At 37.0% G+C, this 115,343-nt stretch carries 121 protein-coding genes, 1 riboswitch and 2 other annotated features (1 of these 124 running past the window's edge); of the genes, 30 read left to right on the forward strand and 91 right to left on the reverse strand.

The window, feature by feature from the left end; all coding sequences use genetic code 11:
• Positions 1–348 precede the first annotated feature (348 nt).
• The 40 genes from AC07YC_RS07510 to comGA all read right to left on the reverse strand — a co-directional run bounded on the left by AC07YC_RS07510 (position 349) and on the right by comGA (position 37,108).
• On the reverse strand, positions 349–894 hold the full coding sequence (locus AC07YC_RS07510; RefSeq protein ID WP_494918955.1) for a hypothetical protein: 546 nt from the start codon (positions 892–894) through the stop codon (positions 349–351).
• A gap of 13 nt (positions 895–907) precedes the next feature.
• The gene (locus AC07YC_RS07515; RefSeq protein WP_494918956.1) at positions 908–1,456 is read right to left on the reverse strand and encodes a colicin E3/pyocin S6 family cytotoxin; all 549 of its coding nucleotides are present in this window, start codon (positions 1,454–1,456) and stop codon (positions 908–910) included.
• Positions 1,457–2,032: 576 nt separating this feature from the next.
• Positions 2,033–2,383 (reverse strand): hypothetical protein, encoded by a 351-nt coding sequence (locus AC07YC_RS07520; protein ID WP_494918957.1) that lies wholly within the window; start codon positions 2,381–2,383, stop codon positions 2,033–2,035.
• Between the two features lie 580 nt (positions 2,384–2,963).
• A complete protein-coding gene (locus AC07YC_RS07525) occupies positions 2,964–3,362 on the reverse strand; it encodes a hypothetical protein (RefSeq protein WP_494918958.1) in 399 nt (132 codons plus the stop codon).
• Between the two features lie 34 nt (positions 3,363–3,396).
• Positions 3,397–3,519: a hypothetical protein gene (locus AC07YC_RS07530; RefSeq protein WP_494918959.1), complete on the reverse strand. Its 123-nt coding sequence runs from the start codon at positions 3,517–3,519 to the stop codon at positions 3,397–3,399.
• Positions 3,520–3,532: 13 nt separating this feature from the next.
• On the reverse strand, positions 3,533–3,835 hold the full coding sequence (locus tag AC07YC_RS07535) for a hypothetical protein (RefSeq protein WP_494918960.1): 303 nt from the start codon (positions 3,833–3,835) through the stop codon (positions 3,533–3,535).
• Positions 3,795–4,442: a hypothetical protein gene (locus AC07YC_RS07540; RefSeq protein ID WP_494918961.1), complete on the reverse strand. Its 648-nt coding sequence runs from the start codon at positions 4,440–4,442 to the stop codon at positions 3,795–3,797. Before AC07YC_RS07540 ends, AC07YC_RS07535 begins: the two co-directional genes overlap by 41 nt.
• 137 nt (positions 4,443–4,579) lie before the next feature.
• Complete coding sequence (locus AC07YC_RS07545; protein ID WP_494918962.1) at positions 4,580–5,275, reverse strand: Imm3 family immunity protein; 696 nt, start codon at positions 5,273–5,275, stop codon at positions 4,580–4,582.
• A 53-nt stretch (positions 5,276–5,328) separates the two neighbouring features.
• Positions 5,329–5,586 (reverse strand): deaminase domain-containing protein, encoded by a 258-nt coding sequence (locus tag AC07YC_RS07550; protein WP_494919098.1) that lies wholly within the window; start codon positions 5,584–5,586, stop codon positions 5,329–5,331.
• A gap of 3 nt (positions 5,587–5,589) precedes the next feature.
• Positions 5,590–5,937 (reverse strand): hypothetical protein, encoded by a 348-nt coding sequence (locus AC07YC_RS07555; RefSeq protein ID WP_494918963.1) that lies wholly within the window; start codon positions 5,935–5,937, stop codon positions 5,590–5,592.
• Positions 5,938–6,479: 542 nt separating this feature from the next.
• Positions 6,480–6,986 carry a hypothetical protein gene (locus AC07YC_RS07560; RefSeq protein ID WP_494918964.1) on the reverse strand — a complete coding sequence of 169 codons (507 nt, stop codon included), beginning with the start codon at positions 6,984–6,986 and terminating at the stop codon, positions 6,480–6,482.
• An 11-nt stretch (positions 6,987–6,997) separates the two neighbouring features.
• On the reverse strand, positions 6,998–8,323 hold the full coding sequence (locus AC07YC_RS07565; protein WP_494918965.1) for a hypothetical protein: 1,326 nt from the start codon (positions 8,321–8,323) through the stop codon (positions 6,998–7,000).
• A complete protein-coding gene (locus AC07YC_RS07570) occupies positions 8,323–9,852 on the reverse strand; it encodes a contractile injection system protein, VgrG/Pvc8 family (protein ID WP_336635228.1) in 1,530 nt (509 codons plus the stop codon). The genes AC07YC_RS07565 and AC07YC_RS07570 overlap by 1 nt, the downstream gene beginning before the upstream one ends.
• A 33-nt stretch (positions 9,853–9,885) precedes the next feature.
• Positions 9,886–10,293, reverse strand: a complete 408-nt coding sequence (locus tag AC07YC_RS07575) for a DUF4280 domain-containing protein (RefSeq protein ID WP_008180110.1) — start codon at positions 10,291–10,293, stop codon at positions 9,886–9,888.
• Between the two features lie 106 nt (positions 10,294–10,399).
• Positions 10,400–10,957, reverse strand: coding sequence for a hypothetical protein (locus AC07YC_RS07580; RefSeq protein WP_036149035.1), 558 nt, complete (start codon positions 10,955–10,957; stop codon positions 10,400–10,402).
• A 24-nt stretch (positions 10,958–10,981) separates the two neighbouring features.
• Positions 10,982–12,112: a pentapeptide repeat-containing protein gene (locus AC07YC_RS07585; protein WP_336635230.1), complete on the reverse strand. Its 1,131-nt coding sequence runs from the start codon at positions 12,110–12,112 to the stop codon at positions 10,982–10,984.
• Positions 12,113–12,143: 31 nt separating this feature from the next.
• Positions 12,144–13,568: a hypothetical protein gene (locus AC07YC_RS07590; RefSeq protein ID WP_494918966.1), complete on the reverse strand. Its 1,425-nt coding sequence runs from the start codon at positions 13,566–13,568 to the stop codon at positions 12,144–12,146.
• Positions 13,565–14,242 carry a hypothetical protein gene (locus tag AC07YC_RS07595; protein ID WP_494919099.1) on the reverse strand — a complete coding sequence of 226 codons (678 nt, stop codon included), beginning with the start codon at positions 14,240–14,242 and terminating at the stop codon, positions 13,565–13,567. Before AC07YC_RS07595 ends, AC07YC_RS07590 begins: the two co-directional genes overlap by 4 nt.
• Positions 14,243–14,291: 49 nt before the next feature.
• A complete protein-coding gene (locus AC07YC_RS07600) occupies positions 14,292–15,077 on the reverse strand; it encodes a DNA and RNA helicase (RefSeq protein ID WP_494918967.1) in 786 nt (261 codons plus the stop codon).
• A gap of 38 nt (positions 15,078–15,115) precedes the next feature.
• Positions 15,116–17,704, reverse strand: coding sequence for a molecular chaperone (locus AC07YC_RS07605; RefSeq protein ID WP_494919100.1), 2,589 nt, complete (start codon positions 17,702–17,704; stop codon positions 15,116–15,118).
• Between the two features lie 82 nt (positions 17,705–17,786).
• The gene (locus AC07YC_RS07610; protein WP_336635234.1) at positions 17,787–18,482 is read right to left on the reverse strand and encodes an iron-dependent peroxidase; all 696 of its coding nucleotides are present in this window, start codon (positions 18,480–18,482) and stop codon (positions 17,787–17,789) included.
• A complete protein-coding gene (locus AC07YC_RS07615; RefSeq protein WP_494918968.1) occupies positions 18,473–19,750 on the reverse strand; it encodes a normocyte-binding protein in 1,278 nt (425 codons plus the stop codon). Before AC07YC_RS07615 ends, AC07YC_RS07610 begins: the two co-directional genes overlap by 10 nt.
• A 37-nt stretch (positions 19,751–19,787) precedes the next feature.
• Positions 19,788–21,398 carry a serine/threonine protein phosphatase gene (locus AC07YC_RS07620; protein ID WP_494918969.1) on the reverse strand — a complete coding sequence of 537 codons (1,611 nt, stop codon included), beginning with the start codon at positions 21,396–21,398 and terminating at the stop codon, positions 19,788–19,790.
• A 26-nt stretch (positions 21,399–21,424) separates the two neighbouring features.
• Complete coding sequence (locus AC07YC_RS07625; protein WP_494918970.1) at positions 21,425–22,264, reverse strand: PP2C family protein-serine/threonine phosphatase; 840 nt, start codon at positions 22,262–22,264, stop codon at positions 21,425–21,427.
• 6 nt (positions 22,265–22,270) lie between these two features.
• Entirely contained in the window at positions 22,271–22,798 is a 528-nt protein-coding gene (locus AC07YC_RS07630; RefSeq protein WP_494918971.1) for an FHA domain-containing protein, read from the reverse strand.
• Between the two features lie 35 nt (positions 22,799–22,833).
• Positions 22,834–23,409 carry an FHA domain-containing protein gene (locus AC07YC_RS07635; protein ID WP_336635237.1) on the reverse strand — a complete coding sequence of 192 codons (576 nt, stop codon included), beginning with the start codon at positions 23,407–23,409 and terminating at the stop codon, positions 22,834–22,836.
• Between the two features lie 30 nt (positions 23,410–23,439).
• The gene (locus tag AC07YC_RS07640) at positions 23,440–23,874 is read right to left on the reverse strand and encodes a J domain-containing protein (protein ID WP_494918972.1); all 435 of its coding nucleotides are present in this window, start codon (positions 23,872–23,874) and stop codon (positions 23,440–23,442) included.
• Positions 23,875–23,965: 91 nt separating this feature from the next.
• Complete coding sequence (locus AC07YC_RS07645) at positions 23,966–24,391, reverse strand: hypothetical protein (protein WP_008181062.1); 426 nt, start codon at positions 24,389–24,391, stop codon at positions 23,966–23,968.
• Between the two features lie 227 nt (positions 24,392–24,618).
• Complete coding sequence (locus tag AC07YC_RS07650) at positions 24,619–26,787, reverse strand: transcriptional regulator (protein WP_494918973.1); 2,169 nt, start codon at positions 26,785–26,787, stop codon at positions 24,619–24,621.
• A 574-nt stretch (positions 26,788–27,361) separates the two neighbouring features.
• Positions 27,362–28,285 (reverse strand): serine/threonine protein kinase, encoded by a 924-nt coding sequence (locus AC07YC_RS07655; protein ID WP_494918974.1) that lies wholly within the window; start codon positions 28,283–28,285, stop codon positions 27,362–27,364.
• Positions 28,286–28,377: 92 nt separating this feature from the next.
• The gene (gene gcvPB, locus AC07YC_RS07660; RefSeq protein WP_494918975.1) at positions 28,378–29,841 is read right to left on the reverse strand and encodes an aminomethyl-transferring glycine dehydrogenase subunit GcvPB; all 1,464 of its coding nucleotides are present in this window, start codon (positions 29,839–29,841) and stop codon (positions 28,378–28,380) included.
• On the reverse strand, positions 29,834–31,180 hold the full coding sequence (gene gcvPA, locus AC07YC_RS07665; RefSeq protein WP_008181054.1) for an aminomethyl-transferring glycine dehydrogenase subunit GcvPA: 1,347 nt from the start codon (positions 31,178–31,180) through the stop codon (positions 29,834–29,836). The genes gcvPB and gcvPA overlap by 8 nt, the downstream gene beginning before the upstream one ends.
• A gap of 25 nt (positions 31,181–31,205) precedes the next feature.
• The gene (gene gcvT, locus AC07YC_RS07670) at positions 31,206–32,309 is read right to left on the reverse strand and encodes a glycine cleavage system aminomethyltransferase GcvT (RefSeq protein WP_336635240.1); all 1,104 of its coding nucleotides are present in this window, start codon (positions 32,307–32,309) and stop codon (positions 31,206–31,208) included.
• 265 nt (positions 32,310–32,574) lie between these two features.
• A riboswitch (glycine riboswitch) is annotated at positions 32,575–32,668 on the reverse strand.
• Positions 32,669–32,812: 144 nt separating this feature from the next.
• Positions 32,813–33,328 (reverse strand): shikimate kinase, encoded by a 516-nt coding sequence (locus tag AC07YC_RS07675; protein WP_336635241.1) that lies wholly within the window; start codon positions 33,326–33,328, stop codon positions 32,813–32,815.
• A 198-nt stretch (positions 33,329–33,526) separates the two neighbouring features.
• The gene (comGF, locus tag AC07YC_RS07680) at positions 33,527–33,955 is read right to left on the reverse strand and encodes a competence type IV pilus minor pilin ComGF (RefSeq protein ID WP_336635242.1); all 429 of its coding nucleotides are present in this window, start codon (positions 33,953–33,955) and stop codon (positions 33,527–33,529) included.
• On the reverse strand, positions 33,948–34,265 hold the full coding sequence (locus tag AC07YC_RS07685; protein ID WP_336635243.1) for a hypothetical protein: 318 nt from the start codon (positions 34,263–34,265) through the stop codon (positions 33,948–33,950). The genes comGF and AC07YC_RS07685 overlap by 8 nt, the downstream gene beginning before the upstream one ends.
• Positions 34,258–34,698: a competence type IV pilus minor pilin ComGD gene (comGD, locus tag AC07YC_RS07690; RefSeq protein ID WP_336635244.1), complete on the reverse strand. Its 441-nt coding sequence runs from the start codon at positions 34,696–34,698 to the stop codon at positions 34,258–34,260. The genes AC07YC_RS07685 and comGD overlap by 8 nt, the downstream gene beginning before the upstream one ends.
• Positions 34,698–35,030, reverse strand: coding sequence for a competence type IV pilus major pilin ComGC (comGC, locus tag AC07YC_RS07695; protein ID WP_494918976.1), 333 nt, complete (start codon positions 35,028–35,030; stop codon positions 34,698–34,700). Before comGC ends, comGD begins: the two co-directional genes overlap by 1 nt.
• A gap of 10 nt (positions 35,031–35,040) precedes the next feature.
• Complete coding sequence (gene comGB, locus AC07YC_RS07700; RefSeq protein ID WP_494918977.1) at positions 35,041–36,114, reverse strand: competence type IV pilus assembly protein ComGB; 1,074 nt, start codon at positions 36,112–36,114, stop codon at positions 35,041–35,043.
• Positions 36,089–37,108: a competence type IV pilus ATPase ComGA gene (gene comGA / locus AC07YC_RS07705; protein ID WP_336635247.1), complete on the reverse strand. Its 1,020-nt coding sequence runs from the start codon at positions 37,106–37,108 to the stop codon at positions 36,089–36,091. Before comGA ends, comGB begins: the two co-directional genes overlap by 26 nt.
• 325 nt (positions 37,109–37,433) lie before the next feature.
• Here comGA and AC07YC_RS07710 point away from each other — a divergent pair, with 325 nt between their 5' ends.
• Positions 37,434–38,144, forward strand: coding sequence for a helix-turn-helix transcriptional regulator (locus tag AC07YC_RS07710; protein ID WP_494918978.1), 711 nt, complete (start codon positions 37,434–37,436; stop codon positions 38,142–38,144).
• 117 nt (positions 38,145–38,261) lie between these two features.
• Positions 38,262–38,504 carry a DUF2626 family protein gene (locus AC07YC_RS07715; RefSeq protein ID WP_004231035.1) on the forward strand — a complete coding sequence of 81 codons (243 nt, stop codon included), beginning with the start codon at positions 38,262–38,264 and terminating at the stop codon, positions 38,502–38,504.
• A gap of 47 nt (positions 38,505–38,551) precedes the next feature.
• On the opposite strand, the gene AC07YC_RS07720 is transcribed toward AC07YC_RS07715, so the two are convergent.
• Positions 38,552–39,196 carry an MBL fold metallo-hydrolase gene (locus AC07YC_RS07720; protein WP_089986114.1) on the reverse strand — a complete coding sequence of 215 codons (645 nt, stop codon included), beginning with the start codon at positions 39,194–39,196 and terminating at the stop codon, positions 38,552–38,554.
• A 169-nt stretch (positions 39,197–39,365) separates the two neighbouring features.
• Between AC07YC_RS07720 and AC07YC_RS07725 the strand changes: the two genes are divergently transcribed.
• Complete coding sequence (locus AC07YC_RS07725) at positions 39,366–39,545, forward strand: DUF2759 domain-containing protein (RefSeq protein ID WP_008181026.1); 180 nt, start codon at positions 39,366–39,368, stop codon at positions 39,543–39,545.
• Between the two features lie 68 nt (positions 39,546–39,613).
• On the opposite strand, the gene tyrS is transcribed toward AC07YC_RS07725, so the two are convergent.
• The 5 genes from tyrS to rpmG all read right to left on the reverse strand — a co-directional run bounded on the left by tyrS (position 39,614) and on the right by rpmG (position 44,534).
• On the reverse strand, positions 39,614–40,828 hold the full coding sequence (gene tyrS / locus AC07YC_RS07730; protein WP_494918979.1) for a tyrosine--tRNA ligase: 1,215 nt from the start codon (positions 40,826–40,828) through the stop codon (positions 39,614–39,616).
• 127 nt (positions 40,829–40,955) lie between these two features.
• Positions 40,956–41,198: a binding site (T-box leader), on the reverse strand.
• Positions 41,199–41,327: 129 nt separating this feature from the next.
• Positions 41,328–43,223 carry an LTA synthase family protein gene (locus AC07YC_RS07735; RefSeq protein WP_336635250.1) on the reverse strand — a complete coding sequence of 632 codons (1,896 nt, stop codon included), beginning with the start codon at positions 43,221–43,223 and terminating at the stop codon, positions 41,328–41,330.
• Between the two features lie 279 nt (positions 43,224–43,502).
• Positions 43,503–43,712 carry a YqgQ family protein gene (locus AC07YC_RS07740; RefSeq protein WP_008181996.1) on the reverse strand — a complete coding sequence of 70 codons (210 nt, stop codon included), beginning with the start codon at positions 43,710–43,712 and terminating at the stop codon, positions 43,503–43,505.
• Positions 43,705–44,298, reverse strand: coding sequence for a 5-formyltetrahydrofolate cyclo-ligase (locus AC07YC_RS07745; RefSeq protein ID WP_494918980.1), 594 nt, complete (start codon positions 44,296–44,298; stop codon positions 43,705–43,707). Before AC07YC_RS07745 ends, AC07YC_RS07740 begins: the two co-directional genes overlap by 8 nt.
• A gap of 86 nt (positions 44,299–44,384) precedes the next feature.
• Positions 44,385–44,534, reverse strand: a complete 150-nt coding sequence (gene rpmG, locus AC07YC_RS07750; RefSeq protein WP_008408521.1) for a 50S ribosomal protein L33 — start codon at positions 44,532–44,534, stop codon at positions 44,385–44,387.
• A 179-nt stretch (positions 44,535–44,713) separates the two neighbouring features.
• Between rpmG and AC07YC_RS07755 the strand changes: the two genes are divergently transcribed.
• On the forward strand, positions 44,714–45,136 hold the full coding sequence (locus AC07YC_RS07755) for a hypothetical protein (protein WP_494918981.1): 423 nt from the start codon (positions 44,714–44,716) through the stop codon (positions 45,134–45,136).
• Between the two features lie 3 nt (positions 45,137–45,139).
• Positions 45,140–45,625 carry a hypothetical protein gene (locus AC07YC_RS07760; protein WP_494918982.1) on the forward strand — a complete coding sequence of 162 codons (486 nt, stop codon included), beginning with the start codon at positions 45,140–45,142 and terminating at the stop codon, positions 45,623–45,625.
• Positions 45,626–45,673: 48 nt separating this feature from the next.
• On the opposite strand, the gene AC07YC_RS07765 is transcribed toward AC07YC_RS07760, so the two are convergent.
• From AC07YC_RS07765 to AC07YC_RS07805, 9 genes are all read right to left on the reverse strand, one after another.
• Positions 45,674–46,246 (reverse strand): anthranilate synthase component II, encoded by a 573-nt coding sequence (locus AC07YC_RS07765; RefSeq protein ID WP_494918983.1) that lies wholly within the window; start codon positions 46,244–46,246, stop codon positions 45,674–45,676.
• Positions 46,243–47,628, reverse strand: coding sequence for an anthranilate synthase component I (gene trpE / locus AC07YC_RS07770; RefSeq protein WP_494918984.1), 1,386 nt, complete (start codon positions 47,626–47,628; stop codon positions 46,243–46,245). Before trpE ends, AC07YC_RS07765 begins: the two co-directional genes overlap by 4 nt.
• A 66-nt stretch (positions 47,629–47,694) precedes the next feature.
• Positions 47,695–47,903 (reverse strand) — a binding site (T-box leader).
• Between the two features lie 39 nt (positions 47,904–47,942).
• The gene (locus tag AC07YC_RS07775; protein ID WP_494918985.1) at positions 47,943–49,013 is read right to left on the reverse strand and encodes a mechanosensitive ion channel family protein; all 1,071 of its coding nucleotides are present in this window, start codon (positions 49,011–49,013) and stop codon (positions 47,943–47,945) included.
• A gap of 74 nt (positions 49,014–49,087) precedes the next feature.
• Positions 49,088–49,960 carry a vWA domain-containing protein gene (locus AC07YC_RS07780; RefSeq protein WP_494918986.1) on the reverse strand — a complete coding sequence of 291 codons (873 nt, stop codon included), beginning with the start codon at positions 49,958–49,960 and terminating at the stop codon, positions 49,088–49,090.
• A 1,309-nt stretch (positions 49,961–51,269) separates the two neighbouring features.
• Positions 51,270–51,929: a phosphate signaling complex protein PhoU gene (gene phoU / locus AC07YC_RS07785; protein WP_036127094.1), complete on the reverse strand. Its 660-nt coding sequence runs from the start codon at positions 51,927–51,929 to the stop codon at positions 51,270–51,272.
• A gap of 13 nt (positions 51,930–51,942) precedes the next feature.
• Entirely contained in the window at positions 51,943–52,776 is an 834-nt protein-coding gene (pstB, locus tag AC07YC_RS07790; protein ID WP_008178335.1) for a phosphate ABC transporter ATP-binding protein PstB, read from the reverse strand.
• A 12-nt stretch (positions 52,777–52,788) separates the two neighbouring features.
• A complete protein-coding gene (pstA, locus tag AC07YC_RS07795; RefSeq protein ID WP_494918987.1) occupies positions 52,789–53,667 on the reverse strand; it encodes a phosphate ABC transporter permease PstA in 879 nt (292 codons plus the stop codon).
• Positions 53,668–54,615 carry a phosphate ABC transporter permease subunit PstC gene (gene pstC / locus AC07YC_RS07800; protein WP_008178337.1) on the reverse strand — a complete coding sequence of 316 codons (948 nt, stop codon included), beginning with the start codon at positions 54,613–54,615 and terminating at the stop codon, positions 53,668–53,670.
• Positions 54,616–54,679: 64 nt separating this feature from the next.
• Positions 54,680–55,654, reverse strand: a complete 975-nt coding sequence (locus AC07YC_RS07805) for a PstS family phosphate ABC transporter substrate-binding protein (protein WP_494918989.1) — start codon at positions 55,652–55,654, stop codon at positions 54,680–54,682.
• 531 nt (positions 55,655–56,185) lie between these two features.
• On the opposite strand from AC07YC_RS07805, the gene AC07YC_RS07810 reads away from it, so the two are divergent.
• Positions 56,186–56,377 carry a hypothetical protein gene (locus AC07YC_RS07810; RefSeq protein ID WP_036221493.1) on the forward strand — a complete coding sequence of 64 codons (192 nt, stop codon included), beginning with the start codon at positions 56,186–56,188 and terminating at the stop codon, positions 56,375–56,377.
• Positions 56,378–56,433: 56 nt separating this feature from the next.
• On the opposite strand, the gene AC07YC_RS07815 is transcribed toward AC07YC_RS07810, so the two are convergent.
• The 4 genes from AC07YC_RS07815 to AC07YC_RS07830 form a co-directional block, all read right to left on the reverse strand.
• Complete coding sequence (locus AC07YC_RS07815; protein WP_494918990.1) at positions 56,434–58,638, reverse strand: peptidoglycan D,D-transpeptidase FtsI family protein; 2,205 nt, start codon at positions 58,636–58,638, stop codon at positions 56,434–56,436.
• A gap of 238 nt (positions 58,639–58,876) precedes the next feature.
• Positions 58,877–59,482 carry a superoxide dismutase gene (locus AC07YC_RS07820; protein ID WP_008178341.1) on the reverse strand — a complete coding sequence of 202 codons (606 nt, stop codon included), beginning with the start codon at positions 59,480–59,482 and terminating at the stop codon, positions 58,877–58,879.
• Positions 59,483–59,656: 174 nt separating this feature from the next.
• Positions 59,657–60,136, reverse strand: coding sequence for a DUF456 domain-containing protein (locus AC07YC_RS07825; RefSeq protein WP_036127103.1), 480 nt, complete (start codon positions 60,134–60,136; stop codon positions 59,657–59,659).
• A 66-nt stretch (positions 60,137–60,202) separates the two neighbouring features.
• Positions 60,203–61,834 (reverse strand): Na/Pi cotransporter family protein, encoded by a 1,632-nt coding sequence (locus AC07YC_RS07830; protein WP_036127105.1) that lies wholly within the window; start codon positions 61,832–61,834, stop codon positions 60,203–60,205.
• Positions 61,835–62,027: 193 nt separating this feature from the next.
• On the opposite strand from AC07YC_RS07830, the gene AC07YC_RS07835 reads away from it, so the two are divergent.
• The 4 genes from AC07YC_RS07835 to AC07YC_RS07850 all read left to right on the forward strand — a co-directional run bounded on the left by AC07YC_RS07835 (position 62,028) and on the right by AC07YC_RS07850 (position 64,736).
• A complete protein-coding gene (locus tag AC07YC_RS07835) occupies positions 62,028–62,546 on the forward strand; it encodes a DUF1189 family protein (protein WP_008178344.1) in 519 nt (172 codons plus the stop codon).
• Positions 62,547–62,597: 51 nt separating this feature from the next.
• Positions 62,598–62,939: a protein YqfZ gene (locus AC07YC_RS07840; protein ID WP_336635263.1), complete on the forward strand. Its 342-nt coding sequence runs from the start codon at positions 62,598–62,600 to the stop codon at positions 62,937–62,939.
• Positions 62,940–63,035: 96 nt separating this feature from the next.
• The gene (ispG, locus tag AC07YC_RS07845; protein WP_036221487.1) at positions 63,036–64,151 is read left to right on the forward strand and encodes a flavodoxin-dependent (E)-4-hydroxy-3-methylbut-2-enyl-diphosphate synthase; all 1,116 of its coding nucleotides are present in this window, start codon (positions 63,036–63,038) and stop codon (positions 64,149–64,151) included.
• Between the two features lie 12 nt (positions 64,152–64,163).
• Positions 64,164–64,736 carry a 5' nucleotidase, NT5C type gene (locus tag AC07YC_RS07850; protein WP_336635264.1) on the forward strand — a complete coding sequence of 191 codons (573 nt, stop codon included), beginning with the start codon at positions 64,164–64,166 and terminating at the stop codon, positions 64,734–64,736.
• A gap of 122 nt (positions 64,737–64,858) precedes the next feature.
• On the opposite strand, the gene AC07YC_RS07855 is transcribed toward AC07YC_RS07850, so the two are convergent.
• Entirely contained in the window at positions 64,859–64,987 is a 129-nt protein-coding gene (locus AC07YC_RS07855; protein ID WP_008178349.1) for a hypothetical protein, read from the reverse strand.
• 197 nt (positions 64,988–65,184) lie between these two features.
• On the opposite strand from AC07YC_RS07855, the gene AC07YC_RS07860 reads away from it, so the two are divergent.
• The 6 genes from AC07YC_RS07860 (at position 65,185) to AC07YC_RS07885 (ending at position 69,683) form a co-directional block, all read left to right on the forward strand.
• Entirely contained in the window at positions 65,185–65,676 is a 492-nt protein-coding gene (locus AC07YC_RS07860; protein ID WP_336635285.1) for a hypothetical protein, read from the forward strand.
• A gap of 163 nt (positions 65,677–65,839) precedes the next feature.
• The gene (locus tag AC07YC_RS07865; RefSeq protein ID WP_336635286.1) at positions 65,840–66,223 is read left to right on the forward strand and encodes a MerR family transcriptional regulator; all 384 of its coding nucleotides are present in this window, start codon (positions 65,840–65,842) and stop codon (positions 66,221–66,223) included.
• Between the two features lie 32 nt (positions 66,224–66,255).
• The gene (locus tag AC07YC_RS07870) at positions 66,256–67,596 is read left to right on the forward strand and encodes a hemolysin family protein (RefSeq protein ID WP_336635265.1); all 1,341 of its coding nucleotides are present in this window, start codon (positions 66,256–66,258) and stop codon (positions 67,594–67,596) included.
• Positions 67,597–67,693: 97 nt separating this feature from the next.
• A complete protein-coding gene (locus AC07YC_RS07875) occupies positions 67,694–68,098 on the forward strand; it encodes a hypothetical protein (protein ID WP_036127117.1) in 405 nt (134 codons plus the stop codon).
• A gap of 130 nt (positions 68,099–68,228) precedes the next feature.
• Positions 68,229–68,678 carry a helix-turn-helix transcriptional regulator gene (locus AC07YC_RS07880; protein WP_494918993.1) on the forward strand — a complete coding sequence of 150 codons (450 nt, stop codon included), beginning with the start codon at positions 68,229–68,231 and terminating at the stop codon, positions 68,676–68,678.
• A 270-nt stretch (positions 68,679–68,948) separates the two neighbouring features.
• Entirely contained in the window at positions 68,949–69,683 is a 735-nt protein-coding gene (locus tag AC07YC_RS07885; protein ID WP_494918994.1) for a metallophosphoesterase, read from the forward strand.
• A 16-nt stretch (positions 69,684–69,699) separates the two neighbouring features.
• On the opposite strand, the gene cyoE is transcribed toward AC07YC_RS07885, so the two are convergent.
• The 5 genes from cyoE to AC07YC_RS07910 all read right to left on the reverse strand — a co-directional run bounded on the left by cyoE (position 69,700) and on the right by AC07YC_RS07910 (position 73,599).
• On the reverse strand, positions 69,700–70,650 hold the full coding sequence (gene cyoE, locus AC07YC_RS07890; RefSeq protein WP_494918995.1) for a heme o synthase: 951 nt from the start codon (positions 70,648–70,650) through the stop codon (positions 69,700–69,702).
• Between the two features lie 277 nt (positions 70,651–70,927).
• Positions 70,928–71,581, reverse strand: coding sequence for an alpha/beta hydrolase (locus AC07YC_RS07895; protein WP_494918996.1), 654 nt, complete (start codon positions 71,579–71,581; stop codon positions 70,928–70,930).
• A 41-nt stretch (positions 71,582–71,622) separates the two neighbouring features.
• Positions 71,623–72,180, reverse strand: coding sequence for a hypothetical protein (locus AC07YC_RS07900; RefSeq protein ID WP_494918998.1), 558 nt, complete (start codon positions 72,178–72,180; stop codon positions 71,623–71,625).
• 140 nt (positions 72,181–72,320) lie between these two features.
• Positions 72,321–73,022, reverse strand: a complete 702-nt coding sequence (locus tag AC07YC_RS07905) for a tetratricopeptide repeat protein (RefSeq protein WP_494918999.1) — start codon at positions 73,020–73,022, stop codon at positions 72,321–72,323.
• Between the two features lie 97 nt (positions 73,023–73,119).
• Positions 73,120–73,599: a thioredoxin family protein gene (locus tag AC07YC_RS07910; RefSeq protein WP_025116012.1), complete on the reverse strand. Its 480-nt coding sequence runs from the start codon at positions 73,597–73,599 to the stop codon at positions 73,120–73,122.
• A gap of 193 nt (positions 73,600–73,792) precedes the next feature.
• Between AC07YC_RS07910 and AC07YC_RS07915 the strand changes: the two genes are divergently transcribed.
• A complete protein-coding gene (locus AC07YC_RS07915; RefSeq protein WP_494919001.1) occupies positions 73,793–76,087 on the forward strand; it encodes a YhgE/Pip family protein in 2,295 nt (764 codons plus the stop codon).
• 80 nt (positions 76,088–76,167) lie between these two features.
• Positions 76,168–76,680 (forward strand): PCYCGC motif-containing (lipo)protein, encoded by a 513-nt coding sequence (locus tag AC07YC_RS07920; protein WP_494919002.1) that lies wholly within the window; start codon positions 76,168–76,170, stop codon positions 76,678–76,680.
• 177 nt (positions 76,681–76,857) lie between these two features.
• On the opposite strand, the gene AC07YC_RS07925 is transcribed toward AC07YC_RS07920, so the two are convergent.
• From AC07YC_RS07925 to AC07YC_RS07950, 6 genes are all read right to left on the reverse strand, one after another.
• The gene (locus AC07YC_RS07925; protein WP_494919003.1) at positions 76,858–78,900 is read right to left on the reverse strand and encodes a cellulose biosynthesis cyclic di-GMP-binding regulatory protein BcsB; all 2,043 of its coding nucleotides are present in this window, start codon (positions 78,898–78,900) and stop codon (positions 76,858–76,860) included.
• Positions 78,900–80,171 (reverse strand): glycosyltransferase family 2 protein, encoded by a 1,272-nt coding sequence (locus tag AC07YC_RS07930; protein WP_494919005.1) that lies wholly within the window; start codon positions 80,169–80,171, stop codon positions 78,900–78,902. Before AC07YC_RS07930 ends, AC07YC_RS07925 begins: the two co-directional genes overlap by 1 nt.
• Positions 80,164–81,606, reverse strand: a complete 1,443-nt coding sequence (locus tag AC07YC_RS07935) for a hypothetical protein (RefSeq protein ID WP_494919006.1) — start codon at positions 81,604–81,606, stop codon at positions 80,164–80,166. The genes AC07YC_RS07930 and AC07YC_RS07935 overlap by 8 nt, the downstream gene beginning before the upstream one ends.
• The gene (locus AC07YC_RS07940; RefSeq protein ID WP_494919007.1) at positions 81,596–82,453 is read right to left on the reverse strand and encodes a diguanylate cyclase domain-containing protein; all 858 of its coding nucleotides are present in this window, start codon (positions 82,451–82,453) and stop codon (positions 81,596–81,598) included. The genes AC07YC_RS07935 and AC07YC_RS07940 overlap by 11 nt, the downstream gene beginning before the upstream one ends.
• Positions 82,434–83,495, reverse strand: coding sequence for a glycosyl hydrolase family 8 (locus tag AC07YC_RS07945; protein ID WP_494919008.1), 1,062 nt, complete (start codon positions 83,493–83,495; stop codon positions 82,434–82,436). The genes AC07YC_RS07940 and AC07YC_RS07945 overlap by 20 nt, the downstream gene beginning before the upstream one ends.
• A gap of 269 nt (positions 83,496–83,764) precedes the next feature.
• On the reverse strand, positions 83,765–84,301 hold the full coding sequence (locus AC07YC_RS07950) for a hydrolase (RefSeq protein WP_008178386.1): 537 nt from the start codon (positions 84,299–84,301) through the stop codon (positions 83,765–83,767).
• Between the two features lie 521 nt (positions 84,302–84,822).
• Between AC07YC_RS07950 and serC the strand changes: the two genes are divergently transcribed.
• Together serC and AC07YC_RS07960 are read left to right on the forward strand one after the other, a co-directional pair.
• The gene (gene serC / locus AC07YC_RS07955; RefSeq protein ID WP_494919009.1) at positions 84,823–85,911 is read left to right on the forward strand and encodes a 3-phosphoserine/phosphohydroxythreonine transaminase; all 1,089 of its coding nucleotides are present in this window, start codon (positions 84,823–84,825) and stop codon (positions 85,909–85,911) included.
• A gap of 267 nt (positions 85,912–86,178) precedes the next feature.
• Positions 86,179–86,538: a hypothetical protein gene (locus tag AC07YC_RS07960; protein ID WP_008178390.1), complete on the forward strand. Its 360-nt coding sequence runs from the start codon at positions 86,179–86,181 to the stop codon at positions 86,536–86,538.
• Positions 86,539–86,607: 69 nt separating this feature from the next.
• On the opposite strand, the gene AC07YC_RS07965 is transcribed toward AC07YC_RS07960, so the two are convergent.
• From AC07YC_RS07965 to AC07YC_RS07975, 3 genes are read right to left on the reverse strand one after another with little or no spacing between them, the layout of a single operon-like run.
• Positions 86,608–87,036 carry a Fur family transcriptional regulator gene (locus tag AC07YC_RS07965; RefSeq protein ID WP_008178397.1) on the reverse strand — a complete coding sequence of 143 codons (429 nt, stop codon included), beginning with the start codon at positions 87,034–87,036 and terminating at the stop codon, positions 86,608–86,610.
• A complete protein-coding gene (locus tag AC07YC_RS07970; protein ID WP_025116000.1) occupies positions 87,033–87,896 on the reverse strand; it encodes a metal ABC transporter permease in 864 nt (287 codons plus the stop codon). The genes AC07YC_RS07965 and AC07YC_RS07970 overlap by 4 nt, the downstream gene beginning before the upstream one ends.
• A gap of 14 nt (positions 87,897–87,910) precedes the next feature.
• Positions 87,911–88,657, reverse strand: a complete 747-nt coding sequence (locus AC07YC_RS07975) for a metal ABC transporter ATP-binding protein (protein ID WP_494919010.1) — start codon at positions 88,655–88,657, stop codon at positions 87,911–87,913.
• 162 nt (positions 88,658–88,819) lie between these two features.
• Between AC07YC_RS07975 and AC07YC_RS07980 the strand changes: the two genes are divergently transcribed.
• Positions 88,820–89,056, forward strand: coding sequence for a Nif11 family protein (locus tag AC07YC_RS07980; RefSeq protein WP_012295215.1), 237 nt, complete (start codon positions 88,820–88,822; stop codon positions 89,054–89,056).
• 49 nt (positions 89,057–89,105) lie between these two features.
• Here the strand turns inward: AC07YC_RS07980 and AC07YC_RS07985 are convergent, their stop codons facing one another.
• Together AC07YC_RS07985 and AC07YC_RS07990 are read right to left on the reverse strand one after the other, a co-directional pair.
• A complete protein-coding gene (locus AC07YC_RS07985; protein WP_494919011.1) occupies positions 89,106–89,999 on the reverse strand; it encodes a deoxyribonuclease IV in 894 nt (297 codons plus the stop codon).
• A gap of 13 nt (positions 90,000–90,012) precedes the next feature.
• Positions 90,013–91,314 carry a DEAD/DEAH box helicase gene (locus AC07YC_RS07990; protein WP_336637333.1) on the reverse strand — a complete coding sequence of 434 codons (1,302 nt, stop codon included), beginning with the start codon at positions 91,312–91,314 and terminating at the stop codon, positions 90,013–90,015.
• A 293-nt stretch (positions 91,315–91,607) separates the two neighbouring features.
• Between AC07YC_RS07990 and AC07YC_RS07995 the strand changes: the two genes are divergently transcribed.
• Positions 91,608–92,663, forward strand: a complete 1,056-nt coding sequence (locus tag AC07YC_RS07995) for a 2,3-butanediol dehydrogenase (protein WP_258268930.1) — start codon at positions 91,608–91,610, stop codon at positions 92,661–92,663.
• A gap of 39 nt (positions 92,664–92,702) precedes the next feature.
• Here AC07YC_RS07995 and kdpC read toward each other — a convergent pair whose 3' ends face one another.
• The 3 genes from kdpC to kdpA are packed head-to-tail and all read right to left on the reverse strand — an operon-like array spanning position 92,703 to position 97,133.
• A complete protein-coding gene (gene kdpC, locus AC07YC_RS08000) occupies positions 92,703–93,347 on the reverse strand; it encodes a potassium-transporting ATPase subunit KdpC (protein WP_494919012.1) in 645 nt (214 codons plus the stop codon).
• A gap of 12 nt (positions 93,348–93,359) precedes the next feature.
• Positions 93,360–95,423, reverse strand: coding sequence for a potassium-transporting ATPase subunit KdpB (gene kdpB / locus AC07YC_RS08005; protein ID WP_336637326.1), 2,064 nt, complete (start codon positions 95,421–95,423; stop codon positions 93,360–93,362).
• Between the two features lie 15 nt (positions 95,424–95,438).
• Positions 95,439–97,133, reverse strand: coding sequence for a potassium-transporting ATPase subunit KdpA (gene kdpA / locus AC07YC_RS08010; protein WP_336637327.1), 1,695 nt, complete (start codon positions 97,131–97,133; stop codon positions 95,439–95,441).
• A 368-nt stretch (positions 97,134–97,501) separates the two neighbouring features.
• Here kdpA and AC07YC_RS08015 point away from each other — a divergent pair, with 368 nt between their 5' ends.
• From AC07YC_RS08015 to AC07YC_RS08030, 4 genes are all read left to right on the forward strand, one after another.
• Positions 97,502–100,189: an ATP-binding protein gene (locus AC07YC_RS08015; protein ID WP_494919013.1), complete on the forward strand. Its 2,688-nt coding sequence runs from the start codon at positions 97,502–97,504 to the stop codon at positions 100,187–100,189.
• Positions 100,190–100,197: 8 nt separating this feature from the next.
• Positions 100,198–100,902 carry a response regulator gene (locus AC07YC_RS08020; RefSeq protein WP_494919101.1) on the forward strand — a complete coding sequence of 235 codons (705 nt, stop codon included), beginning with the start codon at positions 100,198–100,200 and terminating at the stop codon, positions 100,900–100,902.
• Positions 100,903–101,055: 153 nt separating this feature from the next.
• Positions 101,056–101,559, forward strand: coding sequence for a VrrA/YqfQ family protein (gene vrrA / locus AC07YC_RS08025; RefSeq protein ID WP_336637329.1), 504 nt, complete (start codon positions 101,056–101,058; stop codon positions 101,557–101,559).
• 74 nt (positions 101,560–101,633) lie between these two features.
• Complete coding sequence (locus AC07YC_RS08030; RefSeq protein WP_336637330.1) at positions 101,634–102,602, forward strand: 4-hydroxy-3-methylbut-2-enyl diphosphate reductase; 969 nt, start codon at positions 101,634–101,636, stop codon at positions 102,600–102,602.
• A gap of 50 nt (positions 102,603–102,652) precedes the next feature.
• Here the strand turns inward: AC07YC_RS08030 and AC07YC_RS08035 are convergent, their stop codons facing one another.
• Both AC07YC_RS08035 and AC07YC_RS08040 read right to left on the reverse strand, forming a co-directional pair.
• The gene (locus tag AC07YC_RS08035; RefSeq protein ID WP_336637331.1) at positions 102,653–103,354 is read right to left on the reverse strand and encodes a response regulator; all 702 of its coding nucleotides are present in this window, start codon (positions 103,352–103,354) and stop codon (positions 102,653–102,655) included.
• A 28-nt stretch (positions 103,355–103,382) separates the two neighbouring features.
• Entirely contained in the window at positions 103,383–104,963 is a 1,581-nt protein-coding gene (locus AC07YC_RS08040; protein WP_494919014.1) for an ATP-binding protein, read from the reverse strand.
• Positions 104,964–105,075: 112 nt separating this feature from the next.
• On the opposite strand from AC07YC_RS08040, the gene AC07YC_RS08045 reads away from it, so the two are divergent.
• The gene (locus AC07YC_RS08045) at positions 105,076–106,125 is read left to right on the forward strand and encodes a TRAP transporter substrate-binding protein (RefSeq protein ID WP_336637332.1); all 1,050 of its coding nucleotides are present in this window, start codon (positions 105,076–105,078) and stop codon (positions 106,123–106,125) included.
• 264 nt (positions 106,126–106,389) lie between these two features.
• Positions 106,390–107,649: a dicarboxylate/amino acid:cation symporter gene (locus tag AC07YC_RS08050; protein WP_494919015.1), complete on the forward strand. Its 1,260-nt coding sequence runs from the start codon at positions 106,390–106,392 to the stop codon at positions 107,647–107,649.
• A gap of 41 nt (positions 107,650–107,690) precedes the next feature.
• Here the strand turns inward: AC07YC_RS08050 and AC07YC_RS08055 are convergent, their stop codons facing one another.
• Positions 107,691–108,158: a GNAT family N-acetyltransferase gene (locus AC07YC_RS08055; RefSeq protein WP_494919016.1), complete on the reverse strand. Its 468-nt coding sequence runs from the start codon at positions 108,156–108,158 to the stop codon at positions 107,691–107,693.
• A gap of 74 nt (positions 108,159–108,232) precedes the next feature.
• Here AC07YC_RS08055 and AC07YC_RS08060 point away from each other — a divergent pair, with 74 nt between their 5' ends.
• Positions 108,233–108,769 (forward strand): tubby C-terminal domain-like protein, encoded by a 537-nt coding sequence (locus AC07YC_RS08060; protein WP_336635725.1) that lies wholly within the window; start codon positions 108,233–108,235, stop codon positions 108,767–108,769.
• 81 nt (positions 108,770–108,850) lie between these two features.
• Here the strand turns inward: AC07YC_RS08060 and AC07YC_RS08065 are convergent, their stop codons facing one another.
• A complete protein-coding gene (locus tag AC07YC_RS08065) occupies positions 108,851–109,474 on the reverse strand; it encodes a hypothetical protein (protein WP_336635726.1) in 624 nt (207 codons plus the stop codon).
• A gap of 230 nt (positions 109,475–109,704) precedes the next feature.
• Here AC07YC_RS08065 and AC07YC_RS08070 point away from each other — a divergent pair, with 230 nt between their 5' ends.
• Positions 109,705–109,884, forward strand: coding sequence for a hypothetical protein (locus tag AC07YC_RS08070; RefSeq protein WP_336635727.1), 180 nt, complete (start codon positions 109,705–109,707; stop codon positions 109,882–109,884).
• Positions 109,885–110,003: 119 nt separating this feature from the next.
• On the opposite strand, the gene AC07YC_RS08075 is transcribed toward AC07YC_RS08070, so the two are convergent.
• The 8 genes from AC07YC_RS08075 to rpoD all read right to left on the reverse strand — a co-directional run.
• On the reverse strand, positions 110,004–110,543 hold the full coding sequence (locus tag AC07YC_RS08075) for an NADPH-dependent FMN reductase (protein ID WP_085961723.1): 540 nt from the start codon (positions 110,541–110,543) through the stop codon (positions 110,004–110,006).
• Between the two features lie 223 nt (positions 110,544–110,766).
• Positions 110,767–111,015, reverse strand: a complete 249-nt coding sequence (locus tag AC07YC_RS08080) for a DUF2164 domain-containing protein (RefSeq protein WP_036127163.1) — start codon at positions 111,013–111,015, stop codon at positions 110,767–110,769.
• A 112-nt stretch (positions 111,016–111,127) separates the two neighbouring features.
• Positions 111,128–111,349, reverse strand: a complete 222-nt coding sequence (locus AC07YC_RS08085; protein WP_336635728.1) for a hypothetical protein — start codon at positions 111,347–111,349, stop codon at positions 111,128–111,130.
• A 15-nt stretch (positions 111,350–111,364) separates the two neighbouring features.
• Positions 111,365–112,486: a Nif3-like dinuclear metal center hexameric protein gene (locus AC07YC_RS08090; RefSeq protein ID WP_336635729.1), complete on the reverse strand. Its 1,122-nt coding sequence runs from the start codon at positions 112,484–112,486 to the stop codon at positions 111,365–111,367.
• Between the two features lies 1 nt (position 112,487).
• Entirely contained in the window at positions 112,488–113,180 is a 693-nt protein-coding gene (locus tag AC07YC_RS08095; protein WP_494919017.1) for a tRNA (adenine(22)-N(1))-methyltransferase, read from the reverse strand.
• Positions 113,181–113,344: 164 nt separating this feature from the next.
• Positions 113,345–113,704 carry a cytochrome c550 gene (gene cccA / locus AC07YC_RS08100; RefSeq protein ID WP_008178451.1) on the reverse strand — a complete coding sequence of 120 codons (360 nt, stop codon included), beginning with the start codon at positions 113,702–113,704 and terminating at the stop codon, positions 113,345–113,347.
• A 302-nt stretch (positions 113,705–114,006) separates the two neighbouring features.
• The gene (locus tag AC07YC_RS08105; RefSeq protein WP_336635731.1) at positions 114,007–114,573 is read right to left on the reverse strand and encodes a hypothetical protein; all 567 of its coding nucleotides are present in this window, start codon (positions 114,571–114,573) and stop codon (positions 114,007–114,009) included.
• A gap of 232 nt (positions 114,574–114,805) precedes the next feature.
• Positions 114,806–115,343: the 3' end of an RNA polymerase sigma factor RpoD gene (gene rpoD, locus AC07YC_RS08110; RefSeq protein WP_004227165.1), read on the reverse strand. The gene runs 590 nt beyond the window's last position; only the last 538 of its 1,128 coding nucleotides appear in the window; its start codon lies beyond the right edge, outside the window; the stop codon is at positions 114,806–114,808.

A 115,343-nucleotide genomic window follows, 5' to 3' on the forward strand; every position in this document is an offset into this window, starting at 1 on the left:
TAGCACGCTCCTTTAAGTTGGTAGTCTAAGTGTACTAGCCCTTATTTTTTATGTCCAACTTAGTGTAGCCGATTCAAAACATACTCTAAGTAAATAAAAAAATTAAGTAAATCGATTTAAATTTCTTCGTACATCTCTTGATCAGAAATTTCAACATCTAAAATTTTTTTATTACATCCATATAGTTTCCTCCTTATTTTACTGAAATAACCGGAATACAGCTACCCTAGCCATTATTATTAACCCAAAAATAGTAGTACAAACCTATACTTGGTTTGTACTACTATTTTTTTAGTTTGATAATCTGTCAAATTAAGTGCATATTTTAAGAGAATTCAATTGTGGAAACTACTCGGGACAAATATCTAAAATATCAAAAAACAAAGCATGTTCCACTGTAACTTGCGAACCAAAAAATGTAATTCCCTTACTAAACTCTAATTCACTAACTACTTCATTCATTTCCCTAAAGGATAATTGAGTAAATTCCTTTTCAATAAAATAGTTTTTGACTAATAATTCTAGCTCTGCTTGTATATAGTTATATGGTTGAGTATCAAAACCATCCAGTGTGGGGTTAATACCATTCACATCTTTATTCACAACTTCAAACTCATGGTGTATATAAAATACAGGAGCAATTTTAGAAATCATCAATCTACTATTATATATAACTTCAAATTCCCCCTTAATATACTTCTCATACTCAAAAATTATACTAGATGACGGCCATATTTCTCCATTGTTCATTTCAGTTATTGAAATATTATTATTTTCAATAAAGTCCTTTACTTCCTCAGGTAAAAAGAATGCTTTTTGACATTTTGAAAGATATTCAGATAAATCTTTTTTTCTATAGTACTTATCAATAGTTTTAGTTATTACATCGTTCATTCCATTTCTCTCCTTATCTTACCTTCAAATCGTGACCACCAGATTTATCAGCTGGTTTAGTAGGATTTAAGTTAAAATCTACTTCTCCTTGATGTTTGCCCTTTTTGTTAAATACCTCAAATCTACCATGTTGTGTGTCTAAAACATAGTAATTTCCTGTTTTATTATCGTAGTAAACAGTTCTACCACCGTTTAGTTTGGTTAATTTAGAATCTTTCTTCCACCCCCGTTGATTTGCTATATCAATCGCAGTTGTTTTTATTGTTGCTACTTTTTCATTAACATTCATATGATTAATATTTTTCTCAAAGGAAGCTACATCAAATTCACCCGTACCCTTATTACTATTTCTACTCGAACTGCTGCTAGTAGACTTACTACTTGGTACTCCACTAGGTTTTGTACTAGACACCCCTTTAACTCCCAACACTGACGTGGCTACGCCAAAACTATCTAACCAATGCTCTTTCGATAGTGGGTCTTTCGGGTTCACCGAACCTTTTACCATGTCCGTCAAGCCTGATGTTGCATAATTTAAAAAATCAGATGGTGAATTGAACATCTTATCTTTTCTACTTTTTGCACCCGACCAAATGCCATCTACTGCACCTAGTGTAAGATAATTTGCAAAATCATATGGTGAGTTGAATGCTTTATCTGCCCTTGTATCTAGTCCATTTTAAAATCTTTACCAATTACCTTGAAGCTATTGAATGACTTGACTACTGGATTTTTGATTTCTTTTGTCACTGTTGTTGCAACTGACTTTATTTTGATAGCTATTTCCTTCATTGTCGACTTTCATCATTACCTGCGCAACCGTTAAGCCCAGTTTGTTTCAGCTTTTCTGCTTTGTTTCTTATCTCTCTGGTGTACTTTTAATGGCCAGCTCTAATCGCTTCCTACTTGAACCTGTGTAATTATTTCTTTTTCCTCTGCTACTATTTGTACTTCTTTTGTCATTTGTTTTGTCCTCCTTTAATTTTGGACATACAAAAAAGCTCATTCTCACTCATGGTTCAAATGGGAAAGAGCTTTTGAAATTTATCAAGTATTTGAATCATTTATCGTTTGGTTTGTTAGTTGTATCATACGAACTTGATTCTTAAAATGAAAACTCTAAAATTATTAGTGGTTTTTAATTCTCTCCCTCATCAACATCCTCATCCCAAATTGCATCAAATTCCTCATCTGTCATTCCTCTACTTCCCTTTGAATGAGGACAGTAGTAATGTCCATTAGGATCTATAATGTATTCAACTTCTGCTTTTTCATCTGAAATAATTATAGTATATTCGTCATCCACTTCATATACAGTAGGAACTATACTAACTAAAACGAGCCATGCTACTCCCTTAACCCCATCAAACCCACTGTATGCTTTAATTGCTATATCTCGGGTACAATCAATTGTTCCTGTTAATTTATATTTCTCTTTATAATCTTGAGCTATTTTAAATGCCTGATCATTTGATAATTTAGTTATCATTATTTTTCTTCCCCTTGTATAGAATTTAATATTTAGTACACTAATTAAATAATCGTAATCCGTATTTAAACATGCAAAAAAAGCACTTGTCGCCTGTTATAGACAATCAAGTGCTTTAAGTTAATAAATTTTCTAAATTTATTAATATTCGCAAGTTTTATAAGTTAGTTTAGTATTGACAGTATGACATCTTTTTTACCAGATGGCAAGTGTAACGTTTAAACCCTTTAGCTTGTTTAATCTCGTGTGTTTGTTGCTTATGCCATCCATAAGTGGTCCTTGTAAGTAAAATGTCATCTCGCCTATTCTCCCTCTTATTGCTTAATTGTTAAAATAACACTCCTTGATGGTCTAGACTTCATGAGTTATTAATTCGAATTCAAGGAATCTTTAACTGTATACAATTAAAAAACTATTATTTCCTTGTTTATCACCACGAGCTTTGTCATTCTCGTTAGTTTGTTAGTTATTCCATATTTATACTACCCTTTCCATTTAAAAGGTCTCGCCCAATTTTCGTTCTTTTCTCGCTATCCCTGTTCTTATTGCTCAATAAATCCTCCAGATTAAACTTGATATGTTATTTTAACTCATTAGTCTGCTTATCAAGCAATAGACAGGAGATTTTTTTCGCTCCAACAAAGTAATATTTTTCACTATCGAAACCTTCAGCAATGAACTTAAAAATATAATTACCTTTATCCACTTCAAATTTATCTGTTAAATTCTCTATTTCTTCCTCAGCAGCTAATCTAATTACGGGATATGATGTATCTGTTTTCCAGCCAAAAGGCAGAGAAACAAAATGGACTTGCTCAAAATTAATCTCAATATTAACCTTCTTTGTGGTATTATCCAACCGACCTATAATTGTTAAATCCCATCCATTTGATAAAGCAACATCAAAATCCATCCATAGCTCTTGAGAAGCATATTCATTGATTCGCGTTATTACTTGAAGTACTTCATTTTCATTCATAAAAAATCTTTGTTCACTCAATATTATCACTTCCTTATCTATTTAACTGAATATGCGTATCTCTTGCAGCCTCTTCATTAAATAAAGGGTTCGGCCGCCCATCTTTATGCGTTTCCTTTAATGTACTTTCATGGTGCCATTTACCATTAGAATCCATATATTCTGTTCCGTTACCAGGCTTCTGTCTCCCCCACTCTATAAATACTTCCCGATTTTCCATACTGAGTTTCAGCTTCGTGAGCTCTTATCTCGAATTTATAATCACCATCAACCCACTTTTCTTTGAATCTTCCAGGTAATTCATCTAGCCCTTGTCGCTTCATTACTTCATCTAAGAAATCTTCAGGGTTAGTTGTTTTAGTCAAATCAACTTTACCCGTACCCTTATCCTCAGCAGGTTTTTTATTCGAGCCATTTTGTGGTGGTTGGGAATTAGACGGCTTTGGACTTGGCAGTTGTTGTGTTTCTTCCAACTGTTCCTGTATCATTTATTCGTCCAACGTTCACACCAACTATCTCCAGTTGTGATGATTGCAGTTGCTGCTTGATTTCGTCTACTTTGGATTGGATTTGCGTTTTCACGTTTGAGACTTGTTTGTTGACTTTGTCCTTTACATTGCCTATGAAACCTTTATTCGCTTTTTGAGCACTTTCACTGATACCCTTCGCTGTCTTGGCACCTTTATTGATCCATTTACCAGCAGTTGCCGCATTGCCGACTACTGGAATCATAGCGCCAAAGGAGAGGGCCGCATTGACCTTGTCACCTCTTGCCGCATAAATAATACCATTCACGCCATCCGCTACTTCTCCTACAACTGGGACCATCCCGACTATATCTAATCCTACTTGTAGCGTATTCAACAGATTTTTAGGTTTTACAGCATTTTTCACTGCTTTGGTCGTTGCTTGTGCAGCTTTTTTCACGACTGGTAGTACCTTTTCCTTCACTACCTGCTTCGTTTGTTTGACAGCGGCTTTTACCTGTTGCTTGGCTTTTGTCACAGCCGCCTTTGCTTTTTTCACAACCTTTTTCGTGGTCAGGACCGCTTTTTTAATGGCCTTCTTCGCCCGTTTCACCAATTTACTCTTGGATAAACTATTTTCAGTTTAAGGGGCTTTCGAAAGGTTTAAACTGTTGTTTTACCTATTTTCAATTAAAATAAAAGCCCTAAACCGTATGGTTTAAGGGCTAGAGCTTACCAATAATAATAACTTTAGGAGTTTAACCTAGTTAAAATGAGATTTATTCGTTCAGATAACTCGTCTTGTTCTTCTTCTGTAAGTTGTTCATCAGTTATATCTTCAGCACTGAATTTTTCCAATTCATGTTTAATCTCATTAATATCAAGTACATTTGTTAATTCAAGATTATATAAAGTTTCTGCTAATGTTGTATAAATAATAAATTTTTCACTATTAGTGTTTTTACAGTCTCTATTAAATCGTTGTAACACACCTGAAATAATAGATTCTACATTTTCACTTTTTTTTATATAATTGTCAATAAATTTCCGGACTACTTCGTTTAGTTCGTTATAATACCAACAAACTCTTTGATAATAAGTTAACGGCCTTTTTTTCAGTTCTTGTAAAACAAAACCTTTCCGGTAAATTAATCTATTTAATTGTTCAATTGTTAAACTATTTTCTTGTTTGATTACGTTAAAATCTAGTTCATTTATTAATTGTTCAATATAATTCATAAAAGAATATAAAACTTTTTCATGAGTTATTATTATTTCTGATATTATTATACAAAACATAGCTTTATCTGTTTCACTTTTTTTTGCTAACATATCATATTCATTTAATGTTCTAGCAATCGCCTCCCCTTTACTCATTTTTTCTTCTATTAAATCATTATAATCTTCTAAAATATATTCTTCATATTCTTCATAACTATAGACCATAAGAACCCTCCTGATTATTTTGGCAATATACTATTTTCATTATTATGAATTACTTAAATTGTAATATTTGGACATTTCCCAACAAATTTTTTGATCATTAAATTACAGCTATCACATGTATCTTTTTCAGTAAATAACCTTATTGACCCTTTAACCTCATAATTAGTTCCAATTTTATCTGCTAAATCATTTAAAATTTTATATTCAGTATCTACATCTCTTAAAAAATTTTGTCCCGCTTTATTAGATGCTTCAGTAGCTTGAAATATTGGTTTGTCTGTTTTAAATGAAAATTTATCTGTCCCAGGGATTTTTTAAGAGGGATCATGAATTCCACTGTGGTCATAGAAATCTTTTTTATCAATTCCTGATACCTCCATTTTTGCGTATGCGAAATTACCTTGTTTTTTATATTTCTTGGATAATTGTCCCCTCGCTTCTGCCACTTTATCAATAATATGTTTGTCTTCAAAAGGGTTAATTTGCTTTGGTAGAAATCTACTTCCATAATTTACACTGTTTTGTAAGTTATTATAAGGATTAGTATTTAGATCCACCAGTCGGTTTTGTACCTCTTTAACTCCCAACACTGACGGGGCAACTGAATGTGATACATCCCTAAAATCTATAACAAATTTATCTATCGAAACCTCTATTTCCATCTCCTGTTCTTCCCTTGTATTTTCGTTATTTAACACTTAGTACACTAATTAATATTCGTAATCTTTTCAATTTACGTAACTAAACATGCAAAAAGCACTTGTAGCCTGTTATAGACCATCCAGTGCTTTAAGTTTATAAATTTTCTAAGTTTATTAATATTTGCAAGTTTTATAAGTTAGTTTAGTACTGACAGTATGACATCTTTTTTACCAAATGGCAAGTGTAACGTTTAAACCCTTTAGCTTGTTTAATCTCATGTGTTTGTTGCTTATGCCGCCCATAAGTGGTCCTTGTAAATAAATTGTCATCTCGCCTATTCTCGCTCTTATTGCTTAATTTTTAAAATAGCACTCCTTGATGGTCTAGCCTTCATGAGTTATTAATTCAAATTAAAGTATATCTTATTCTGTAAACATAAGAGCGTTTTTTATTATAATTCATTGTTATAGCCACGTGCCAACGAATTTCACAGGTTATATATAAATCTTTTGTAAAAAACTATTTCTCACCCTGTTTGATTAAATTAGGAACATTAAAGAATTTATTTTTCAATTTCTAATATCAAACTTTCCAAATTCAAAATATCTTTATTTACATCATTATTTAATACTCTTAATTCTTCAATATATAACTTAGTTTTATTTACTACTTCTGTTTTGAAGTCCTCATAACTAATTTGTTTATCTTTCCAATACTGATGAATTAAATTAGGCATTTCTTTCGTTTCTATTGCCCCACTTCCTTCAGGTTTATCAGCAGTAACTTTACTTATTTTCACTATATTTTTTTCTTTTACTAGTTCAATCCAAATCTTAGGTTTTTCAATATCACTGATTAAAACATAGCTTTCAGTTTTCAAAATTAATACTGCTTTTAAAAAATAATACAACCACCAATAAATAGAGACTGAAAACTCATCAATATCTTCAGGGATAAATATACCATAAGTTTCATTACCAATTTCAAATTGGAGATACCCATCTGCCCCATTGAGCTCCATTTCCTCTACACTATCATTTTCAAATATTTTAAAACTAATTTTGAACATCATTTTCCACCTTATTTAGTCATTTTTCTAATATCCTCAACTGTAAATTTATGTCTTCCATAAACACTACCAAATTGACCATCTGGATGAATAAATACTTCTATTATTTCTCCACCTATTTCATATGTCAGGTTCCCTGTTTTCCCTTGACTTTTCAAATCATTATATGCAATTTCAGCATATTTATTTATGTCATCTTTACTCCACTTTGGATTAAAGAAACTAGACTCTAATTTATCTGCTAATTGGGAGTCGGATAAATATTTAGATTGTTGCTTTAGAGATTCAATATTATGCTTGTTAATATGCTTTTTATTTGTTGAACTTAAAGGATAATTTATTTCAACTTTACCCGTACCCTTATCCTCGTTAGGCTTTTTATTCGAGCCATTTTGTGGTGGTTGGGAATTAGACGGCTTTGGACTTGGAGTTGGTGTGTTTCTTCCAACTGTTCCTGTATCCTCTATGTAACTAACGTCTCCACCTGCTAATGCAAACTTCTGCTGCTGTGGTGGTCGCACCATCTGACGCAGTTGCTGTTTGACTTCGGCTACTTTGGATTGTATCTGGGTTTTCACGTTCACTACTTGCTTTTTGACTTTGTCTACTACACTTCCTATTGGACCTTTCAGCGCTTTTTGAACACCTTCAGTGACACTCTTAACTACCCCGGCACCTTTTTTCACAAATTTTCCACCTGTTGACGCCCAGCCCACAAACGGAATCATCGCGCCAAAGGAAAGGGCCGCATTGACTTTGTCACCTCTGGCCAGATAAATAACGCCATTCACGCCATCCGCTATTTCACCGACACCTGGGATTAACCCTACAAGATCTAATCCTACTTGGAGCGTATTCAACATATTTTTAGGTTTTACAGCATTTTTCACTGCCTTGGTCGTTGCTTGTGCAGCTTTTTTCACGACTGGTAGTACCTTTTCCTTCACTACCTGCTTCGTTTGTTTGACAGCGGCTTTTACCTGTTGCTTGGCTTTTGTCACAGCCGCCTTTGCTTTTTTCACAACCTTTTTCGTGGTCAAAATCGCTTTTTTAATGGCCTTCTTCGCCCGTTTCACCAATTTACTCTTGGATAAACTATTTTTCAGTTTGCGGGCCTTGGTAAAGAATTTCCCCCACTTTTTCTTCTTCTTTTTTTTCTTCTTTTTCTTCTTTTTACTCGATTTCTTTTGTTTTTTCTTGGTGGAGCTTTTCTTTTTGGAGGATTTCTTGGAGCTCTTCCCTTTCGATCCTCCGCTTTTTCCTTTTTTCTTGCCACTTGGGGAGCCTACTTTCGGAATCATCCCCAGCAAGCTTCCTGCTAATCCTAATAGACCCATTAGGCATCACCCCCACCAACAGGGATCATCCCCATCATGTCTAAGGCGGAATCGAGGTCTGCTTCCTCTTCCTGTGAAGCGACTGACACAGGGGCTTTGATGGACCCTTCCATCGTGACCGCCTGTCCCTGGATATCCGTAATGCCGTCAAACACTATACTACTGGAGCCGCAGGTGAATCGCATGGATTCTGCTGCACTCATGGACACTCGCTTCCCTGCGAAGGTGATCGTGTCATTCGCTTTGACTAGCAGGGAGGGCTTACTATGCACGGTGATGCCGCTGTCCTGATGAAGCTGCAGAAAAACAGCACCCTCCTTAGCCGTAAATGTCACGGATTGTGGATCTAGCTTCATATCCTTCCCTTTTGGCGTACCCCAATAAGACGTTTTCGGATCAGCCGTTTTTGGGTTGGCCTCGCCACCTTTTCGTACACTGTGGCGAACAATCGCAGCTTCCTCTCGATGTGTCGGGAAGGTAAGATGAACATGATCGCCCTCCTCTGGCGGACTGTAAAAACCACTATGTCCTTCTGCTGTATATGGCGTAGCCAGTGGGAACCAGGTAGCTTCTTCCTTTTTTTGCGCCTCATCCATGCTGAGATGGAGTCGTACCTGATCCTTTTTGACCTCTAATACCTTTCCTTCAATCGCAGTACCTGGTAGAAACGGAATACTTCGTCTGTCTTGACGTATGCCTTTTTTGAACAGCAAATGATACTCATAGGTAAGAATACCTCGCTTCATGTGGGCGATGGATTTGGCTACCACCAGCTCCTTACCTTGGAGCTGCACACGATCACCTAGCTTCAAAGTCTTTTTAGACTCGATCACATAGGCGACGGTATCCCGCTCCTCTATTGGCTGATCGGTGTCATTGTGCTTACTATGTAAAAACTTAGAGCGATCCTTTAAAATCTCATAATTTGCCACTGATAGCTTTTCCATTCGTCCTTCAGGTAGCCCAAACCAGAATTTCGGCTTATCCGCATCCACTGCAGGGATTAGCACTGTCCGAAAATGGGACGCCATACGTTGTAAAAATTGCCAATCCGTCTCTTTATATTGTAATATAAACTGCTTGAGAGGAGTAGCCTTCGACACGGTATCAATGACATCTGCACCTGAATAGTCTTTTAAAACCTTTTTTATCATTGCCTGATAAGTCATTTTATTATGCTGAAAGGATCGGTATTTTTGTTTACAGTCTAGGGTGAACGTCGATGATACAGCCTCTAGCTCAATTTGATATACACCCCTCACCATACGTACAGCCATTTCTGTAACCTGTCCTTTAAAAAGTGTGCGTATTCGTTGCCCTTTACTTTTTTGAAATAGCTCTATTCGATCTGACGGACTAGCAAGTCGCATACAACTGTCTTTCTTTTCAGCAGGAATGAATCCCTTTATAGTTAACCTTGCGTGGTCATTCACTGCTTGGGCTAACGTGAGATGATGCAACGTCTGGACTTCATAGGGGGATACGAGTTCAAGCTCACCGTATCCGATTACTTCCTCGTATGTGTTCACATGAATTCCCTTCTTTCTTCAAGGGACAATGGATTATTCTTGTCCATCATCTTCTACTTTTATCGTTCCACAATACATACACATATTAATAGATTGACTAATTAACGCTGGATGATTTTCAATTAATTGATCATTCTTGCCATTAATCCAGGGCATTGTGATGACAGGTGTACAGGGCATTGGCTTTAAAACACCATTATTGTCAGCAGTGGCTGCCGCAACTATTGGATTTGCTAATGTTTGGCATAAGCCAAATGGTTGAATATTGTCATGAGGCTTATAATCCATCGTATTCATCTGTGCCTTATTTTTCGTATAAACCCCATGGCTGACTGGCATTTTTAATATACTTGTTTGATCACCTTGTGAGCAGGATAATTTGGCACCAGCTACCACATAGCTCCGTTGGTCGCCGCCCTTTGTCTGTAATTCTTCTGACATCAAAAAACCATCCTTTCTATACGTAAGCTGTTGTAACTTTTACTAAACATAGTTGAAGATGGAAAGAAAACAATTATTTCCTCTTTAGTTTTTTTGTCTTTTTAAACTATTTTCCTACTGCGAGAATGTCGTTCCATCTTCCTTCAGTTTGTATTTTCCGTAATCGTATTCCCCTAAAATCTCTGCGCAGAATGCTCTCTGCTAATTCAATATTAACTACTATATAGTTCTCTTTAATTCCCTCAATTTGAAAGATGGGATAAAGGGCTGCTAAATGCTCGTCTATTACTAGCTTTTTTAATGTTCCATCCAGATGAAATTCAGTTTGAGCAGAGAGACAAGGAACCTTTGGTGGAATAACTAGCCAATATAATGTTTGCATTACTTTAGGCATATCCATGAGAACAACCGCTTTGAATGGCATTTGTGGTTCGTATTTTTCCACTAATTGTTTAACCGCATCAGAAAAGAGCATGATTGGCTTTTCAATCAAATCTGTATACACCATCTCGCCTTTCTCTAATACAGGAAATTGGCGTTCGAGCTCCTCTAATTCTTCCATTCTTTCAATTGTTAGTAGCTCTTTTTTTATCACTTGGGCTATACCAACAGGCTCAACAGCATTTGAGATGCGTTCATCCTGAGATAGAATAAAATAGTTCATTTCTCTTCTCCTTTTTCACCATGTCTACTTCCAAATGACACTCGCTGACTGGAATGGATCTAGCTTTAAATATGGCTGAGCCTCCTTAGAAAACATGGCCTTTTCTAAATTGGCCCCTGCAAAATTCGTATTCCTTACATTTGCTCCAATAAAGCTGGCCCCTCGTAAATTTGCTAGCTCAAAATTAGCGCCTTCTAAATTCGCATTTGTAAAACGAAGCGGTAAATAGCCTGGTGATGCCCATTTTTGGCGATCTAGCAAGCCACTCGCTCCCTGTACCTGTTGAAGATTGGCTCTCTGTAACTGACTATTGCTAAAATCCGCCTCATGGATTGCGCTGAAGCTCAAATCTGTGTCCATTAGCTGACTTTCCCGAAAATTGGCGCCTATCAACAGACATTCACGCATATGACAGTTGGTTAAATTGGTTTTCTGAAAAAAGGCATAGCGCATATCCAAGCCCTCATACGTTCCGTCAGCTAAGCGTAATTGATTAAATACCTCATAAGGATATTCATCCTCTAGCTTTTCTTCTAGCCAAGCCTTAATTTCATCACTATCCTTCGATGAAAAATCCTCGCTATAAACTACTTCGTTCATATCCATAAACTCACCAATACGAATTTCGACAGCTACATCCCGCTCCAGTGCTAAATACTCTGGGCATCTGATGATGTCTGGAAGCGCATATCTCGCAAGACTTATTAAATATTGATGAAAATGGCTGGCGTCCTGAAGTCTAATGCGATCAATATCTGCTTGCGTAATTGCCCCCATAAATGTTTTGCTATACAAACTTAGCTCTTGGATGTATTGCTCTAAATAATGATGCACCCAGCTAGCATCATAGGTAGTTAAAAGAGGTTGTAGATCAAAGAACCATTCGTCGTCCGTAGCTTCTACTAAATAGTGCGGATTTCTCTCCAATAGCTCTGTGCGTAGCATCGAAAATGTAATATGAGCAATGGGTGCTTTTTGGTGAAGCGATTGCTGCTGGGCTAGTTGCTGACATACCTTTTGAAAGGACGACCTAAAATCCTCGGCTAGTTGATCTTTGGAGGCTTGGAAAAAATCCTCGAGCAGCAAAAGATAGTTCAATCTTCTTTTTTCTACTTCTGTGTCATAAAAATGCTGTAAAATTTCCTGTGCCTGCATTTGTGACTCCTTCTTTCTCTTTTGTTCATCTTTAATTGGCTTTTACTTCTTTTCCAAAAATTTGCACACTGCCATTCATAGTAATTTTACTTTCTTTGCATTGTAATGAAATTTCCTCTTCTGCAGACAAAAGAATTTTTTTGCTAGCATTCACTGTAATATCTGCTTCGGATATAAGCTTAATCTCTTTTTTGCTATAAATTTCAATACCGCTTGCTTCATTTAAACGAATAAAAATGTCGCCATCCTGTGCGGTAATGAGAATTTCTGTTGGACTTAATTTAATCTCTTTACCAAAGGCTGTCCGATAATATTTCGTCGAAGGATCGTCTAGCTTATTAGTGGCCGTTGTATCCAAGTTTTTTCGTACGGAGGTACTAGCAATCCCCTTTTCCTCATGGTGAGAAGGAAAATAAATGTGGACAAAATCATTGATTTCCGGCATACAATACCAGCCACTATGTCCCTCAGCTGTATAGCCTGTTGAGTAAAGGAACCAATGTGCCTTGCCCTTATCCTGCTTGTCATCAATGGCTAAATGTACCTTAATATGATCCTTGGCAACTTCTAACACTTTTCCTTCTAAGGACAAGCCGGAAATAGTAGTGTTAAATAGCTCACTTTTTTTCATGCCATTTTTCGTTGACAGTGTATAGTAATGCTTCAGCAAGCCATCCTTCATGGTCGTATTTGCTTCATATATATAGAGAGTTTGTTTATTAAATGTAACGTGATCTCCTATCTGAAGGACTTTGTCGCTTTCCACCTCATAGTAAAGGAAATCATGCTCTCCCATACCTTCATTACCATTCTCTGTATATACTAGATAGTCTGCTAATTTTTTTCTGGTCGTGTAATGATAATCTTCTAGCTTTCCTTTAGCACTTCCAGCTGGAACACCAAAATGGAACTTTGGCTTGTCAAAGGTAGCGGCAGGAACGAGCCCTGTATTAAAACGAGAGGCCAGTCTTTTTAAAAATTCCCAATCAGTCTCGTAATATTGAAGGGTAAACTTTTCTAATTTGGCACCCTTTGTCGCTTCATCAATAATATCTAGACCCGGGTAAAAAGGATTTAACAGTTTGAATAATGCCTTATAGGTCATTTCCTTATCCTGATAGGAGCGATTTTTCTTTTTAATATCTAGCTGATGGGTACTAGAAGCCGCTTCGACTTCGATATAATAGATGCCACGCACCGAGCTAACCTTCACATTTAAAATAACACCTTTAAATAATGGAGAAGGGACACCAAGGTGGTTAAGCTGGTTTACTTCAATCGCAGATCGTGCCTCGGTCATTTCGACATATGTATCTCTCGCCTCTTCAGGCACAATCCCAGTAAAACGTAACCTAGCATGTTCGTTCATTTTTTTTGTAAGGCTGAGCTCTTGAATGCTGACAAGCTCAAATGGCGATATTTTTATATGATGATAAGCCGTCACTGCACCACTCATAGCATTGTCCCTCCTTTTTCTTCACTTGAAGCGAATTGTAAGGATTCCATCATGGCTCTCGCGATAGGGCGCCAAGTGTCAAGATCATCCTCCATACAATTGAAGGTGCCAATAAGTGCTCGCCCTTCGACAGAGGCAAAGAACATTAAATTAAAAATTTCTCCATCAATGGCAGGTGTAATGACCTCTAAAAAGCCTACTGTTTTTGCGTCGATCGTCAGAACCTCTGTATCTAGCCAATCTGCTGACGGCTGAGCTTGTTCAAGGATGTCAATCATATTTTCTTGAAATCCAGCGATTCCCTCCTCGTTTAATCGATGTGGTGTCAAATTGAAGGCAAGATTGATTGATGAGGATGTATCTGTAAAAATTAGGTTTGGTCTACGCTCAGATGGGTACTTTAAGGACGCTAGTTCAGCAGACATAATAGAAAAAAGCTTTGGCATTCGTATTTTCATTTTGCCATCTAATAATGACTGCTCCATTACCTGTACTTCTTCATCATCAATGGTGATAACATGTTGGTAAATATCGACTTCTTGTAGATTGTCCTGTTCGTCTTGTTCAGGCTCCTGTTCCACTTGTAATGCCGCTTGTTGCTGGGCTAACTCATGTCGTTCCTGATCTCTCATTTCATTTCTTAATGCAATAATCTTTTCATCTAAAAATTTCATCCCACTCACCTTCCGCTTCTTCAACGTATTTTCATCAACTACTTTTCAACTAATCAACGATCATTCGCTTTGGTCGACCTGGACTAGGCATTGGACTAGCCCCAGTTCCACGACCACCATTTTTGGCTTCACCTAATATACGGTTTAAATATTTGTGAATTTGACTATTGGAAAATGGTTGAAACTCTAGCTCTAACCGATTACTTATGTACATTTCAATGACATCTCGCTGTACTCGTTCTTCATTTAAACACGCTAAGGCAAATGTTATGTCATAAGTATTGGTTGGACGATTTTTTAATAATTCCTTTGCAAAACACTGTAAAACCTTAGGATGATAGGTACTTTTTTGTACACCTGCATATTCACAGTGAAGATAGTTAACGGTATTGTATTCAGTGGTATAATCCGAAAAATCAATGGGCTCTGATCGCAGTTTTGCGCCTACTTTTAATTTAAAACGTACTATTTCCATTTCATTTGCGGCAAGATACATGGAGTTATCAAGAACGATGGTCGTTGTAAATTGCATGAAATCTAAATGATTTACCTCTTCAGCAAAACGTACTTTTACTATCATTTCATTGCCCGTTGCTTCATAGGGAAGCTCATAGCTACTATGGAGCATATAGAGTCTTTTATTATGTTTCATGATGCCCTTGGTCAGAATAATGCTTGTATCTGTTACATGAATATGACAACCCGCTATAATGCCGTTTGAGTATTCCTCGAAATAGAGGTCTAAAAATTCCCTCGGGAAATCCCGCAGATTCTCTAGCATTTCCAGCTTTAAAATTCTTCCTTTTTGAAAATGTGGATATTGATTCGTAAACATCTGTTATTCTCCTCTTTTATTTTTTAGCAGATGCCTACTTACTTTAATCCATCAAAGAAATCTAACTCTGATAGATCTGTTTCAAAGGCAAAGAATTCCTTGCTGCCAATAAACAGCTGCTCCTCTTTCCTAGCCACTGGTACTACATGGAAGCCCCAATGATCCTCTCCTGCGAAGACGAAAAATTTCACTTCACCGTTGGTAATTGAATCTGTCTCGTCCTGTGGAATTTTATTGGAATAGAACGACACAATACTCTCATAAAGCACTGGAACAAAATTTTCCTGCCTATTGAAATAGGTGTACTTTTGGGTTGTCTGATGATCACTTCCAGTTAGGAAAAATTCGACCTCTGTGACTCCCCATGGGCGTGAAATAGTTCCATGAATTTGATTCAATCGTTCTAAGCTACTGATAAGAAGTTTTTCTTGCCTGTTATGTGTAAATGCACTAACAGAATAAGGTACTATAGGAGCATTATTCGTAACGGTCGTTTCAATCATGCCAATTTTTTTCGCATTTAAGTAACGCAATGCTCCTCTTAAGCAGGCAAGCTTTAATTCTGGCACTTTCCCTACATTTTCAGCCTTTTGCCTAAACTCAATGCTACGGCCTGGCACAAATTCTTTTAAAGCCTCTCGAAAGGCATCAATTTTACAGGATTGTCCAGTCAGCTTAATAATGGAATATTCACCAAGCATGCCACTTTCATAAAACTCCTCTAAAAATTCGCGTACAATATCGTAAATATCTGCTTTTATAAGATGATTGATTTCTTTAATATTGAAAAAAACATTTGGATAATCGTAAACATCTTTAAATTGATGATGCTCTAATAGTGATAAGCACCAGCGATCTACTGTTGTGATATTCAAATCGCTATCCTGCTGTGTATCGCTTTCTGAATAAAAGCGGCTTCTCAGAATACCAGTTTTGCGGAAAAATTCCTTCTTCATTTCCTCTGCCATTTCCCATAAAAAATAATGATTATTGCGAACTCTTAGATACTCATCACGTGTCCGATTTTCATATTCCTTAAAGCGTGTAGGAATGATAGATTCAGCATCCTCAAATGCTTTTTCGAATTGCTGGTAGACGGCCTCTACGCCATAATCATCTACATATCGGTAAATATCCTTTCCGGGGATATCAATTAACGCATCAATGTCATATGCATTTTTCCCTCGGCTATAATAGTTCGCAAAAACAATTTTCATAAATTGGAAGATGCGATATGTAATATTATTCCCCCCAAAATTGGTATCACCATTTTCATAGGTTGTATGAATATCAATTTTGTAGGAAATGTGGCCGTCCTCTATGCGAAACTTACAGGAAGAGAGGTCTGTCGTTCCCCCACCACAATCAATAACAAGTGCTTTGTACTCCTTACTATCCATAAAGCTTTGATTCTCTATTTGATTGGCGATCGTGTTATATAAAACGGACATCCCTTCATCGAGAGCATGCTCTGTTTCAATTTGATATTCAGGTAATATGGCCTGAAACATATCTAAAAATTGAGTTTTCAGCTTGACAGGACTTGAAATATGCAAATGTTTAAATCGACACTTAAATTGATGTTCAGCCATACGTATGATATAAAGTAAAAATTCTCTTATGATTTGACTACGCGGGACAAGTGCTGTATTGCCATTCGCATCCATCACTTCTTCTAATTTTGCATAATTACTAACCCAACGCTTGATTCCCTGAAATTTAGTAGCCAAGGAGGTATAACTATTTTTTTTCATCACTTTAAGCGCTTCATAGCCAAAATAATAGCTTACATGCTCTGTGTTCGAGCAATCTGCTACTGAAAGCACTGTGGGCACTACTTCAATCCATTCGTTTTGATGAAGTGCGTCTGGGAATTGTACAAAATTAATGCTATTAAGTTCAATCCTCTTGTTTAAAAGGTCATGGCTACAAGGAGATGCGACATAATCACTATCCAAAAAAACACCAGCTGTTGTATTTGTTGTACCAAAATCAATTGCAAGGATAGCATTTGTAGTTTCTAATTGCTTCATCTCTAAATCTGGTATCGGTACTTTGTAGTAATGTAAATTTGTTGGTGGTAGCGGGATTTCCTGATAGTACGTTTTATACATATACTCGGAATCTTGCTTCCGTAAAAAGATAAAGCTATAGTTTTTATTTTTTGTCTCACGTATGCCAAGTGCTTGATCGGCAGTTAAATAATAACTTTGTGGTCTTTCATCATCCTTTACGATATTTAAAATTCCACATAACTCTAGCTGCTCATTCACAAGTAATACATTGGATTCCACTAGAAACCCACCTGTTTCGACTAAATATTGATCAGGTTTATCTATTTTCATACCTTTATAGACATTCATTTTGGCGGGGATTTTAATATCCCCATTATCAGAAAGTGGCGTCTTTAAATATTTTTGCAAAGCCTCTTCTACTCTTTCAAAGCCCCCATCTTGGTTCTCTTTTATGAGAAGATGTTCCTCAGCCCCACGATATCTTACAATCTTTTCAATTAATTCGTCCCTTGTCAGCGTATTAATTAAACCTGTTATGAGCTTTTCCTTATAACAAATATTTCTAAGCTGAAAGGTTGTCATTTCCATTAGCTCTACACGTGTATAGGTCATATATTTTTTTTCTGAATAACGCTTATTCAAATTCAATTTATACGAGTATTTGGTCGTCACCTATAGCCCTCCCTTGCTCTCTTTAATAAAGAGCTATTCGATCTAGCATCATGGTCTCTTCTAATCCCATAATGCCAAAATGATATTGCCAATAAACTTCTATATGGTAGCCAACTGGCAGAAAAATCTCTTGAATGAGCTCAACCTTTTTACTATTTTTTTCTGTCTTTTTTTGCTGAATGTAAAGAAGTAATTCATCTTTTTCCTCGGACTTAACATAAATGAAACAATTTTTAAAAATATTTTTCAGCGTGTCTTTGATGAGGTATATTTCCTCGCCTGTTTGATAGAGTCTAAGCATGTTTAATGCCACAATTTCTTGTTCCTTTTTAGAAAAAAGCTTGATATGATCGCGAACCCGTTTTCCAAATACATTTGCCTGAATATCCCTCAGAATAAAACGAATATAAAATTCTTTTTTATTCATACCCTGCATGCGATCAATCTCAGCTAAAAAGTGTAAGGTTATATCTAATAGACAGTCTCTAAACTCTTGATCTGACGTATGATCAGGATGAAACAGGTCTTTAAAGATTTGAAAATAACGATAATAAGGATTTACTTCAACATGCTGCTCTACTACCTGTGAATTTAATAGCTGTGGACTAAGCTCCATATACGGTGAATAGATTTGAGCTAGGTGAAAGTAAATATCCTTTGTTTGAAAGCCTTCATCTTCTGTTTTAATTAGTAAATCCCAAATGTAATTCATAGCCATTTACCCACACATTTATATTCCATAAAATGTCTTTGTATTTCAGCAATAAGGAAGCTTAATACATCATCCGCAATAAAGTCTCTATCTTGCTTTGATATGAATTGCAATAGCATTGTTTTTTTATAACTGTTGCCTTCTTGTCTATCCATTAAAAATGGTTGAACAAGGTTATGACTACCTACTGGTTCGTATTCCTCGAAAACATCAATTTTCACTAGTTCAAGCATATTTGCTGCCTCAAAGGAATTTATCAGTCGAATAATTTCACCTTTTGTAGAAACGTTTTGATTATTTTTATAAGAAAGCTTGTGCATAAAATAGGCATTACGACTATTTGAAACTAGCGCAAAATTTAATTTGCCAATTTGCTCCTGCTCTACTTTAGCTATTTTTAATAATCGCCATTCTCCCGATTGCTCTAGTGGCGAAACAATTGTCAGTTCATGGTCTGAACGTTTTACATACCTAACATTTTCCACCTCCGTATCAATGACATAGCCATGTTGATTACCTGTTTTTCGTAACGATAAGACATGCTCAAAATTGACTCTATCTATAGCAGGGAATGGAAAACCACTATTCTTCACCACATGGGGTTGAATATTCCAAAGCGGCACCATGTTCAATCGTTTGTATTGCTCATATTCCTCTAAATCAATCGTCACTTCTTCTATTTCCACATCTTCATGTAACGGCGGACAGTCTACAACGATGACATCCAGAAATTTATGAACAAATGGATGATTAATCGTTTTCCAAGGAAGGCCATTTATTTGAAAAATAGAGTACAGCTTTTCAATTTCCTTTATATAACGATGATTCTTGATAAGGCCAACTTGAATCTCAACCTGACCCTCGGACGTCTTTAAACTTCCTCTAAATATTCTTGGCTGTGCAAGTAAATGTTGAATCACATCCGAATTACACGCTAAAAATATAGTCATGAGCATCGCCGGTTCATGCTTTTTCATGGACCCTAGAAGCTTATCCGTGTATATTTTTCTCTCCTCTACATCTGTTGGACATATTGGAAATAAACAATCATGGATGGGATCGACATCCTCCCTAGGAAGCAATGTTGCATAGATATCGTATTTATTCTCTATATCATCCATCTCATTGAAAATGCGCTCCTCAAGCTTGCGGTTCATATCCTCTTGATAGTCGATAAGATTGACAAAGACACCACTTACAATATCCTTTAGTAATTGACGTTGCTCTAAATCTTCTATTTTTCGTAAACGTTCGAACATGAGCTCTTTTAACAATTTACTTTCCTTCTTTCATAAGCCTAGAATTTGAGTGCTAACTGGCATCTGGTGCTTCATCAATTGGTAAGTCTGCCTCGTTCGGGATAGCATTTTCCGGTGCTTGTCCTTGTGGAATAGGATTCAATTTATCATTTACATTCATAATTTTTCTCTCTAGCCCTAAAACCTTTGCCAATAATTCTGTTTCCTGATAAATCTCTTGAGCAAGCGTATAGGATTCTATTGCTTTTGCGTATTCCTGACGGGCATAGCTCTGATCGCCATTCTTTTCTAATCCTTCTGCCTTTAATTCTTTTTGGGCCTTTTCTAATTCTTTTATTTTCTCCTCTGTGTCCTCTATTTTTGTTTTAATCTGTGGCTCGCCAGTAAAAGAAATAGCCAATGCTTTTTTCCTAGCCTTTTGGTAGATGGCTAAAGCACCATTATAATCCTCAGCCTCAAAGCGAAAATCAGCATCCTTGATGGCGTCAACAATCTCAACGATGGAATCCATATTTTCAATTCTTTGTATTACCTCTCCCTTGCCGAATCCATTAATGAGCTTCCCTTCTTTTTTTGCTTTTTCATAGTGTTCCAACGCCTCAGCAAATTTTCCAGTTTCCGCTGATTGATCACCATTGATAATGAGTTGTGTCACTCTTAATTTTCTAGCTAGTAAATTTCTATGTATAGGATCTTTCAATTTCTTTGCCGCATTTCGGCCCTCACTATATGCAAGAAGCGCCTCATCATAATTACCATCCTGAAAATATTGATTGCCGCTCTTTTCATGATCCTTCATTTCTACTGATAGCTCAGCAATTTTTTTAGCTTGTTTTGCTTGATAAAAAATGGTGCTACCACCTACAACCAACGCTACTACTAATGCAGTAGCAATCATTTTTATATACTTTTTCTTGTTTTTATTTGTTTCCTGATAAACTTTATTAACAAATACTGCAGCAACCGTATAGTTTTCTACCACTTTTCTTTGTCTACTTAACAAAATTTCTTCCAATAAATCGGTATATTGTTCTGAATCCTTTACACCTTCAAGTGCATCGGCCATCTCAATCTCACTCACATCTTCCCAGAATCCTGCCGTACAAAGTAATAAGGCGTCCCCATCCATAAGTTTCATTTTCTTAGACACAAATGGTTGAAAATCATTTGGCTTGCCAAGATAATTTAGCAAATTCCCTCTCTCTTCATGCTGGCTAATATCTAAGGATCGATTTCGATTATTGACAATTTCCTGTGCTAAACTTTGGTCCGTGCTTTTGTAGGTTAATGTGCCATTACGGAAATGATATAATCGTGAATTTCCCGCTACTGCCACAATCATCTTTGAATAATCTGAAACAACTATGACAACACTAGCCTTCAACCTTACACGTAAACTTTGAGCTTGAAGTATATTTTGTGCATGCTTGAGATATTTTTTGATACTTCTTCTCGACATAGTTGGTTTTTCCATAAAACGTTCCAAAATAGCCTTTACCGCAAGCTCGGCACTGCTAATTTCCTGATCCGCATCTAAGCCCTTTATGGCTACCCAACAAGCAACATCATCAAGTTCTGTATACGCAAAGTAGTCTTTATTTTGCAGAAAGGACCCGGCTTCAGATAGAAAACTAGTTTTAAAGTCACAATTTTCCTTTCTCATAAGTCTCCTCCTTCTCTAGTCCACCGTCACCATATTTTTTCCAAAATCAAGATAGTCGCATTGTCTTGATTCTTTAGGCGTTTTTGTTCAACGGCTTTTATAATGTTTTGTGCTAAATCATAGGGTGGAGCTTGCTGAGAGAGGATTTTTTCCATTTCAACCTCTGTTAAAGCATCATAGATTCCATCACTAAATAGGCAAACCTTGTCTCCTTTATGTAGTTGAATAGGATTATTTCCTGTATCTAGATTTTTAAAGCCTGCATATCCCAAATAATTTATTAATCGTTTTTTCAAAGGATTTTCCTGTACTTCAAGTTGCGAAATTTCACCCGCAATATAACGTTCAGTTAATACCGATTCAAAAATATGTTTTTGGTTAATTGCTAAAAATTCACCGTTTCTAAAAATCGTAATAACACTATCACCTACCGCACCCCAATGTAGGTAGCCATCGTTATCAATAATGGCAGTGACTAATGTTGTTCCTCCATTTGAGCCATTCAAGTTTTCTACAATCATATGATTACTCGACATAGCTGCTTTCTTTAAAAAATCTTGTAGCTGATTGAGGCTACCAAGCTTTTTAAATTCTTCTATAAATGTGGTCACTGCGATTGTACTGGCCATGCGACCATTGGCTAACCCACTAATCCCATCTGCAAGCACCGCCATTGTGCCATGTGCCGTCTCAGCGGTTGAGAAATAATCATCCTGTTCATCCCGCCTTCCTATCGTCTGACCATTTCCAATGTAAATTTTCCCTTTTTCCATTTTTTGAGCAAGGATACCTCGTATGATGAGTAAAAAAATAAGTACAACAATAAAAATTAATGCAATTATGTAAGGTACTAGCTTATGGTCCATTCGTCATCATTCCTCACTTTGATTGTTTTCCCATTCAAAGTGGACGCCACAAAGTGGAATAAATAAAAACATACTTCTCCCTAACTGAATAACATCATAGGCTGCTAATTCCGTTGGTGTATAAACCGCTTCATTATTTAGATAGGCTAGTCCTGATGCATCCCCAGGTAGCAAGTAAAAATTCCGTTTTTTAGGATCATATACAATGACTGCATGATTACGTTTAGAGATGGAATTGTCTCCAGCAATTCGAATATGCATGTCTTCTGCCCTACCGATAAAATTCTTTTCCGATAAGATCCGATAATCTCTCCCCATTTGTGGTCCTTCAATACAAACCAACCATCCTGTAACAGGATCAATCCCATCCATTTCTCCTAAATAAGGTAATGTTTTATCATCTACTTCAGCGACAGGTGTGGATGGACTATTTTGTCTTTGCTCCTGCTCCACCATGACATTACAGTACGGGCAAATATTACGATGTCTCCTTGAACTAAACATATGACCATTTGTACATCTAATTAAACTCATTCCAAAATCCCCCATCTATGTTGCGACTTTTTTCTCTATTTCACCAAAATTCGCGTATTTGCTATGTATATCGTATCTCCATTACCTAGTGGGTATGGAATCTCTTGTTTTAATCTATTTTTCACCCGCTTATGCGCCTTTTTTAAACCTACACCATTAACAGAATCAATATCCTCTACATACCAAATACCAGCTACACAGTTAAGGACCGCATGTTCATAATTAACAAGAGATTCATATTCTGTTCCACTTAAATCAATATCTGCCTTATATTCAGCTGAACTTTTTCCTATAAGTAATGAAATTTGATCACCAAGCTCCCATTCATCCACTTCCATCCCACTTTCATTAAGGAGAACAAGCTTAGAAATGTCCTTGTTTGTCATAGTTTGAGTAATTGCTTTTGCTTCGTATTTGAGAGAACCATAAATAATAGCAAGGATGACTATTACTGTGCCAATAACAAATTTTAAAAGAACCTCCTGATTCATAACAAAAACATATAAAATGAAAAAGAAGGCAATGGTGACAATAATGATATCGATAATTTTTATAAGCATTTTTTTTCTTGCATTTTCACTGTAAGCTTCAGTTGGATATTGATCATACATGTAATCACTTCCTCACTTTTTACCATTTGATTATTTATTAAAAAAGCGCTCAAATAAATCCGTTGTGTCAAGGGGATTTTTCTTCGCATTTTTATGTAGAGTTGAGGACATTTCTTTTGTTTTCGGATTGAAGCCAAAAAAGTGTTCAAAGTTTTTTTCAATATTATTTATATTAAAATCTGGTTTTTTGTCTGCAGATTGATGTCCATTAGAATGTCTGTCATCCGTTTGCTTCGATTGCCAGCCTGTACCTGGATCATCGAGACTAGCATCATATGGCTCTCTCAATGCCGGATCTTTCAGTACTTTATAGGCTTCTGTAGCTTTTAAGAAAATTTCTTCTGATTCTTTGTTTCCCCCGCTTACATCTGGATGGTGCTTTTTGGATAGCTTCCGATAAGCGAGCTTGATTTGATCTTGTGTGGCATTTCTACTAACACCTAAAATTTCATAATGTGTTTTCATCTTTTCAACCCCAATTTAGGATTATTAAAAATTATCTAAGGAACTAAATAAGTTCCTTAGATAATTAGAAGAGTTTTATCAAGCTACAACCTTAGACAGCGTAGCCACCCTCGATTTTTGCCAAGTCTGTTTTGTCTTTCTTTTGCTTAATGAATAAGTAGAATTCACCAATACCTTCTGTATCACCATATCTTTCTGTGTAATCCACAACAAAAGCATTTGGGAAGTGAATTTTTCTTACTACTTGATCCGCTGAAATAACCTCTAGTGTTACTTTACGGTAACAATCTGCCTTTTCAGCAGGTACTAATGACCATAATCCTAATTTCATCGTATCATCAGAATTATCACCATCAGTAGCAGTTAAAATTTTACCTTTTACCTTTAAAGTTGCTCCAACATCTGTAGAGCGGGCATTAGAATCGTTTGGCGTATCTGTCTCATACTCGACAGTCATAATGCTTTCTAACCCTAATTCAATTGCTTCTGATCCTTCTACTTTTAATACAAAACCCATTTTTAGTTCCTCCTAATTTGTGTTGAATGACTCCCATCTTCTTTGATGAATTAAGTTTAAGCATAGCTATCTCATTTCACAGGGCAGCTTGTTAAAACAAGCATTGTGAAATATGTAATTTTTCATCTGGATGATGTTAGTCGATTCATATTTATGTTAAAAGATTTATTATTTAATAAATCTTAAACAACCTACGTAAATTTTTAATGATTGAAATAAATAAATTGTTAGGCTTTAACAGCGCTTGTCCCTTTAGTAATCGTGACTTCAAGATTTTTGACATTCCCATTAAACACAAGATCAATTTGACATAGACTTGTTTTCTCATCAATGATGTAACCGATATCGTCTCCATCATGAATAATAGAGTTTACATGTCCTTTATCATTTAGCCACTTACTTTTTTGACTGCTTGGATTATTACTAAAGAAACGAACAATATTTTCATGCTTAAAGTCTCCTGATTGGAAACGAAGAATTCTTTCAATATACGTACTAACTTGAGTTTTGTAGATTGAATCAAATCCATCTTCTTCCATCGCTAGACTTCTTGCTTTATAGACAGTTATACGTCTAATATCTTTATCCTGTAGTTGAGCATTTTCAGAAGAGAATACAAAACCAAAGCTTCTGCTATTGATAGCATCCTTAATATTATTCGTAAAACCAGAGATCTCTTTTGCCATAGTTGTTACTGCTCGTAGTGAATTGTCTCCGGCTTCAATATCGAATCGAACTCCCGGATAATTTCGTTTAACATGTCTAAATGATTCTTTTAAATACTCTGGACATTGATAGGCCGATACGATACCTGCTGCAACATAGCTAGCATCCACATAAACGCCTTCAATCCATAGTTTTAAGATATCTTCTTTCTCTTTTGATAAACGTGCTCCATTTTCAGTAGTATGCATACGTGTATCAATCACGACTCCTGATTTATCTTTAGGAATAATCGTAAAGTTTGGTAAACATGGTATAGCAAACTCGCTATAATCCTTTCTAACTAGTACAGAGCATTTATCGATTAGACGATCAATACCAGCTGTTGCAATCCCATTGAAGGTTGTTTCTTCTTCAGCCATAAAGTTAAAGAAAATTTGCACCTTGTAATCTTTTATAGTGTCCAAGAGAATGGATAGTGATTCCATCGTATTACCCTCTTGCTTGGTCACTTTATCGTTTCCTTTGAATCTGGATCGACTTACTTTCATTTTTCCAGATGCTTCAAGTTCAAGCGCTGGTACAATTCCATACCATACCGTATCTGTAAAGTCATTTTTTGAGTTCACAGTGTTTAAGTAAGTACGTAATCTCGGTAGGTTATTACTTTTTACCAGCATATCTAACTTAGTGTTAGTGATGATTAATGAAGGTTGCATACCTTTGTTTTTAGTTGCATATTGATCAAAATACATTTTGATCCCTAGTAATTTTTCAACTAAAGGCTTAACCGTTTTGACAAATTCATCCTTTGCATCCTTATAGAATTCAAGATATGTATTGTAGTTTTGAACTTCTGTTTCTACATCAAATTCAGCTTTAATTGCTGGAAGCGGCGAGAACGTTCTGACTACTAAATCTTTCACATAAGAAGATGGTGATTCAGTTATCGCTTCGTAATCTTCCTCAAATACAGTACTTAAGCCATAATTACTATTTTCCTCAATGACCATTAATTCTGCACTATTTGTTTGTGGTGCCTCAATGATTTTCAATTCACCATTGTCACCAATTGAAAGAGTACCTATTTGTAACTTTTCAGATTCTCCCTCATCTTGACTAGCACCCAGTAATAATCTTGTTTTAATATCCTCAATTGCTAACGGTAGCATCGCCATCACATTGTTATAGTTTCTACTAGCAACTTCAAACATAAGATTCAGCTTGTCACCTGTATCTAATTTCTTAGGGTCGCCTTCATCTAGCTTGTCATATTCACCATACAAGTAATGGATCTCTTTACGTACTTGACGAATGTCATCCATGACTTTTTTAGGAGAGATCATATCAAGTAAATTTTCAAATTTAAAATCTACATTGGCAATTCCTTGACTTCTTTTTGTATCAATGAGCGTAAATAGCATTTTTAAAAAATCATTATTTTGGTCAATTGCTATTTCAGAAATACAATCATCTTGAATTCCTTCTGGCTTTTTTAAGGTATACATGACTTTTTGATTTGCGGCATTGTAAAATGAGTAAACCGTGGGAGAAAACTTATCTAAAAATTCATCGAAACTTTTTACAAGAAGACTTTGATTAATTTCTTTAATTTTTTCATCACTTAGACTATCAATTCCTTTGACATCTCCAACGAGCGTAATTAAATCCATTTTCTCAGGATTTATTTCTTCAAAGAGCATAGTTCGGTTTGTTTGATTAATAATATCCATTCATTTGGCTGTATAATTCTACAGCCATCCCTCCTTTAAAACGAATTCGAGTTGTCATAAACATTAGTAAGTAAATGAAAGATAAGAGCATAAGGGTTACAGCGTTGGATATTGTACAACCACTTCAAATGCTATTGTTTTATGAATCTATTCTCACAGTTATTCCCAAAGTATTATAGAATAATAAAACATAGTAGTGAAAATATACCAACGATAAACAAAGTTATGTAGTGAAATTGAAATTAATTTATAAGAATCTCTGTCCTACTTTATGCATCTTTCATACAAACTTTACGAATGATTAATGTATCACAAAGGTAACTATACAATATCTAAAATCAATGTCAATATTTTCTATAGAATATATTGTCATCAAAAACATTTATAGGATTGTTTAGTAAAAATATAACATGGTAATAATTATGATATTTTATAGACATTTATGGCTTTTATAATATTTTTTTATAAAAAAAACAGCTTATTGTCCTAAATACCTTAGGTCATAAGCTGTTTTTTAAAAGTTACAATATATAGTTAAAATGGATAAATAGTATTAAACGAATAGTAAATTTGGTCATTTAGAATCAAATAAATTAAAATAGTTCTTTTTACATTTGAACTTTATTTCAATAATAATCATGTATTTAATAAATTTTAGGGAAGAACATCTTTTTTTAGTCTCTATCCGCAACCCCCACATAATAGTAGATGACATAAAAGTGCTCACTTTTTCATTATATTTTCTAACATTCTCAATTTTATCCTCAATTACCCTCTGTGAAATATCTAATGGTATTTCATTCGTTAAAGCATAGTATAAGGTTGCCATCAAGCTATAAATATCAGTATAAACATCTTGCTCTCCTTGCATGGAATACTGTTCAAGGGGAGAATAGCCTGGACTAGTAAATATCGGATATTTCATCCCTGTTTTATAATAAACGGCAGATCCAAAATCTAATAAATAGGGTTGTCCGTTAGCATCAATCATAATATTACTAGGTTTTATATCCCGATGTATAATTCCCTTTCCATGTAAATAAGTAATCGCTTCTATTAAAGGTAAAAATATATCTTGATAGAGAAGATGTCTCTCACTCAATGAAAATCGTTGTATATATTGCTCTAATAAAACCCCTTCATAATAATCTGTGACTATATATATAGAACCATTTTCAAAAAAATGATGTCGATATGTAACAATATATTGATGGTTCAGACGCTGTAACATTAACGCCTCATTCAAAAACCTTGCTTTTAAATCCTCAAATTTCCTCTTTGTAGAGGGTAAACGATTGATGACAGACTTATTATCCAAATCTCGTAAAGCTATGTCTAATGGGAAAAACTCTTTTATGATAATTTCTTCTCCGGTGCTTATGTATTCAGCGATATAAACAAATGATAATTTACTCGTAGCAAGAAGTCGTTTGATGCTATATGTATTATTTAATAGATTATTTATTGGTAAACTCAATTCCGCTGATGTTGTTTGCATTTAAATCCCTCCTTCCACAATCCATCAAGGAAAATTATAACAAAAATTTCATATAAAAACCGCCCACTAAGAAAGTGAGCGGTTTGTCAATTTTAAGCTTTTTGATAACGTAGTACAGGTGTACGAGCCGCACGTGTTTCGTCTAGGCGAGAAACGACTGTAGTATGTGGTGCTTCTTGAACGATGGATGGATTTTCCTCCGCTTCCTTCGCAATTTGAATCATCACATCGCAGAATGCGTCTAATGTTTCTTTAGATTCTGTTTCTGTTGGCTCAATCATTAACGCCTCTTCCACATTTAATGGGAAGTATGTTGTTGGTGGATGGTAGCCAAAGTCTAACAGACGTTTTGCGATATCTAGTGTACGAACGCCTAATTTCTTTTGGCGATGACCAGATAAAACAAATTCATGTTTACAGTGACGGTTATATGGAAGATCGTAGAATGGCTCTAAACGACGCATCATATAGTTGGCATTTAATACAGCATATTCTGTTACAGCTTTCAGGCCATCTGGACCCATTGTACGGATGTACGTATAGGCACGAACATTGATCCCAAAGTTACCATAGTATGGTTTTACTCGTCCGATAGATTGTGGACGGTTGTAATCGAAATGGTATGCGCCTTCTTCTGTTCTTACAAGTACTGGTTTTGGTAGGTATGGAATTAAATCAGCTTTTACGCCTACTGGACCTGAACCTGGACCACCACCACCGTGTGGACCTGTAAATGTTTTATGCAGATTTAAATGCACACAGTCAAAGCCCATATCGCCAGGACGTGCTTTACTCATAACAGCATTTAAGTTGGCACCATCATAGTACACTTTACCGCCAACAGAGTGGATAAGCTCCGCCATTTCGATGATGTTTTCTTCAAATAAACCAAGTGTATTCGGGTTTGTTAACATTAAGGCAGCAGTGTCGGGACCTACTACTTTGCGAAGGTCTTCAATATCTACTAAGCCCGTTTCATCTGATTTAACTGTAATTGTTTCAAAGCCTGCTACTGTTGCTGAAGCTGGGTTAGTTCCGTGAGCAGAGTCGGGAACGATAACTTTATTACGGTGACCTTCTCCATTTGCTTCATGGAAAGCACGGATCATCATTAATGCTGTCCATTCTCCATGTGCCCCTGCTGCTGGCTGTAATGTCACTTCATCCATACCAGTAATTTCTACTAATGACGTTTGAAGATCATAAAGAAGCTCCATAGCACCTTGTGCTGTTGATTCATCTTGTAGTGGGTGCACATTGGCAAAGCCAGCAAGACGAGCTACCGCTTCATTAATTTTTGGATTATATTTCATCGTACAAGAGCCAAGTGGGTAGAAGCCAGAGTCTACACCATGATTTCTACGAGAAAGTGCTGTGTAGTGACGCATGATATCAAGCTCAGATACTTCAGGTAATTCTGCTGCCTCTGTACGTACTAAATTAGCAGGTAATATATCTGTTAGATCTACTTCAGGTACATCAAGCGCTTCTAAACTATAGCCAACGCGACCTTCTTTTGAAATTTCAAAAATGAGTGTTTGATTTTCGTTATGCATGAAGAGCCCCCATTTCTGCAACTAGTGCATCAATTTCTTCTTTTGTGCGTAATTCAGTCACAGCAATTAGCACATGATTTTTAAGAGAGTCATAATTTTGACCTAAAGGATATCCACCAATAATACCTTTTTCAATTAAGCCTTTATTGATTTCCTTCACACATTTATTTGTTTTCACTACGATTTCATTAAAATGTGCACCTTGGAATGCTACTGTAAAGCCTGCTGCTTCAAAGGCATTTTTTGCATAACGTGTTTTCGCAATATTTTGTGTAGCCATTTCGCGAATACCTTGTTTCCCTAGAGCTGTCATTGCTACAGAAGCTGCAAGTGCAAGAAGTGCTTGGTTCGAACAGATGTTAGAAGTTGCTTTATCGCGACGGATATGTTGTTCACGTGCTTGTAGTGTTAATACATAACCACGACGTCCTTCACCATCTACTGTTTCACCAACAAGACGACCTGGCACCTTACGCATTAATTTAGTTGTCACTGCAAAGAAACCACAGTGTGGACCACCAAATGCTTCAGAGATACCGAAAACTTGTGCATCACCTACACAAATATCAGCTCCTAGTTTACCTGGAGGAGTTAAAATACCTAGGGCAAGTGGGTTAGACGATACTACGAATAAGCTTTTTGCTTCATGCGCAATATCACCGATTACTTGAATATCCTCAACTTGACCAAAGAAGTTTGGATATTGAGCAATAACTGCTGCCGTATTGTCGTCAATTAGCTCTTTTAAAGCTGCAATATCAGTCACACCATCTTTATGTGGGATTGTTACGATTTCAATAGATTGACCATAGGCATATGTAGCCACAACATCACGATATTCTGGGTGTACCGTTTCAGATACTAAAATTTTCTTACGACGTGTATGTCCAGCTGCCAACATTCCTGCTTCAGCCAATGCTGTACCACCGTCATACATAGAAGAGTTGGCAAGATCCATACCAGTAAGCTCTGCAATCATAGTTTGGAATTCAAAAATAGCTTGAAGCTCGCCTTGTGAAATTTCAGGTTGATAGGGAGTATAGGCTGTATAAAACTCTGAGCGAGAAATAACATGATCCACGATTACAGGCTTGTAGTGGTTATAAACGCCTGCACCTAAAAACGATGCATTCGCATTTGTGTCTTTGTTTTTAGCAGCAAGTGCCGATAACTCTTTTAATAAAGCAGATTCCGATTTTGCTGCCTTAATGTCATAAAGGCCTTTAAAACGTACTTTCTCAGGAATATCCTCGAATAATTCATCAACTGAGGATACACCGATTACGTCTAACATTTCTTTTTGATCTTGCTCCGTCATTGGTAAATAACGATGTTTCATAAATGTAGGTCCCTCTTTTCAGCTATTATTTTGAACGCTTGTAAAACGGTGTTTCAACTGTAATCACTTTTAGTTGCTTACCACGGATTTCAATTTCTAATTCATTTCCGATAGTTGCGAATTGACTGTCAATTAACGCGTGACCAACATTACGTTTTGAGGAAGGAAGCTGTGTTCCTGTTGTAACTTCACCAATTTCCTGACCATCTTTAAACACTTTATAGCCATGGCGTGGAATCCCTTTATCGATCATTTCAATGCCGACTAGTTTGCGTGGAAGACCATTTTCCTTCTGAGCCACTAATGCATCATGACCAATAAAATCTTCTTTATTTAATTTCACAGCAAAGCCAATACCTGCTTCAAGAGGAGAAATAGTTGCTGATAATTCTTGACCGTAAAGTGGCAGACCCGCTTCAAAACGTAATGTATCTCGACATCCTAGACCTGCAGGAACAACACCTTTGTCTTGACCAGCACCTAAAATTTTATCCCATAGTGCTTTAATATCCTCTGGTGCTCCATATAGTTCGAAGCCATCTTCTCCTGTGTATCCACTACGAGAAACTAACACTTTATGTCCTGCGACTTCTACATTCTCTTGGAATCGGAAAAATTTAATGGCACTTACATCCGTTGAAGTGAGGGATTGAAGAACCTCCTCTGCTAAAGGACCTTGTAGCGCAATTTGTGCATAGGCTTCCGATTGATTGTCAATTGTCACATCATATTGATGTTGATTTTCCAGCATCCAATCATAGTCTTTTTCGATATTTGCTGCATTCACGCATAATAAATAATGTTGATCTGCTAGCTTATACGTTAGTAAATCATCGACAACACCGCCGTCCTCATAGCACATTGCTGTGTATTGTGCCTGGCCAGTAGCTATTTTTGAAACATCATTGGATAAAAGGTTTTGTAAAAAATCTAATGCATCGGGACCCGTTACTAAAATTTCACCCATATGGGATACATCAAATAATCCCGCACGATTACGTACTGCGTCATGTTCATCTTTAATAGAGGAGAATTGAACTGGTAATTCCCATCCACCGAAGTCAACCGTCTTAGCACCATATTTCGCATATTCTTCAAATAGAGGTGTACGTTTTAATTCATTCGTCATTCTTTTTTGCCCCCTTATTGTTAGTTACATTTTTACTGGTAGTAGTTCGTCTGCTTTTTGTATGGGTACAGTCATGACTTAGCAAAGTAAAAAGCTTCACGGAGTACCTAAAGACATAAAAAAAGACAGACGAACCCCTTTTCGGGATTCTCTGTCCTTGCACCTGAAAGTTACACCAGACTAACTCGCATGGTTGATACTGCCAATTAGTCGGCTTTCCCCTTTGGTGGCTGCTATTGTTATACTACAGCTCTCTCCAGAGTTGCGTCTTATACGAGTCCTTTTACCTGAGAGATTCATAGCCATTGCTACTTGCTCCTTCGGTGGCGTTTAATAACGCTCTCTCCCCGTATAATCATCCGCCCAAGATACATCTTGGTACTATTTAGTATTCAATGAACATTTAGTTACTTATTTGTCTATATCCTAACATTAATTGCATTGAAAAGGCAATCATTTTTTAAAAGATAATAAAACACGAACATTATTCGGTTTATCATCATTTATCGTTCGTTTTTAAGCCTTTTTACTTGGAACACTAAATACTCTAAAATTTGACGAATGGTTCTGCCCGCTGTCAGGACCTGAATATGCCCTGCATCACGATAAAACTTTCTTCTGTAATGATACAGACTTTCTAGCTCCTCCTTTGTCGAGCTTTGTACGATTGGTCTGTTAGGATCATGCTGAACTCGTTTATAAATATCCTCAAACGAGGCATCTAAAAAAAATACTAAGCCACTACGTCTCATAATTTTTCGATTTTCAGCATTCATCGCAGCTCCACCGCCCGTAGAAATAATACAAGCCTCATCGCGGAAACTTTTCAAAAATTCTGTTTCTATTTTTCGAAAATGGGCCTCTCCGTACTTTTCAAAAATCTGCGGGATGGACATTCCTTGCTGTCTCACTATTTCATGATCCATATCATAATATGGCATCTTTAATAAAAAGCTTAAACGTCTTCCTAAAGCACTCTTTCCACTACCCATAAAACCAACTAAATATATTTTTCGCAATTCGAATCACCTTCTTATAACTACGATTCTACACTGTCTGACAAAATTTGTCCCAATAAATTTATCGTAGCTTGAACATTCAATTTTTCGAGCCCATCATATGTTTGAAATTGCATTTCATATGACATACAATACGCAAGAAGAAAAGTAGTTACAAGAAATAATAATGCAATTGCGATTAAAAAAATAGCCCCACTGTCATTTTTCAATAATTGGCACATAGAAGGTTCGCTCCTTTTGCATACCACTAGGCATTTCCACCGCTACTGTCAGCCTATCTCCGCTATAAGTGAACTGACATTTATTGATGCCATTTAGCATGGGAACATGTCCTCCATTTACTTGTTCACGAATGATATTACGATAGCAATCAATATAATGGACAGCTTCTGTGGTCTGGAAAGTGATTCGTTTATGATCATCCCGCACAGAGAACGTTAAAATATCCTTTAGCCCATTATTCAAATCATACACAAACAGCTCCCATTTCGATTGTTCATCCGTTTGCATAGTTGAGGTCATTTCAGCATACCACAGCATAATTAGGACAAAAAGATGAGAAATCAGCACAAACACCATTAATTGAAACATTGCTTCTAGTAAGGTATAGCCCTTCTCATTATTCATGGACATTTCCTGTAAGGGGAATACATTTTTGGCGTGGCTTGAGTATATTGTGAAAACGAACACAAATTTCTTCACCATTAAACATCCATCGATACTCAACCTGTTCAATAATTCTTGTGCCCTCAGTTTGTTGTACAGCTTGATATAATTTCAGGCCCTCATATGCTGTTTCAGCTGCAATCATTTCCATTTTTTTATTCATAAGATTCGTTTTCATCGTATAGGTAATAGGCAATAAGGAGCCGCAAAGTAACATCAAGATGCCCATTGCCAAAATCGTGTCAACAAAAGAATAGCCTGACTCATTCAATTCTCGCTCTCCCTCGCCCTAATGTAATGATTACCTTTTTCTTTCCTTGCGGCGTTTGAAACGCGATCGTGCCTGCTGACCTGACATTGCCATTAACATTATAAACAATCGTATAAATAGAGCTTTCATCAGGCAAAAATTCGACTCCTTTAGGGAATGGTCGTTCATAGAGATTGGAAAAAGCATCTCTTTGAATAACGTAGCGCCTTGTAGAGCTTTCAAATTTCATCGCGATATACTGTCGCTGGTTCATGCTATAGGTTTGAATATATTGAATGTCTAGTTGAATTTGAGTAAAAAAACGCTCTAATTCCTTTGACTCCGCTAATCTTAAAGAGAATTTGCTAACAATGGCCGTTAAACTCATAACAAGAAATAAAACAATTAGCATTTCGAGGACCGTAAAGCCCAATTCTTTTTGTCGCTCTCTCATTAGCCATTCGTACCTGCACCAACATTTGCTAAACGTACCTCTCCCTTAGTCGTAATAACTATTTCTTCTTTGTTAGGGCAAGTTGTTTCATTTTCTTTCAAATAGCCTTCTTTTACTAAATCCTCTAAAGTTGGATATGCCATATTATCCACTCTATAGGCTTCTACTTGCCCCTGTACCATATTAATATAGGCAGCACAGCCCTTCTCATCAATCGTAGCGAAGTGCTTCGTAACATTTGGAATTGTAATTAAAATAAGGATGGAAATAATCAACAATACAATCAGCATTTCGATTAAAGTAAAACCATTCTGTTGTTTAATATGTTTCATCTTAGTCCTCCTAAACTAAATCAATCATATGATAAATTGGTAATAGTAAACTGACATAGGCCGCTAATATACATATAGCAATTACAATAAAGAAGCTTGGTTGGATAAAGGCGAGCACCTTCTGCAATAGTTGCTCCTGTTTTTCCATTAATAGTTCGCTATATAATGTAAGTTCCTTCCCTAAATAGCCACTCTGTTCCCCATGTTCTACAAAGGTAGCAAAATCCTTGTGAAAAATAGACATCATTTGTACGGCTTGAGTCAATGACTCTCCAAAGATTACCCTTTCTTTAATACGACGCGACAGATGCTGTAGAAAAGGTTGAAAGGATTGTTCTTCTAAAATTTGAAGACTAGCCTGCAATGAAAACCCACTCTGTAGTAAACTCCCTAAATAGGCAGCAAATTGTCTTGTCCATGAGAGTCGGATATAGATTTTTAAAAATGGGATTTTTAATAATATTGATAGTCGTCGGGGAATAGGCTGGCGTTTGAGATAGAAATGTAAAACCAATAAACTGACTACTACAATCGACGCTGTTACCATCACAAAATCGGGGACATGCAGTAATAGTTTAGATATGCCCACACTTGTCTTCTCACCTTCAATTGAGCGACTTGATACCATTTGTTCAATATTAGGTAAGAAAATTGTTCGAAATACAAAGAATAACAACAATAAAAATAAAATTAGCATGACAGGATAAACAAGCAATTTAATTAACTTTTTCTTCGTCTGCTCACCGACAATCATTTGCTTTGCCACACCTTTTAATACTTCAAGCAAATGCCCATTGTTTTCTGCCACTTTGATCGCTACTAAATGATGTTTAGACAACTGTAATGTTTCCAAAATGCTCGTTACGCCTTCTCCTTGCCTAAGTTTCTCATCAATTTGTTGCTGAATTTCCTCATGAACATCTATATGATGGGGGAGTAGCATTGAGATAGCCTGTGGAAATAAGTAGCCCTCCTGCATTAATACAGATAAACGTTGTATAAATTGCGCTTGCTCTTTTACACGCCATTTGGTAGCTCTGTTGTAATATAATTGAAATTTAGCGATGTATGTTTGTAACTGCATAATGGCTCTCCACTAACTCCTTTTGTCCCTTTAAGGTTAATTCGTAGGGTAGCTGAAAATTCCCCTTATTTAAAATAGCGCTAATGGCCTGATTGAGATGAATATCCGATAAAATTTCGTACAACGCAAGACGATCATCTTGTAAGGCTGATGAATGAAAAAGGACTTGGGCAACAATACCAATAATCGTTTGCCGAAGCTCATCTATCGACACCCCTAGGTCCATTAAACGGTAAAGACAGCTAATCGAATCCTTTGCATGAATGGTTGAAACAACTAAATGGCCCGTCAAGCTTGCCTCGATGGCAATTTTTGCTGTTTCTTTGTCTCGAATTTCCCCAATCATGATGACATCAGGTGAATGTCGCAAAATTGCTTTTAAACCCGTAGCGTAAGTAACGCCTGCTCGTTCATTCACTTGAATTTGAAGTAAATTGGCTTGGTTATTTTCTACTGGGTCTTCTAAGGAAATTACATGCCTATTTAATTCGGTAGAACAATAATGGATTAAAGAATAAAGTGAAGTGGACTTACCAGATCCTGTCGCTCCTGTAAAAAACAAAAGGCCCTGACGATTCTGTACTAGTTCCATTAATTTGTGGGCTGAGCTTTTAAAATAACATAAGGAAGTTAGTGGAAAAGAATGATTTTGGAGAAGTAAGCGGATAATGAGGCTTTCTTTTAAAAATACGGAAGGCAGTGTAGATACTCGAAAGGCATATGCCTGTTGCTCCATCGCCTTTTGGAATGAGCCGCTTTGAGGTTTACGTCGCTCACTTATATCTAATTGCGCCAGAAACTTATAATAGGATATCATCCGTTCTGCCAGATCGTTTGGTAGTTCACCCGCATGAAGAAGCTTGTCATATTTCCGAAAAAAGATCCGATAATTTATATTGCTTGGCACCAATAATAAATCGGTAGCACCAAAATGATAGGCTTTTAGTAAAAGTTGCTCACATTTTTGTTCAACGACCATTTCAAAATTCTGCATATATGCACCCCTCTTCTAGTTCATTCGAATATGACCGCGTATTCGTTATTTCCTAGTATAAATAGGATCTTCCTACGAAGAAAGCCCTTTTCTGAAAATAAAAATTTGTTATAAAATTTCCTATCATTCATGTTTTTTGCTATAAAAATGTGGATAAAGTGCAATTTCCCACTAAAACAGAAGATAAATACATGAAAAAATTAATATTTATGCTGAAATGAACTGTATCTTTTTCAATAATGGAATATAATAGAATGAACATGATTATTTTCCTAACACTTGGTAGACGAACATAATTTTATAAAAAACTAATGAGGTGAAGCATATGATCCATCCATTGAAAATTACCAGCACTTTAGCTGATGAAACAAGATACTCTATTTATGAGTACATATTGCAAGAGAAAAAAACAGTGACCGTCCAACATATTGCTGATCAATTTGGCATCCATCCAAATGTTGCTCGACTCCATTTAACAAAGCTTTCAGAAATTAATATTATTTCCGCAGACTATGTGAAAACGGGTAAAGGTGGTCGACCTGGCCGCGTATATAAGGCTTCAGAAAAAGGTGTATCCTTAACTTTTCCAAGACGTGACGAAGAGCGTTTACTGAAATGGACGATTCAATTAGTGGAAGAGCTTGGACCATCTGTTTTAGAAAAATGTCAGGAAATTAGCTATCAAGATGGTTATCAGCAGATGAAACAAAATTTAAACGCTGTATTGACAATCAATCATTCCCTTTCCTTCGACGAGAAGCTTCAACTATTAACTGACAATGCCGCATTAATTGGCTATGTTCCACAAATTCAACAAACAGAGCGTGGCAAAAAGGTGATATTTTCCATTTTTAATTGTCCATTCCAAGAGCAACTTACAACATATTCGGATATTGTCTGCTCATTACATGAATCCTATTTAAAAGGGCAGTTAGATGCGTTATTTTCAAGCAATGAATTTGTGCAAATTGAGAGTATGATACATAATTGCGATTTATGTAAATATGAAATAAACGTGACAGAAATCGATAGCTAGTTAAAAAATCCATTCGTTTGTCACAAAGACGGAGAAGTTCCAGTTTACAGACACCTTTCCTATCATTTATAATGAGTAAGAGATTATTGTGTCGTGGGCAAAAGGAGGGGAAATTTCATGGATAATATGTATAAAGTTATGGCATTCTGGACAGGTATTTTTGCCGTTATGTTCTACCTTGGTGGTATGAACGAGGTATCGCTATTATTCTTAGGTAATACAGGTTTATTCTTATTATTAGGCTTCTTAAACCTTTCAGAACGTATGTACATGTACATTTTCGGAGCATATTTAACTGTATTCTTCGCTGGCTTCACGTACTATACAACATTCATTCACGTACCTGGTGGCGGTCATTAATACAACTAAAAAAGCGTATCTCATCAACGAGATACGCTTTTTTTATTTTAAAATCCATTTAAAAACGGGTTTGTTTCCATTTCTGCACTGACAGTTGTATAATTTCCATGACCCGGATAGATGATTGTATCCTCAGGTAATGTTAATAATTTGTCATGAATAGATGCTAATAATATTTTGGTGGACCCACCAATTAAATCCGTCCGCCCTACACCTTGTTCAAATAATGTGTCTCCCACAATCGCAAAGCCATCATTTTCAAATACATAGGAAATGCTACCAGGTGAATGTCCTGGTGTAAATACAGCTTGAAACACAAAGTTGCTCATTTCAAATTGTTGCTCTTTTTTAATGATCGTGTCTTGATCTGGTGCAGCTACCCTATAGTCTGGTAAAGCAGCATATTTACTAGAGCCATTCTTTTCTGGATCTCCTAGCCAGCTAACCTCTTTTTCATGAATCCATACAGGTACATTAAATGCTTCCCGTACGGCATCCACTGCACCAATATGGTCAAAATGTGCATGCGTTAAAAAAATGGCTAACGGTTTTAAACCATTGCTACGGATTGTTTTAATAAGACGCTCCGCTTCTTCACCTGGATCAAATACGATACATTCTTTGTCTTTATTCGATACGATATAGCAATTCGTTTGGACTGGACCAAGAGAAAAACTACGTACGTTCATCATAGATATCACCTCATTTCTCTATTATACAGGCTTTGCCACAATTTGACGATAAATGTTCATAGTTTGCACTATATTAGTTCTCGACAAAAACAGGTAGAACGATTACAATTAAGGAGGAATATTGTTTACGACATTCATTTTCTGATGTCGAAAGGAGTGTCTATTTTTAATGAACTTATTAATGGTTATTTTTGGTCTAGTTTCAATTTTTGCTGTATATGGTACATTCCAAGCAATTAAAGAAAAGAACCTTTTAAGCGTTGTTTTCAACTTATTAAGTGCTGTCGTGTTTGGATGGTTTGTCATTATGACAATCGTTCATGGCGGGTATCCACCAAAATTACACTAAAATTTAGACAGAAAAAAGAGCAGTCTCTATGTGAGATTGCTCTTTTTTCTTGGACATATCATCCCATTTTACTTATTCAATTTTAGAAATCTCTTCTTACCAATTTGCAGGACATCCTCATTCATTAATACTTGAGATAGATCATCCACAGCAATTTTTTCTCCATTTAATGAAACCCCATTTTGTTTAATGAGCCTTATAAAATCACTTTTACTTTGAATAAATTGGATAGACATTAATTGTGGAATGATATCCTCTATTCTTTCTTTGTCAATTTCAAGTAGCAATACAGGAATGTTAGCAGGAATTATCTTCTTCTGGAAAGCAGCTTCAAAATAAGATTTTGCATCCATCGTAGCTGCATGACCATGATATAAAGCTGTCACTATTTCTGCTAATTGTAGTTTTATATCACGTGGGTTTTCTCCGTTTTGTAGCCTTTCTTGAACGGCTTGCACTTGAAGTGGATGCTCATCTGTTGCTAATTCAAAATATTTGATAATGAGCGAATCTGGTAGTTCCATAATTTTTTTAAACATAACTTCAGGCGCTTCATTGACACCAATATAATTCCCCAAGCTTTTACTCATTTTTTCAATACCATCTAGTCCTTCAAGTAATGGCATAAAAATAGCAATTTGTTTTTCTAGCCCTCGATGCCTTTGTAACGTGCGTCCCATGAGAATATTAAACGTTTGATCGGTTCCCCCTAATTCAATATCAGCCTTTAATTCTACAGAATCATACGCCTGCATGAGAGGGTAGAAAAATTCATGCAGGCCAATTGGTATTTGGTGATGGTACCGCTTTTGGAAGTCTTCACGCTCCAAAATACGGGCAACAGATGTAGTAGCAGCCAGCTGGATGACTTCTTCAAACGTTAATTTGGCTAACCATTCACTATTGAAACGAACAATCGTTTTTTCCTCGTCTAACACTTTAAAAATTTGCTCACAATACGTTTTGGCATTTTCCTTCACCAATTCATCACTTAACGCTACACGTCCTTTAGATTTCCCGGTAGGATCGCCAATACGGCCCGTAAAATCACCAATGACAATGACCGCATGATGTCCTAGGTCCTGCAGCTGTTTAATTTTTCGCAATACGACTGCATGGCCTAAATGAATATCTGGTGCAGATGGATCGAGCCCCAATTTAATCGTTAAGGGCTTTTGCTCTTGAAATGAGTGCTTCAATTTTTTTAGTAGCTCGGGTTCATCAACAATTTTGTCAGCCCCCTTTTTAATAATGGCTAACTGCTCCTTTGGTGTTAAAAACATACAAAACATCTCCTTGTAATATTAAAAAGTTAATATTGCAAGATCTATAAGAGTTCTTGACAGGACTGCTGCCGCCCGATTTGGCACTAGAACGGCCAGATGCAAAAAAACGCCCTTAGGAATAAATCCTAAGGACGTTAATGAACGTGGTACCACCTTTTTTTCGAGAGCTACTCAAATAGCACTCCTCTATTAGTACAGCCGCAGCGATACTATTGCAATGATTACGGATGCAAACCCGTCGTAGCCTACTAAAACTTCGGTACGCAGCTCCAAGATGTATTCACTTTAATATCCCTTGCGCCTCTCAACGACCGGCTACTCTCTGTCAGTTTTTATTAAAGTTACTTGTTCTTTTCCATGCCTTTAACTCTTATACTCCGAAATGTGAAAAACAAATCTTCGTTATGCAGATATTTACACTAATTATAATCACTTCAAGAAATTTGTCAATTGCTCAAAGTAAAAAGAGAGATCTCACGACGAGATCTCTCTTTGTTTACTTAACGGATTCTTGTTTTAAATTACCTGTCTTTTCATCATAGAAACGAAGAAGGTCTCCATTGATGATGGCATCAGAATTTTCGAGCTCCATTGTTGCACGATCAGCGTATGGCTGACATGGCTCCCCGTCTATTTCTTCGCCAGTTGATTTATCATAGCAAGCCTCTCCGGCATACACATATTTATCTGTAATAAAGCGTCCGTCACGGAACACTACAAAGTTTTCATGTTCTGGAGAGAATAAATCCGCACCCATTTGCATATCTTTTGACGTTTCAATGCCAAGTAGGTGTAAAATTGTTGGACGTAAATCCATTTGTCCTGCCATTTCAGTCATCTCTTTACCATCGTCAGATCCTGGGATATGGATGAATAAAGGTACTTCCTGTAGCAATGCATTATCAAACGGTGTAATTTGTTCTTTTCCTAAATATTGTGCCATCGCTTTATTATGGTTTTCTGAAATACCGTAGTGGTCACCATACATAACGATAATAGAATTATCATAAACACCTTGATCTTTCAATTGTTGGAAGAAATCTTTTAAAGCTTCATCCATATAGCGTACTGTTTGGAAGTAACGATTTAATGTACCTGAATTTGAATCATATTCAGGAATCATAATATCTTCCGGATCCAATGTAAATGGATAGTGATTCGTTAATGTAATTAGTCTTGAGTAGAATGGTTGTGGCATATCTTTCATTAATGCTGCAGATTGCTCTAAGAATGGCGTATCTTTCATTCCCCAGTTCACAGCTTGCCCTTCTTCTACTGTATAAGAATCGATATCGTAGAACTTATTGATTTTTAAAGATTGATACATGATGTCACGGTTCCAGAATGATTTATTATTCGGGTGCATGACATTTGTAAAGTATCCATTTTCCCCAAGGCGCTCTGCCATTGAGTTATACGTATTTCCACCATGTGTGAAGAATACTGCTCCGCGTCCTAAACCAAATAGTGAATTTTCTACGATAAACTCAGAGTCAGATGTTTTTCCTAGACCTGTTTGGTGATAGAAGTTACTGAAATAATACGTATCTTTATCTTTTGTTAAAGAGTTTAAGAATGGCGTAACTTCATGACCATTCATGTCATTGTTAATGACAAAGTTTTGTAAAGACTCCATAGACACAACAATTAAGTTACGGCCTTTATATTTCCCAAACATTTCTGGGTTGACTGCTGCCTGATTTGAGCGAACATAGTTGTTTACTTCAACTAATTCACTTCCGTCCGCTAACGCACGTTGGGCTGAGGATTTTGTTTGAATATAAATATCATACAAATGGTAATTGTACGTACCAATGTTTTTTACAAGTAATTCGCGGTCAAAACTACGTGTTAATAATTGTGGACGCTCTGTTTCAGCTAAACCTAAGTTTAAGAATGACATAGCGATTGCCAGCACAAAAAATGCACGGCGGAATTCCACATTAACTTTAAACGAATTTTTCATTTTTGGTATAAATTTATTCGCTAAGATTAAAATAAGTACATCAACAAAATACAATACATCCCATGGCTCTATTATGGCAGCTACAGAAGTTCCTAAGTCACTAAAGTTACTTGTTTGGAATAATACAGGTAGTGTAATAAAGTCATTGTAGAAACGATAGAACGCTACATTTCCATAAAGGACTATGGATAAAATAATACTGACTGTAATTAAATAACGATTTCTAGCCTTTGGTGATTTAAAGAAAAGTGCTAATCCATACGTAAATAGCAAGAAACTTAATGGGTTAATAAACAAAATAAATTGTTGCATTGCATTTTCAATTTTCATCTCAAAGCTCGTGTGGTAAACAATGACCGTTTTGATCCAAGTTGCTATAATTGCTAGTATCATAAATGAATGTTTAGGCCACTTTATTGATTTCATTCCTAACATCCTCCCTACTTCCTTACAAAAAAATAATAATTTTTTACATTTTGTTACGGAAACAAAATATATCTTAATCCATTTTTTACAGATAATCAACACATATCTTTTGGAAATTTTACTCTCCTCGCTCGTATATGCACCAGATATCTATATATACGTTTTACATTGTAAAAAGTTTCGTAAAAACATAAAAACAGCGGAAATCCACTGTTTTTAAGAATATTACATACATGTTACATTAATTTTACAATACCCCATTACATTATATTTCAAACATTACTTTTTATTCTCTTCTATACGAAGTCTTGTTGTTTCTTGTCGAATTAGTAATAATGCCATTTGGTAATCTTTTATGTCTAGTACATTCGCTTTATAGAGCTCTTTTATTTCATCCTCCATTAACATCAAATCGCCAATAGGGTCCCGTGTATAAATAAAAGTACCATACGTTTTCAAGAGTTCATAAATATCTAACATTTTATCCATTTTCGTTCGCTCCTCGATGTGCTAGACAGTCAATACGTTCTGTCGGTGTCACTATGATGTCTACAGGGCAATCATGTTCTTCAGTAGGAACACGATTAACGATCTGCTCGTCAAAAAGTAATGACATCAATTTACCCTTTTTATAGTTTAATACATAGCGATCATAATAACCACCGCCATACCCTATTCGGTAGCCTAACCGATCAAAAACAACCCCTGGTACTAAGATGATATCCATCTCATTTGCGTCAACTAACTCACATCGTTCGGGAATAGGCTCACGCAAATGCATATATACTGTTTCAAGCTGAGCAAATGATTCAATGGCGTAAAATGTCATTTCTCTTGTTTTTGGGTGGCACTTTGGCACAGCGACCTTTTTCCCAAGCTGCCATAGTTCTTCAATTAAAAGAATGGTGTCGACTTCTGGCTGATTCGAAATGGTAATGCCGATCGTATTTGCTTCTATTATATATGGTTCCTGTAGCACCTTTTGCACTACAGCTTTAGATTGTCTGCGATAAACTTCTTCATTCATTATCGCAAGTGTTTCTCGTACCTTGTTCCGTAATGTTGTTTTATCCATGCAGGCTACCTCCTATATAGTAAAACCTCAATCATTCATAAAATGTAGAAAGCCAAAACCACTTGTGGTTTTGGCTTAATGAGCGATTACTTAGTTTCACGGTGAAGAGTGTATTTCTTCTCGCGAGAGCAATATTTTTTAAGTTCAAGACGCTCTGGATTGTTACGCTTGTTCTTTTTAGAAATGTAGTTACGTTCGCCGCAATCTGTGCAAGCTAAAGTAATGTTTACGCGCATCATTAACCCTCCCACTCTATATCAAGAATTTAAATTTGAGCATGATTTATACGACTAACCTATTATAACACAAACTGAAAAAAAATCTACCTTCATTTCATATTAAGTTTGCATATGGTAAAATATCTTATAATTACATACTACACGAGGTGAGGCTATTGGATTTATCCATCATACTAATGAGTTTCGGGATTCTTTTGATTATAGTATCGTTCTTTTTCAAAAATAGCTCGAAAAAAGTCGAGAAGGATGTCGAAGAATTATCTATCTCCATATTCCAAGAAACGAATAATTTAAAACGCCGTTTAAAAATCGTAGAGGAGGAGCTACTATTAGAACCAGAGTTTCAAGTAAAATCAAAATCAACACCTAGTCCTAGCATACAAGACCCTAAAGTTCAACAAGTTATGCAGGCTGTCCAACAAGCCGCACAAGCTGCCAAAGTAGCGCCTAATCCACCACAAGCAAAGCCGATACATCAAATTATCGTAAGTCAGGTGCTGGAATTGAATAAACAAGGACTTTCTGTAGGAGATATTAGTATCCGTTCAAATTTAACAGAAGAACAAGTTCGTCAAGTGATTGCAAATGGGGGTCGTTAATTTATGAACAAGTCTTCCATCCGCTCATTTGGCGTAGCCATTTTCCTAGTTGGTGCCATACTTGCTCTAGCAAGCCGCTTCGATGTGAACATTGGGCTCCCTGAAAAAGATTCTTCCAATCAGCAGCAGGTTGAAGAATTGCAAAATAAGCTCAATCAGGCCAATCAAGAAATTGCTGCGCTAAAAAAACAAGTTAAACAAGTACATACTACTGAAGAAACTACTGCTGCTGATTCTTCAGAACCGTCTGTTAAAGAAGATACCAATGCGGATAATACAACAATGACATTGCAAATATATAGTGGGATTACACCATATATTGTGGCCCAAAAGCTAGAGGATGGTGGCATTATTTCTAACAGCGTAGAAATGGAGTTACTACTCGCAAACGCAAAATATGCACGAAGCTTGCAAATTGGGTCCTACGAAGTCAATTCTTCCATGTCTTTAGAGGAAATTGCGAAGTTAATTACAGGTAAAAAACAATAAAGAAAAGCTGTCGCCACATCCAAATTAAGGAGGCGACAGCCTTTTTATTTAAGCAATACTTTCAAAGAAGGCTTGCATCATCCTACTCCCTTCTTTCGTGCCGATTGATTCAGGATGAAATTGCAGACCGTAAAGAGGGTATTTTTTGTGTTGGATAGCCATAATCTCCTCGTCATCACTCGCTGTTGCGATAATGTTAAAATCACTGTGTAATGAAGGTTCTTCAATAACTAGGGAATGATAACGCATTACTTGAATAACTCCATCTAAATGTGCAAATAAACCTGTTTGTTCATATTGTAGAGATGACAGCTTGCCGTGCATGATCGTTTGAGCCTGCACGATGTTTGCTCCAAATGCGTACCCAATGGATTGATGTCCAAGACAAATCCCTAATATAGGAAAACTTTGATATAGCTCCTTAATAACATTAACCGTGATACCTGCTTCGGCTGGTGTTCCTGGTCCGGGTGATAAAACAATAGCTTCTGGTGCCATTTTTTGAATTTCTTCTATTGTAATAACATCATTCCTCACAACTTTAACATTTTTCCCAAGCATACTTATTTGTTGAAATAGATTGTAGGTAAAGGAATCATAATTATCAATTATTAAAATCATTTTTTTACCTCCAATAGTGCTCGAGCTTTATTAAGTGTTTCTTCATATTCAGATAATGGGACCGAATCGTGAACAATACCCGCTCCTGCTTGTACATGAGCTTTCTCATCTTTAATGATCATGGTACGAATAGCAAGGGCTAAATCCATATCGCCTGTCGTAGATATATAACCAACAGCTCCCGCATAGACGCCACGCTTTACAGGCTCTAATCCATTTATTAGCTGCATCGCACGTATCTTCGGTGCTCCTGACACTGTACCCGCAGGTAAACAAGCACGAAGGACATCCAAGACATGGAGATTATCTCGTAGGTCCGCTACTACCTCAGACACAATATGCATGACATATTTATAGCGTTCAATTTTCATGAATTTCTTCAGCCTTACAGAACCCACTTTTGCAATTCGGCCAAGATCATTGCGGCCTAAATCCACTAGCATACGATGTTCCGCCACTTCTTTTTCATCCGCCAATAGGGTATTTGCAATGGCTTCATCCTGCTCCATTGTCTCACCACGAGGCTTGGTGCCTGCGATTGGATTTGTCGTCACTTGCCGATTTTTAACCTTAACAAGGCTTTCTGGTGATGTTCCTAAAATAATATAGGATCCATAATCCATGTAGAACATATATGGAGAGGGATTGGATGTGCGCAATTGGCGATACAGCGCAAAGGGTGAGCCTGTAAACGAGGCTGAGAAGCGCTGTGATAGCACAATTTGGAAAATATCCCCTTTTAATATATACTGCTTTGCACGCTCCACTAATGTGACAAATTGCTCCTTTGAAATCATTGGCTTAAAATCAAGACTATCTACCTTCGCGGCATCAAATGTTGTCCCCATGTAAAGCTGCTGCTCCATCGTTGAAATAGCCGCTTCCATTTCCTCTAAGGAACGCCCTTCTTTAAATAAATCTATTGAAGCCAATGTAAGTTCCTGTGTCACATGATCAAATACAATAAATGTATCATAGAACAAAACATGAACATCCGGCATGGCTAATTCATCCTGTAAATATTCCCCTATTTTTTCTGTATAAAAAGCTGTTTCATATCCAAAGAAACCAATGGCGCCTCCAAAAAAGTGGAATGGATAAGTTTCTTCATGGAATGGCATCACTTGCTTTAAATAATCGAGCACATTGCCATTCGATTTTTCCTTTTCCTCCCCTTTAAGAAAGGTATACGCATCATTATTTCCTTTTAATTCAGCTACTGGATCCACTGCAATAAAGGAGTAACGTCCACTTTCCTCATGCTTGGCTGACGATTCGAACAACATTTTATGCTGCCCTCTCAATGATTGATAGACAGAAATAGGGGTCATCATATCTCCCTGTAATACTTTCATGGCATACTTTCTAAGCTCAACTGTCATTCTCTTCTCTCCTTCTCTATGCTCCGCTCTTCTACACCAAATGCATATAAAAAGGCCTTTCCATCACAAAAGGACGGAAAAGCCGTGGTGCCACCTTCATTGGTCTACTAAGAAGACCCTCTCTAAGCCTTATAACGTAGGCATACGCTAATCCATACTGTCATTCAGGATTAGAGCTCCGAAGTCCATTCACCATTAATTTGTACTAGTTTCCACCAACCACTAGCTCTCTATGACAAATACTAATAGCTACTACTCTTCATCAGCGCTGATTGCTAGATTATATTGTAATGCAAACTATCTTACAATTCAATTTATTTTTTCCTTCTTGGTTCTTCATCCTCATCAGGGGATGCTAAAGTAATGGATAGCTCCTCCACGATTTGGCGTATGGCAAAGAAGATTTCCTGGCGTACTTCTAGCATGACGGCTGTATCATTTGTAGCGACGAAGAAACGAATAAGCACACGATAACTATCATGATGAAATTCATCGATATAAACATGGATCATGTCTTTCTCTGTGTTAGCATGTAAATAAATTTCCTTATGAATAGCCGTTAAGGCACTGCGTAATATGTCTTCTTCATTGGAAGCAGCTACATATAAAAATTGTTCGCATTTACGCTTTTCTCGTCTCGATAAGTTGTAAATAGGACGATTAACCAAATAAGAGTTCGGCACATAGACAAGCCCTTTATCCCCTGTTTGAATTAACGTACTGCGAAGATTAATATCCTCAATGGTTCCTTCAATTTTTTGATCTTCGGTCGCAATCCAATCCCCAATTTGAAAGGGATTGTCAAGCGCCACAGACATACCGCCAAACACATGGGCTAATGTATCGCGAATCCCAAAAGCAATCGCTACTCCTGTTAAGCCAATTCCTGTTAAAAAGCCATTCAAATTAAAGTTCCAAAATGAGGCAATTGTAAACATGGCAAAAATCATAATGAGTACTTTACTAATACGCAGGAAAAAAGGTAATAGTACATTTTGGTCCTCTTCACTTGTTAATTGAAGCGGCTGCTTTGTATAGAAATTTAAAACATCATATACGCCCTTAAAAGCAAAAAACACCATAATAGACAGTACAAAATTTTTCGTTGATTTATGCGTAAATAAAGGAACTTCTATTAAATAAGATAAGCTTAGCACAATGACTGCCGTCATAAATGCATAGCCAATGGCTTTACTAAATTGTGCAAGCACATTTGCTTGGAAATTTCGTTGACGATTTCTTAAAAAGATGACCAGACGATTAATTATTTTTTTTATGATGAATCGTTGAATCAGCCAGCCAACTATACAAATAATGAGTGCTATTAAAACATCCATCCAAGTAGGGACTGTAAATTTAGGTAAAATCCAATGTAATGAATCCATGTATATCTCCTTTTAATACCTATGTATCTCCAATAAAAAGGAGCTGCCCTTCCGTAAAGGTTAGCCCCTTTCTGTTATTGTATTGCATCATCCGCAAAAAAAGCCTTATTGGCAAACCAAAATTGTTGTTTATTAAAATTATCTTCATGCATTGCAATGACAGAAAACTCAGCAAGGTATTTTCGTTTCATTTCCTCCAGCATCGCTTTTGCTTGCTTACTGACAAGATGCTGTCCATCTATAGGAGTGCCCTCTGTAAATATAATGACTTCCGCTTCAGAGCCTAGTTGATTTTCATGCAGTAATGATCTGACAAACTGTAGAACAGGTAAAAGCTCAGCTTCACCTTTAGCTTTATATTCAATAAAACTCTTAAAATCCGCTAAATTTAAATGACCATTTTCAAAGCGATAGTGAACATCGATTTGCTGATCATAAGGGATAATATATAGATCGCGATTTTCGCGATGGGCATTCATAAATAATGGTAATATCATGCTTTTACACAGCTCAGAATAAGCTTCCATCCCAGTCGTCTGCTCTAAACAAATAATCATGGGCCCAGGATCCTGTTTATAGTCATGAAAGGGTACATAAAAGATATTGCCATTCTTTGTTGTTTGCTGTTTGAGCTTTTGACGTCTCAGCTCTGACCATTTCCGTTCGTAATATAAACGCTGCTCCTTACCATTAGCCATTCTCTCAGCCTTCTCGATAGCAGGAATATTTTCCCGAATTTCATGCAGAATGTCTGCCAATTCTAGTGCAAATGCTGCCATATTTCGTAATGGTTCACTCTTTAAAAAATAGTCGATAAAATAATGTTGTTCCCTATTGCTTAAATCCTCAAGATGTAAGTTTTCATAGAGAAAACGTAAATAATTTCGTTGTTCTAGTGACAAATCTTGATCGAACTTTTCTATGAGTGATTCTATCGGGTCTTTCACGAAGCAGCACCTCCTAAGCACCACATTTTTTTGGATATTGTCTATAGTATAACCAAAAAAATTTTTTGACAATACAAAGCACTCGCTATATAGACGCCACATAAAAACACAATGTTGCTACTGCTAATCATTTTTTTCAAAACAAAAGAAGAGCTAACAAGTAGCTCCTCTCATACTGTAGAGAAAAATCATCGAGAAGTTCACATCCTCGGTGGCTTTTGTCATCTTTCCTTCTCATTTATTTACAATATATAGAAATTATGCCGAATCCAACCTAATATTCGAGCATAGCTCCTCTTTTACATTACTTGCCACATTCAAGTAGCAAATTCTTTTGTTTTTTTAGCAACAAAAATAAATATGTCTGTATGGACATTTTTTTGATATCTTAAGTACATCCACAAAATACCATTTCACCCTTTAAAATCTACAAAAAACATGCTCCATTCTTTCTTTGTGCTTTGCATTAATTTTATTAATCCCAAATGAAGTTACTCTTCATAGTCGGTGTTTTATTTCACTTCAACTATCTCAAGCAAGACCATTGTCTTTGTTCCATTTGTTTTAAAACGGTATTACTTAAAAAGCCTTGATGTTATTATCCAAATCAACTTCAATTACAGTGTGAGTAATACCTTCATCATCGACGTAGGAAATTTCTTCAGCATTGGAATTTACTGAATATTAAATTATACTTAATAAAGTGATAGCGACAAAAGAAGTTAGAAATTTTAAAGAATTACTAGTGTTAACAGTCATAACTCCACTCCCATTCATTTTTTTGGTTCATACACATACAATTTGCGATATTAAACGAATTATGTAAATAGAAAAGAGGGCGGAATTTTATGAAAATTTATCTAGTGATAATGTTTTGGGGTTCTATTTTGGCATTATGCATTCGCGCTATTAATGATTATCAAAATAATGTTAATCCGTTTAACGAACCTCTCACTGCTCTTGTTTATTTAATAATTATTTTTTGGATTATAATTTTTTCTGTAGTGTATTACAAAAAGTATAAGAAAATTAAAATGGATTAAAAATTTACTTTCTCATGAATGGAAGGAAAATTCCTTCTCTCAAACTGTAGACAAAAGCCATCAAGAAGTTTGATATGCCCCCTATTAGGTAGGCAGGTTAAAAAATAAAATCTGTTTATCTAAGGGGAGCATTTTTTGGGGACGAAGTAAACATCCAATCAAGTTAAAATAATATATCCTACAATTGTTCGAAGAAGGTCACTATACTATCTGGGGCAATTATCGATTTGTAAAAGAAAAGAAGAGCTAGCAAGTAGCTCTTCTGCCTAATTATTTAATTCATAATGCTTGCCTTTCACTAAGTAAAAAAGATGTTCAGCGATATTAGTAGCATGATCGGCGGAACGCTCTAAATAGCGGCAAATAAATGTTAGATGGGTAATTTGAGAAATATGTGCGGGGTCTTCAACGCCTGCACGTAGCAAGAGTGTAACCGTAGCTCCATATAAATCATCCACATAATCATCTAATTCAGCGATTTCTTTCGCACGAACAGTATCTTCCTCTGTAAAGGCCTTCATGATGCTCTCTAGCATTTCTACTGTTTTATTGCACATCGTTTGTAGATTTGTCATAGGGAACACAATCGGTTCTTTTCCAATTCGAATCGCTTCTTTAGCGATATTCACCGCATAATCGCCCACTCTTTCCATATCTGCTGCTGCTTTTACAAGGACCATGAGACGACGTAAATCGGTTGCTACAGGTTGTTGTTTAGCAATCATAAGGATTACATGGTCATTTATTTCTTCTTCAAGCCGGTTTATGATTAAATCGTCTTCAAGTATTTTCAAAGCTTTTTCTAAATTCTGTTCCACTAACGCCTCAAAGGATGTTTTTAAGGCGAAAATACTGCTATTGGCAAGTGCTATAAATTGCCCCTGAACTTCTTTTAACTCCTGTTCAAAACGTTCACGTACTACCATCGATTGCTCCTCCTTAGCCGAAACGTCCTGAAATATAATCTTCCGTACGTTGATCTGATGGTGTTTGGAAGATGATATCTGTTTTATCGTATTCTACAACTTCTCCACTCAGGAAGAACGCTGTACGATCAGAGATACGTGCAGCTTGCTGCATATTATGGGTTACAATGATAATGGAATAGTCTTTTTTCAACTCTTGCACAAGCTCTTCCACTTTTAGTGTAGAAATAGGGTCTAATGCAGATGTTGGCTCATCCATCAGAATGACATCTGGTTCAATCGCTAAGCATCTTGCAATACAAATACGCTGTTGCTGACCACCAGATAAACCGTAGGCATTTTGATTTAAACGATCTTTGACCTCATCCCAAATGGCAGCCCCTCTCAGAGACTTTTCAACTATTTCATCTAAAATCTTTTTATTTTTAATACCATGAATTCTTGGACCATACGCAATATTATCATAAATAGATTTTGGGAACGGATTTGGCTTTTGGAACACCATTCCTACGCGTGTTCTTAATTCCTCTACCGTATAGTTTTTATTTAAAATATTACGCTCACGATATAAAATTTCACCAGATGTACGGACGCTAGGAACCAGCTCTACCATTCTGTTTAATGTTTTTAAATACGTAGATTTACCACAGCCAGAAGGCCCGATAATTGCAGTAACTTCATTTTCATAAATACTTAAATTAATATCTTTTAGGCCTTGATGATCACCGTACCATAAATTCAAGTTACGTGTATCATAAACAATATTTTTCGCTATATCTGCGGAAGATTTCGTCGTCGCTTGATTCAATTTGACAATTGTTTTTTCCTCTTTAAAATCCAGTACCATAAGGTCACCTCATTAATAACGTTTTTGGAATTTATTTCGAATAAAGATGGCAATAGAGTTCATCAATAGCAGAACCGTCATAAGCACTAAAATACCAGCTGCGGCCACATACTGAAATGCTTCTTGCGGACGTTTCGCCCAATCATAGATTTGCATCGGTAGGGCTGTGAATTGGCTTAGTAAACCATTCGGTAAAAATTGTAGAATGACTGGAATTCCGATGACAACAAGTGGCGCTGTCTCCCCAATGGCACGGGACATAGCCAAAATACTTCCTGTCAAAATACCAGGAATAGCGGCTGGAAGAACCACTCGTAAAATCGTTTGCCATTTGGTTGCGCCCATCCCATATGAAGCTTCACGTTGTTCATTGGGTACTGCACGAATGGCCTCCTGTGCCGCTACAATAATGACAGGTAAAATTAATAAACTCATTGTTAGGCCAGCAGCTAAAACACTTTTGCCTAGTCCCATCATGCGTACAAAAATAGTTAAACCTAGTAATCCAAAAACGATGGAAGGTACACCTGCTAGATTTGAGATATTCATACGAATAAAGTCGTTGATTCTATTTTTCTTGGCATATTCCTCTAAATAGATTGCCGTACCTACACCTAAAATAATGGATACAGGCGCTACAACTGCCATTAACCAAAGTGAACCTATTAGGGCCGCTTTAACACCTGCTTTATCTGCAAAACGTGATGCGAAATTCATTAAGAAATCAATATTTAAATAATCAATTCCTTGTGTCACAATGCGGTAAAGCAAAATAGCTAAGGTAACAAGCGCAAACGTAGTAGCTAAGAAAAATAAGGTTTTCCAAACTTTATTGAATGTAATACGCTTTGTCATTCGTTTCATGACGACTGTTTCATCCATATAGCGCATCTAGTAAACCTCCCTGAAGCGTTTCGAAATATAGTGTGCAAGTAAATTCATTACTAGCGTAAAGATAAATAGTGTAAAACCAACAGAATAGATTGAGTAGTAAATAGTTGTTCCATAACCTGCATCACCTGTTGAAACTTGAACGATGTAGGCTGTCATTGTTTGAATGGAATCCGTAACATTGAGATCAAATTTCGGTGTTGATCCGCCTGCAAGCGAAACAATCATCGTTTCCCCTATTGCCCGGGAAATAGCTAATACTATAGATGCGATAATACCAGAAAGTGCAGCGGGTAGTACTACTTTAATCGCTACTTCAAATTTTGTTGCACCTAGAGCTAAAGCCCCTTCGCGCATACTATTGGGTACCGATGACATCGCATCCTCAGATAGAGAAGTGATCATTGGCAAAATCATAATCCCTACAACAATCCCTGGGCTCAGTGCATTAAATAATTTAAGTCCAGGCACAATTTCTTGTAATAAAGGTGTGACAAACGTTAAAGCAAAGAAGCCGTAAACAATCGTCGGTACACCCGCTAAAACTTCTAAAATAGGTTTCACGGTACGTCTTGTTTTTTCACTTGCATATTCACTTAAATAGATAGCTGAAGCAATTCCAAATGGTACGGCTACTACAACTGCAATAAGTGTCACTTTTAATGTACCAGCGATTAACGGCAAAATCCCAAACAACGGTTCATTTCCTGAAAACGGTAACCATTTCGTTCCAAACAGGAAATCCGTTATCGACACACGTTTAAAAAATTCAAACGTTTCAAAAATAAGGGTGAAAACAATGCCAAATGTCGTTAAAATAGAGATAATTGCTGCAGAAAATAATAGAGCTGGCATTGCTTTTTCCACTATTTTCTTAGTTTTATGATTGCGCGAATTTGCAATTAATTGCTGCACAGATGATGTCTTATTTTCCTTTTGAGAAACCATTGGGTGCTCCTTTCAAATAAGGGAGGGAAAGAGCATACATCTCTTTCCCTCTATGCATGTCTACTTATTTTAAGCCTTCTAAAGTTTTTAAGCCTTCAGTATATTTTTCTTCAGGTAAACGAACATAGCCAACAGCCTCAGCCATATCACCTGCGTTTTCTAATGTAAATTTAATGAAATCATATGCCGCTTCATTATCTTTCATAGCACTATTTTTCACGTATGTGAATAGTGGGCGTGAAAGTGGCGTATATTCGCCTGCTTCAATTGTTTCATTATTTGGCTCTACACCATTTACTTTAACAATGTTTAATTTATCTTTATTTTCTAGATAGTAAGCATAACCGAAGAATCCGATAGCGTTTTTGTCACCTGATACACCTTGAACTAGCATATTATCATCCTCTGATAATGTTGCTGAGCTTACTAGATCCGCTCCATCTAAAATGATTTCATCAAAGTAATCGTATGTGCCTGAATCAGTACCTGGTGAATAGTAAATGATTTTCTCATCTGGCCAAGATGGATCAATGTCAGACCATTTCTTCTCTTTCCCATCTTCAATCCAAATTTTTTGTAATTGTTCTACTGTTAAATCTTTCGCCCAATCATTTTCTGGATTCACGACTACTGATAAACCATCATATGCTAGAGCTAGCTCTGTATAATCAATACCAGCTTCTCCTAGTTTCGCTTTCTCTTCATCTTTTATATTACGAGATGCATTTGAAAAGTCTGTTTCACCTGCGATGAATTTTTCAAAACCACCACCTGTACCAGAAACCCCCACTGATACTTTGACATCTGGTTGTGCGCCTGCATACTCTTCAACAACTGCCTCAATAATTGGTGCAACTGTTGATGAGCCATCTCCAGCTACAGAGCCTTGTAGCTTTTCATCAGCAGCTTCTTGTCCTGAACTAGCTGGTGCGTTCGTTTCAGTATTGTTTCCATTTTGTGCAGAATCGCTACCACATGCACCTAGCATTAATGCAGAACCCATTACTGCTGTCATCGTTAAGTACTTCCACTTTTTCATCTCATTTGCCTCCGTCATGAACTGTTTTATAGTTATTTGTCTTACAATCTTTACTATAATGACTGATTGTTGAAGTCGTATAAACGGTTCGTAAAAGAGATGTAAAGGAATGTAATGCTTTGTAAACGATTGTAAAGACACATTTACAATTCACCTTCGCTTTGTCAGAGCTGTGCCTAGATTTTGCATTTTTGCCTGCTTACATCTGCACCATTATCTCCATTTGCAAGAGGTGATTCCACATCCAATGAAGGCGATCAATCCATACTCTTCTATGTTTGAGGGAAGCGACCTTCTAAGTGTAGAGAGGTTAGAATTTGATTCCTATTTGAAAGATGCTATAATAATCAATTGTGTCAGGAATTACTTTATCTTGATCCAGTAAAAGTTTTGTACCAACATATAAGCTAGGTACACCCCCTTTCTATAGAAGGGAAAGATAAAGCCTTCAGAGGATGTCACAGATTTTCAACGAGAAGATATGGACATTATATTGATAAGGCGTAATGAATGAGGAGTTTGACCTTTGTCATGAAACATGCAAACGTACAAAATGCCGATTATTTTAAAACCTATCTATCATTAATCATGGAACATCGCGAATTTACACTTCAAGAGGCGATTGATTTTATGGTAGCTTCTTATTTCTATCATAATTTAGAGCTGTATGGCGTAAAACCAAGAGAGCAATTTGAATTAGCCATCCGCCAATTATCTGCATGAAGCTTATTTTTCCCATAAAAAATAACCGCTAGGCATCCCAGTGCCTAGCGGTTTTCTTATTGTTGCTCATCCTCACCAATTTTTTCCTCTGTAGTAGCTGGTAAAATTGGCTGATTCACTTTACTATCTGTTACTTTTTCAGCTTCATATTTTGCTTTTAATTCGTAGTACTTATCTAGAGAACGTCTAGCAATAAGGTTGTTATTGACTAAATGTTGATTCATATTAGTTGTTGCCCAAGGAATAACAACTGCATAAGCAATTTCAGGGTTTTCATATGGCGCAAAGCCCACATGTGTTAATGTAATCGTATTTGTACCAAAATGTTCTCGTAATGGACCATAGTAAACTACCTCTGCAGTACCTGTTTTCCCTGCTGCTGTAAATGGAGCATTCGAGAATTGTCCACGAGCCGTCCCATATGATCCAGTATATACACGACGTAATCCTTGTTTTACATAGTCAATCTCTTCTTTAGGATTGTCAATTTGATTAAGAATAGTCGGTCCTATTTCAGTCACTAATGGTCCTAATTGCTTGCCATCCTGTGAAGGATCACGTACCTCTTTCACAACATGTGGCTGAATACGGTAGCCACCATTAGCAATGGTTGAAATATATTGTGCTAATTGTAAAGGAGTATAAGTGTCATACTGACCAATCGCTAAGTCTAATGTTTTACCACCCATCGTTGGACCCGATGGACCACGCACTCCACTAAATTCATTTGGTAAATCAATGCCTGTTTTCACACCTAGCCCAAATTGTGCAAAATTATTGCGCATTTTTGGGAATGTATCATCCTTTAAACGTAATGGCATCCCATAGCTGTAAGGTGTTTTATTTATTAATAGTGCAATTTTAAACATATAGGAGTTAGAAGAACGTTCCAGCGCCATTAAATCGTTCATTGGCACATAGCCGCTTCTGTTAAATATGGAACTTTTAAAATCCGTACCTGCTAATTTAATCGGTTCATCACCCATAGAAGTGCCCATTGAGATAACGTCTTGATTGTACCCCGTAAGAACTGTTGCTCCCTTAATAGATGAACCTGCCTCATAAGCTGTCGTAAATGTTCCATATCCGTAATCAACAATTTCACTTTTCCCTGTTTCAGGATTCTTTTCTATTTTCTTACCAACCATAGATAGGACATCCCCTGTATTAGGGTCCATCATAATTAAAAAGGCACGATCTAATAAATACGATCCAGGAAGAGCTTTTAAATTAAGCAGTTCTTCTTCTACAATCTTCTCAGTTTCAGCCTGTAGCTCACTATCCAGTGATAAAACTAAATCTTTACCTGGCTCACCTTCATAAGTTGTAATAGTATCGACTACCTGCCCTTTTTTATTGGTAATATTTTTGACAACTGTTTTTTGACCTTGTAGTAGCTCTTCATATTGCGCCTCAATATAACTTTCCCCTACGCGATCATTTCGTGAATAATCACGGGCTAAATAATAATTGAGCTTCTCTTTTGGTATCCCTTTAGTTGGGACAGTTGTACGACCAAGAATCGATAGAGAAGATAATTTTACACGTTTCCAATCTGTCGTTGTGTTAACTCCTGGCAGTTCCGTTAAACGCTCGGAAACACGTGCAAATTCTTCTGCCGAGACATTTTCACTTTTTATAATTTGAGGTGATAAATTATAACCAGATGTCATTTCTCTAAAGATGGCTAATACTTCTAAATCCTTCTCTGACAATTGCAAAAGCTCTTCATTCGTAATGCGTTCACGTACTAGTTTATCAATCTCTGCATTGATTTGACTTGTCGTAATATTTTCTTTTGCTCGAATTTTAGCTTCTTCTGCCTTTGTCACTTTTTCGTAGGCTGCGTCATGATTTTTAATAATCCAAAAATCTTGTTTATCACGCAATGTGACGCGTTTCGTTGGTTGTTCAATTAATTGTGCCAGCTTTTCAGCTATATTTAGCATTTCATCTGTTGTAGTCGTTTGCATTTTCGTATACGTAATCGCATTTTCCGGGTGATTATCTACTAAAATACGACCGTAACGATCATACATTCTACCCCTAGGCACACTCGTATTGACAGGAACTTCTTCTGTACTCTCTAAAAGTCGTACATACTCTTCCCCTTTCACGATTTGCATATAACCTAGTCTAAAAATCAACATTGAAAATACGATAAATATTGCAAAGAAAAGGATATTCATACGAAATGTTAAATTAGAGTGATGTTTTGCTTTAACACTCGCTGCGCGATTTTTCCCTGGTGCTTTGCGCATATGTATTCCCCTCCTTATATTTTTTCATTTCAATACACGATACTTAGTATACCATTCGTAGGTTTGACAGGAAAGCATGCACTTGACAATTATTACGGAAAACATCATTTATTTGACGGCATCTAAAGTGGAAAGGTTGCCCTATTTGTTCTATCCATTTCTTTTACACTTTTATCCAATAAAAAAAGGCTATGCCTTAGTGATTTCTCACCATAGCATAGCCATCTCTATTCAATCTTTATTTAGCAGCTTGGAATTTAGCTTCAACTACATCCCAGTTTACTACGTTCCAGAATCCGCCGATGTAATCTGGACGACGGTTTTGGTAGTTTAAGTAGTATGCGTGCTCCCAAACATCTAGGCCTAGAATTGGTTTTTTACCTTCCATTACTGGAGAGTCTTGGTTTGGAGTAGAAGTAACAGCAACTGAGTCACCATCCACGATTAACCATGCCCAACCTGAACCGAAGCGAGTTGTAGCAGCTTTTGCAAATTCTTCTTTGAACGCATCAAAAGATCCGAATTTCGCATCAATTGCTTTTGCAACTTCGCCAACTGGAGTATTAGAACCGCCTGGAGCGATTACTTCCCAGAATAGTGTATGGTTAGCATGTCCGCCACCGTTGTTGCGTACAGCAGTTTGTTTGTCAGCTGGAAGAGCGTCAAGGTTTGCGATTAGGTCGTTAATGTCTTTTTCTGCAAATTCAGTGCCTTCTACTGCTGCGTTTAAGTTTGTTACATAAGTATTGTGGTGTTTAGAATGGTGAATTTCCATTGTTTTTGCATCGATATGTGGTTCTAATGCGTCGTAAGCGTAAGTTAATTGTGGTAATTCGTAAGCCATTGTTAAGTTCCTCCCTAAAATAAGAAATATTTAGTACATCAATAGATTATCAAAATTGGTCAAACCATTCAATGAAAAATACTTCATTTAGAAGATTTCAGCCTTTTGACTGAAAAACCAATACGTTTACTATCTTACCCGGTTGTCTCATTCATTAAACCTCACATGTAAACATTAAATCGCGATAAAAAATACAATGATCATCACGATTTGAATGACAGCCTTTGCAATAGTTGAAGTTAAAAATCCTACTAATGAGCCAATACCACTTTTCACAGCCTCACTAAATGTTCGCTTCTCTACAATTAATTCAGCGATAACTGCCCCTAAAAATGGGCCAAGTAAAATCCCAGCCACAGGGATGACAAATGGGCCGATTAATAATCCAATAGTACTTCCCCACATTCCGGCATTGGAGCCGCCAAACTTTTTAATGCCAAATGCATTTGCCAATGTGTCCGCACCAAATAACAGCACTACAAATAATAGTTCAATTACCCAGAACCACCAGCTTAACTCAGCGAAGGAGAAAAATAAGCCATATAGCAGGAATCCTCCGACTAAAAATAAGACACCTGGTATAATCGGGTAAACTAAACCAACAAATGAAATAATAAAGCAGGCTATTACTAAAATCCAGCCAACAACTTCCATAAAGTTTCTCTCCTTTTTCGTACATTGACTTTCATACGGACAAACAAAGTGAAAGGTTTCACTTTGTTAATGGCGAATACCTAAAATTGAATCTGCAATATTAACCGCATGGTCACCAATACGTTCCAGATTACTTACAATGTCCATATAGACAATCCCTGCCGCTCCACTACATTCATTCGTATTCAAACGTGCAATATGTTTCTGACGAAGTTTATCCTCCATATCGTCTATCAAGCTTTCAAGCTCCGTCACCTCTTGAGCTAAACTTAAGCTCGCCGTATCCAAGGCCTCTATACTTTTACGGACAGCCTCTATAGCTAAACTAAACATGCCAATTAAATCTTGGCGTGCCGACTTACTTAAGCTCACTTCATGATGATCCTTGTATTGTAAAAGCTCTAATATATTCTCAAAGTGATCACCAATTCGTTCGAAGTCTCGCACATTTGTTAATAATGTATGATGTCTTACTGAGTCTGCACGAGATAAGGGCTGCTTAGACACCATTACTAAATAATCGGTAATCTCATTATCTAGATGATTAAGGCCGGCCTCTAATTGTAAAACTGTAGGAATATGTTCGGCTTCCCCTGATTTCATATATAGAAATGTTTCTTCTAAGCCTCGTAAAGCATGCTCTCCCATTCGTAATACTTCCTCTTTGGCTTGGCCAAGTGCTATCGCTGGAGAGGAATCAATAAAAGAAGGGTCTAAATGCTTAGTTGTGACATTGATATGCCCATCATGTCCTGGTATCAATTTCGTAACTAATGCTGCCAATCCTGCAATAAAGGGAAGTTGAATCATCATATTAAATACATTAAATGAGCCGTGAGCAATTGCAATTTGCATACGAGGCTCTAAATGAAATAAGCCACTGACCCATTGAACATATTGCATAAACGGGGTGAAAAAGATCATGAAAATAATCGTACCGATCACATTAAAAAGTACATGTGCAGCGGCTGCCCGTTTTGCATAAATAGAAGCACCCAGTGACGCTAATACCGCCGTAATCGTCGTACCAATATTTTCACCAAATAAAATCGGTAAGGCATTGTTCAATCCGATCAAATGCTCAGCATATAAGCCTTGAAGCACACCAACTGTGGCCGTAGAGCTTTGTACAAGCAAGGTAAAAACGGTACCTAAAAATATACCTAAAATGGGTTGATTACTTAAATGAAGCGTTAGTGATGCAAAATCCGCCAGTTGATGTAGTGACTGCATACTTGCACTCATTAGCTCTAGCCCTAAAAATAAGCCGCCAAAGCCAAATATAATTTGACCAATATGTTGGTATGTTGCTTTTTTTAAGAAAAATAAACAGCCTGCCCCTATTGCTAATAAGGGATAAAAATAGATACCAATATTAATACCAATAATGAATGCTGTAATGGTTGTACCAATATTTGCTCCCATAATTACGCCGATTGCTTGACGTAACGTTAAAAATCCAGCACTCACTAACCCTACAGTAATGACTGTCGTTGCAGAGCTTGACTGAATGCAAATTGTTACAAATATGCCTACTAAAACTCCCATGATGGGGTTAGTTGTAAAGCGATTTAACCATTCGCGTAATCGATCATCCGCTGATTTTTGAAGCCCATCCCCCATAAATTTAATGGAAAATAAAAAGACTCCTAACCCACCTAAAAACTGAAAGAGTATGCTTTGCCAATCTATTGTCAATTGTTTTCGCTCCAATTCCTACGTCTCTACTACTCTATTTCTAATCTTTAATTGATTACAAACAAAAAGTAAAGAAATCCTTTAATTTCTTTACATAATGTTAACATTTTATCATCAAGTCCCCCTTCATCATACTTCTTTCATACCCTATGCTCTTTGAACATGTTAATATATTGTTTGGAGGAGATATAGTATGAAACACTCACAGCTATTTATCGATAGTCTCATTCATCCTAAAAAACTAGCAGCCTATCGTTTACTACCTATTGGAAAAGTTATTCAATATACTTTTCTACTCATTACCCTTGTTACCGTATTCTCTTTAGGTAGATTTGCAGCGGGTATGTCTGTTGATACGATTGATATGAACAGTTTAAATGGTTTAACTGAATACATAGATGGCATTAAATGGCTCTTATATCCGTTTACGTTCTTAATGCTTTTTGTCTTTACAACCATGCTGATTTTTGCACAAATTGCTCTCTATGCCTTAGCCGGATTATTTATCTTAAAAGTGATGAAACGTCGCGGCGAATACCGTCATATTTGGCGGACAACAACGTTTGCCATTACGTGGGCAACATTATTGTCGATGCTAGCAGAATATTTACCGATTAACAGTACGATTATCTCTGTTTTTTCTTTATTATTGACGATTGTTCTATTAATTGTGGCGTTTACAAAATATCCAAAACAACCAATTTCAAAATAATGTGCATGAATCCCCCCTCTTCTAAATATAGTGTAGAAAAGGAGGGATTTTTTGCGGGCATTTATCTTAACAGCTATCATTATTGTCATCGCTTTTGTCGTGAAAGTAGATTTAACCGAGGGTTCGATCCCACTAGCTGCTTTACAAACAAAAAGTAATAACGGCCAATGTGAACAGCAACGTGAGCCAAATTATATCACCGTACAAACTATTGAAGGAGATACTATTCATAGCTTATTTGCCTTACACCCTGCAAAAGTTCCTATGACATTCCCAGAACGCTTACAATTATTTTACAACTTAAACCCACACTTACAATTACAGGAATTGATTCCCGGTGGAAATATTAAGCTTCCTCTTACGTTTGAATTCGAAAACAAATGCGGAAAATGAAAAGTTAGCGTTTCTTCCTTGTCCTTATTTTCTTACACTGCTAAAATAAATGACAGTGACGGCTGAAAATAGTGGCCCGAAAAGGAGAGAAAGTTAATGAGTGAAATTTGTCACCGTACAAATACACGTCCTGTACGTGTCGGTAACTTAACAATTGGTGGTAGTAATGAATTATTCATTCAAAGTATGTGTACAACAAAAACACATGATGTAGAAGCAACAGTGGCAGAAATTCTTCGACTTGAAGAAGCAGGCTGTCAAATAGTTCGTGTTGCAGTTCCAGATGAGCGTGCTGCAGATGCAATTGCCGAAATCAAAAAACGTATCCATATTCCATTAGTAGCTGATATTCATTTTGACTATAGATTAGCATTAAAAGCCATTGAAAATGGTATCGATAAAGTACGTATTAACCCAGGTAATATTGGTCGTAAAGAAAAAGTGGAGGCTGTCGTGAATGCAGCTAAAGCAAAAGGTATTCCAATTCGTATTGGTGTAAATGCTGGTTCATTAGAGCGTCATATTTTAGAAAAATACGGTTATCCAACGGCTGATGGTATGGTTGAGTCTGCTCTTCACCATATTAAAATTTTAGAAGACTTGGACTTCCACGATATTATTGTATCGATGAAGGCATCTGACGTAAATCTTGCTATTGAAGCCTATGAAAAAGCAGCTAAGGCTTTTAATTATCCGCTACATTTAGGTATTACAGAATCAGGTACACTGTTTGCTGGTACTGTAAAATCAGCGGCTGGACTTGGAGCCATCCTATCAAAAGGAATTGGTAATACATTACGTATTTCACTTTCAGCAGACCCTGTTGAGGAAATAAAAGTAGCACGTGAACTATTAAAATCCTTTGGTCTAGCTTCAAATATGGCAACATTAATCTCTTGTCCAACATGTGGACGCATTGAGATTGATTTAATTTCCATTGCAAACGAAGTAGAAGAATATATTTCTAAATTGAAGGTACCTTTAAAAGTAGCAGTATTAGGCTGTGCGGTAAACGGTCCTGGTGAAGCACGTGAAGCAGATATCGGTATTGCTGGTGCACGTGGTGAGGGCTTATTATTCATGAAGGGGAAAACTGTTCGTAAAGTCCCTGAAGAAACAATGGTTGAAGAGTTGAAAAAAGAAATTGATAAATTAGCGGCAGAAATGGAAGAAAAGCGCGCAGCAGAAGAAGCACAAAAAGCGAATGCCTAAGGAGGTGCTAGCATGAAAAAGCCCCGCTTCGGTATTGATATTGATGGGACTGTAACATGTCCAAGTACACTCATCCCACATATTAATAAACAATACAACGTAAATATTACGCTTGATGATGTTTGTGAGTATGATTTTTTATCAGCCTTTCCGCACCAAGTTGATCGAAGTGCCTTTAACACATGGTTTAAAGAAAATGAGCCTTATATGTACGAAGTATCGGAAGTGGCAAAAGATGCAAAAAGCATTCTTACTGCTTGGCAAAATTCTTATGAGCTCTACTATATTTCGGCACGAGGCGAAAATGTAGCTGACATTACAATGAATTGGTTTAAAACTCAGGCTATCCCTTATGATCATATCGAACTGTTAGGAAGCCATGATAAATTAGCAGTTGCTAAAAAGCATCATGTCGAAGCTTTCTTTGAGGATAAGCACGATAATGCGGTAATGCTGGCCGAGGAGCTAAAAATACCTGTCGTATTATTTGATACGCCTTATAACCGTCTTGCTGTTCCTGACAATGTTGTAAGGGTGTATAACTGGCAAGAGGCCAATCAATTTATCACCAATCATTTCAAATAATATAAAGGAGAGTCGTGTTCAGATAAAGAACACGACTCTTTTATTGGCTACCAGCGGAGGGTAAGGCTTGGAGCAGGAGCCGTTCAAACAAGTTCATTTGACGATTGACCTGCTTAATTTCACTACACTTCCAGAATTCCTCGTATCCAACGCTCCACAAAGTTCTCAAAGGTAATGCCATAATTATCGTAGACGGCATGATAAACAAAATAAGTTCCTAAACGATCAAGAATTTCATCATTAATTTTCATCACAAACCGCTCCCTTTCTACTTGTTTTTCACCAAATTTTCATACTTCTATACTCCCAAATGACGAACAATCGAGTGGAGGTCGCATCGTTGCAAAACCGTCACAATCTACCGCTTTCATGCCCTTTCTTCGTATTTTTCTTTTCGATAAGATAGTAGTAACAACTTGCTAGACTGGAGGGACTACTTGTGAAATGGATGACAAAATTAGCTTGTATGACTTGCATCTGCGCACTACTGACCGGCTGTGGTGATCGATTATCTGAAATTAAAGATGCAGCTTCTGGCATCAACACAGCGGCAAACTCCGCGGCTAGTGCAGTAAGTCGAGATGTACATGCTATACGGGCTATAGACATTAACTATAAAGATACATCTTTCACGGTTAATGACCTATTTAAAACTATTTTACGTGACATACGCTGGGATTATGACCCGGAAAAAAATGAGCTACATGTGAGAGGCACTTGGCAACCCCCACTATTTTCTGATCAGCCATGGGATGATGAGTTGAAAGAAAAGCTTGCTGAGTCAGGCATTGTAGACGTTACATGCAAAATAATTGAGGATAAAATTGATAGCTCTCAAACTACAACGACTGTTATTTTTAATAATGAAAATCTCTTACAAAAAAATGGAGAAGAAGCACTCCATCACCTATATGATACCTATTTACTGTCAACACACTAAAAACGTTTCTGCCATGATAACTGGCAGAAACGTTTTTTTATAATAAGTCTTACAATTTTGAAATATTAGGTGCTTTTATTTGAATAAAATAAAACCATCACGTTATAATCAAAGTACAACGTGATGGTTTGGAGGTGCTTGCATTGGGACAGAGAAATTAAAAATTGGCGAGCTTGCTGAAAAAACTGGCATTACAAAACGAACAATCGATTATTATACAAACATAGGCTTGCTGGTTGCAGAACGTTCTGCAACAAATTATCGCTACTACGCTCCCGTCATGATTGAACGACTTCACTTCATTGAACAGCGCAAACAACAGGGTCTTTCACTCGTTGAAATCCAACATGAATTAAACATCACACCCTATGAAGAAATTGATGTACAAACGCTTCGTTTAAAAATGCAAGATTTAGAGCATGATGTAGCGTCTCTACTAGAACAAATGAACCAGCAAGATGATAAAAAAATTGAAACTATTAAAAAAAATGTTTCGCCTGAAAGCATTGCATTAATGCAATCCTTACTTTTACTTATTCATAATTAGGAGGTGACGTTCTGTTTTTACAGAACGACTATTTGGATACCATAATAAACTTATCGATTTTTACCATTTTATTAGCTTTAACAGGTTTTTTCGTGGCAACAGAGTTTGCGATTGTAAAGGTTCGTTCGTCAAGACTTGATCAGCTTATTGCAGAGGGCAATACAAAAGCCATTGCTGCCAAGCAAGTGGTCGATCATTTAGATGAATATTTATCTGCCTGTCAATTAGGGATTACAGTAACAGCCCTTGGTATCGGTATGGTTGGTGAAAAAACTTTTGAATTTATGCTGCACCCACTATTCGAAATGATCGGAATTTCAGATAAATATATGACGATCTTTACTATTGGTACAGCCTTTGCCATCGCTACATTTTTACATGTTGTTGTCGGCGAACTAGCACCGAAAACAGCAGCTATTCAAAAAGCGGAAACGATTACTCTACTTTTCGCAAAGCCGATTATGTTCTTCTACAAAATCATGTACCCATTTATTTGGTTCTTGAACGGCTCTGCACGCATTTTGATCGGTTTTTTCGGTATGAAGCCTGCAAGTGAGCATGAGCTTTCTCATACGGAGGAAGAACTGCGACTATTACTGTCTGAAAGCTTTAAAAGTGGTGAAATCAATAAAACAGAGCTTAAATATGTAAATAACGTCTTTGAGTTTGACGAACGTATTGCTCGTGAAATCATGGTTCCTCGAACAGAAATTGTTGGGATTGAACGAAATGACTCGTTTACAACGATCATCCATCATTTTGCCGCTGAAAAATATACGCGATACCCTATTTATGATGGCGACCGCGATAATATTTTAGGGTTTATCAATGCAAAGGAATTGTTTACACACGGTTTACTTGAAAAGCTTACAGACGAGACATTAGTCATCGAAGATTTCATTAATCCAGTTATTCGTGTGATTGAAACTATCCCTGTTCAAGAATTACTTGTACGAATGCAAAAAGAACGTATTCATATGGCCATTTTAATGGATGAATATGGTGGGACATCAGGTCTCGTAACCGTTGAAGATATTTTAGAAGAAATTGTTGGTGAAATACGTGATGAATTTGACGATGATGAAATTGCAGATATTCGAAAAATCACAGAAAACCATTATATCTTAAATGCAAAAATGCTTGTTGAAGATGTAGAAAATCTACTAAATATAACATTAGAAGCCGAGGAAGTAGAAACATTAGGTGGTTGGTTCTTATCCGTGAATAATGGGATAAAAGCATCCGCAAATATTGAGCTTGGCTCCTATGTCTTCAGTATTTATGAACAACAAGGACATCAGATACATTACATCGAGGTTCGACCTCTACGAATTAGTGCACCGGCGTCCTTCATTACAAAGGTACAGCCCTAACCTTATTATTTTGAAACCATTTTCGTTATTCCATTATTAGCCATTTCAAGCTATAATGAGAGTAGGAATATGATTCTAGTTTCAGGGGGCTATACACATGACATTATTTAAACTATATCATTCAGATGGTATACACATTATTACCGACGTAAAAAAACATAAAACAAATATTGAATTAAAAACAATTACAGGCGAAGTATTATATATTATCGTCGTAACAGATGAAAACTACACAGTGTACGACGATCGTTTTGCAGGTGCTTCTAAGCAGTTAAATTCTGTAGAAGCATTTGATATAGATGGCAGCTTCCGTAGCCTAGATTTCGATAATATGCGCTCTTTATTTAAAGAAGCCTTTACAAAGTTATTACAGCAAATCGCAGAGTGCGTTCAAAGTAAAGAGGAGCTAGTCGATATTGACACACTCCGTCATAAAGTAAGTGCCCAAATAAAAGGCATCCATTTCCGTGTCATTTCTGATACAAAAAAATATGAAATTTAACCTCTCACAGACTGTTCATTTTGGACAGTCTGTTTTCTTTTCACCTCCCTTCCCAGCTGAAACAAAAACATGCTTCTTAACTTTCATGTATAATGGGACTTAATAATCTGAAAAAAAAGGGGTGTTTAGAATGAATCGTGAACAATTAATCACACTCATTTCAGAAAAAATGAAATTAATTCGTACTGAAAAAGCTTTTACCCAGGATCAAATGAGTGATTTACTTGGACTATCTAAAAAAACACTTGTCCAAATTGAAAAGGGGCGTATTCTGGCGGGATGGACAACTACTGTTGCCGTCTGTACCTTGTGTCGTGACAGTACTATTTTGCAACATGAGCTAGGCGGTGAACCATTAGAGGTGGTGGATTTAATTGCGAATAATGGAACATTGCGGCCTAAAGATAAAACAATGGGTGGATACATATGGTGGAAAAATATACATGAGCATGGAGGGTTCCGACTACAGCAAAATATCATTAGCCTTCATTTCCGTATTTTAGACGACAACAATTTTCGTCTAATCTCAACATTTGATGAACAAGTAGCTAAACAAGCATGGGAAAAGCTACAGATGTAACTCTCCTCCATCTACTAGACTCCTTCCTAACAGTAGAAGCAGTATCCCTGCTTCTACTGTTGTTAGTTGTTTGCCCTCCTTCCCCCACTTATATCAACACACTCTAGACAAATATATAAAGAAAAGAAATTACTTGTCATATGATAAAGAGAATGGATTCTGTGAAATTTCTATAAAGGATAGATAGTTGAAGTTAGGAAAGTCGAAATTTGCAGAAATATTTTCTATACTTAATAGTAACCGCTGTGATATTGGAAAGGATGCGCATAAATGAATCGAATTCTAGCAATAAGTGATATACACGGAGAATTAGCGCTTTTTGAAGAACTATTACTAAAAGCAAACTATAATCCTGATGAAGATCAACTTTTTTTACTCGGTGATTACATCGACAGAGGTCCAGCTTCAAGTGGCGTGTTAAATTTAGTGAGCGAATTACAAGGAAAAGGAGCACGAGTTCTCCTCGGCAACCATGAAGCCATCATGCTCAATGCATGCCGTTCTGGCCTTGCTAAGCCATGGAACCATTGGGTAGGACTTTGTGGGGGGGATGCAACATTAGCAAGCTATGGCTACCAGCTGAACGATTTCGAGGATGCTATCGCTAGCCATACATTGCCTAGCTTTATTAAAACGTTGCCAAAGCTAGAAGAGCATTTACAATTACTTGAAAACTTCGAAACATACATTGAATTAGAGGATGCTATATTTGTACATGGTGGAGTTGTACCAGGTGTTGCGATGGCAGAAACAGACCCTATGCAATTACTATGGATCCGAGAAGTATTTCATGCAGGCTATCAAGGAGATAAAACCGTTATCTTTGGACATACACCTACGTATAAACTTCACCGTAACCCAACTGATTACAGTGTCTACTTTGGTGAAAACAATATTATCGGTATTGATGGTGGTGCTGTATTTGGTGGACAATTACACGCATTCGAATGGCCAAGTCGTCAAATATTCTCAGTTGAACATAAAAAACCAACAAGTAACGATTAACTTGTTGGTTTTTCTATTAATATAACTTGAAGATAACACCTACTAAAGAGTACACAATAACGGTTGTGAATAATATGGTCATATGGAATAGTGAGAACACAAACATTTTGGTAGCCCACTTCACTTGATCTTTATTACTATGATAGCCATATATACTCATTACTAGCCATGCAATACTTAATAGTAATGCGACAAGCATAATTCCCACACTTAAGGAACCAAATAAAAAGCTTGATAGAATTAGTAAAATTAAATAGAAATTTGTTTGATAATACGTACGGCGCATACCTTTCACAACAGGAAGCATTGGCACACTTGCCGCTTCATAATCTACACGTTTGCGGATTGCAATGGCATAAAAATGCGGCATTTGCCAAATAACCATCACCAAAAATAAACCTAGTATCGCAGGGTGTGTAATATCTGTCGATACGGCAGACCAGCCAATTAATGGCGGTACGGCACCACTTATACTACCAATTTCTGTATTATAAATCGTACGACGTTTTGTCCACATTGTGTAAGGGACTACATATAAAAATACTCCTAGTAAACCGAATGCCGCTGCTAATGGTGACGCAAGCGCCAAGACAGCTAAACCGATAATTAACATAGCTATCGCTAATGATAGCGTCGATTTTGCTGACATTTCCCCAGTGACGGTCGGTCTGCTTTGTGTACGAGGCATGATCGCATCGATATCACGGTCATACACATTATTAAAGGCCCCTGCTGCTCCAATAACAAGGGCAGAACCAACTGTTGAAAAAATCATTTCTGGTAAATTGTCTATGAACGTCATTTTATTTTTGTACATCCCTAGCGTTAAACCAGCCCACATTGGTATTAAATTAGATTTGATAATTCCTGTTTTGACTGTTTGCGCTAAAATAGTAGAGCGAGACGATTTCCCTCGTGTTGTTCCGGAGGATTGCGGTTTATGCTCCGAGTTCAGATTTTGTTCCATTCATCTTAATTCCTTTTCTCCATAATTTCTGCACGCCACAATCGATAGAAAGCGACAAAATTTGCATCTAGCACATCAAATTATTATTTTACCCCTTTTAGTTCTGTTCTGTCTCTAAGTTCACATAAAGTACATGTTTTTATCTAGTAAAGCACGCTCATTCACAACATCTTCTATGATACCACCGACTGACATGAATTTGAACCTTCTTGCTCGATTCTTATCATTACTATTCAAGAAAAGTAAAAACCGAGGCAGAATTTAGCCTCGGTTTCTATTATTGAAGATTTCCCTGAAGTTGCTGGGCCAAAAATGCCACTAAATCACGCATATTATCTGGTGTTACCCCATGTCCATCTGGATATTTCTTAAATGTCACAGTAGCGCCAAATTGTTCAAAAACCTCTTTGCTTTCCATTCCCCATTGTGATGGAATAACATAATCATAATCACCATGAGAAATAAAGGCTTGTAAATGTTCAACAGAGCGAATAGAATATTCCTCTGTGACAAATTTAGGTGTATAGCCACTTAATGCGACAACGCCCGTCACTAAATTCCCCATTACAAAGGCCAGTGATTGTGCTAGTACGGCTCCCTGGCTAAAGCCTAGTAAAAATACTTTATGAGGATCAACTTGATATTCGTCAATTGCCTCTAATATAAATCGTTGTAAAGCCACTAATACTTTTTCGAAGATAGCACGATCCGGTTGCCCTACCTCTTGAATTGTGAAGAAAGCATAACCTGGTTTTTGTGTAATGGGTCCACGCAAACTAAATATGTGACATTGTTCTTGAAAGTCCTGTACTAATTGTGGTAAGTCGTCTTCATTACTTCCCATACCATGCAATAAAAAAATAGCAGGGTATTTTTTTGTAGTGTCCATATTAGTAGGTGGTGTATGTTTAAAAGTAAATGGTGTATTCATGTCTTCAAATTCCTTTCACAGTCAATCTTTGTAACAAAGTGCTATAGTAATTTTGTTTTATTGATTAATCCATCTGTATGGTAAGCAATATATCCATTGACAACACGAATCGTCTCTAGTGGATTTGCGTCAAAAAGTATGTGTGATTGCTCAGGCGTGGACACCAGAACCGTTAATAAATCCATACGCATAGAATGCCCCGCAGAGCTGTATGCATAGTCGTAGATGATCGCTTCCTCTGTCATGCCTTCTGTCTCATATTGTTGATGGAATAATTCCTTTACAGTATCCATTTGCTCTGCTACTTGTTGTCGGATACGCATCTGATGCATCAATAATTCCTCTTCTAAAGTGGAGGGCTTTACCCATTTTTTAGCGTTTAGCATGTTCAGAAATTCTTGTTCCCACGCCTGTTCATTTTCAGTAAAGTAGAGCATATTGATCATGAGCAAATCCCAGAAATCAACGGCCGTAGTTGCTGAATTTCGTTGCATTGCTATAGTTTCTTTAAAATGTTCTTCTACCTTAGTAATATTCATATTGCGAACTAAATGATTACATACGTTTTCAATAAACTTATTTGCCACTTCTTGTGCCATAAAAAATCCGTCCTTTATATCTACAAATCATTTTTTTCTATCTTATCATACCATGATTGTGAAATATGGCAACGAAGCCCTCTCTATAGACATTTCACAAAAGGATGTCTCCCTTTGTAAAGGAAAACATCCTGAATGAATTACGAGAAAACATAGCTATCCATCGTATCCAACGTATTTTGTATAGCATCTTTCAATGATCGTTGATGTTCACCACAGGAAACTACTGCCTCTTCCAAAGCGATTGCAGCATTCGCCATAAACGGTGCCATTTGCAAATCCTTGGCCAATTGAATAAGTACTAATGCCTTATTCCATTTCCAACGAGGGTTAGTTGGATCTAAATTGATTGCCTGCTCCAAATAACCAAGCGCATCAAAAGGCATCCAGCCAAAGCGGTGCATTGTCTGGCCAGTCATTCCCCAGTAGACAGCCTTATTTGGATTTTCCTTAACGGCTTGTTGAAAGCAATGGACACTTTCATTATATTGATGGGCGAATAAAAACAGCTCTCCTTGCGTAAAGAAGGATTGGGCTTTTTCATTACCTGTTCCTGTCTTTGCTACCTCTTCTAATTGCTTTATATTCATTGCAAATGCTTCTTCATCTTTGATCGCACGTATTGCTACAACCGCATCGGATTCTGGATAGCTTTCGTCCGCACGTTCTGCATGTTGTATTTCTCCATCAAGAGTCGGCTTTGGATAATGTGCGAGATCATACTCTTCTAATAAAATTATATATTTTTGCGCAAGGGCTTGTTCCTCTTCAGTTGTCACCATTTTTGCAGCTTCATAACACTTCAGTAATTCGCCATTGTAAAAAAAATCATCCATTGACATTTAAAAATCCCTCCAGTGTATAACTATTCAGTCTTTTTAGTATACACTACAACATAAAAAGAGACTGATCAAAATTTTGATACAGTCTCCTTTAGTATTATTTTTTTAACACTACCGTATTTAAGAAGTTGCGTAAGTCCTCTTCTTTTAGTGCCCCTACAAAACGGTTCACTTCTTTTCCATCTTCAAAACGGATAAACGTTGGTGTTGCTTCAATATGATATTTCTCCCATAAATCTTCATATTCATAGACATTCAATTGAGCAATGTCGACACCCAGTTCATCGGCAATTGGCATTAATTCAGGTGTAAATGCTTGGCAGTGTACACAAATCGGGCTGAAGAAATACGCATTCACAGGTTCACCTGCTTTAATCTTTGCCTCTAATTCATCTGGTAACATAATGTTTTGATAGTTTTTGTCATCTAATTGATCAATTGTTTCTTGTTTCAGCTTTTTATCGCCATAAGGGTTGTTTGCGCTCTCTAGTTTACTTTTGTTTGAGACATTGGTAAGCACAATAATTGCTGCAAATAATACAACAATAACGGAACCAATAATTAATAATTTTTTCACTAGAATAGTGACCTCCTTTTTTACACTAAAATCCTAATTTTAGTGTATCCGGATTGATTATAAATTGTTTTGAAAACCTAGTAAACTAATTCGCCTTTAAAAAAAGATATTTCACATTTATAACATAATTTTAAGTATATTTGGGAACATACATATTGAGAGTTCATGCAAAATTTGAACGTGGGGTGATTATATGAAAAACTCGTTTCAGCATGTATTTCAAATTTATACGAAGGATATCCGGAACATTGTCACAAACTGGGTAGTAGCTATTATTGTGGGCGGATTGATTTTTCTTCCGTCACTTTACGCCTGGCTTAATATCTATGCCTCTATGGACCCATACGCCCACACATCCAATATGAAAATCGCTATTGTCAACGAGGATACAGGAACCACCGTTCGAAATGAAGCGATTAATGTTGGAAATGAAGTAATCGAGAATTTAAAAACGAATGAAAGCTTTACGTGGGAGCTTGAAAACGAAAAGCAAGCTATGGAGCATTTGAAAAATGGAGATTATTTTGCCATGATCGTTATTCCCAATGACTTTTCGCAAAAGCTCACCTCCATTCTGACAGAGCAACCATCTAAAGCGCATATTGATTATTATGTAAATGAAAAAAAGAATCCGATTGCCCCTAAAATAACAAGTAAAGGAGCTAGTGTCCTTACCCAGCAGGTTTCTAGTGAATTTGTATCAACGGTCAACGGGACGCTATTCTCCATTTTTAATACTATCGGGCTTGAAATGGAACGAGAAATTCCTGACTTCCGAAAATTCGAAAACTATGTCTTTACTATAGAGCAGCATTTACCTGATATCCATTCATTTTTAGCACAGGCTGCCAGCCAAGGGAAGGATGCCGATCAATTACTCAATCGTGCGCTCACACAAATTCCACAGGTGGAACAATTAACAACAAATGGTTTGACTACTATTCAAAAAGGTCTAACTCTTGTGAATGAAGCAGATGCTCTGTTTAATGAGCTATCTCCCCTTATCAAAAAAGATGTACAAACTGTTCAAAATATTGCGCAGCACTTCACAAATATTATGAATAAACTCAACAGTATTGATCTTGATTCAGCTTCTATCACCCAAACAAAAGAAGCATTAAAAAATCAATTGTCAACGTCCAAAGAGAACATAACACATAGTATTCAAACACTTGAGGCGCTACAGAAGTTGATTCAAGCAGATACTTTAACCCGAAATCAGTTACAGGATTCCTTAGATCGTATCATCGCATCTTTACAGCAAAGTAATGCCCAAGATAATGAACAAATCATTGAACAGCTTACAGCCATTCGTGATGCCCTGCAAGATAATCCGACCTTTACCGATTCAACTGTAAACGCTCTTAAAGACTTGCAACAATTAAATACGTTACATGCAGATATCCTTACAAAAATTGAACAATTACAGCCCATTGATAAAACCGTCATTCAACAAGACATGACAGCGATTCAAAACATCGCACAAAATGCTACGGCTAATTTACAAAAATTCTTGGTCTATTATAACGATACATTAGAGCCACAAATTCGCTCCACATTGTCTGGTGCTAAAAGTACATTAACAAGTGCAGCTACCATGTTGACGGATGTAAAACAATTCATACCTCAGGCAACAGATAAATTGACACAGGCAAAAAATACATTAGGTACGGCTAATAATGCTCTCCAGAAAATACAAGGCGAGTTCCCTGCTCTCAGTACAAAAATCAAAGACTTAGCAAATAAACTTCGAACTTTAGAAAATGAAGCTGATATTTCAGAGATTGTGCAATTATTAAAGAATGATGTCAATGCCGAGCGTGATTTCTTTGAAGAGCCCATTAAACTAAAGGAACATCGACTATTCCCTATCGCCAACTACGGGACAGCGATGACACCATTTTACACAGTGCTATCCATTTGGGTCGGCTGTTTATTATTAATTTCATTATTATCCGTCAATCTTCATGAAAACTCACCCTATAGTATCCGTGAAATCTATTTTGGCCGCTTACTAACGTTTGCAACTTTTTCTATTATACAAACCCTCATCATAACGATTGGTGATACTTTTTTAGTTGACGGTTCTATTAAGGCGCCCGCTTACTTTATCCTGTTTGGCCTTTTGATTAGCGTAGTATTTGTAACCGTCGTGTATACGTTAGTCTCGGTCTTTGGAAATATTGGAAAAGCTTTAGCAATTGTGATGCTTGTTTTACAAATTGCGGGCTCTGGTGGGACATACCCTGTGGAGTTATTGCCAAGGTTCTTCCAAATCATTAACCCATTTTTGCCCTTTACGTATGCCATTGAAATGATGCGTGAGGCGGTGGGAGGCATTATCTGGTCAACTGTATGGATAGATCTCCTCTTCTTAATTGGTTTCTGGTTCGTCTTTATCCTCTTCGGCTTTTTCTTAAAAAAGTTACTGAGCGAGAAAATAGAACATTTTATGAACAAAACACGCGGGTTAGATATATTTCATTGATTTTCACCTAGGCTCCATGTAAATGTTTATGACAACGATGGTATAATGGAAGTATTGTAAACATGTGGGAGGCGCTATTGTTGAAGAAAACGGTTTCTATTTTTATTGTTTTGGCGTTAATGTTATTAAGTGCGTGTGGGGAAAATAAGAAAAATGTTGAAAATGATCATGTAGCTACAGAAGGGGAAACTTCCCATGAAGAGGATAGTCATGCTTCAGGTGATATTCAGGAAGAAACAGCTTCAGCAAATGTTCTTCCAACATTTTTAGAGGATAAACAAGAAAATATTCGCTTAGTTTATCAAGTTGCTGGACAATCTACAGAAATTCTTGAATGGATGCCATGTTATTGTGGATGTGGCGAATCTTCTGGTCATAAAAGTAATTTAAACTGCTTTATTCAGGAAAAACGTGAGGATGGATCCGTCGTCTGGGATGATCATGGGACTCGTTGTTTAGTCTGCTTAGAAATCGCTGTACAATCGGCTAAAATGCATCAGGATGGCAAGAGTCTAAAAGAAATTCGCCAAGTCATGGATGAAACTTATAAAGAAGGCTATGCAAAACCAACACCAACTGATATGCCGGCATAAAAAGCAAAGTCCATCGAGCAGCTCATTCTCGATGGACTTTGCCATTTTTTCTTCTCTTTCATTTTCAATATTAGGTAAACCACTGCCAATCTCAATATAAGTTACCACATTGTAAAAAAAGACTGTAGGCAAACTCAACATTCAATGAGTTTGCCTAAGCTTAACGCGACTTTGCTTTTATTGTTGCACTTGATTTTTCTTTCTTTTTCGAAGGATGACATATAGGATCACTGCAATAACAATTATTAATCCTATAAATTCGGCAATTAGGACCAATGAAATTTCACCTTTTTTATCCGTTTTCACATCAGTATTATTAACGTTTTGATCTACTGCTACGACAAATTGTCCCTCTTTTGTTTCAATTGCTGCACCTGCTTGTGAATCAGTCTCTTTCAAGTGTGCATAAAAGTCTCCCTTAATTGAGGCATTGTCAAACGATTGTATCCATAATAATGGCTGAGTGTCCTGCCAGAAGTTTTTAGTCATATAAGCATATTGACCAATTGCCTCAGGTAAAAAGCCTTGTTGAATTAGTTGTTCAGAAGAATTCGGAATTTGGCTAGCATTTTTGGATAGCCACTTAAGCTGCTTCATGTCTCCCATAAAAATGACCGCATGCTTTTGTAAAGCTTCTTCGGTGACATCTTTGTCCTTTATAAGGGTGATATTGGCCATTTTGCCATTCATCATTAATGCCTTATACATAGATAGCATCTTTACATCATCCATGCTTTCATTATTAGGAATCACCATTAATGTATGATCATGAAAGGAATTCGGAAAATCACGTAAAGTAAAGGTTGGTTCAGTCGTATCTTTAGTGATCGATAAAGAACTAGCACTATCTATATATAACCAATAGCGTTCATTCGTTGTTTCACATGGGTCCTCTAATTGAAAGCCTGTTACTTCAAATTGAATATCTGTCATAGATTGTTGATTAAGAACATTAGTTTGAATTGGTAGTAAAGCCTCATACATATCTGTAGTAGTTTGCTCTAGCTTTCGTAAATCTACCGAATGTGGGACATTATTGATATAGGCAATCAATTCAAGTTTTCGATCATCGTCATCATGATTGTCTGGTATACTAGCTGATTTCTTTAACACTAATCGCATGACCGCTTCCTTATTGGCCTCTAATTGTGGCAAGGATACATAATAATGTGGGGTCATAGTTAATTGACTAGACAATGTTTGGTTTTCAAAGCCAAATTGCTGGAAGGACATGGTTGAATCTGAAGTGCTGTCTATTTTCGGTAAATCTTTAATGTCTAATGTATTTCCGATTAATTGCCCAGATAATCTAGATTCTGTTAAAAAGGATAATCGTTCCTCAATCGCTTTCCCATTCGTTGAAGTCACAGCCAAAATAGGTACCCGTTGATTTGAATCTGTATTTAGTAATTCCTGCAGAGATAATGTCATGGTGTCGTCACTAATATTGATTTTATCTAATACATTTTTGAATAAGCTTGTACTAAACTCCTTTTGTGCACCTATGATAACAATAGGCCCAGACACTTGATTGACCGCATCTTCACGTTTAATCTGAACATTTGTATCACCATGCTCTGATAAATAAGCCGAGAGCTGGTAACCACTGTTTAAAGTCGCTTCAGAAGCTTGCTTTGGTAAAATAACGGTTGTTGCATATCCCTCATAGCCCAAAAATGCAGTTGGATAACTAGTTAATGTCCATGCTTGGCTCTCTTCGCTAAAAGCTGACATGGAAGATGGTATATCGATACGTAACCAATTACCTGCATTACCAGGTGGCACACAAATACCTTCTTTTAGAATCCCATAAAAACTTGCAGTAATCTTGTGAGTCCCTTTTAATAAAGCCTCTTTTGGGAGATTAACGACAATCGTTTGCTTAAGTGAATCTGCTTTCAATGGCACCGTTTTGACCGCTACATCATCCACTTTCACGGTAAATGAGGATGGTGCTATAAGCAGCTCCGAATGTTGAATTTGAAAAGTAACTTGCTGGCCATTTTGTTTCACATCATCTACTAGATTATAATAAAAATCTCTCGATGAGGATGGACCCTGTAATTCGATTGGCTGTGATAATAATGGCTTGTTTTGCTTTTGATTGCCTTCTATCGCCATTGTTTGATCATCCACGGCAATGGTAGCCGCAACAGCGTCATTTGTAATACATAAAAAGCCTATAAAAAATAAAAATATAGAGAAAAATTTGGCTCTCATTATTCCGCTCCTTTATCTGTTTGCTTTGAAAATCGTTCTGTTTTATACCATTGCACTTCTTGCCCAGTAAACATGCGCTTGATTTCTAAAAATAATGACCATACCACAAGTACAATCCACATTTGGGAATACGTAAAATACATAAGAATGACATATAAGAAATTCTTTCTATTCATTTCAGTTTTTTCAATACTTAAGGTAATCATTACTTCTCCTAGGAATAGTAAAAAGGCTAAAACCCATAAAACAAGGGCAATATCGCCAACGGTCAAACCAATGTCATAAAATAAATTAATAATAAATAAAGCATTGGATAAAATAACGCCAAAGAAAAATAAGAAATACGTAAAGAAGAAGTAAAATAAATCAAACATAATACTTTTTCTTTTTAAGGTGAAAAACTGGCTTAAAAACTTCAGAACTACATATTGATTGCCCCTTGCCCATCTTGTTCGTTGTTTCCACCAAACTTTTAATGTCTCGGGCTCCTGCTCCCAAGTAATAGCCTTTGGGAAAAACCGTATATGATAGCCTAAGTTATAAACACGGATAGTCAGCTCTGTGTCCTCTGCTAATGCTTTTACATCCCATCCACCTAACTGCTCTAAAACTGTACGGCGAATGGCAAAATTAGTACCTGGAATGGTTGCTACCTTAAACCATTTCCATCGGCCACCCTGAGCCATCCACTGGAAGCAAATTGTTTCTATATTAATAAACCTTGTCAACCAAGTTTCAGTCGCATTAATGACGCGAAACTTCCCTACAGTGGCCGCAGCTTTTGGGTCATTTAAAAGACCCATTACTAAGTACCAAACTGCCATCTTTTCAGGTGTATTATCTGCATCATAGACCACTACAATGTCCCCTGTAGAATCAGCTAACGCAGAATTTAATGCCGAAGATTTACCCTTCCCTTTGTTAGGCTCCACGGTTTCAATCACTCGAATAAATGGAAATTTTTCAGCATACTGCTTGGCGATATCACCAGTTTCATCAGAGGAATTATCATTAATGACAATCACCTCTAATTTATCTTTAGGATAATATAAACGAGACATTGCCCGTAATGTCTGCTCAATTACGAGTGCTTCATTATGAGCTGGTATAAAAACACTGACAGAGGGTACATGCGACATTTTTTTAGACCACTCATCAATTGGTTTTTCAAATGAACGGAAATGTAAATAGCCCCCCTCCATTAAAAACATGTGGTAGAGCAGCATAATCCAAATGAGGAAAAGTGAAATAAAAAATAATAGATTAGCCATTTGTCTTCCTCTCCTCAAATAATCTCTTACGCAATGAAATTCGTAATCGTAAGGTACTTATAAAAAATAATGTAACAAACAAGGATACAACAAAGACAAGGATCCATAAAATTAATTCGAATGGCCGTTCATCGAATGAAATTTTTAAACGCTCTTTTTTAGAAAAAGATAAGTCAATGATCTGTTCACCATCTTTATGTTGGACGATGGAAACATTCTCTGATTTTACCTGTTGGTTTGTTTGTCGGAAATTCATGAGTTCTATTTGCGGATGTCCTTTTAGCACATCAACAAGGTCTTGAACATAAGAAAAATTTACATAAGCAGGATATTGAATACCGATAATAGAACTAGGAACCTGTAATAAAAAGTCTATTTTTCGTTTGACAGTATATAAAGGATTGCTGTCTGTATCAGGAATGGTCCCTACCGTCATTGGATAGATGGTACGGCTGTCCATTTGTGTAATATATAATGATGAACTTTCTTCCCGGATACTCCCTTTAAATAGGCTACTCTCATCACGGCTTATAGATGGATAAATATTCCGCAACGCTAAATAATCAAGACTCTTTTCAGGTGAAGTAGTAGAAGAAAGGATAAATGGATAACCTTCATTTTGTAGCTTTTGTAAATAACTTAATAATTTTTTATTATCATGTAAGTAATATATATTTTTTTCAAATTCATCCAATAATATAGGTGTTACTTCAAGTGCAATCGGCACGCTATTTTTAGTAAATGCCTTCACTACCTTTTCTAGCTTTCCCACATCTGTTTTCATATTAATATCCGATAGTACAATAAAAGCTGGATGTGACTGCGGCTTGGGTAATTGCAATAAATCACCCATTAGGGTAGGCCATAGATATTGTAAGGATCCTCTATTCACAAAATCTCCGATATATGACCAATTGTTCTTTTTAACAACAAAAGGATAGGATTCATTCATTGAGGAGGCTCTTTTCACGACCTCGAAATCAGCTGAAGGTAACACACTTTTCCATCTTACAGGGTTGTCTAAACTTTCTTCCCCAATTGTTCGGAGCTCAATTATTTGACCTTGCTGCCATTTAGAAAATGGGCTGAATTGAAGAGCATTTTCACCAATCAAAATCGCAGAACCTTGAAAATGATTCACAGCAGCTAAAGCCTTCTCAGGAATAACTGTTGGATACGCGTTAAAAATAACAATCCGTTTATAACGTTGCAGCATCTGCTCTTCTATTTCTTCAATCGGTAAAACATCTACGGACGTATATACTTGAAGCATCTCTTTCAATGCTATAACATCACGATTTGGTTGCTGAGTACTTGTGACAAAGATCAAGGCTATGTCTTTGTCATCTTGTGCAGCAAATGCTGTCTCACTTGATACGAAAGTATAAAAACAAAGCATTCCAATGGCGAACCATAAGTTGTATTTAGAGCGCACTTGTTTTCATCTCTCTTTCCAGTTCTGTTAAAAGCTCATCAAATGTTGTTTCCATCAATGGTCGATAGGTCATAAAGCTCGTTTTATAATTGAGTGTGACCCATTTGCCATTGACCAATTGATGATTTTTTAATGCTTGATCTAGTTTGTCATAAATGACTTCCATATGCTGGTCTGTTGTATCGATTAGCAACAACCCTATATGATTTTCACGAAACCGAAACTTTTTATCCGTTTGTCTGACCGTTTGTTGAATTCGTTGGGAAAGCTGCTGCCATAAATGCTGTACCTCTTTTGCACCATACAGCTTTTGGAATTTACCATAATTTTCAAGCTTTAAAACCATAAAAACAAAAGTATGTTTATGTCGGTCTGCCCTTCGCATCTCTTCATTGACGCTTATACGCATTCTCGTTTCATTATCAAATCCTGTTTCCACATCAATGGCTACATAATTCCTAACATCCTCTTGCAGTTTTTTTAAATAGTTTCCCTGTTCACTCATTAATTCATGCACCTTTCCAGCACAAAGAATGAGGATCAATAGTAGAATCCCGTAGGCGAAAAACATTTGCATGGAAAAAGTAGGATTTAGAAAAATTACAGCTCCTGCTATTCCTGTATAAAGTAATGTCGAGCCTGTAATAAAAATAAAGACGAGGCTACTCACAAGACCAAATACAGTCCCTCTCCAAAGTGTAAGTACGATAAGAATCATTAAAAAGGTGTACAATAATAAGCCTTCAGCATCCTGACGGAGTAAAATATAGGCTGGAAATTGTAACAATAAAATGAGTAATATTCCATAACCTAAAATAGCTTTATTTCTATTTATTGTGGTACGCATTTTCTACCTCCCTTTCTGCTAATAGTGGTAGTAAATTATCAAAACTATGCGTTGACTTTGTATGTTTATCGACATAGCCTGATGAAGGATCTTTTAGAGCTGTCATCTTTTCCATGAATTGCTGAGCTAATTGCTGTTCGTTTAATGCCAGCATATATCTTGCTGCCATGGCATAAACAGCTGGCGATTCAAAGTTAACGGTCGGTTGATTCGTTTGGGCACTGTAACGACCATAGAGTTTACCGTCTCTCTTCAAAAGGTTTACTAGCCAGTTTTTAAATGGCATTGTGTCCCCATCTATCGAAGCAAGATGATAGGCTGTATATAATTGATCGATCATGTGCAATTCCTCGTCGAACACATAACTTTTAGTGGCAAGGTCAAAATATTTTGGGAAAAATCCTGCCTCAGCTATTGGGGCATTTTGTAAAATGCCCAACTGATGTTGAACTTGTTGCTGGGATAATAGACCATGCTGCTCCATTTCATAAAAAGCAGATGGCATAATATAGCTCATAGTTAAAGCTGTTGCTTTCTCATGGCTATTAACATCTACATAATCAACAAACAGTTCTTGATTCATCCCATATTGAATCAAATTATCTCCAATTTGTTTACCCAATTGTTCATAATCTGAATCATGCCATTTCTCACTGGCATCCAGTAAAACACGGATGATGCGTAAATCATCAATCAGTGCATTGACAGCAGCTTTTTTAGTACCATCTAATCGCCAAACAATAAAGTCGTTTGACAAAAAATACGATTTCAAGACATCGACTTGTTCATCAAAACGTGCTTGATCATCTTTTTCTACTAGATAGGCAAGCCATAAGCCAACCGATTCAGATAAAAACACATCCTTTTGGGTATCTAAATCTGTGCGTAATAAACCTTTTCCATTCATTAAATCTTCGATGACAAATTGTTCTGTTGGTGAAGTAGCAGGCTCTTTTTGTATCGCTACCTCTTTTTCTGTACAGCAAATTAAAAGAAAAACAACACTAACTACTAACAAAAACCATTTAAAATTTTTTATCATCGTCATCTTCCTCATTAATAGTTATTTTTCTATAATGAAATCCCGATTTTATATTATAGTATACAATAATTAGAAAGGCTAAGCTTTTATATGAGTAGAGTCATACTTAAAACATTTTTTATAAAAAAAGATGCCCGAACAAGGTCTATAGACCCATCAGACATCCCGGATTTATATAAAAGCTATATTTTTTGGTAATTTCCTACTTTAAAGCAAAAATTGTTATGACTATTTTTTTGGACACGGACCAATGGGTTCAATTATGTCTATTACTTTACAAGCTGTAAGATTGTTTTAAAATGTTCATGATCTGCTCGTTGCAAAAGCTCATATAAAATCATTTCCATACTAGTTGGATAAATACCAAGGGCACTCATCTTAGCTAATCCGACTTCCTTATTGGCTTTTGTTCGAGATGAAACAGCATCTACCACTACCTCAACTTCAAATCCTTGTTCCTTTAGTTGTCTAGCTGTTTGGTAGACACAAATATGCGTTTCAATACCAGTCACAATAAATTGAGAACGTCCACTTTCCTTCATCGCCTTCACAAATTCCTCTTCCTCACATGCACTAAAAGCCATTTTAGCAATTGCTTGTCCTTGAAGATGTTGTGCTATATCGAGTGCTGTACCGCCTAAACGACTCGGATTTTGTTCTAGCCATAAAATAGGTACTTCCAGTGCCTGCATTGCTTGTATCAACTTAGCAATGTTTGCAATCGTTGCTTCACTCTCATCAACAATTGTTGCTAGCTTTCCTTGCACGTCAACGACTACTAAACAAGCTTCTTCTACTGTAAACATTGAGAACACCCCTTTTCTATTCTTAATTTATTATACAAAAACTCACGTTAAAATGGGTTCATTTAAAATTTATCGTACATATTGATTCATCGTCTGCATAAATAAACGTTAAATGTTATATTTTAGCCGTCCCCTATCTCCACGAGCATGCCCTTTTCCACCGCTGTTAAAATCCGAACATTAAAAGGATTATATCGGATGAAATTTATTTCAATTACGAAAATTCCAACTTTATTCCCGATAAAACTGTACTTTTCGTTCGTATTTGAATTAAAAACGCCTGTTAATTGTGTACATTTTGTTGCGAGGCTGTCGCTATTCTGCTCAAATATTAAGAATTTTATTTTTTCTCTTGAAAATTAAGTTATAATCCAGTAAAGTTCTGTTATCCCGCTTTAATGGTCCTATAGCTAATGAAGTCTCTTAGACGATTAAAGCTCGATCAGGACAATGTATATTCAGCAGTTTATAGCCACTGGATAAAAATTTCACTTATTAACCAAACAAGGAGTGTACCCACTTTGACACAACGTGCATACAATTTCAACGCAGGTCCATCTGCACTGCCCCAAGAAGTATTAGAAAAAGCTCAACAACAATTAGTAGACTTCCGTGACTCAGGTATGTCGATTATGGAAATGAGCCATCGTAGTGCCATTTTTGACGAAGTACATAACGAAGCGATTGCCTTATTGAAAAAGCTATATGCGATACCAGAAAATTACGAGGTCTTATTTTTACAAGGGGGAGCTAGCCTGCAATTTACAATGGTGCCAATGAACTTCCTATCAACTGATCAAAAAGCAAGTTATGTATTATCAGGCTCTTGGTCTGAGAAGGCATTCAAGGAAGCAAAGTTTTTCGGTACACCTGTGGAAGCTGCTAGCACAAAAGAGAACCAATACCGCCATATCCCTGCCCTAGCAGACATTCAATTTAATGAGGATGATGCCTATGTGCACATCACTTCTAATAATACTATTTACGGTACACAGTGGAAGGATTATCCAAATACAGGAAATGTACCTTTAGTGGCCGATATGTCTAGTGATATTCTTTCAAAACCAATTGATATTCAAAAATTCGGACTCATCTATGCAGGTGCTCAAAAAAACCTAGGTCCTTCAGGTGTAACAGTTGTCATTATTCGCAAAGATCTTCTTGAAAAAGCGAATAAAAACATCCCTACAATGCTTAAATATACAACACATGCTGATAGTAATTCTTTATATAATACACCCCCTACATTTGGTATCTATATGCTAGGCGAAGTGTTGAAATGGGTAGAATCTAATGGTGGAGTCGCTGCAGTTGAGAAGCACAATGAATTAAAGGCTAAAGTTATTTATGATGCTATTGATAATAGCAATGGCTTCTATAAGGGTCATGCAACTCCAGAAAGTCGCTCACTTATGAACATTACATTCCGTGTAACCGATGAGGAACTTGAAAAACTATTCCTAGCGGAAGCAAAAGCAGCTGGCTTTGTAGGGCTAAATGGCCATCGTTCTGTAGGTGGCTGTCGTGCTTCAACATATAATGCTGTGCCGTTAGAGGCTTGTGAAGCTTTAAGAGACTTTATGATCGATTTCCAACAAAAACATCAATAATCTTATAAAAAATGACGATGATTTACGTATCTGTAATGACTCGTCTTTTTTTGTTTGTCGATGATAATCTATCCCCATACAACCATCATTATAAAATTTTTATAGCAAATTTTTCTTTTAGGGCTTTGCACATAGCCTATTCCTTTGAGAAAAATATAGATTTTTTAGCGGACTATCGGACAGATTACCAGCCTCTATCTATTTACCAAACATAGATTATTACTGTAAGGATACCCTTACGAAAATAGAGGAAGGGAGGTCTGGACGATGGAAGATAGACGATATACAACACAGATGAACTGGCAAGGCTGTAAATGTCCAAAAAAAGAAGAGAAATGTTGTCCTCGTAAAGAAGAAAAATGCCCTTGTCAAAAAGAAGAAAAATGTACACCAAGAATGAGCAGTAACTGTAGAGGCTGTATTTGTCAGCAATTACGAAAATTAGAGCTTGCGACTAGACTAGATATCTTTTTATCTGGAGGTATTAGTTTCTTAGGTGTGACTTTCATTTCTTTCGACCCACGCAATTGCTGTGCTTACTTCCTTGAGGCAGGTGCGGCTGCTACTTCTCCTTTAATTGTAGACTGCAATCAAATTGTTGCGATTCGTAAAGTAGCAGTAGCTTAATAAAAATAGAGAGGGTACATCCTATTTGGAACTACCCTCTCTTTTACATAAAAAAACTCTGTCCATTTTTTAATGTGACAGAGTTTCATGCTTACAATCTGGGCATTTCCCATATATTTCAAACTTATGATTTTCAATTTCATAGTCGGGTAGCTTTTCTCCTAGCATTTCCATCGGACAAAGGTTGAGCTCTTTAACATTGCCACAATCCATACAAATAAAATGATGGTGATGATGTGCGGATTCACAGTGCATTCGGAAATTACGTTCTCCAGATAGCTCTGTTTCCTCTAAAATCCCTAGCTTCACAAATGTAGCAAGGTTACGATAAATGGTATCAAAGCTCATCCCCGGAAAATCTTTTTTTAATACATCCAATAAATCACGGGCTGTTAGATATTTATCTGTTGCAGCAAACATATCTAATATTAACTCCCGCTTATCCGTTTTTTTATAACCATTTTCTTTTAAAATTTCCCACGCTCTTGAAACATTCATTGTGCTACCTCCCCTTGCTTCGCAGCCATTTTAAATGCTACTTTTTTTCCAAGGATCACAAGTAGCAATATTAAAATCGAAGTGACAACAATCGTACCTCCTGGCGCTAAATCTAAATAAAATGCACTAATCAGACCGATTAAAACTGCCGTTTCTCCAAACACAATAGCATAAAAGATAGTTTGCTTAAAGCCTTTTGCCAATCGCATTGCAGCTGCTACAGGTAACGTCATTAATGATGATACAAGTAAAATACCTACAATGCGCATACTTGCAGCAATAACAAGAGCCGTCACAATCATAAACAATAGATGCACCCAGCGTGCTGGAAGGCCGCTTGCTTTTGCATATTCTTCATCAAAGGATAGAACGAATAATTCTTTAAAAAATAAAAACAAAAAGAGGATAACTACTGCAGCAATTCCAATCACCACCCATAGATCTTGGCGTGATACGGCAGATACTGAGCCAAACAGATAACTCATTAAATCTGTGCTAAAGCCGCTGGCAAGCGATATAAAGATAGCGCTTATGCCTATGCCGCCTGACATAATGATCGGTATAGCTAGCTCCTCATAGTGCTTATATAAACGTCTTAGACGCTCAATTAATATAGAACCACTAACAGATGCTAAAATTCCTAGATAAATAGGGTTAAGCAAAGCGAAGGCGGTCACAGATTGGCTAATATATAAGCTCCCTGCTATTCCAGCAAGTGTGACATGTGATAAAGCATCCGCAATCAGCGATAACCTTCTTACTACAATAAACACGCCTAATAGAGGGGCAAGTATGCCTATTAATAATCCAGAGAAAAAGGCATTTTGTAAAAATTCATAATGTAAAATTGCTTCAATCATTGTGCCTTCTCCTTTTAATGAATCTTTCTCACAGAATGGCCATACCAAGCATCTAGCGCACCCTGTGAAATATTATCAAATTCATTTTTGTAGCCATGGAAGTGAATGGTTTGATTTAAACAAGCCACATGGCTAATGCGATTAGATACGGTATCGACATCATGTGTGACAAGAATCATTGTAATTCCCTGTTCCCGATTTAATTTCGCCAGCATATCATAAAATGACTGCACGTTCTCGTGATCAATACCAACAGTCGGTTCATCTAAAATAAGTAATTGGGGATCACTGACTAAAGCTCTCGCAATAAAAACTCGTTGTTGTTGTCCACCTGATAATTCACCAATATTACGATGTTCAAATGCATCCATACCAACTGCCTTTAATGCGTCTTGAACCTTTCCTTTAGCTTCTCGTCCAGGTCTTTTAAAAAGCCCTAATTTTTTCGTTAATCCACTTTTCACGACCTCTTGCACGGTTGCTGGAAACCCTGAATTAAAGGCATTGGATTTTTGCGAAACATAACCGATCCATTCTCGATGTTTAAAAGTTGCACTTGGTTCACCAAAAAGCTTTATTTCTCCTGAAAGAGGCTTTAATAAACCTAAAAGGATTTTTAATAATGTTGATTTACCCGAACCGTTTGGGCCGAGTAGCGCTAAAAAATCGCCCTCTTCTACACGAAAGGAAATATTTTTTAAAACTTGTGTATAGTCATATTGAAATGACACATTTTCAATGTCAATTAATGTTGTTTTCATGCATGATCGCTTCTTTCTAATTCAAAATCATTACGATTTACAAGTTGTAAGTATATAGGAAAGTGCAGTTTTTGTAAAGAAAAGAAGATAGCTACTTTTTGAATGAGAAAATGGCGACCGTTTAAATCATTACATCAACCATATTATAAAGGAGGATTGACTTTGAGTATTCAATTTTTACAGCAATTGGCACAAAGCACGGATAAGGAAATTGTCGCGATTGCTCGTGAAGAGGGTTTTGACATTACAACTTCTGAAGTAAAAAAACTTCGGCCTTATTTGGAGCAATTCTCATTTTCCTGGCTTTTTTTAGGCATCCCTAAAGATATTTTAGTCGAAGTGGAGGCTGTTTTAGGAAGAAAGCGCTCTCGTCAGCTAATCGCACTTTTTACAAAATAACGTAATAAGGCCCAACATCAGCACAGTGGCTGGATGTTGGGCTTCTTTTTTAGGCTTTTAAAGCCTCGATAAGCTCAGGCTTAAATGTACTACTTCTCAACATATCAATTTCAGCTTTATATGGAGCTGATTTTGATTTGGCATCACTAGTAAGTGGTACGAATGGTGTTTCTAAAATTTTAGGAATCGCCATTAATTGTGGATGGTGAACCACATAGTTCAAGGCATCAAAACCAATGTGACCAAAACCGATATTTTCGTGACGGTCTTTAGCAGCGCCTCGCACATTTTTTGAATCATTAATGTGCAAAACTTTGATGCGATCAACACCTATTAATTTATCAAATTCGTTGAGAACACCATCGAAATCCTCGACAATGTTATAGCCAGCATCATGTGTATGACAAGTATCAAAACATACAGAAAGACGCTCGTTATGAGTGACACCATCTATGATTTTCGCTAACTCTTCGAAGGAACGACCACATTCTGTTCCTTTCCCTGCCATCGTTTCTAATGCAATTTGGACGGGGTAATCTTGCGACAATACTTCATTTAAGCCTTCAATAATTTTGGCAATCCCTGCATCTGCCCCAGCACCTACATGTGCACCAGGATGCAAGACAATTTGTCCTGCCTCTAATGCTGCTGTACGTTCAATTTCTGACTGTAAAAAATCTACCCCAAGACGAAACGTTTCTGGTTTTTCCGTATTGCCAATATTGATGATATAGGGAGCATGAACAACAATATTAGTCATGCCATGCTCTTTCATATGAAGGAGTCCATTCATAATGTTCAAATCGGCAATCGACTTCCGACGTGTATTTTGCGGCGCTCCTGTATAGATCATAAATGTATTAGCTCCGTACGATAATGCCTCTTTACTAGAGCCAAGTAACATTTCCTTCCCACTCATCGAAACATGTGAGCCAAGTAGCATGTAAAAAGCCCCCTTATTTTTTTCCTCTCGCTTTTAAGCGACGTTCACGTTTTTTAATTTTTTCCATTTCCCATTTCATATTACGCTTATAGCCTGGTTTTACCTTTTTAGGTTTACGTACCAATGCCTTCGCTTTCACATCTATTTCATTCTCTTGTTTAACACGATTTTTACGAGCATGACGCTCTTTTAACTCGGACCATTCTCCATCCTTAACGTCCATTTGCACAAATGGAATACCCATTTTTTCCACACGTACTACTGCATCCTCGTCAGATGGCTCAAATAATGTAATCGCTGTTCCTTTATTACCTGCACGAGCTGTACGTCCAACACGGTGAATAAAGAATTCTAAGTCCTCAGGAATTTCATAGTTAATGACATGAGAAATTCCTTGAATATCAATTCCACGTGCCGCTAAATCTGTCGCAACAATATATTGATACTCAAGATCACGAATTTGCTTCATCATCTTCTTACGGTCACGTGGGCTTAAATCACCATGGATTTGTCCACAACGGATACCATGCTCATTTAAATAACCAGCAACATGCTCAGCCGTTTTACGTGTGTTTGTAAAAATAACAGCCAAAAATGGATTGATGCCTTCGATAACTTCTAATAAACGTTTATTACGTGATTTAGAACGAACTGGTACAAGCATAAAATCAATGCCCTCAGCCACAGGTCGTTTATCATTCATGTGAACATGGACAGGTGCGTCCATATATTTTTTTAAGAAAGGCTGTAGCTTTTCCGGGATAGTTGCTGAAAATACGAACATTTCAAGTTTCTCTGGCATTTGGGAAGCAAATCCATCAATTTCCTCAATAAAGCCCATATCGAAAGCTAAATCTGCTTCATCAACAACTAGAATTGGTGCCGTATGCACAAATAACGCTTGTGCTGAAACAAGGTCACGAATACGGCCAGGTGTTCCAACAACAATTTGAGGTTGCGTTTTTAACTTATCAATAGAGCGTTGTTTGTCCGTACCCCCAATAAAAAGTTTTGCCTGTATGGCAGTTCCTTCTATTAATTGATTTAAAGCATCATAAATTTGCTGTGCAAGCTCACGTGTAGGAGAAGTAATAACGGCCTGTACTTCCTGTTTCTCTACATCAATACGTTGAACAATCGGAATTAAAAAACTATGTGTTTTCCCTGTTCCTGTATGTGCCTGTCCAATGGCACTCTTCCCTTTTAGTAATAATGGAATAATTTCTTTTTGAATTGGTGTCGGTTCTGTAAAGCCAAGTTCTGCAATGGCGTCCTGCAAAAATGGCTGAAAATTATAATCAGTATATTTTGACATCATTCGTTCCTCCTAACATCTTTTTTCATTGTACCATGATTCGAACTTTAAGGTATATTTACATCCTATTCTTACAAGCATAAACATAATTTTATCGTTTTATGATCACCGTAACAAAGCCCTTATCAAAGGTACTTGAAATACGAAGAATATGCAATCAAAAAAGCGCTGTATCAATACTCGAAAAAGCTGGGTATATGTAAATTTTATGTCAATTTATAGGGAGCTAATGATTAGCATTATTCCCACATGTTATGATGGGGCTGTAACATATTATAGGAGGTTGATAGATCATGAAAGCAGCAAGATGGTATAAAGCAAAAGACATCCGTGTAGAAAATATTGAAGAACCAGTCATTGCACCTGGCAAAGTAAAAATTAAAGTACATTGGACAGGAATTTGTGGGAGTGATTTACATGAATACGCAGCTGGTCCAATCTTTATTCCTGTAGAGCAACCTCACTATGTAAGTAAAGATATCGCACCAATTGTCATGGGACATGAATTCTCAGGTGAAGTAGTAGAAATTGGTGATGCTGTAACATCGGTAAAAGTGGGAGATCCTGTCGTAGTTGAACCGATTCTATCTTGTGGCGAATGTGCTGCTTGTAAAAAAGGTAAGTATAATATTTGTAAGCATTTAGGCTTCCACGGTCTTTCAGGCGGTGGCGGAGGATTCTCTGAATATACAATGGTAGACGAAAAACTGGTTCACAAAATGCCAGAAGGACTATCCTACGAGCAAGGCGCATTGGTCGAGCCAGCGGCGGTAGCCCTACATGCAGTACGCCAAAGCAAATTAAAAGCAGGCGATAAGGCAGCAGTCTTTGGAACAGGTCCAATCGGGCTCCTTGTTATTGAAGCATTACGTGCAGCAGGAGCGTCCGAAATATATGCAGTAGAGCTTTCAGCAGAGCGTGCCGCTAAAGCATTAGAACTTGGTGCTACAGCAGTTATTAATCCTAAAGATGAGGATGCCGTAGCTCGTCTACATGAATTAACGAATGGTGGCGTTGATGTAGCATTTGAAGTAACAGGCGTTCCAGTCGTATTACAGCAAGCGATAGATTCTACAACATTTGAAGGTGAAACAATTATTGTTTCTATTTGGGAAACTGACGCCTCAATTCTGCCCAACAATATCGTACTAACAGAGCGTTCTGTTAAAGGAATTATTGCTTATCGCGATATTTTCCCAGCGGTGATGGAATTAATGAAGCAGGGCTACTTCCCTGCTGATAAACTAGTGACGAAACGTATCGCTCTTGAGGAAGTCGTAACAGAGGGCTTCGAGGCATTAATGAAAGAGAGAAATCATATTAAAATCCTTGTAAATTCACAAGCTTAATATATAGAGAGACAGGTAGAGAACCCCTCTACCTGTTTTTTAATCCTGAGCTATACCCATCTTTTCCCTAATTTCTAGATTCGCCATAAGGAAGTTCACCTTATCTTCTCCAAATACACCTAATGTCCGTTTATCTATATTAGCCTCTATAATTATATTAATTTCCTCCTTTGAAAGACCACTTGCTTGGGCAATTCGATCCACTTGTATTTGTGCCGCCTTCACACTAATATGCGGGTCCAAACCTGAGCCTGAGGCAGTCATTAAATCAGAAGGTATATTTTGTCGTTGTACAGATGGATTTGCAAGTAGAAACTTCTCGATATCCGCTTCTATCCGTTTCCTCAATTCTGGATTGGTTGGTGCATAGTTAAATGTTCCTGAGCTAACACCACTGTAGTTCACTTGTCCTTTGTCATCTGGTAACGTATCCTCTTTCGTATAAACATTATAGTTAACAGATGAAACCCGCCCCCAGAAATATTCTGGAGCAGTAAAATTTTGACCGATTAATTCAGAACCAACCGCTTGACCGTCCATTTCTAGTAAACTGCCATTTGCTTTTTGATGAAACATCCCTTGGGCTAAAGCTGTCACGGCAAACGGGTATATTAAACCACATATAATGAACATGGTGATTGTTATAAGTAATGCCTGCTTAGAGCTATCAAAAATTTTTCGCATATAGCTTCCTCCCTATAGTCCAACTATACGAAATAATGGTCCTACTAGTAGATCAATGATTTTAATGCCAATAAACGGGGCTATTATTCCGCCAACACCGTACACAAGCAAATTTTTATTCAATAATTTTGCGGCACTCATTGGCTTATACTTAACACCTCTCATGGCGATTGGAATTAGCAATGGAATAATGACCGCATTAAAAATCAAGGCAGAAATAATGGCACTAGTAGGTGAATTGAGATTCATAATATTTAATGCTTGCATCTCAGGTACAGCAACCATTAGCAAAGCTGGAATAATAGCAAAATATTTTGCGATATCGTTTGCAATACTAAATGTAGTTAAAGCACCGCGAGTCATTAGCAACTGCTTGCCAATTTCGACAACTTCAATAATTTTAGTTGGATTTGAATCTAAATCAACCATATTCGCAGCTTCCTTCGCTGCATTTGTTCCTGAATTCATGGCAAGCCCTACATTCGCCTGTGCCAGTGCTGGCGCATCATTCGTACCATCGCCAGTCATCGCTACAACTTTACCTTGTGCTTGCTCGTCTTTTATCACTTGAATTTTATCTTCTGGCTTACTTTCTGCAATAAAGCTATCTACGCCCGCTTCCTTTGCGATTGCTGCTGCAGTAAGTGGATTATCACCCGTACACATAATCGTTTTAATGCCCATTGCACGAAGTTGATCAAAGCGTTCCTTCAGACCAGCCTTGACGACATCCTTTAAATAAATGACCCCTAAAATTTTATCGTTTAACGCTACTAACAGTGGTGTCCCTCCAACAGAAGACACTTGTTGAACCAATTGATCCAAATTGCTAGGAATGCTATGTCCTGCTTTCATACATTCTTTTTTTATCGTATCAGAGGCTCCCTTTCGAACTTTAGTGCCATCGACTGAATCTAAACCACTCATTCGTGTCTGTGCGGTAAATGGAATATGCTCACTTGACTTAATAATTGTTTCTTCACCGTCCGTATTTACCCCTAATTCACAGGCCAATGATAAAATAGATTTCCCCTCTGGTGTATCATCGGTTAGAGAACTAAGCCATGCAGCTCGAATTAAATCCTTACTTTCCACCCCTGTTACTGGTAAAAACTCAGCCGCCATGCGATTTCCATACGTGATCGTGCCAGTTTTATCTAAGATTAATGTATCCACATCTCCACATGCCTCTACCGCTCTACCAGACATTGCTATAACATTAAATTGGGTGACTCTATCCATCCCTGCAATACCGATCGCTGACAATAAACCACCAATCGTCGTTGGTATTAAACAAACTGTCAGGGCAATTAACGTAGCGATAGAAATCGGCACATGTAAATATATTGTCATTGGATAGAGTGACACGACAACTAATAGGAAGATAATCGTTAAACTTACGAGAAGCGTATTGAGTGCTATTTCATTTGGTGTTTTCTTTCGGCTAGCTCCTTCAATAAGCGTTATCATTTTATCTAGAAATGATTCACCAGGCATGGATGTAATTTCAATTATCAGCCAATCACTTGTAACCATCGTCCCTCCGGTAACTGACGAAAAATCGCCTCCCCGTTCCTTCACTACAGGAGCAGATTCACCTGTAATTGCGGATTCATCTACAGTAGCAATTCCGTCAATAACTTCACCATCATTAGGAATGATCTCTCCCGCTTGAACTAACACGATATCGCCTTTTTTTAATTCATGTGCCAGTTTATAAATTTCAGAGCCATCATTAAGCAAAACACGTGCCTGTGTCACTGTCTTTGTTTTTTTTAAAGTTTGAACCTGTGCTTTCCCTCTTCCTTCTGCAATCGACTCTGCAAAGTTTGCAAATAGAATCGTAACAAAAAGGATAATCGCTACAATCCCATTGTATAATCGTGCATGTTCTCCACCATCGTTACCAAACAGATTTGGAAAAAGAACTAATAGTAACACAAACAAAAATCCTACCTCTACGACAAACATAACAGGGTTTTTCAGCATATATATGGGGCTAAATTTCTTAAAAGCATCTATTAACGCTTTTTTTAGTATGACACCAGTCATCAAACTATTTCTTGCTGTTTCCATATGTGTCTCTCCTCATTAAGAATAAAGTTGTAAATGCTCTGTAATCGGACCCAGTGCTAAAGCAGGTAAAAATGTCAGCGCACCAATCATCAACACGATAGCAACGAGTAAAAAAGTAAAGGTAGTCGTATCCGTTTTTAATGTTCCTAGTGAATCGTTATGCCTTACTTTAGTAGCAAGTAAAGAGGCAATAGCTAATTGAATGATGATGGTTACATAACGACCAAAGAACATAGCCAATCCTGTTGTTACATTCCAAAAAGTTGAATTATCCGCTAACCCTTCGAAGCCAGAGCCATTGTTAGCAGAGGCAGAGGCGAATTCATATAGAACTTGTGATAATCCATGTGCCCCTGGATTCGTTATTCCAGCTATCCCAGATGGTGTTGCAACCGCAAGCGCTGAAAAGAGCAAAATAATAGCAGGATGAATGAGAATACAAAGAGCAATTAATTTCATTTCTTTTTCTTCAATTTTTTTACCTAAAAACTGTGGAGATCGACCAATCATTAAACAGGCAATGAAAATGGTCAGCAAAACATACATCATCATGTTCATCAGCCCAACGCCTTTACCTCCGAATACAACATTGAGCATCATATTAAACATAGGTACAAGACCACCAAGTGGCGTTAATGTATCATGCATATTGTTAATGGACCCAGTAGTAAATGCAGTCGTAACAGTTGTAAATAATGCTGATTGTGCTACCCCAAAGCGCATTTCTTTTCCTTCCATACTTCCAAGCTCCTGTGTAATGCCGAGTTCACTAATGAATGGATTACCTGCCTTCTCTGCTATGTACACAGTCACTAATCCTACGAGGAACAATATACTCATCGCTGAAAAAATAGCCAGCCCTTGTTTGCCAAAAATAGTGTTCTTTTTTCTGGAGGCAACCATTAGACTAAACGCGACGACACATGCCCCTGGTAATAGCATCATAGATAACATCTCTACTATATTGGAAAGAACAGTTGGATTTTCAAAGGGTGTTGTTGAATTTGCTCCGTTAAAACCGCCACCATTTGTCCCTATATGTTTAATAGATTCAAGAGAAGCAATCGGCCCAAGTGCAATATCTTGTAATTTCCCCTCAATTGTTTGTACGGTTTGATTGCCATTTAAGGTTTGTGGTGATCCTTGAGAAACTAAAATAAGAGCCACAACAATGGAAAAAGGCATTAAAATACGAGTAATAACACGAACAAAATCGACAAAAAAATTCCCTATTGTATCTGTTTTAGCCACTAATCTACGACAGAAAGCCATACAAGCTGCATAGCCAGTAGCTGCTGATGTAAACATCATAAAAGTAATGACTAGCATCTGTGATAAATAGCTGAGTCCAGATTCACCACTATAATGCTGAAGATTTGTATTCGTTATAAATGAAATTATCGTGTTAAACGAAAGGGTAGCTTCCATATTGTTGATATTATTTGGATTTAAAAATAATAATGCTTGAATGCGTAGTATGATATATCCTACAAACACCATCATGGCATTTGAAACAATTAATGAAAGGACATATTCTTTGCCCGTCATATCAGCTCGTTTAATGCCGCAAACTTTATAAATGGCTGCGTCGACTTTATCTAATAGAGGATCAAGCCATGTTTTTTGTTGTAATGTAACCCGATATAAATAATGTCCCGTTAAGATAACGAGCGGTAAATAAATTATCAAGACGATGGCTATTTGCCACATAGTGTGTCCCCCCTGCCTTTAATCATTTTCTGGGTAAAGTAATGCATGCCCTAAATAACCAAATAGAAATACTAGTACTACTCCCATAAAAATCCACAAATTGACTTCCTCCTCGTTACTTTTCTATTAGTTTGTAGCACCATATTGTTAACGCCAACACACATGCAAAGCTTATGATCAGTAAGCCCATCATAAAAAAATCCATCAATCGTAACACCCCTTCTCCTTAAGGATGCTCTCATCATACTGACTTTGAAATTAATGTAGTGTTAGGAAATCCTTTTTTCTATTAAGAAAGGATAAAGAAGCAAAATCTTTACACTTTCTTAATGGAAGTTAACGCTATAATACAAATGAGGTGAAAGAGGATGGAAAATATACGTCCCACTCCAGAGATGTTTCTTGCGAGGCTTCAACAGGAGGAGCAATCTATAGGGAAATTAAAAATCTTTCTCGGCTATGCTGCAGGGGTAGGTAAAACTTATGCCATGTTAGATGCGGCACATCAGGCACAAAAACTCGGTAAAGATGTAGTAGTTGGCTATGTGGAACCGCATCCTCGTCCAGAAACGTTAGCATTACTTGAAGGACTTGAGCAAATTCCTACAAAGAAAATAACCTATAAGGGAAAAATATTTCAGGAATTAGATATAGATGCCGTATTGCAGCGCCAACCAGAAATTGTTCTGATTGATGAATTGGCCCATTCTAATGTGCCAACCATGCGGCATAAGAAACGGTTTGGAGATGTTGAAGAACTACTTGCTAAAGGGATTCATGTTTTTACAACTGTAAATATTCAACATATTGAGAGTCTTCATGATTTAGTGGAAGAAATCACTGAGATTAAAGTGCGGGAGCGTATCCCTGATTATTTAATCGATCAAGCCGCACAAATAAAGGTTGTCGATATTGAACCAGACGAATTAATTCAACGGCTGCAAAATGGGAAGGTATATGTCAAACAACAGGCAGAGAAAGCTTTGCATTCATTTTTCCGTAAGCAAAATTTAGTATCGCTACGGGAAATTGCATTACGGCGAACAGCCGATACCATCAACTATCAACAATTAAACAGTAATGAATCTGTCAGAAACTATGTACAAATTGAAGAACACTTACTTGTAGGTATCAGTAGTTCTCCTACAAATGCAAAGGTGATTCGGACTACTGCAAGACTTGCCCAAGCATTGCATGGCAAATTTACCGCTCTTTATGTTCAAAACATGCAGGCGCATGAAAGAAATCATGCTGATTCTGAACGCCTACAACAACATATCAAGCTTGTTGAACAGCTTGGCGGCCATGTTGTCATTGTTCAAGAGGATGACGTAGCTGCTGCCCTTGCCAACTATGCTCAAATTAGTGGTGTTACTAAACTTGTCATCGGTCGATCAAGCATAAGAAAAAAATGGTGGCAGCCAAACACGAAAATTAGTGATCGCCTGAATGAATATGTGCCGAATTTATCTATACACATAGTACCCGATCAAGAAAATGAACAATTCTACTTTCCTAGTATCAAAAATAAACTAGCATTTGAATGGCTGGATCTATTTAAAATGTTGATCGTATTTAGCGTAATATCCATAGTCGGCCTATATTTATATTCCATTGATATTAGCGAGCCAAATATTATAACCATTTATATTCTAGGTGTTCTCATTCTTGCTATTTGGTCTTCAGGATGGCTAATGAGCATTATTAGTTCCATCGTTGCTGTGTTACTTTTTAATTATTTTTTTACAGAGCCACGGTTTTCATTTGATGCGTATCATCGTGATTATCCTATGACTTTTTTTATCATGTTTCTCTCTGGAGTAATTACTAGTAGCTTAACGAAAAAGATCAAGGCGCAAACGATTATAGCTATACGGAAGTCTTATCGAATGGAAGTACTACTTGAAACAAATCGTAGACTGCAACACGCAAAGTCTATTGAGGAGATTATTACGGAAGGCATGACTCAAATTGTCAAATTAGTAGAAAAACCTGTGCAATTTTTTGAAATAGACAATCAGGTAATTGGGAAATCTACTTTTTTTCGTACGGACAAAATTTCTACAATTGAAAATCAAAAAATAGCTACGCTTTTTAATAACCCAAACGAGCATGGCGTTGTGAGCTGGGTGACGAATAATAAGCATGTAGCTGGTGTATCCACAGATATATTTCCTGAGGTGAATGCTTACTATATACCGGTTATTTCTAATGGAACTGTGAAAGGGGTTATAGGTATTGCACTGTCTAAACTATCGCCACTTCCTGCATTTGAACGCAATATTTTGCATGCCATCATTAATGATTTTTCATTCGCAATGGATAAATGGTATTTACAGAAGCTTCACGAAGAAGTAGCGCGAGAGGCTGAAATGGAACAGATGCGGGCTAACCTTTTACGGGCAGTGTCTCATGACCTTCGAACACCGCTCACTGCAATTTCTGGTAATGCGGATATCTTACTAAACAACGCACCTCTAATACCCGATAGTGAAAAAAATAAATTGTATGAGGATATTTTTAATAATTCGAAATGGCTTGTACAAATGGTTGAAAACCTACTAGCAGTTTCTAAGCTAGAGGATGGACAATTTGCTTTAGAAATGCAATTAGAATTAGTAGAGGATATTATTCAAGAGGCTCTTTCCCATGTGGTTAACCAAAATAGCTCGCATACAATATCCTATCAAATAGAACCAGAATTTTTATTAAGCCTCATGGATGCGAGATTGATCATACAGGTTTTCATTAATATCATTGATAATGCATTGACCTACACACCCCCAGGTAGTGACATTACTATTTTGGTGAAGGAATGTGATGGTGTAGTAAACTTCAGTATTTCAGATAATGGACCAGGAATTGATGATTCCTTAAAGACTAGCTTGTTTGAACCGTTTACGACTGGCAAGGTACAACGCAGTGATAGTAGACGTGGGCTCGGTTTAGGCTTAGCCCTGTGTCAAACAATTTTAAAACTACATGGTAGTCACATCACTGTTACAGATAATAAACCTGAAGGAACAATTTTTAACTTTTCACTGAAAAAGGAGTAAAAAATTTGATAAATAAACGAATTCTAGTAGTAGAAGATGATGTGGCCATTGCCAATTTAATAAAAATGACATTAGCTACCCAGCAGTATGAATTCGACATTGCCCAAGATGGGAATCGTGCACTTCAAAAGGCCATTACCATGAAACCAGATGTTTATATTTTGGATTTAGGACTACCAGACATAGATGGTGTAGAGCTTATTACAAAAATTAGAAGCTGGACTCAAACGCCCATTATTGTCGTCAGTGCCCGCGGGGAAGAATATGATAAGATTAACGCCTTGGATGCAGGTGCAGATGATTATGTCACGAAGCCATTCAGTGTGGAAGAATTATTAGCAAGAATACGTGTTGCTTTGAGGAGAGCAGCCTATGAACATCCACCAGAACAGGAAAATTCAATTTTTACCAATGGTTATCTTCAAATTAATTATGTAGATCAAACAGTATTAGTAAGTGGCAAAGAAATACATGTCACGCCTATTGAATATAAACTTTTAGTTGTTTTATCCAAGCATGTTGGGAAAGTTCTAACGCATAATTTTATTTTAAAGGAAATCTGGCACAATGCTCTACAATCAGATATTCCAAGTTTACGGGTGTTTATGGCGACACTTCGAAAAAAAATAGAAGCTGATCCAGCACAGCCTAAACTGATACAGACACATGTGCGGGTCGGTTATCGAATGCTTCGCTATCATGAAGATGAATAAGATAAGAGGATCGTAGCAGAAGGCTTAGTTGCACTTCTGCTCTTTCATTGATGAATTCGCCTTAGAAATTATCGCACCCTCCCATGAGCCTCTGCATATCATAGCTATAATCAGGTATGTCATCAATGAAAAACAAGTAGAAAGGAGATCATTATGGTATTTCGACCACCTTATCCATACCCTATGTATCCCGGTGGCATGAGAATGCCCATGCCAACACCACCACAGATGTCACCGCAGTCCTTTTTCCCGCCTGGAGGCTTCCCTGCTCAACCACGAATTCCAGGCGGCTTTCCAATGGCAAATGGAATAGGTTCCTTCGGAGGACAAATGCCGATGCCACCTGTGCAAGAACCATCTAAAATCGGTTCATTCTTACAACAAGCAAACAGTTTATTTAATTCCGCTAAAACTTATACCCCTTATATTCAACAAGCGATGCCAATGGTTAAAAATATACCGTCCTTATTAAAATTATATAAAGGATTCCAAGGACTACCTTCGACGGGAGGCGGAGCGGCTGGCGCTGATCGTGCAGGCAGTGAAAGCAAGGCTGCTACAGGAGCTAAGCGATCGGCAAGACAAAGTACATCCGCATCATTTTCGCCTCCTGAACCAATCCCATCTAAACCACGTATTTTCCAGCCACCAATGTAAATGAACGTTTCTTTGTATTCGCCGCCCCTGTCCGTTATAATGTAGATAGGTAAAGCTTGAAAGGAGTCACAACCATGCAAGTATTAAAAATTAATCCACGTGGCTATTGCTACGGTGTTGTTGATGCGATGGTCATCGCACGAAACGCCGCACTTGATAAAACATTACCAAGACCTATCTACATTCTAGGAATGATTGTCCATAATAAACATGTCACAGACGCGTTCGAAGAAGATGGTATCATCACTTTAGACGGCGATAATCGCTTAGAAATTATCGAACAAGTTGAATCTGGTACTGTGATTTTCACAGCACATGGTGTCTCACCTGAAATTCGTGAAATTGCGAAGCGTAAAGGCCTAGTGTCCATTGATGCTACATGTCCTGATGTAACTGTTACTCACGATTTAATTCGTGAAAAATCTGCAGAAGGCTATGATATTATTTATATTGGGAAAAAAGGACATCCGGAACCTGAGGGTGCCATTGGCGTTGCACCTGATCATGTCCATTTAGTTCAATCTTCCAATGATATTGATGTGTTAAACTTAACGAATGATAAATTGCTTGTCACAAATCAAACGACAATGAGCCAATGGGATGTCGCCCATTTAATGGATAGTTTAAAAGAAAAATTCCCTCATATTGAGGTACACAAAGAGATTTGTTTAGCTACTCAGGTCCGTCAAGAAGCTGTCGCTAAGCAGGCAGGAGAAGCGGAACTATTGATTGTTGTAGGTGACCCTAAATCGAATAACTCCAATCGTTTAACGCAAGTTTCTGTTGAAATCGCTGGGACACCTTCCTATCGTATCGCGGACGTTTCAGAGCTTAAAATAGATTGGTTAAAAGGCATTAATAAAGTTGCCGTGACTGCAGGTGCTTCAACACCAACACCTATTGTCAAAGAGGTCATTGCCTTCTTGGATCAATTTGAAGAAAATGATCCATCGACACACGTTATCAAACGTACAGTGACATTAGATAAAATTTTACCGAAGATTAAAACACCTACACCTGTCGATAAAATTATGCCCCATTGATTACAATAAAAAAATCCTGATTGTCATGATGACAATCAGGATTTTTTTCTTTATTTACTAAAATAATAGTTTATCGGACGACCAATTCCACCATAATGGACATCCATCGTAATTTTCTCTTGTTTCTCTAAATAATCTAAATATCTTCTAGCTGTCACACGAGCAATACCAACGCCACTTGCAACTTCTTCTGCCGATGCACCATCTACCGATTGCAAAAAGTGCACCACTTTTTCCAGCGTTGTACGGTTAAAGCCTTTCGGAAGGTTTTTTTCTGTTTGTAATAAGGTAGACTGTTCTAAAGGGCTTTGTCCATCACGATAATGGAATAGCTGATCCAATTCACCTTGTGTCAGCTCGCGTTCCGTTTGTGTTTGTTTTTTAAAGCGTAAATAATTTTCAAGTGTTCCTTTGACACGTTCAAACGAAAAGGGCTTCATAATATAATCAAAGACACCTAGATGCAATACTTGTTTCACCGTGTCCATATCATTCGCAGCCGTGACAGTGATAACATCTACTGGTAAGTCCAGCTCGCGAATTTTATGTAAACTAGTGATGCCATCTTGCTCCGGCATAAAAATATCCATAAATACTAAGTCAGGCTGATGTTGACGAATTTGCGTCACGCCATCTAAACCATTGGATGCTTGTCCAATCACCTGAAAGTGATCTACCTTTTCAATAAATTGACGATTCACCTCACGCACCATTGGATCATCCTCAATTAATAACACTTTGATTTGTACCATTATCAGCCCTCCATTCCAAAATTAATGCTTATGCATAGTAAAATGTTAGTAAAAAACTAGTCCCTTTATTTGGTTCACTGATGACTTCAATATCACCTTGTCCTTTTTCAACAATCTCTTTTATTAAAAATAGTCCTATTCCTCTGTAATTTTTCTCTTTTGTAGAATAGCCATTGTCAAAAATATGACTCTTGATCTCATCTGTCATGCCAACGCCGTTATCTGTGACAAGAATGGCTAAGACATCCTCGTCTTCATCGACAGAAACATGAATAACCTTTTCCTCCCCTTGTGTATCCCTTAATGCATCAAAAGCATTTTCTATTAAATTCCCAAATAGAATGACGAAATCATGATGATCTAAATTTGGTGGAAAAGATGTTAAGCGACTTTCACGGTCAATTTCCAGTCGGATTCCTTGTTCTTTAGCATAGGAAATTTTACTAAGTAATAGCCCTGATATATTTTCATTTTTAATACGTTCATTTAAAAAGTTTGTAATTTCATCGTGTTCTTCCTTTACCTGCGTTAAGTAGGATAAAGCCTGATCATGATGTCCAAGTTGTAAAAGTCCGGCTATCGTATGCAGTTTATTTTTATGCTCATGTGTTTGAACACGAAGCGCTTGGACAAATGCTCGTACCCCAGTCAGTTCTTCAGCAAGCTTTTTCACTTCTGTACGATCTTTAAACATGGCCACTGCTCCAACAGTTTCTCCACTAACCTGTATGGGAATGCGATTACTCATAATACTATGATCATTTATATACAACTCTCGGTTAAATAGTGGCTGATCAAGCTCCAAAATTTCAGGTAGTCTTGTATCTGGTAAGACGTGAAAAATTTTCTGACCAATCAAATTAGGTGGTTTTTCGTCAACCCCAAGTATTTCGCAGGCCTTCTCATTAAAAATGGTAATAGTCAAATCATTATCGATTGCAATAATGCCCTCATGCATCGCATTAAAGGTCTCTGTTCGTTCTACATACATTTTGGCAATTTCATGGGGCTCTAATCCAAACATTTGCTTTTTCATATGAAGCCCTAATGTTCGCGCACCCCATATGCTAAATATTAAAGATAATAGTAAAGTAATGATCAGCTCAGTTTGCATCGATTGCAGTAATTCCGCCACCGTCAACACACTATATCCAACAACCGTAACACCTATTTGTTGTCCTTGACTGTTCATGATTGGTACAAACGCGCGAACCATGTTGCCATGCTCCCCATGCGCAATTGACGTATAGTAATGCTCGGAAAAAGCAGCGTTTAAATCGGCCGATTGCGAAATGCTACCCAGCTCCGCTCTATTGGGGTGAGAATACTTCTGTCTTCTCATATCCAAAACAACTATATATTGAGCCCCATTTATATCTCGGATTTCTTCTACTACAGGGTTAATATGTTGGATGGCCATTTCAATGTTTTCGTGGGCAATATTGGTTTTGATTTCAGGAAGCTGCGAGACTGTTTTGGCTACTAGTAATGCTTGTTCACTAAGCTTGCTCTTTTGTTCATTCATCACATATCCCAATAAAAAAGTACCACCAATGCTAAAGGAAAGCATAAGAATAAAAAAAGTCAGCGACATAATTTTTCTTTGCATCGATAACTTCTGAAATTTCAAGATTATCGCCTCCCCCCTACTATATTTTAGCTTACTCCATATGTTAGAATAACAAAAACAATAGAAAATACGAATAAATTGGGTGTATTCAATGAAAAAATTTATTATTGGAACGATTGTAACTGTCTTGCTTTTAGTGATCACCATTAGTGTTCAACAAGGTTTACTTTTCGCGAACCCGCTTCCCTACGATGACGAGCAAAAGGGATTAGACACACAAATTACCATCCATTTAAGTCATGTAGTAGCTGAAAATACGCCAAAAGGACAGGCTGCCAATAAATTCGCTGAATTAGTAGAAGAAAAGACGAAAGGCAAAGTCAAAGTGCATGTTTACTCCAACTCCTCTTTATTTAATGATGAAAATGAGTTTCAGGCTTTGCAAAAGGGAGAAGTCGAAATGATTATCCCGACCTTTTCTAAGATGACAACCTATGTGCCAAATTGGCAAGTTCTTGATTTACCGTTCCTGTTTAATACAAATGAAGAGGTACAAGAAGTTCTGACAGGAACGATTGGTGATCAATTATTAAATGAGCTAGAACCTATTCATATTAAAGGATTGGGCTTTTGGTACAACGGCTTTAAGCACCTAACCTCTGTGGATCACCCTATTCATACATTTGAAGATTTACAGGGTTTACGCATTCGCACAATGCCTAGTAAAACATTGGAAAAACAATTTGAAGTTTTGAAAGCAACGCCTATTCCGATTTCATTTAGTGAGGTTTATACAGATTTAGAGAAACACGCCATTGATGCGCAGGAAAATACAGCCTCTAATATTTACTCAAAAGGTTTCTACAAAGTTCAAAAACATATGACCATTACACAGCATGGTATTTTAGGCTATGCGGTATTAATGAATGAAAGCTTTTGGGATTCCTTACCCGCGAAAATTCAACATCAATTGGTGGAGGCTATGAGGGAAACAACAGATTGGCAGTTTGAACAGGCTGCCCGTATGAATGAGCAAGATATGTTAAAGCTTAAACAGCAAGATGATTTTGATGTTTCTACCATGAGTCTTAAGGAAAGACAGCGCTTTAAGGAGCAGCTCTCCCCTGTCTATGATTTTTATAAAACCCAAACACAAAATGATGAGATTCTAACAGAGATTAAAAAAATTGTTGCTCCATAATACTTTTGGTCATTAATGATAGATCCTTACATATCGTAAGGATCTTTTCTTTTGTATTATAATAGATTACTAAAATCCAAAACTACTATAAAACAGCCTGAAACCATTGCTAGTACTGCATTTACCAACCCTCTCATTGAAAAATGAACAAAATGAACAATAGAAACATTACGGTCATAAAAGCTATTGTCGGAAAATTTCAGCTATGATAACGACATGAAAGCGTTCACACAATCTTCATAGATGTTGTAGGGGGAGAACTAAATGCGTATAAATTTTAAAAACTTAACAGTACAAGTATTGATTGCTATTGTACTAGGGATTATAGTAGGTGCTGCGTTCCCAGAGTTCGGAGCAAAGCTAAAAATATTAGCGGATATATTTATTAAACTAATTAAAATGTTAATAGCACCCATTATCTTCTTAACGGTTGTAATTGGTATTGGGAGTATGGGTGATGTCAAAAAGGTTGGGAAAATCGGGGGAAAAGCTTTAATCTATTTTGAAATTGTTTCAACATTTGCCTTGGCGATAGGTCTTATCGTTGTCAATCTTGTAGAACCAGGTAAAGGCTTTAATACAGAAGCCGCCAACGGAGCAGATGTCTCTCAATATACAAATGCAGCGGCAGCAGAACATGGTTTGGGTACATTTATTATGCAAATTATCCCTGATAATGTTGTGGGTGCTCTCGCAAATGGTGAATTACTACCTGTCTTATTCTCAGCTGTATTATTTGGAATAGCAGCGGCGGCGATTGGTGAACCGGCTAAGCCAGTTATTAAATTTTTTGAACAAGTTGCGGATATCTTCTTTAAAATCGTTAATATGGTAATGAAAATTTCTCCTATTGGCGCATTTGGTGCCATGAGTTATACAATCGGTAACTTCGGACTCAAATCTCTAGGCAATTTAGGATTTTTAATGCTTTCCGTCTATATTACAATGTTTATTTTTATCGTTGTCATCATCGGATTCATAACACATTACTTCGGTTTTAGTATTTTTAAATTTATTAAATATATTAAGGATGAAATATTCATCGTTATTGGTACATCTTCATCTGAATCAGCTTTACCTTCCATGATGCGTAAATTAGAAAACTATGGCTGTTCTAAGCAAGTTGTGGGGCTAGTTATACCAACAGGTTATTCCTTTAACTTAGATGGAACATCCATATACTTATCGATGGCAGCTCTATTTATTGCCCAAGCTTATGGTGTGGATTTAGATATTTGGCATCAAATCACATTACTAGCCATTCTCATGCTTACATCTAAGGGGGCTGCGGGTGTAACAGGCTCTGGGTTTATTACACTTGCTGCCACATTAGCAGCATTCCCGATGATTCCTGTAGAAGGAATTGCATTACTAATCGGGGTTGACCGCTTTATGTCCGAAGCTCGAGCTGTTACAAATCTTATTGGTAATGGTGTGGCAACAGTAGTTGTTTCAAAGATGGAGAAGGAATTTGATACAGAGCAGGAAAAACGTGCTCTCTCAGGTCAAATCGCACAACCTTAAATAGTTAAAAAGGCTACTAAAAGCGAGATACTTGTCTCTCCTTAGTAGCCTTTTATATAGTCCATTTTTAGAAATTCATAGACACCACCATTTGTTGCTTGCATATAAGTATGAGCGTCTTTAAATCCTACCTTGCGATATAGCTTGATTGCTCGTAGATTAAATGTGGCGACCGATAAGGTAATCTTTTCGCATGGATAATTTACCCAGACAAAATCAATAGCATTTTTTAAAAAATCATAACCTAGGCCTTTTCCTGTAAGACTAGGTTTCATGCCTAAGCCAATCTCCATCGTTTGGTCAGCAACCGTCATCATGCTAAAATAAGCAACTAGTTCTTGTTTTTTTAACACTGCAAAAATATTTCCTCTTGTATACGGATTGAGAAATGCTTGTAAATCCTCCTGGTCAGCCCCCATATCATAGAAAGAATAGTCACCCTCATAATGCCAGTTATAAGCGATATCCTCTGCTTGCTCTTGTGTAATGGGTCGAAAACAATAGCTCAAAATTTTACCCTCCTGTAATTTTGTGAAACCTCTGGAATGACATACTCGTATACATAATGAATGGAGGTTTCTTTATGGCAATATTTACACTTCACTATCCAAAGGCCTTTAAAAGCTTTTCTGATATTCCTATTATGAATGAAAACAACGAAACTGTGTGTGTGCTTCAGAAAGTAGAGCGTTCTTCTACTGGTAAAGTTTTAAATGCCGTATTATTAGTTGCGGCACAGCAAACTTTACCCTATCGTTATGAAACACGAACAACTTTAGGTGCCCCCCTTTTTCAAGTACAATCTACTCTGTTAACGAAAGGGGTCAGTCATCAGCTCGTTATGCCAGATGGTAGCACCATACCGATTGTCCGAAAAACAGTTCAATTATTAGAATCCTCGTACACCTTTACTATGGACAATTTGGCATTTCGTTTTGAAAAGGATTTTACTGCTACCGCCTATTTATATTGTAACGATGAGAAAATTGCTAGTGCAAGCCCAATAGAGACCGAGCTCATACGGACGGGGCTAATGTTTAAACTTTTCCAAGCTGACGACATGCACTTTGTGGCACTCCTCGCAACACTCTATCAAGCTTTATTTGCCTTGAGTAAGTAATTGAGTCATGAATTTAGTTTCACATTAAGAAACTTACATAGCAAAAAAGAAGGCATCCAGATTTAAAGTCTCGATGCCTGTTCAATTTATTTTTTCTCGCTCCCCATTTAATATATGAATGATATAGGAATCGCTTTGACTCACATTCGTTTGGACAATTTTTTTTACTGCACCCTCCATCTTAGTTGCTAGTTGAAGCGCCTCCGCATTGTCCCCTTTGATAGTTGTTTGAATCGTAATGGTTGTTCGGTCCTCTAGTATTAAGTATTCGTATACATCAAAAGATTGTAGCCCTTTAATTAAATCTTCAATTAATAGATTAATATCACTGCCCATCGCTTTATTACCATCCAGCAATGATGTAAATTCCCATCTTTCAAAGACAATCGGGTAATCCTTTAAGGCAGAAGTTTTTATAGCGCTTTTTGCAATAGCTTCCATGTCTGTTTTAACCGACTGAACATACTCTTCTCCCCCTACAATTTGGATGACCAATTCCTTTTCCGCAGTTGTTTTAACATCTATACCGACGTATTGTTCAAGGAGCTTATCTTTTAATAGTGATAAACTCAACTCTTCTTTCGTAATTATTGGTCCTTTCTCGATATTGGCTTCTATCGGCTTACCATCTACATATTTATTAAACAGGATAATGATCGCGATAATGACCAGCATTAATCCTGTAACGACTCCTATCCGTTTCACAATGAAATCCCCCCTGTTAGGAAGGTATGAGCTCTGCAAATACAATATTCACCGTTTTCTATCACTGTTTTATCGTTACTATGAAATAAACCATTTCTGGCATTGCTGAATTTCCCTCACATATTCCGGAACACGAAATAAATTTGCTATGTTTTGTCCTTTTTGTGTCACGATTTTTAAAAAGGAGTACACTTAAGGGGTAGTAATTCTATATTTTTGGAGGGTTTTAAATGGATGCAAAAGCAGCGGAAATTAAAAATATTATGACCTTGAATCTACTCGTACAAATTCTAAAAGAGCGTGGCATTTTGACAGATAAGGAACTAAAGGAACGACTCTCAAATACGGTCAAACTATCCTCTATGGATGCAGATTTGAAAGAAAAGGTTGTTGAAGAAATCGAACATTAATAGGAATGATTTAAACAAAAAACAACCGCTTCCATGCTGTAATATAGCTGAAAGCGGCTGTCTATATGTTTGCTTTTAAGAAAGACAATAAGCACTTGAATATGCCTAGTATCACAACATTATGATCGAATAGTTTTTAAAGCTGTTGACCAAGGAATAAGCTGATCTAACATTTGATGAACTGAATCTGCCTGCACCTCTTTTGGCTTAAAGACTGAGCCGTTTTCAAAATCAGTAAATAATGATAAAGCTGGATGAACTCGAACATCGGCAACTAGTAATTCTCCAAGAATTCCTCGTAAATGCTCCGCAGCACGTGCTCCTCCAACTGAACCATAGGAAACGATACCCGCAGCTTTATTGTTCCATTCTACTCGTAAAAAGTCTAATGCATTTTTTAGTGCACCTGTAATGGAATGGTTATACTCTGCTACAATAAAGACAAAGCCGTCACATGCAGCTACTTTCTCTGACCATGTCGCTACTCCAGAAGTATCTCCCCCTGGCTCTCCAAGAAACGGTAATTTAAAATCAGCGATATCAATTATTTCATATTCCGCATCACGGCGTTTTTCTGCGACTTCCTTTACCCACGCTCCAACTTGCGGGCTAACACGACCTTCTCGCGTACTTCCTAAAATAATACCGATTTTTAACATATGACCCTCCTCGTTTTCCCATTCATTTTGTGAAATCATCGCCATTCCATGTACGCGAACAACACTCGTAACCATTTTGGTCAGATACATACAGCTTTATTCATGGCCTCTATGTAGTCGCTATGAATATTTCGAATTAAATAGTCTTTAATTCAAGATTAAATTACCATATTTTTTTATTTTCTGTCAATTATTTAAATTCGAGACTTTTTGAACTCCATCATTACTTTAATTTAATGGGCTGTTCCAGCGCCTCCAGTTCTTCTTCCATGGAGCTAAACTGTCTTTCCACTACATATTTTGCGTCAGATACTGCTGCATTATAAATATAGGGAGCGATATTTTCCTTAATAAAATCTAACACACGCTCCGCTTCAAATTCACTAATATCTTCATCACGATGAGTGTAGAAAAATCGCTGAATATCAGCCACTATCATTTCTTGCTGATCTTTAGTTAAACGAATAAACAAGATATATCTCTCCATTTCTGCTAATTGATTTCATGCTCATTTTATCATTATCCTTCTATTCTTTGCATACAAAAAGGATGAACACTACCTAGTAATGTTCATCCTTTTATTATTATTTACAATCAAATGAATAACTCGTGGAAAGGAAGTTTTTTTCCTTTGATATTATGGCTTGACCACCATTGTTTTCACATTGTACGGTCATGGCATCGATTTTCTTTTCATTCATCATATTCGTCATAACCGTCATCCCTATACCAAAAACAGCGATGAATAAACCGATTATAATCCACAGTTTACCAGCCTTATTGCCAGCAGGTCTTTCATTAGCCATATCTATTCCCCTCGCTTAAACAAATAAAAATGGTTCTGTATGGATAGTTGATTGTACAAATTCAACCACATATTTTTTATCCGCACATAGCTTCGTCATTTTCTTCGCTACTCCTGCAATCATCACTTTTTCTACATGATGACCTGGGTCTACAATTTGCAGATCCATCGCTTGAGCATCCTGTGCTGTATGGAAGTACATATCACCCGTTAAAAAAACATCTGCTCCTGCACGTTTCGCTGCATAAATATACTTATTACCATCTCCACCAACAAGCGCAACCTTCTTAATCTTCGACTGTAAATCACCTACGACACGAACCGCTGGAACCTGTAACTGCTGCTTCACGAACTCTGCAAATTGTTGTAAGGTCATTTCCTTAGCTAAGTGACCTACACGCCCTAATCCCATTTTATTCGTTTGCTGTTCGAGACGAATGACATCATAGGCTGGCTCTTCATACGGATGACTAGTAAGCATTGCCTTTAAAACACGGTTTTTCATTGATTCAGGAAATACGACTTCTACCTTTACTTCCTCTTCAACATGTAATTCACCAACTGATCCAACGAATGGCTTGGCACCTGCTAACGCACGGAAACGTCCTTCTCCAGCAGTTGTATAACTACATGCTTCATATTCTCCTATGCGCCCTGCTCCAGCCTTTGCTAGCGTCTCGCGTAAATCCTCAGCATTTGCAGACGGGATAAAAACAGCAAGCTTTAAAAGATGTTCTGAGTACGTTTCTTCTAGTATTGTACGGTCCTGTAGTTGAAGCGCATCTGCTAATAAATCATTAACTCCACCTTCAGCTACATCTAAATTTGTATGCGCCGCATAAACAGCAATATCATGTTTAATGAGCTTTTCATATAAGCGCCCTGCTGGATTGTCTGTACGAATATTCGCTAGACGTCTAAAAATTGGAGGATGGTGTGCAATGATCAGCTCACATCCTTTTTCAATGGCCTCATTCGCAACAGCTTCATTGACATCTAAAGTGACTAATACTTTGCTAACAGGTTTATTGAGTGTACCAATCGCTAAACCGATTGGATCATTCTCCATGCAAGCCAGTTTTTTAGGCGACCATGATTCGAATACTTGGATAATTTCTTGACCATTTACCAACTTCATTTTACAAAACTCCTTCTACTAATTGAATAAGAGCCAATAACTCTGCACGTTTTTCTTCAATTTCAGGTGTTTGTTCTGCATCTTTTATGGATTGTAACACACGTTGCCAATTTTCTTTTTCACGCGTCCATTTTTTTATAAATGCCGGTGCTTTACGGGTACTTAATTTAGGACCAAATAAAATCTCTGCTGGCGAAAGCTCCATTTGTGCTCTTTGCAACACAAGAATCTCATAGATTTTATCATCTTCCTCTAAAATTTCTTCATCGAGAATAGCCCAATTATGTGCTAAAGTCCACTCACGAATCACCTTTGCATGAATATTCGGTTGTAAAATGAGACGTGTGACACCTTGCAGCTTTTCAGGATGCTTCTCTAAAATAGAGACAATTAAGGGACCGCCCATTCCAGCGATTGTTACTGTATCGACATGGTCAGTCAATTCTATTGCTGCTAATCCATCTGCTAGACGTACCGTAATTTCTTTGTTTAATCCTGCTTTTTGTACTTGTCCCACTGCTGATTCATACGGGCCTGCTACAACTTCCCCTGCTACCGCTGAAGAAGCTACTCCTTGATGAATTAAATAGCAAGGCAGATAGGCATGGTCACTACCTATATCCGCTACTACCGCTCCTGTGGGAACAAATTTTGCTACCATTTCTAATCGTTTCGAAAGTTTTTGTGCGTTCATTTTTTACCGCCTACCTTAAATAGAGTCCATTACTAGTATGGAGGATGTCGTGAAAAAAAACAAATGGAGTTGTCTCACAGTATTCATGTGGACAACCCCATTTCATGATTCTTTACATTTAAAAAGTAGCTGTACTATTTCAGTACAGCTACTTGTCAGTCATACTATTCTAAAGTAGAAATGTATTCAGCAATAGCTTTTGCTTCTGCTTCAGTTTTCATGTTTGGTTGCATTGGAGTACCTTCGATACCCTTTGTTAAAACTTCAACGATATGGGCTTCATCTAAGCCATGTAGGTTTGGACCCATACTACCAGTTAAATCACCACCGTGACAACCGATACAAGATTGTACTAGAGCAGCACCATCATCATTTGCGTCTGTAGTTTCAGTAGTTTCGCCACCGCCCTCATGTTCAGCAGCAATTTCTTTCTTGTTATCTGCACCTTGTAAAGACATGAAGAAAATAAGACCAATACCAAATGCCAGAATTAAGATGTAAGGAACGACTGGATTGTTTTTCATAAGTTTCCCCTCCTCATTTTAAGTCTACTTCTATTATAATATAGAATCAGTCAACATCTAATATTGTACTTCATTAACAAAGAAACGAAAAGCCCTATTCGCTAAGTTGTCCTTTGTTTGTAACAAATTCGACATTTCCTTATCTATTGAATAAAATATGTCTTGCCAAACCAAATTTTGGTCAATTTCACAACTTTTTTTCATACTGTTATCATACCCTTTGCATACATTCATATACCAAAAAAATAAAAAAATCCGCACACATGATATAAAGTGTGCAGATCATTTATAGGGTCAAAAAATTACAATAAGTTTATGATATAGTAGCCAATCAGTGCTAGTAATCCTAAAACACCGGAGACTGTGAAGTAGAGTAGCTTCATTTTAATACCTGACCAAAGCCAAATAAGACAATTGGCTGCAATCAAGCAAAATAAAACGATATTATCTCCACTAAAATATGTAGTGCACACACGGATAGAAATACTAAATAATAGGATGGCGGCAAGTAAATGAAATATAGGAGCTAATAGATGTTTTTTTTGCGCCATTTGGAACGCAGTGATAAATAATATGCATGCACCTATACCAACGACAACGGTTAAAATCAGTGTTAATGACTTTATTGTAAAATAGATAGCCAAAACAGCGATTATAGCGATACATAGACTTGCTACCAGAAGAAGCATCTTTCTTTTTTCAGATGGCAAGATTGCTTGTTTAGGATCTTGAACCGGTTCTAACTCCTCTATATCAGCCCCCTCTGTATAAAGAGCTGCTAAAAAGTCACAATAGTGCTCTGGTAATAGCTTATTTTGCTTCCAAAACAAAATTTCATTTAGAATAATTTTTTTCCGGGGATTCGTCATAATGTTAACTCCAAACATTGCTTAATAATGGTTGCATTACAATTTTATCTCACAGTCTTCTGAAATACATCTGTATAAAGTCGCAAATCTCTCTTTCCCTTCATTCTAATTATCTATTATTAGCGGAAACAAGATTGGGGAATAACGGGGCTATTTACCTTTTCAATGGTGTAAAAAAGGAGCGATCCAACTAGGTATTTTCACACTAGTAAGGTCGCTCCATCTATTTAAATTATTCTAAGAAGTCTTTTAGACGTTTACTACGAGAAGGGTGGCGTAATTTTCTTAGAGCCTTCGCTTCAATTTGACGAATACGTTCACGTGTTACGCCAAAAACCTTTCCTACCTCTTCTAAAGTTCTTGTACGACCATCATCTAAACCAAAACGTAAACGAAGTACGTTTTCTTCACGGTCTGTTAATGTATCAAGGACATCTTCTAGCTGTTCTTTTAACAATTCATAAGCTGCATGGTCAGATGGAGATTGTGCTTCAGAATCCTCGATAAAGTCTCCTAAATGGGAATCATCTTCTTCTCCTATCGGTGTTTCAAGAGATACTGGTTCTTGTGCAATTTTTAAAATTTCGCGTACTTTTTCTGGTGTTAAGTCCATTTCTTCGCCAATTTCTTCTGGAGAAGGCTCACGGCCAAGATCTTGTAAAAGTTGACGTTGTACACGTATTAATTTATTAATGGTTTCGACCATATGAACCGGAATACGAATTGTACGTGCTTGGTCTGCAATGGCACGCGTAATAGCCTGACGAATC

It is taken from the genome of Lysinibacillus sp. GW247-5R2A, from assembly GCF_059424475.1.

Bases quoted from the DNA above. Each gene is read 5' to 3' on its own strand.
- AC07YC_RS07510 (WP_494918955.1), bottom strand. From the start codon at position 894: ATGAACGATGTAATAACTAAAACTATTGATAAGTACTATAGAAAAAAA.
- AC07YC_RS07515 (WP_494918956.1), bottom strand. From the start codon at position 1,456: ATGTTCAATTCACCATCTGATTTTTTAAATTATGCAACATCAGGCTTG.
- AC07YC_RS07520 (WP_494918957.1), bottom strand. From the start codon at position 2,383: ATGATAACTAAATTATCAAATGATCAGGCATTTAAAATAGCTCAAGAT.
- AC07YC_RS07525 (WP_494918958.1), bottom strand. From the start codon at position 3,362: ATGAATGAAAATGAAGTACTTCAAGTAATAACGCGAATCAATGAATAT.
- AC07YC_RS07530 (WP_494918959.1), bottom strand. From the start codon at position 3,519: ATGGATTCTAATGGTAAATGGCACCATGAAAGTACATTAAAGGAAACG.
- AC07YC_RS07545 (WP_494918962.1), bottom strand. From the start codon at position 5,275: ATGGTCTATAGTTATGAAGAATATGAAGAATATATTTTAGAAGATTAT.
- AC07YC_RS07555 (WP_494918963.1), bottom strand. From the start codon at position 5,937: ATGGAAATAGAGGTTTCGATAGATAAATTTGTTATAGATTTTAGGGAT.
- AC07YC_RS07560 (WP_494918964.1), bottom strand. From the start codon at position 6,986: ATGTTCAAAATTAGTTTTAAAATATTTGAAAATGATAGTGTAGAGGAA.
- AC07YC_RS07565 (WP_494918965.1), bottom strand. From the start codon at position 8,323: ATGGGTCTATTAGGATTAGCAGGAAGCTTGCTGGGGATGATTCCGAAA.
- AC07YC_RS07575 (WP_008180110.1), bottom strand. From the start codon at position 10,293: ATGTCAGAAGAATTACAGACAAAGGGCGGCGACCAACGGAGCTATGTG.
- AC07YC_RS07580 (WP_036149035.1), bottom strand. From the start codon at position 10,957: ATGAACTATTTTATTCTATCTCAGGATGAACGCATCTCAAATGCTGTT.
- AC07YC_RS07585 (WP_336635230.1), bottom strand. From the start codon at position 12,112: ATGCAGGCACAGGAAATTTTACAGCATTTTTATGACACAGAAGTAGAA.
- AC07YC_RS07590 (WP_494918966.1), bottom strand. From the start codon at position 13,568: ATGAGTGGTGCAGTGACGGCTTATCATCATATAAAAATATCGCCATTT.
- AC07YC_RS07595 (WP_494919099.1), bottom strand. From the start codon at position 14,242: ATGAAATTTTTAGATGAAAAGATTATTGCATTAAGAAATGAAATGAGA.
- AC07YC_RS07600 (WP_494918967.1), bottom strand. From the start codon at position 15,077: ATGTTTACGAATCAATATCCACATTTTCAAAAAGGAAGAATTTTAAAG.
- AC07YC_RS07605 (WP_494919100.1), bottom strand. From the start codon at position 17,704: ATGACCTATACACGTGTAGAGCTAATGGAAATGACAACCTTTCAGCTT.
- AC07YC_RS07610 (WP_336635234.1), bottom strand. From the start codon at position 18,482: ATGGCTATGAATTACATTTGGGATTTACTAATTAAAACAGAAGATGAA.
- AC07YC_RS07620 (WP_494918969.1), bottom strand. From the start codon at position 21,398: ATGAGAAAGGAAAATTGTGACTTTAAAACTAGTTTTCTATCTGAAGCC.
- AC07YC_RS07625 (WP_494918970.1), bottom strand. From the start codon at position 22,264: ATGGACCATAAGCTAGTACCTTACATAATTGCATTAATTTTTATTGTT.
- AC07YC_RS07630 (WP_494918971.1), bottom strand. From the start codon at position 22,798: ATGAGTTTAATTAGATGTACAAATGGTCATATGTTTAGTTCAAGGAGA.
- AC07YC_RS07635 (WP_336635237.1), bottom strand. From the start codon at position 23,409: ATGTATGATCAATATCCAACTGAAGCTTACAGTGAAAATGCAAGAAAA.
- AC07YC_RS07640 (WP_494918972.1), bottom strand. From the start codon at position 23,874: ATGAAAACACATTATGAAATTTTAGGTGTTAGTAGAAATGCCACACAA.
- AC07YC_RS07645 (WP_008181062.1), bottom strand. From the start codon at position 24,391: ATGGGTTTTGTATTAAAAGTAGAAGGATCAGAAGCAATTGAATTAGGG.
- AC07YC_RS07650 (WP_494918973.1), bottom strand. From the start codon at position 26,787: ATGGATATTATTAATCAAACAAACCGAACTATGCTCTTTGAAGAAATA.
- AC07YC_RS07655 (WP_494918974.1), bottom strand. From the start codon at position 28,285: ATGCAAACAACATCAGCGGAATTGAGTTTACCAATAAATAATCTATTA.
- gcvPB (WP_494918975.1), bottom strand. From the start codon at position 29,841: ATGCATAACGAAAATCAAACACTCATTTTTGAAATTTCAAAAGAAGGT.
- gcvPA (WP_008181054.1), bottom strand. From the start codon at position 31,180: ATGAAACATCGTTATTTACCAATGACGGAGCAAGATCAAAAAGAAATG.
- gcvT (WP_336635240.1), bottom strand. From the start codon at position 32,309: ATGACGAATGAATTAAAACGTACACCTCTATTTGAAGAATATGCGAAA.
- comGF (WP_336635242.1), bottom strand. From the start codon at position 33,955: ATGAATAATGAGAAGGGCTATACCTTACTAGAAGCAATGTTTCAATTA.
- comGD (WP_336635244.1), bottom strand. From the start codon at position 34,698: ATGAGAGAGCGACAAAAAGAATTGGGCTTTACGGTCCTCGAAATGCTA.
- comGC (WP_494918976.1), bottom strand. From the start codon at position 35,030: ATGAAACATATTAAACAACAGAATGGTTTTACTTTAATCGAAATGCTG.
- comGB (WP_494918977.1), bottom strand. From the start codon at position 36,114: ATGCAGTTACAAACATACATCGCTAAATTTCAATTATATTACAACAGA.
- comGA (WP_336635247.1), bottom strand. From the start codon at position 37,108: ATGCAGAATTTTGAAATGGTCGTTGAACAAAAATGTGAGCAACTTTTA.
- AC07YC_RS07710 (WP_494918978.1), top strand. From the start codon at position 37,434: ATGATCCATCCATTGAAAATTACCAGCACTTTAGCTGATGAAACAAGA.
- AC07YC_RS07715 (WP_004231035.1), top strand. From the start codon at position 38,262: ATGGATAATATGTATAAAGTTATGGCATTCTGGACAGGTATTTTTGCC.
- AC07YC_RS07720 (WP_089986114.1), bottom strand. From the start codon at position 39,196: ATGATGAACGTACGTAGTTTTTCTCTTGGTCCAGTCCAAACGAATTGC.
- AC07YC_RS07725 (WP_008181026.1), top strand. From the start codon at position 39,366: ATGAACTTATTAATGGTTATTTTTGGTCTAGTTTCAATTTTTGCTGTA.
- tyrS (WP_494918979.1), bottom strand. From the start codon at position 40,828: ATGTTTTTAACACCAAAGGAGCAGTTAGCCATTATTAAAAAGGGGGCT.
- AC07YC_RS07735 (WP_336635250.1), bottom strand. From the start codon at position 43,223: ATGAAATCAATAAAGTGGCCTAAACATTCATTTATGATACTAGCAATT.
- AC07YC_RS07740 (WP_008181996.1), bottom strand. From the start codon at position 43,712: ATGGATAAAATGTTAGATATTTATGAACTCTTGAAAACGTATGGTACT.
- AC07YC_RS07745 (WP_494918980.1), bottom strand. From the start codon at position 44,298: ATGGATAAAACAACATTACGGAACAAGGTACGAGAAACACTTGCGATA.
- rpmG (WP_008408521.1), bottom strand. From the start codon at position 44,534: ATGCGCGTAAACATTACTTTAGCTTGCACAGATTGCGGCGAACGTAAC.
- AC07YC_RS07755 (WP_494918981.1), top strand. From the start codon at position 44,714: ATGAGTTTCGGGATTCTTTTGATTATAGTATCGTTCTTTTTCAAAAAT.
- AC07YC_RS07760 (WP_494918982.1), top strand. From the start codon at position 45,140: ATGAACAAGTCTTCCATCCGCTCATTTGGCGTAGCCATTTTCCTAGTT.
- AC07YC_RS07765 (WP_494918983.1), bottom strand. From the start codon at position 46,246: ATGATTTTAATAATTGATAATTATGATTCCTTTACCTACAATCTATTT.
- trpE (WP_494918984.1), bottom strand. From the start codon at position 47,628: ATGACAGTTGAGCTTAGAAAGTATGCCATGAAAGTATTACAGGGAGAT.
- AC07YC_RS07775 (WP_494918985.1), bottom strand. From the start codon at position 49,013: ATGGATTCATTACATTGGATTTTACCTAAATTTACAGTCCCTACTTGG.
- phoU (WP_036127094.1), bottom strand. From the start codon at position 51,929: ATGGTAGTACGTGAACGTTTTGAACAGGAGTTAAAAGAAGTTCAGGGG.
- pstB (WP_008178335.1), bottom strand. From the start codon at position 52,776: ATGGTACTGGATTTTAAAGAGGAAAAAACAATTGTCAAATTGAATCAA.
- pstA (WP_494918987.1), bottom strand. From the start codon at position 53,667: ATGCGCTATATGGATGAAACAGTCGTCATGAAACGAATGACAAAGCGT.
- pstC (WP_008178337.1), bottom strand. From the start codon at position 54,615: ATGGTTTCTCAAAAGGAAAATAAGACATCATCTGTGCAGCAATTAATT.
- AC07YC_RS07805 (WP_494918989.1), bottom strand. From the start codon at position 55,654: ATGAAAAAGTGGAAGTACTTAACGATGACAGCAGTAATGGGTTCTGCA.
- AC07YC_RS07810 (WP_036221493.1), top strand. From the start codon at position 56,186: ATGAAACATGCAAACGTACAAAATGCCGATTATTTTAAAACCTATCTA.
- AC07YC_RS07815 (WP_494918990.1), bottom strand. From the start codon at position 58,638: ATGCGCAAAGCACCAGGGAAAAATCGCGCAGCGAGTGTTAAAGCAAAA.
- AC07YC_RS07820 (WP_008178341.1), bottom strand. From the start codon at position 59,482: ATGGCTTACGAATTACCACAATTAACTTACGCTTACGACGCATTAGAA.
- AC07YC_RS07825 (WP_036127103.1), bottom strand. From the start codon at position 60,136: ATGGAAGTTGTTGGCTGGATTTTAGTAATAGCCTGCTTTATTATTTCA.
- AC07YC_RS07835 (WP_008178344.1), top strand. From the start codon at position 62,028: ATGAAACACTCACAGCTATTTATCGATAGTCTCATTCATCCTAAAAAA.
- ispG (WP_036221487.1), top strand. From the start codon at position 63,036: ATGAGTGAAATTTGTCACCGTACAAATACACGTCCTGTACGTGTCGGT.
- AC07YC_RS07850 (WP_336635264.1), top strand. From the start codon at position 64,164: ATGAAAAAGCCCCGCTTCGGTATTGATATTGATGGGACTGTAACATGT.
- AC07YC_RS07855 (WP_008178349.1), bottom strand. From the start codon at position 64,987: ATGAAAATTAATGATGAAATTCTTGATCGTTTAGGAACTTATTTTGTT.
- AC07YC_RS07860 (WP_336635285.1), top strand. From the start codon at position 65,185: ATGACAAAATTAGCTTGTATGACTTGCATCTGCGCACTACTGACCGGC.
- AC07YC_RS07875 (WP_036127117.1), top strand. From the start codon at position 67,694: ATGACATTATTTAAACTATATCATTCAGATGGTATACACATTATTACC.
- AC07YC_RS07880 (WP_494918993.1), top strand. From the start codon at position 68,229: ATGAATCGTGAACAATTAATCACACTCATTTCAGAAAAAATGAAATTA.
- AC07YC_RS07885 (WP_494918994.1), top strand. From the start codon at position 68,949: ATGAATCGAATTCTAGCAATAAGTGATATACACGGAGAATTAGCGCTT.
- cyoE (WP_494918995.1), bottom strand. From the start codon at position 70,650: ATGGAACAAAATCTGAACTCGGAGCATAAACCGCAATCCTCCGGAACA.
- AC07YC_RS07895 (WP_494918996.1), bottom strand. From the start codon at position 71,581: ATGAATACACCATTTACTTTTAAACATACACCACCTACTAATATGGAC.
- AC07YC_RS07900 (WP_494918998.1), bottom strand. From the start codon at position 72,180: ATGGCACAAGAAGTGGCAAATAAGTTTATTGAAAACGTATGTAATCAT.
- AC07YC_RS07905 (WP_494918999.1), bottom strand. From the start codon at position 73,022: ATGTCAATGGATGATTTTTTTTACAATGGCGAATTACTGAAGTGTTAT.
- AC07YC_RS07915 (WP_494919001.1), top strand. From the start codon at position 73,793: ATGAAAAACTCGTTTCAGCATGTATTTCAAATTTATACGAAGGATATC.
- AC07YC_RS07925 (WP_494919003.1), bottom strand. From the start codon at position 78,900: ATGAGAGCCAAATTTTTCTCTATATTTTTATTTTTTATAGGCTTTTTA.
- AC07YC_RS07930 (WP_494919005.1), bottom strand. From the start codon at position 80,171: ATGGCTAATCTATTATTTTTTATTTCACTTTTCCTCATTTGGATTATG.
- AC07YC_RS07940 (WP_494919007.1), bottom strand. From the start codon at position 82,453: ATGCGTACCACAATAAATAGAAATAAAGCTATTTTAGGTTATGGAATA.
- AC07YC_RS07945 (WP_494919008.1), bottom strand. From the start codon at position 83,495: ATGATAAAAAATTTTAAATGGTTTTTGTTAGTAGTTAGTGTTGTTTTT.
- AC07YC_RS07950 (WP_008178386.1), bottom strand. From the start codon at position 84,301: ATGTTTACAGTAGAAGAAGCTTGTTTAGTAGTCGTTGACGTGCAAGGA.
- AC07YC_RS07960 (WP_008178390.1), top strand. From the start codon at position 86,179: ATGGAAGATAGACGATATACAACACAGATGAACTGGCAAGGCTGTAAA.
- AC07YC_RS07965 (WP_008178397.1), bottom strand. From the start codon at position 87,036: ATGAATGTTTCAAGAGCGTGGGAAATTTTAAAAGAAAATGGTTATAAA.
- AC07YC_RS07970 (WP_025116000.1), bottom strand. From the start codon at position 87,896: ATGATTGAAGCAATTTTACATTATGAATTTTTACAAAATGCCTTTTTC.
- AC07YC_RS07975 (WP_494919010.1), bottom strand. From the start codon at position 88,657: ATGAAAACAACATTAATTGACATTGAAAATGTGTCATTTCAATATGAC.
- AC07YC_RS07985 (WP_494919011.1), bottom strand. From the start codon at position 89,999: ATGCTACTTGGCTCACATGTTTCGATGAGTGGGAAGGAAATGTTACTT.
- AC07YC_RS07990 (WP_336637333.1), bottom strand. From the start codon at position 91,314: ATGTCAAAATATACTGATTATAATTTTCAGCCATTTTTGCAGGACGCC.
- AC07YC_RS07995 (WP_258268930.1), top strand. From the start codon at position 91,608: ATGAAAGCAGCAAGATGGTATAAAGCAAAAGACATCCGTGTAGAAAAT.
- kdpC (WP_494919012.1), bottom strand. From the start codon at position 93,347: ATGCGAAAAATTTTTGATAGCTCTAAGCAGGCATTACTTATAACAATC.
- kdpB (WP_336637326.1), bottom strand. From the start codon at position 95,423: ATGGAAACAGCAAGAAATAGTTTGATGACTGGTGTCATACTAAAAAAA.
- kdpA (WP_336637327.1), bottom strand. From the start codon at position 97,133: ATGTGGCAAATAGCCATCGTCTTGATAATTTATTTACCGCTCGTTATC.
- AC07YC_RS08015 (WP_494919013.1), top strand. From the start codon at position 97,502: ATGGAAAATATACGTCCCACTCCAGAGATGTTTCTTGCGAGGCTTCAA.
- vrrA (WP_336637329.1), top strand. From the start codon at position 101,056: ATGGTATTTCGACCACCTTATCCATACCCTATGTATCCCGGTGGCATG.
- AC07YC_RS08030 (WP_336637330.1), top strand. From the start codon at position 101,634: ATGCAAGTATTAAAAATTAATCCACGTGGCTATTGCTACGGTGTTGTT.
- AC07YC_RS08035 (WP_336637331.1), bottom strand. From the start codon at position 103,354: ATGGTACAAATCAAAGTGTTATTAATTGAGGATGATCCAATGGTGCGT.
- AC07YC_RS08040 (WP_494919014.1), bottom strand. From the start codon at position 104,963: ATGCAAAGAAAAATTATGTCGCTGACTTTTTTTATTCTTATGCTTTCC.
- AC07YC_RS08045 (WP_336637332.1), top strand. From the start codon at position 105,076: ATGAAAAAATTTATTATTGGAACGATTGTAACTGTCTTGCTTTTAGTG.
- AC07YC_RS08050 (WP_494919015.1), top strand. From the start codon at position 106,390: ATGCGTATAAATTTTAAAAACTTAACAGTACAAGTATTGATTGCTATT.
- AC07YC_RS08060 (WP_336635725.1), top strand. From the start codon at position 108,233: ATGGCAATATTTACACTTCACTATCCAAAGGCCTTTAAAAGCTTTTCT.
- AC07YC_RS08070 (WP_336635727.1), top strand. From the start codon at position 109,705: ATGGATGCAAAAGCAGCGGAAATTAAAAATATTATGACCTTGAATCTA.
- AC07YC_RS08075 (WP_085961723.1), bottom strand. From the start codon at position 110,543: ATGTTAAAAATCGGTATTATTTTAGGAAGTACGCGAGAAGGTCGTGTT.
- AC07YC_RS08085 (WP_336635728.1), bottom strand. From the start codon at position 111,349: ATGGCTAATGAAAGACCTGCTGGCAATAAGGCTGGTAAACTGTGGATT.
- AC07YC_RS08090 (WP_336635729.1), bottom strand. From the start codon at position 112,486: ATGAAGTTGGTAAATGGTCAAGAAATTATCCAAGTATTCGAATCATGG.
- AC07YC_RS08095 (WP_494919017.1), bottom strand. From the start codon at position 113,180: ATGAACGCACAAAAACTTTCGAAACGATTAGAAATGGTAGCAAAATTT.
- cccA (WP_008178451.1), bottom strand. From the start codon at position 113,704: ATGAAAAACAATCCAGTCGTTCCTTACATCTTAATTCTGGCATTTGGT.
- AC07YC_RS08105 (WP_336635731.1), bottom strand. From the start codon at position 114,573: ATGACGAATCCCCGGAAAAAAATTATTCTAAATGAAATTTTGTTTTGG.